The 80,915-nt window shown below is 48.8% G+C and carries 86 protein-coding genes, 3 tRNA genes and 1 pseudogene; 62 read left to right on the top strand and 28 right to left on the bottom strand.

Translation table 11 applies throughout. The features are described from left to right. The 15 genes from Q4579_RS17340 to hutC form a co-directional block, all read right to left on the bottom strand. A tRNA-Val gene (locus Q4579_RS17340) sits at nt 1-77 on the bottom strand. Between the two features lie 28 nt (nt 78-105). Then, nucleotides 106-182: transfer RNA gene (locus Q4579_RS17335), tRNA-Val, on the bottom strand. A 160-nt stretch (nt 183-342) separates the two neighbouring features. Beyond that, nucleotides 343-603: a DUF5062 family protein gene (locus Q4579_RS17330; protein ID WP_211649236.1), complete on the bottom strand. Its 261-nt coding sequence runs from the start codon at nt 601-603 to the stop codon at nt 343-345. Between the two features lie 40 nt (nt 604-643). Continuing rightward, a complete protein-coding gene (locus tag Q4579_RS17325; protein WP_303565915.1) occupies nt 644-1,696 on the bottom strand; it encodes a DUF3080 domain-containing protein in 1,053 nt (350 codons plus the stop codon). 119 nt (nt 1,697-1,815) lie between these two features. Beyond that, a complete protein-coding gene (locus tag Q4579_RS17320; protein ID WP_303565914.1) occupies nt 1,816-3,186 on the bottom strand; it encodes an MATE family efflux transporter in 1,371 nt (456 codons plus the stop codon). An 83-nt stretch (nt 3,187-3,269) separates the two neighbouring features. Then, complete coding sequence (locus Q4579_RS17315; RefSeq protein ID WP_303565912.1) at nt 3,270-5,156, bottom strand: diguanylate cyclase; 1,887 nt, start codon at nt 5,154-5,156, stop codon at nt 3,270-3,272. 328 nt (nt 5,157-5,484) lie between these two features. Continuing rightward, nucleotides 5,485-6,210 carry a riboflavin synthase subunit alpha gene (locus Q4579_RS17310; protein ID WP_303565911.1) on the bottom strand — a complete coding sequence of 242 codons (726 nt, stop codon included), beginning with the start codon at nt 6,208-6,210 and terminating at the stop codon, nt 5,485-5,487. 173 nt (nt 6,211-6,383) lie between these two features. Beyond that, nucleotides 6,384-6,587, bottom strand: a complete 204-nt coding sequence (locus tag Q4579_RS17305; protein ID WP_211649210.1) for a CPXCG motif-containing cysteine-rich protein — start codon at nt 6,585-6,587, stop codon at nt 6,384-6,386. Between the two features lie 343 nt (nt 6,588-6,930). Further along, nucleotides 6,931-7,584 (bottom strand): hexitol phosphatase HxpB, encoded by a 654-nt coding sequence (gene hxpB, locus Q4579_RS17300; RefSeq protein WP_303565909.1) that lies wholly within the window; start codon nt 7,582-7,584, stop codon nt 6,931-6,933. Nucleotides 7,585-7,674: 90 nt separating this feature from the next. Next, the gene (locus Q4579_RS17295) at nt 7,675-8,544 is read right to left on the bottom strand and encodes a fructosamine kinase family protein (RefSeq protein ID WP_303565908.1); all 870 of its coding nucleotides are present in this window, start codon (nt 8,542-8,544) and stop codon (nt 7,675-7,677) included. Between the two features lie 428 nt (nt 8,545-8,972). Beyond that, nucleotides 8,973-10,505, bottom strand: a complete 1,533-nt coding sequence (gene hutH / locus Q4579_RS17290; RefSeq protein WP_303565906.1) for a histidine ammonia-lyase — start codon at nt 10,503-10,505, stop codon at nt 8,973-8,975. 20 nt (nt 10,506-10,525) lie between these two features. Continuing rightward, the gene (gene hutU, locus Q4579_RS17285) at nt 10,526-12,208 is read right to left on the bottom strand and encodes a urocanate hydratase (protein ID WP_303565905.1); all 1,683 of its coding nucleotides are present in this window, start codon (nt 12,206-12,208) and stop codon (nt 10,526-10,528) included. A gap of 25 nt (nt 12,209-12,233) precedes the next feature. Continuing rightward, nucleotides 12,234-13,241, bottom strand: coding sequence for a formimidoylglutamase (gene hutG / locus Q4579_RS17280; protein ID WP_303565904.1), 1,008 nt, complete (start codon nt 13,239-13,241; stop codon nt 12,234-12,236). Between the two features lie 12 nt (nt 13,242-13,253). Further along, the gene (gene hutI, locus Q4579_RS17275) at nt 13,254-14,477 is read right to left on the bottom strand and encodes an imidazolonepropionase (RefSeq protein WP_303565903.1); all 1,224 of its coding nucleotides are present in this window, start codon (nt 14,475-14,477) and stop codon (nt 13,254-13,256) included. 299 nt (nt 14,478-14,776) lie between these two features. Beyond that, nucleotides 14,777-15,484, bottom strand: a complete 708-nt coding sequence (gene hutC, locus Q4579_RS17270) for a histidine utilization repressor (protein ID WP_303565901.1) — start codon at nt 15,482-15,484, stop codon at nt 14,777-14,779. A 286-nt stretch (nt 15,485-15,770) separates the two neighbouring features. Here hutC and thrS point away from each other — a divergent pair, with 286 nt between their 5' ends. From thrS to Q4579_RS17210, 12 genes are all read left to right on the top strand, one after another. Continuing rightward, the gene (thrS, locus tag Q4579_RS17265; RefSeq protein ID WP_211649188.1) at nt 15,771-17,699 is read left to right on the top strand and encodes a threonine--tRNA ligase; all 1,929 of its coding nucleotides are present in this window, start codon (nt 15,771-15,773) and stop codon (nt 17,697-17,699) included. 3 nt (nt 17,700-17,702) lie between these two features. Further along, nucleotides 17,703-18,254, top strand: a complete 552-nt coding sequence (infC, locus tag Q4579_RS17260; RefSeq protein ID WP_303565918.1) for a translation initiation factor IF-3 — start codon at nt 17,703-17,705, stop codon at nt 18,252-18,254. Between the two features lie 96 nt (nt 18,255-18,350). After that, nucleotides 18,351-18,545, top strand: coding sequence for a 50S ribosomal protein L35 (gene rpmI, locus Q4579_RS17255; protein ID WP_303565899.1), 195 nt, complete (start codon nt 18,351-18,353; stop codon nt 18,543-18,545). 40 nt (nt 18,546-18,585) lie between these two features. Then, the gene (gene rplT, locus Q4579_RS17250; RefSeq protein ID WP_027252114.1) at nt 18,586-18,939 is read left to right on the top strand and encodes a 50S ribosomal protein L20; all 354 of its coding nucleotides are present in this window, start codon (nt 18,586-18,588) and stop codon (nt 18,937-18,939) included. A gap of 347 nt (nt 18,940-19,286) precedes the next feature. Beyond that, nucleotides 19,287-21,389, top strand: a complete 2,103-nt coding sequence (locus Q4579_RS17245; RefSeq protein WP_303565898.1) for a TonB-dependent receptor — start codon at nt 19,287-19,289, stop codon at nt 21,387-21,389. A 247-nt stretch (nt 21,390-21,636) separates the two neighbouring features. Then, a complete protein-coding gene (pheS, locus tag Q4579_RS17240) occupies nt 21,637-22,620 on the top strand; it encodes a phenylalanine--tRNA ligase subunit alpha (RefSeq protein WP_211649171.1) in 984 nt (327 codons plus the stop codon). A 20-nt stretch (nt 22,621-22,640) separates the two neighbouring features. Then, nucleotides 22,641-25,028, top strand: a complete 2,388-nt coding sequence (pheT, locus tag Q4579_RS17235) for a phenylalanine--tRNA ligase subunit beta (protein ID WP_303565895.1) — start codon at nt 22,641-22,643, stop codon at nt 25,026-25,028. A gap of 439 nt (nt 25,029-25,467) precedes the next feature. Then, the gene (ihfA, locus tag Q4579_RS17230; RefSeq protein ID WP_211649160.1) at nt 25,468-25,764 is read left to right on the top strand and encodes an integration host factor subunit alpha; all 297 of its coding nucleotides are present in this window, start codon (nt 25,468-25,470) and stop codon (nt 25,762-25,764) included. A 292-nt stretch (nt 25,765-26,056) separates the two neighbouring features. Beyond that, entirely contained in the window at nt 26,057-27,103 is a 1,047-nt protein-coding gene (locus Q4579_RS17225) for a succinylglutamate desuccinylase (RefSeq protein WP_303565894.1), read from the top strand. A gap of 125 nt (nt 27,104-27,228) precedes the next feature. Continuing rightward, complete coding sequence (btuC, locus tag Q4579_RS17220; RefSeq protein ID WP_303565893.1) at nt 27,229-28,221, top strand: vitamin B12 ABC transporter permease BtuC; 993 nt, start codon at nt 27,229-27,231, stop codon at nt 28,219-28,221. A 5-nt stretch (nt 28,222-28,226) separates the two neighbouring features. Continuing rightward, nucleotides 28,227-29,009, top strand: a complete 783-nt coding sequence (btuD, locus tag Q4579_RS17215; RefSeq protein WP_303565891.1) for a vitamin B12 ABC transporter ATP-binding protein BtuD — start codon at nt 28,227-28,229, stop codon at nt 29,007-29,009. A gap of 139 nt (nt 29,010-29,148) precedes the next feature. After that, nucleotides 29,149-29,222: transfer RNA gene (locus tag Q4579_RS17210), tRNA-Cys, on the top strand. An 86-nt stretch (nt 29,223-29,308) separates the two neighbouring features. Here Q4579_RS17210 and Q4579_RS17205 read toward each other — a convergent pair. Continuing rightward, nucleotides 29,309-29,620, bottom strand: a complete 312-nt coding sequence (locus Q4579_RS17205) for a high-potential iron-sulfur protein (RefSeq protein WP_303565890.1) — start codon at nt 29,618-29,620, stop codon at nt 29,309-29,311. A 302-nt stretch (nt 29,621-29,922) separates the two neighbouring features. On the opposite strand from Q4579_RS17205, the gene Q4579_RS17200 reads away from it, so the two are divergent. The 8 genes from Q4579_RS17200 (at nt 29,923) to Q4579_RS17165 (ending at nt 36,884) form a co-directional block, all read left to right on the top strand. Then, nucleotides 29,923-30,579, top strand: a complete 657-nt coding sequence (locus Q4579_RS17200; protein WP_303565887.1) for a haloacid dehalogenase-like hydrolase — start codon at nt 29,923-29,925, stop codon at nt 30,577-30,579. A gap of 175 nt (nt 30,580-30,754) precedes the next feature. After that, the gene (locus Q4579_RS17195; protein WP_303565886.1) at nt 30,755-31,141 is read left to right on the top strand and encodes a hypothetical protein; all 387 of its coding nucleotides are present in this window, start codon (nt 30,755-30,757) and stop codon (nt 31,139-31,141) included. Nucleotides 31,142-31,277: 136 nt separating this feature from the next. Further along, nucleotides 31,278-31,721 (top strand): ester cyclase, encoded by a 444-nt coding sequence (locus Q4579_RS17190; protein ID WP_303565885.1) that lies wholly within the window; start codon nt 31,278-31,280, stop codon nt 31,719-31,721. 380 nt (nt 31,722-32,101) lie between these two features. Next, nucleotides 32,102-32,884: a DNA-binding response regulator gene (locus tag Q4579_RS17185; RefSeq protein ID WP_303565884.1), complete on the top strand. Its 783-nt coding sequence runs from the start codon at nt 32,102-32,104 to the stop codon at nt 32,882-32,884. Between the two features lie 322 nt (nt 32,885-33,206). Continuing rightward, nucleotides 33,207-33,962 carry a transporter substrate-binding domain-containing protein gene (locus Q4579_RS17180; protein WP_303565917.1) on the top strand — a complete coding sequence of 252 codons (756 nt, stop codon included), beginning with the start codon at nt 33,207-33,209 and terminating at the stop codon, nt 33,960-33,962. A gap of 87 nt (nt 33,963-34,049) precedes the next feature. Next, a complete protein-coding gene (locus tag Q4579_RS17175; protein WP_303565882.1) occupies nt 34,050-34,655 on the top strand; it encodes a beta-phosphoglucomutase family hydrolase in 606 nt (201 codons plus the stop codon). A 127-nt stretch (nt 34,656-34,782) separates the two neighbouring features. Beyond that, the gene (locus tag Q4579_RS17170; protein WP_211649141.1) at nt 34,783-35,115 is read left to right on the top strand and encodes a hypothetical protein; all 333 of its coding nucleotides are present in this window, start codon (nt 34,783-34,785) and stop codon (nt 35,113-35,115) included. Nucleotides 35,116-35,264: 149 nt separating this feature from the next. Continuing rightward, on the top strand, nt 35,265-36,884 hold the full coding sequence (locus tag Q4579_RS17165; protein WP_303565880.1) for a peptide ABC transporter substrate-binding protein: 1,620 nt from the start codon (nt 35,265-35,267) through the stop codon (nt 36,882-36,884). 339 nt (nt 36,885-37,223) lie between these two features. On the opposite strand, the gene Q4579_RS17160 is transcribed toward Q4579_RS17165, so the two are convergent. The 7 genes from Q4579_RS17160 to Q4579_RS17135 form a co-directional block, all read right to left on the bottom strand. Next, entirely contained in the window at nt 37,224-37,460 is a 237-nt protein-coding gene (locus Q4579_RS17160) for a hypothetical protein (protein WP_303565878.1), read from the bottom strand. Between the two features lie 125 nt (nt 37,461-37,585). Then, a complete protein-coding gene (locus Q4579_RS17155; RefSeq protein ID WP_303565876.1) occupies nt 37,586-38,404 on the bottom strand; it encodes a DUF4365 domain-containing protein in 819 nt (272 codons plus the stop codon). A gap of 268 nt (nt 38,405-38,672) precedes the next feature. Next, nucleotides 38,673-39,809 carry a phage integrase Arm DNA-binding domain-containing protein gene (locus tag Q4579_RS17150; RefSeq protein ID WP_303565875.1) on the bottom strand — a complete coding sequence of 379 codons (1,137 nt, stop codon included), beginning with the start codon at nt 39,807-39,809 and terminating at the stop codon, nt 38,673-38,675. Continuing rightward, nucleotides 39,784-40,026, bottom strand: a complete 243-nt coding sequence (locus Q4579_RS23090; RefSeq protein ID WP_368502002.1) for an excisionase — start codon at nt 40,024-40,026, stop codon at nt 39,784-39,786. The genes Q4579_RS17150 and Q4579_RS23090 overlap by 26 nt, the downstream gene beginning before the upstream one ends. A gap of 20 nt (nt 40,027-40,046) precedes the next feature. Further along, nucleotides 40,047-40,253: a hypothetical protein gene (locus tag Q4579_RS17145; protein ID WP_303565874.1), complete on the bottom strand. Its 207-nt coding sequence runs from the start codon at nt 40,251-40,253 to the stop codon at nt 40,047-40,049. 8 nt (nt 40,254-40,261) lie between these two features. Then, on the bottom strand, nt 40,262-40,456 hold the full coding sequence (locus tag Q4579_RS17140) for a hypothetical protein (RefSeq protein ID WP_303565873.1): 195 nt from the start codon (nt 40,454-40,456) through the stop codon (nt 40,262-40,264). A gap of 140 nt (nt 40,457-40,596) precedes the next feature. Then, entirely contained in the window at nt 40,597-41,334 is a 738-nt protein-coding gene (locus tag Q4579_RS17135) for a LexA family transcriptional regulator (protein ID WP_303565871.1), read from the bottom strand. Between the two features lie 291 nt (nt 41,335-41,625). On the opposite strand from Q4579_RS17135, the gene Q4579_RS17130 reads away from it, so the two are divergent. The 12 genes from Q4579_RS17130 (at nt 41,626) to Q4579_RS17070 (ending at nt 49,275) form a co-directional block, all read left to right on the top strand. Further along, nucleotides 41,626-42,078, top strand: coding sequence for a YmfL family putative regulatory protein (locus Q4579_RS17130; protein ID WP_303565869.1), 453 nt, complete (start codon nt 41,626-41,628; stop codon nt 42,076-42,078). Continuing rightward, complete coding sequence (locus tag Q4579_RS17125; RefSeq protein WP_303565867.1) at nt 42,078-42,329, top strand: hypothetical protein; 252 nt, start codon at nt 42,078-42,080, stop codon at nt 42,327-42,329. The genes Q4579_RS17130 and Q4579_RS17125 overlap by 1 nt, the downstream gene beginning before the upstream one ends. Continuing rightward, nucleotides 42,307-42,453 (top strand): hypothetical protein, encoded by a 147-nt coding sequence (locus tag Q4579_RS17120; RefSeq protein WP_303565865.1) that lies wholly within the window; start codon nt 42,307-42,309, stop codon nt 42,451-42,453. Before Q4579_RS17125 ends, Q4579_RS17120 begins: the two co-directional genes overlap by 23 nt. Next, nucleotides 42,453-42,983, top strand: coding sequence for a DNA methyltransferase (locus Q4579_RS17115; protein WP_303565863.1), 531 nt, complete (start codon nt 42,453-42,455; stop codon nt 42,981-42,983). Before Q4579_RS17120 ends, Q4579_RS17115 begins: the two co-directional genes overlap by 1 nt. Continuing rightward, on the top strand, nt 42,973-43,923 hold the full coding sequence (locus Q4579_RS17110; protein ID WP_303565862.1) for a helix-turn-helix domain-containing protein: 951 nt from the start codon (nt 42,973-42,975) through the stop codon (nt 43,921-43,923). The genes Q4579_RS17115 and Q4579_RS17110 overlap by 11 nt, the downstream gene beginning before the upstream one ends. Further along, nucleotides 43,913-44,116: a hypothetical protein gene (locus Q4579_RS17105; RefSeq protein WP_303565860.1), complete on the top strand. Its 204-nt coding sequence runs from the start codon at nt 43,913-43,915 to the stop codon at nt 44,114-44,116. Before Q4579_RS17110 ends, Q4579_RS17105 begins: the two co-directional genes overlap by 11 nt. Nucleotides 44,117-44,120: 4 nt before the next feature. After that, on the top strand, nt 44,121-45,152 hold the full coding sequence (locus Q4579_RS17100) for a DUF968 domain-containing protein (protein ID WP_303565858.1): 1,032 nt from the start codon (nt 44,121-44,123) through the stop codon (nt 45,150-45,152). A 371-nt stretch (nt 45,153-45,523) separates the two neighbouring features. Then, nucleotides 45,524-45,796: a hypothetical protein gene (locus Q4579_RS17095; RefSeq protein ID WP_303565857.1), complete on the top strand. Its 273-nt coding sequence runs from the start codon at nt 45,524-45,526 to the stop codon at nt 45,794-45,796. Nucleotides 45,797-45,963: 167 nt separating this feature from the next. Further along, a complete protein-coding gene (locus tag Q4579_RS17085; protein ID WP_303565856.1) occupies nt 45,964-46,545 on the top strand; it encodes a hypothetical protein in 582 nt (193 codons plus the stop codon). Between the two features lie 526 nt (nt 46,546-47,071). Beyond that, a complete protein-coding gene (locus Q4579_RS17080; protein ID WP_303565855.1) occupies nt 47,072-47,947 on the top strand; it encodes a nucleotidyltransferase in 876 nt (291 codons plus the stop codon). Continuing rightward, complete coding sequence (locus Q4579_RS17075; protein ID WP_303565854.1) at nt 47,947-48,609, top strand: hypothetical protein; 663 nt, start codon at nt 47,947-47,949, stop codon at nt 48,607-48,609. Before Q4579_RS17080 ends, Q4579_RS17075 begins: the two co-directional genes overlap by 1 nt. Before the next feature lie 87 nt (nt 48,610-48,696). Then, entirely contained in the window at nt 48,697-49,275 is a 579-nt protein-coding gene (locus Q4579_RS17070) for a DUF5677 domain-containing protein (RefSeq protein ID WP_303565852.1), read from the top strand. Between the two features lie 242 nt (nt 49,276-49,517). On the opposite strand, the gene Q4579_RS17065 is transcribed toward Q4579_RS17070, so the two are convergent. Both Q4579_RS17065 and Q4579_RS17060 read right to left on the bottom strand, forming a co-directional pair. Next, entirely contained in the window at nt 49,518-50,393 is an 876-nt protein-coding gene (locus tag Q4579_RS17065) for a hypothetical protein (RefSeq protein WP_303565850.1), read from the bottom strand. Between the two features lie 264 nt (nt 50,394-50,657). After that, entirely contained in the window at nt 50,658-51,209 is a 552-nt protein-coding gene (locus tag Q4579_RS17060; protein WP_303565849.1) for an SOS response-associated peptidase, read from the bottom strand. A gap of 104 nt (nt 51,210-51,313) precedes the next feature. On the opposite strand from Q4579_RS17060, the gene Q4579_RS17055 reads away from it, so the two are divergent. Next, nucleotides 51,314-51,721 carry a LexA family transcriptional regulator gene (locus Q4579_RS17055; protein ID WP_303565848.1) on the top strand — a complete coding sequence of 136 codons (408 nt, stop codon included), beginning with the start codon at nt 51,314-51,316 and terminating at the stop codon, nt 51,719-51,721. A 1-nt stretch (nt 51,722) separates the two neighbouring features. Beyond that, the gene (locus Q4579_RS17050; protein WP_303565847.1) at nt 51,723-52,982 is read left to right on the top strand and encodes a Y-family DNA polymerase; all 1,260 of its coding nucleotides are present in this window, start codon (nt 51,723-51,725) and stop codon (nt 52,980-52,982) included. 462 nt (nt 52,983-53,444) lie between these two features. Here the strand turns inward: Q4579_RS17050 and Q4579_RS17045 are convergent, their stop codons facing one another. From Q4579_RS17045 to Q4579_RS17035, 3 genes are all read right to left on the bottom strand, one after another. Then, complete coding sequence (locus tag Q4579_RS17045) at nt 53,445-53,945, bottom strand: SMI1/KNR4 family protein (protein ID WP_303565844.1); 501 nt, start codon at nt 53,943-53,945, stop codon at nt 53,445-53,447. Then, complete coding sequence (locus Q4579_RS17040; protein WP_303565842.1) at nt 53,945-56,455, bottom strand: S-type pyocin domain-containing protein; 2,511 nt, start codon at nt 56,453-56,455, stop codon at nt 53,945-53,947. Before Q4579_RS17040 ends, Q4579_RS17045 begins: the two co-directional genes overlap by 1 nt. 805 nt (nt 56,456-57,260) lie before the next feature. Beyond that, the gene (locus Q4579_RS17035) at nt 57,261-57,422 is read right to left on the bottom strand and encodes a hypothetical protein (protein WP_211650976.1); all 162 of its coding nucleotides are present in this window, start codon (nt 57,420-57,422) and stop codon (nt 57,261-57,263) included. 344 nt (nt 57,423-57,766) lie between these two features. Between Q4579_RS17035 and Q4579_RS17030 the strand changes: the two genes are divergently transcribed. The 28 genes and pseudogenes from Q4579_RS17030 to Q4579_RS16900 all read left to right on the top strand — a co-directional run. Then, on the top strand, nt 57,767-58,438 hold the full coding sequence (locus Q4579_RS17030) for a hypothetical protein (protein ID WP_303565840.1): 672 nt from the start codon (nt 57,767-57,769) through the stop codon (nt 58,436-58,438). Between the two features lie 106 nt (nt 58,439-58,544). Next, nucleotides 58,545-58,865: a phage holin, lambda family gene (locus Q4579_RS17025; RefSeq protein WP_303565839.1), complete on the top strand. Its 321-nt coding sequence runs from the start codon at nt 58,545-58,547 to the stop codon at nt 58,863-58,865. Between the two features lie 22 nt (nt 58,866-58,887). Next, a complete protein-coding gene (locus Q4579_RS17020) occupies nt 58,888-59,304 on the top strand; it encodes a M15 family metallopeptidase (RefSeq protein WP_303565838.1) in 417 nt (138 codons plus the stop codon). A gap of 65 nt (nt 59,305-59,369) precedes the next feature. Further along, nucleotides 59,370-59,636 carry a hypothetical protein gene (locus Q4579_RS17015; protein ID WP_303565837.1) on the top strand — a complete coding sequence of 89 codons (267 nt, stop codon included), beginning with the start codon at nt 59,370-59,372 and terminating at the stop codon, nt 59,634-59,636. Beyond that, nucleotides 59,633-59,881 carry a hypothetical protein gene (locus tag Q4579_RS17010; RefSeq protein ID WP_303565836.1) on the top strand — a complete coding sequence of 83 codons (249 nt, stop codon included), beginning with the start codon at nt 59,633-59,635 and terminating at the stop codon, nt 59,879-59,881. The genes Q4579_RS17015 and Q4579_RS17010 overlap by 4 nt, the downstream gene beginning before the upstream one ends. Before the next feature lie 525 nt (nt 59,882-60,406). Next, complete coding sequence (locus Q4579_RS17005; protein WP_303565835.1) at nt 60,407-60,892, top strand: hypothetical protein; 486 nt, start codon at nt 60,407-60,409, stop codon at nt 60,890-60,892. Then, nucleotides 60,795-62,750, top strand: a complete 1,956-nt coding sequence (locus Q4579_RS17000) for a phage terminase large subunit family protein (protein WP_303565833.1) — start codon at nt 60,795-60,797, stop codon at nt 62,748-62,750. The genes Q4579_RS17005 and Q4579_RS17000 overlap by 98 nt, the downstream gene beginning before the upstream one ends. Next, nucleotides 62,750-62,959 (top strand): gpW family head-tail joining protein, encoded by a 210-nt coding sequence (gene gpW / locus Q4579_RS16995; RefSeq protein WP_303565831.1) that lies wholly within the window; start codon nt 62,750-62,752, stop codon nt 62,957-62,959. Before Q4579_RS17000 ends, gpW begins: the two co-directional genes overlap by 1 nt. After that, the gene (locus tag Q4579_RS16990; protein WP_303565830.1) at nt 62,959-64,512 is read left to right on the top strand and encodes a phage portal protein; all 1,554 of its coding nucleotides are present in this window, start codon (nt 62,959-62,961) and stop codon (nt 64,510-64,512) included. Before gpW ends, Q4579_RS16990 begins: the two co-directional genes overlap by 1 nt. Further along, nucleotides 64,505-65,821 carry a S49 family peptidase gene (locus tag Q4579_RS16985; RefSeq protein ID WP_303565829.1) on the top strand — a complete coding sequence of 439 codons (1,317 nt, stop codon included), beginning with the start codon at nt 64,505-64,507 and terminating at the stop codon, nt 65,819-65,821. Before Q4579_RS16990 ends, Q4579_RS16985 begins: the two co-directional genes overlap by 8 nt. Before the next feature lie 10 nt (nt 65,822-65,831). Further along, nucleotides 65,832-66,176, top strand: a complete 345-nt coding sequence (locus Q4579_RS16980) for a head decoration protein (protein WP_303565828.1) — start codon at nt 65,832-65,834, stop codon at nt 66,174-66,176. Nucleotides 66,177-66,214: 38 nt separating this feature from the next. After that, nucleotides 66,215-67,249, top strand: coding sequence for a major capsid protein (locus Q4579_RS16975; RefSeq protein ID WP_303565827.1), 1,035 nt, complete (start codon nt 66,215-66,217; stop codon nt 67,247-67,249). A gap of 110 nt (nt 67,250-67,359) precedes the next feature. After that, nucleotides 67,360-67,794: a hypothetical protein gene (locus tag Q4579_RS16970; protein ID WP_303565825.1), complete on the top strand. Its 435-nt coding sequence runs from the start codon at nt 67,360-67,362 to the stop codon at nt 67,792-67,794. Nucleotides 67,795-67,852: 58 nt separating this feature from the next. Continuing rightward, a complete protein-coding gene (locus tag Q4579_RS16965) occupies nt 67,853-68,140 on the top strand; it encodes a hypothetical protein (RefSeq protein WP_303565823.1) in 288 nt (95 codons plus the stop codon). Continuing rightward, nucleotides 68,137-68,772, top strand: coding sequence for a phage tail protein (locus tag Q4579_RS16960; RefSeq protein ID WP_303565822.1), 636 nt, complete (start codon nt 68,137-68,139; stop codon nt 68,770-68,772). The genes Q4579_RS16965 and Q4579_RS16960 overlap by 4 nt, the downstream gene beginning before the upstream one ends. Continuing rightward, nucleotides 68,762-69,208, top strand: coding sequence for a phage tail terminator protein (gpU, locus tag Q4579_RS16955; RefSeq protein ID WP_303565821.1), 447 nt, complete (start codon nt 68,762-68,764; stop codon nt 69,206-69,208). The genes Q4579_RS16960 and gpU overlap by 11 nt, the downstream gene beginning before the upstream one ends. Before the next feature lie 2 nt (nt 69,209-69,210). Beyond that, on the top strand, nt 69,211-69,708 hold the full coding sequence (locus Q4579_RS16950; RefSeq protein WP_303565819.1) for a phage tail tube protein: 498 nt from the start codon (nt 69,211-69,213) through the stop codon (nt 69,706-69,708). Between the two features lie 9 nt (nt 69,709-69,717). Continuing rightward, on the top strand, nt 69,718-70,173 hold the full coding sequence (locus Q4579_RS16945; RefSeq protein WP_303565817.1) for a phage minor tail protein G: 456 nt from the start codon (nt 69,718-69,720) through the stop codon (nt 70,171-70,173). After that, complete coding sequence (locus Q4579_RS16940) at nt 70,173-70,517, top strand: phage tail assembly protein T (RefSeq protein WP_303565815.1); 345 nt, start codon at nt 70,173-70,175, stop codon at nt 70,515-70,517. Before Q4579_RS16945 ends, Q4579_RS16940 begins: the two co-directional genes overlap by 1 nt. After that, complete coding sequence (locus Q4579_RS16935; protein ID WP_303565813.1) at nt 70,498-72,711, top strand: hypothetical protein; 2,214 nt, start codon at nt 70,498-70,500, stop codon at nt 72,709-72,711. The genes Q4579_RS16940 and Q4579_RS16935 overlap by 20 nt, the downstream gene beginning before the upstream one ends. Beyond that, complete coding sequence (locus Q4579_RS16930; protein WP_303565812.1) at nt 72,699-73,040, top strand: phage tail protein; 342 nt, start codon at nt 72,699-72,701, stop codon at nt 73,038-73,040. The genes Q4579_RS16935 and Q4579_RS16930 overlap by 13 nt, the downstream gene beginning before the upstream one ends. Continuing rightward, on the top strand, nt 73,037-73,738 hold the full coding sequence (locus tag Q4579_RS16925; RefSeq protein WP_303565811.1) for a phage minor tail protein L: 702 nt from the start codon (nt 73,037-73,039) through the stop codon (nt 73,736-73,738). The genes Q4579_RS16930 and Q4579_RS16925 overlap by 4 nt, the downstream gene beginning before the upstream one ends. Then, nucleotides 73,738-74,472: a C40 family peptidase gene (locus Q4579_RS16920; protein ID WP_303565809.1), complete on the top strand. Its 735-nt coding sequence runs from the start codon at nt 73,738-73,740 to the stop codon at nt 74,470-74,472. The genes Q4579_RS16925 and Q4579_RS16920 overlap by 1 nt, the downstream gene beginning before the upstream one ends. Beyond that, nucleotides 74,409-74,588, top strand: a pseudogene (locus Q4579_RS23085) (tail assembly protein); the annotation flags it as partial. The gene Q4579_RS16920 and the pseudogene Q4579_RS23085, both read left to right, overlap by 64 nt. Then, nucleotides 74,589-74,951 (top strand): hypothetical protein, encoded by a 363-nt coding sequence (locus tag Q4579_RS16915; RefSeq protein ID WP_303565807.1) that lies wholly within the window; start codon nt 74,589-74,591, stop codon nt 74,949-74,951. It abuts the pseudogene before it with no gap. After that, complete coding sequence (locus tag Q4579_RS16910) at nt 74,951-79,870, top strand: host specificity protein J (protein WP_303565806.1); 4,920 nt, start codon at nt 74,951-74,953, stop codon at nt 79,868-79,870. Before Q4579_RS16915 ends, Q4579_RS16910 begins: the two co-directional genes overlap by 1 nt. Nucleotides 79,871-79,877: 7 nt before the next feature. Next, nucleotides 79,878-80,207, top strand: coding sequence for a phage tail assembly chaperone (locus tag Q4579_RS16905; RefSeq protein WP_303565805.1), 330 nt, complete (start codon nt 79,878-79,880; stop codon nt 80,205-80,207). 60 nt (nt 80,208-80,267) lie between these two features. Next, nucleotides 80,268-80,915, top strand: a 648-nt coding sequence (locus Q4579_RS16900) for a prophage tail fiber N-terminal domain-containing protein (protein WP_303565803.1), incomplete at its 3' end; no start/stop codon positions are given.

Genomic DNA, 80,915 nt, shown 5'->3' with positions numbered 1-80,915 from the left:
TGGTGCGTCTGAGTGGACTCGAACCACCGACCCCCGCCATGTCAAGGCGATACTCTAACCAGCTGAGCTACAGACGCAAATTTTAAGTTATTCTAATGCAAGATTTGGTACGACCGAGTGGACTCGAACCACCGACCCCCACCATGTCAAGGTGGTGCTCTAACCAGCTGAGCTACGGTCGTATTGTTTTGTGTCCTGCCTGAGAACGGGGTGAATATTAGCGACTCCCTCCCTTTGGTGCAAGTGTTTGAGTTGGCTTTTTTTATTTTTCGTGACCGTTTGGTTGCAACTTGTACGGCCTGATGTGGATTCAGTCAGTGAGTCGCTGTTTTTCCAGAAAATTTACTGGAGTAACTCGTGATCGGGCGGTAACAATCTTGATATCCAGATCGCAAGTTTGTGTTTCATATTGGGGCCGTCTTCCTGATCCGGGGCGAGTGGGGTGATCTGTTTTACATCAACCAAGAGCCGGTAAATACATTCAACTTTGTCTTTTTCGGAAATACCTTTGCCAAAATCTTCGTAGCCTTGTTTTTTGGCAAAGGCTAGTCCCAGTTCCATGGCTTTTTTGAGTAGCTTTTGTTCATTTTTGATCTTTTTCATGGTGTCACGCTCCTTCGTGATGTCATTGATCAAGCATAGTTCAGGGCTGTCCGACTTTGATGCCGCAGCGCTTGAACAGATTTTGCCAATAGGTGACGTGATTCAGGGTGGCCTGATGAAATTGAAGATGTAATGCACCGTCGATGTACAGGGATTGATAATCCGTCAGTGAATCGGGGCGCTGCGGGGTGGCAAACAGGGTTTTCAGATCAGGTGCGATTTCCTGATACTGGCTGTCGAGTCGGGCGAGGTAAGGCTGAATCTCGTCGATGTAAAACTTGTAAAACACATTTTCTAGGTAAGTTGCTTTTTGCTGATTCCGGTTCGGGCCGCAATACACACGGCTGTCCTGCTTTTGCAGCATTTCGGTGGTTGCGTTCAGCCAGTCTCTTGCTCGGGCCATTGAATAGAAGAGTCGCCCGAGATAGCGATAAGCATGAATAGCTTCCTGAAAGGTGAGCAGGCTCTCGGCCGTCTTCGCTGGAACAGATTGCTGTGCTGTAATCTGTTGGGCGATTTGTGCCAGCCCCCTGAAGATTTCCTGGCTTACTGTCGCACCGGGCATCTGGTCAAGCGTAAATGCGAAGTGGGTTGGTTTCAGTTGTTTTTGCCATTCTTCGCCTGCGAGCAGCATGTTCCAGAAATAGCGCGGGAGATCCGTTTGCTTGGCTTGCTGTACGTCGAACAGCTGCGAATGGAGTTTACTGTCTTCCGCTAAGGTGGTCAGACAATGGCCGATACCATCCAGTAACAAGAGTTCGTAACGAAGCTGCCGGGTTCTGTCCTGTACTTTCCCTAAGACGGAATTCCGTTCCGCGATGAGCTGGAATAATCCGCACTGGCGCAGCTCATATGCATCCAGTAAACCCATCCGAATGTCTTGCGTGTGTTGTAAGACATCGTTGGTTTCTGGCAGAGGGGGAATTGATGTTTTCGGAGGCGGGGGCGCATTGGTCTCCAGCACAGAGGCTAACCGTTCGGAATAGTTCTCAAAGCTGCTGTCGGACGATGGCCTTTCACAGCCACTGAGACTGACGACGAACATCAGCAGAAGAATAGAGGAAATCACAATCGTTCGGCATGGGTTCATCATGTTTATGTATCAATCACCGTTTTATGCTCAGTATATGTGAAGGCTTCGTGGCTTATTGTGCGGCGGAATCATTCGGGATAAAGAAAAGGCAGCTGTCGCTGCCTTTGGTAGAACGCTTGTTATCGCACAGACATCGCCAACTGAAAATCATGATCCTGACGCTGCAGCCAAAGCAGCCGGACGGTCAGCATCAATGCGGCGGCAGTCAAGCCAACAATTGTACCTGTCCAGAAGCCATGCGGCCCCATAGGTTCAGTGATCAGATCCGTCATGCCCAACACGTAACCGGCAGGCAGTCCAAAGACCCAGTAAGCAATAAAAGTACAGATGAAGATGGCCCGCATGTCTTTATAACCTCGCAATGCGCCAGCAGCGACAACCTGAATGGCATCACTGAACTGATACACAGCGGCCAGGAACAGCAGTTGGGTTGCAAGGACGATCACATCCGGATTGTCGGTGTACAGCAGCCCAATCTGTTCGCGGAAGATGATGGTCAAAATGGCGGTGGCGACTGAAATTGCAATACCTACCCAAATGCCACAATGGCTTGAGATTCTGGCGCCATCAAAATTTTGCTCTCCCAATTGATGACCAACCCGGATACTAACGGCAGCACCTAAGCTCATCGGCAGCATGAAGACCAGAGAAGAGAAGTTAATCGCAATCTGGTGGGCGGCCACAACAATCGAACCCAATGGCGCAATCAGTAAGGCAATCGCGGCAAAGATGGACACCTCAAAAAACAGGGCTGCCGCAATTGGAAAGCCCAGTTTAAACTGGCGCAGAATCGCTTTCAGTTCCGGGCGGTACCAGGTCACAAACAGACCCACCTGGCTGAGTTTTCGGTTCACCAGTACATAAACCAGCATGGAGAAAAACATCAACCAGTAGACGATGGCCGTTGCAACGCCGCAACCTACACCACCAAGGGCTGGCGCACCAAATTTACCGTAAACAAATATCCAGTTCAGCGGGATGTTGGCCAGCAGGCCGATAAATCCAATCACCATGCCCGGAACAGTCAGGGACAGGCCTTCCGAGAAACTGCGCAGTGCCTGAAACATCAGCAAAGCCGGAACGGCATAAAGCACTACATGTAAGTAGCCGATGGTTTTCTCTGCCAGTACCTGTTCAACGGCCATGTAATCAATCAAGACGCCTGCGTTATACAGCACGAGAATAATTGGCACGGACATGAGCAAGGACAACACAAAACTTTGCTGAACCTGAAATGGAATTTTGTCTTTCTGCTTAGAGCCATTGAGTTGTGCGACGATAGGCACCATGGCGAACAGGACACCGATGCCAAATAAAATCGCAGGCATCCAGACACTGGATGCCACTGAAACGGCGGCCATATCTGTTGCGCTGACTCCACCAGCCATGACGGTATCAATAAAGCTCATGGCGGTTTGAGCAACGGAGGCGATCAGAACGGGAATAGCGAGTTTTAACAACCGCTTCGTTTCTTGGTGATGCAAATACACGAAATGGCTCCAGCAGGCAGATGATGAAAGACAGGGATTTTTCACCGATTATATCGGCTCTAAATGATCAGACAATGTTTTATTCAAACGATCGCATTCTTTTCGGCACGATCCTTCATGTTTTCCATGAACACCTGATTTTTTCCGGTACGCTTGGCTAGATACAAGAGTTTATCAGCCCGTGCGTAACAACTGGTGCTGTCAGGCTCGCATTCGACCATACCCATGCTGGCGGTAATGGTGAGTTGTGACGCTTCGAAAACTATCGGTGTTGTCGAGAGTGTTTCCAGAATTTGTTCTGCTAAAGCATAGGCCTGATGTGGGTCGCTGAGTTGGCTGCAAATGGCAAATTCTTCGCCACCAATGCGCCCTATGAAATCAGGGGTTTGCAGTGTTTCGTGACAGACACTGACCAAATGCTGCAATGCGAAATCTCCGGCCTGGTGCCCATAAGTGTCATTAAATTGTTTAAAGTTGTCCACATCCAGCAACATCAGCCAGCATGGCCTTTGCGCTTTGGTTTCGTTGAAGCGCTGCCAGAAATAACGACGATTGGGTGCATTGGTTAAAGGGTCGTAGAATGCCAGTTTCTCCAACTGATTGTTCGCAGCTTCAAGTTCAGCAGTCCGTGCGGTGACTCTGGCTTCCAGTTCCTGATTCTGCCGCTCAAGTAAGATATTCAGACGGGTTGTTTCCTGACGTTCCTGGTCTAAATGCGTGATGGTCCGTTCCAGGTGTCGGCTCATATTGTCGAAGGCATCGGCGAGTTTACCCAGCTCATCACTGCGGTTCAGATCAAGCGTCTGGCCCCAGTTGCCCAGACTGATGTTATTAATGGCCCGTGTCAGTCGCTGGACAGGAGAAAGGATGTATCGATTGCCATAAAAGCCATACAGGGTTGCGATCAGAATCAACACCAGCGTCAGGATGATCGCCGTATTTTTTGCGGTAAAGAAGACCGCCGTAAAATCAATCATTGGAGACAATATCATGATCGTGATTCGATCGTCGCCATCCAGCGGGTAATAACCGGTATAGCTCAGCCAGTTTTTTCCATCATAGCTGAACTGATAAACGGGTCTGGAAATGGCATCATGCCCATATCTGTATTTCCAGACTTCAAATAATAAAGGGGTTTGATGCGGACTAATGGTGCTCAGCTCTGTGAACTTAGAACGATGCGCCGGATGGGTGCTGGTGAGAATGGTGCCCTGGCGTCCCAGAATCGTGATGATACTGTTCGGGCTGATTTTTGACTGTGTCAGTTCTTTGAGTAGCGGTGTGAGATGAATGTCCATGCCCCAGACGCCAAGAAACTTACCCGTGTCAGCATATTCGGCTTTTGACAGCGTGAGGCTGAGTTCCCCTTGCTTTTTTTCCTGCTCGATCAACTCACTCCAGACGGCATCGTTGCTCAATAAGGCTTCATAGAACCAGGGTTGTTTGCGCGCATCGTAAATGGACAGGTCGTCAATCAGGATTTTTTCGTTTTTCAGAGGATGGAGAACATAACGATTCAAGCGACCTGCTTTCAGTCGGTCTGTTTCAACCAGTTCGAAGAAGTTTGCATAGCTTTGTGGCAAGTGATACCGCAGGGTATCAGGTTTCCGCCCTGCAAAATTGATCCCGCCCTCAGGCGTTGCAAAATAAAAATGTTCAATACTTGGGTGTTGTCGTAATGCTTCAATGAGATAACGCTGCATTTGGCCTGTGTTATGAATCAGTGCCTCAAGCGCGTTGTCTTTCAAATCCTGTTGTTTGTAAATGAGGCGGATTTGATTGAAGTAGTCGTCCAGGTGGTCTTTTACCACATCGTTGTTTTGCCGGTAAGATTGTTCTACCGCAAGGGAAACAGCCCGCTCAGAACTTTTGTACCAGATCGAGCTCACCCCGATTGTGCTGATCAGGATGATGGTGATGAGCGTCAACTGGATTCGAAATCCCAGATGGTTGGTCGGTGTTTTGGGCATGGGGTTGTAATGAAGCAAAATTTCGCAAATAAACTGCACGGTTTGTAAGGATAATGACTTGCTGCATCAAATACAAACGAATCGCAATTTTTTGTACAGGTGTACAGTTTTTTTGTATTCGTATGGTGACCGAAAGCGAGTTCCTTCTTCTTTCAAGGCAGAGTGTGAAGCAGGCGGGAGTCATGTGGTGAAACTTAATTGATTGAGTTTAATTTATTTTTCTTATTTTCGGTGATGCGGATTTGGGCCGGTTGAACTGGGGGCGACGATATCGGTTCGAGGGATAGTCAAAGCGGCTAGAGCAAATCGCCCTAGCCAGAGCACATGATTATGATTGATTTTCTGAATCTGACAGTGCTTTTTGGGTCGCTTGGCCAATGGCATCAATGTCCACGTTATTTGCAGCCAGGAACTTTTCGAAAAGTGGCATCAGGGGGCCCATTTTTTCGTCAATTGCGTCGCGAACCGTATCGACGACAACCTGAGTCCCCCGCTCAATTTCAACATTGATATTCGAGCCATTTTGCTTTTCTTCAAAAGTCGTCATTCTGCGTGTTTCTGGGATTAACCAGACATCAAACCAGTTTTCGTGTTTATTCACGTCAGACACAGTTAAGCTGGCGCCATTCAAGGCAATATAGCCTTTCGGGAAGATGTATTTCGCCCAGTTTCGCGGGATAGAAATACGGATACGGTAGTTATCGTCGATTTGCTGCACGTCCAGAACCGACGTTTTGAAATCAATATGTCCGGAGAGGGGGTGCCCGCCAATTTCTGCGCCATCTTTTGCCGCGCGCTCAACATTCACGCGTTGGTGCTGTCTGTATTCACTGAGCGTGGTAATTTCAAGGCTTTTCAGCATCACATCAAAATTCACTTGTGTTGATGTGATGATCTCGGTCACGGTCAGGCAGACCCCATCAACGGCAACGCTGGCGCCAATTTCCAGGTTTTCACAGAAACCGGGTTCAAAGTCGATTTGAAACGTTCTGATGCCTTGATGGTCATGGATTGATGAAATCACCGCGACGGATTGGATGATACCTGTAAACATTCTTTGTTTCCCCTGTTGTAGCGAAGTGCTGATGGTATCACCTGTACTTTGAATCCGGAATCATATCACTTTGGTTTCTGAGGTGTTGCTGGGAATGACAGACCACGACAAAATCCGACTGAAAGAAAATCGCCCTGCATAATGGCAGGGCGATGGGTTATACGGGGTATGAATCAGAAGATTTGTTCATCATCCGCATCGACGAATAAATGGATGGTTTTGTGTAAATCATCCACTTGCATGTTCAGGTGGATCGCATGACAACATGCGGGGCAATCATCATAAAACTCCTGGCTGCCAGCACTGCTATCCAGCGTAATACGAATATGGTGGCCGCAATGCGGACAAGTAACGCTCTGCTCACTGTAATTTTTCATTGGAGACTCCTTAACCTGTACCTAAGACTTGATGGCACATAGAAAACGCGGTCAGTTTCCTTACTGATACGTGTTCGTTCAGTTAATCCTAGCGAGCCGGATTAGTTTTTGCCGTGAATTAACCACAAACTTTGATTTGCAGTGTGGTTTTACGTCTCGGCGAAAACTGAGCGGTCATCTTGTTCAAGACAGGGTAGACAAGTGGATGAATATATGAAGTGAGTGGCAGTGCTTTGCGTCAAAAGTGTCACTGAATTCTTGTGATTATTCTGATTTCTGTGAGATAAGACGATTGGCATTTCAGAGGAGATTTCAATGAAACGCCAATCATTCCTGAAGCTGATTAGAGGCTCAGAATTAATTCTTTATTTACTTCGAGCAGCGAGTTAAGTTTTTTATCTGCAATCGACCAGCGTAAATCGGCGCTCAGGTGTGCTTCCGGCACGGCGATCCCTTTCATTCTTGCGGCTTTTACGGCCAGTAAGCCATTCAGAGAGTCTTCAAACGCAACACATTCATGCGGCGACACACCCAGTGCGTCTGCAGCATTCAGATAAACTTCCGGGTGAGGCTTGCCGAAACGCAGATGCTCTGCAGAAAACAGCGCACTGAATGCATCTGTTAACGCCAGTGCATCCAGAGTGGCGTGAATCAGGCTCATCGGAGAGGAAGACGCCAACGCAACTTTCAGATCCAGTTCCTGACAGGCTTGAATCGCCTCACGAACACCCGGCAGCATGGGTTGATGTTCCTGCACCAGTGCTTCAACACGCTTAATGATCAGGGTATTCACTTCTGCACAATTCGGTCCTTGCCAGGGTTGACGTTCAAACCAGAGATCCACAATGTGATCAATTCTCAGCCCCATGGTTGCCAGTGTTTCCTGCTGAGAAATTGTCACGCCCAGCGATGAAAATACCTCGACCTGAGCACGTTGCCAGAAAGGTTCAGAATCGACCAGAAGGCCATCCATATCGAAAATTGCTGCTTTTAACATGTAAATCCTGTCTCGGGCTGAAATGATAAAGGAAAGAGTGTGAACCTTATCACTTCAGCCATAAAGACGGTAGTTGATTCTCCCGGAGGTTTATCTGTGATCCAGGTTGAGTTTGCGAATGCAATGCTCGGCCTGATCCAGATACTCGCCGCCGAAAAGATTACAGTGGTTCAGCAGATGATACAGATTGTACAGATCACGACGCTGGTGGTAGTGCTCATCCAGCGGGAAGACGGACTGATAGCCATTGTAGAAACTGTCGGGAAAGCCACCGAATAATTCAGTCATGGCAATATCACATTCCCGGTCTCCCCAGTAGCAGGCGGGATCAAAAATCACCGGGCCATCAACACTCAGCGCTGTGTTGCCATGCCATAAATCGCCATGAAGCAGAGAGGGTTTGGGTTGATGCGCCGAAAGAATATCAATCACATTGCCAGTGATGATATCAATATTACCCAGATCGATGCCTTTTTCTTCACAGAGCTGCAACTGCCAGGCAATGCGCTGTTCAGCAAAGAACCGGCACCACTTGCGCCGCCACTGGTTTGGCTGCGGTGTCAGGCCAATAAAATTGTCCATGTCAAAGCCATACTCAGGCTGCTCTCCCCATTGATGTAAATGGGCGAGTTGTTGTCCAAGGGTATGCGCAGCCTCTGTATCCATGGCTTTCATGGGGAGAAAATCCAGCACCAGAAATGCTTTGTCACGGCTGATTCCCATGTGCAGGCTTTCCGGCACCGAGACCGTTTCGGTTTCACCGAGTACACGAAGGCTTTCGGCTTCCGCTTCAAACACACCTAAATGCTCTTTCTCATTGAGTTTGATGAAGTACCTCTGGTCGCCATCGCTGATGCAATAGCAATCATTGATATCACCACCGGGAAGCGTGTCCCGTTCCTGAATATTGAAAGGTTGTTCAAGCGCGTCTGACAGTTGATCGGAAATCGCTTGCCACATAGCATCCTCCGGGTACAAACCAGTTTGGGTACAAATCAAAACATACAACCACACAGCCGGCTCGGGCTGAATGTAAAAAGAAAATGACGCCAAATATCAGGGCAACGTATTGATCCTCGGCACTGAATGCTTCGGGATAAGGTCAATATAATCTGTTGGAATGAGTCCTGTTGATTGACTGAAATTGATTGCCCTGGGCTTTACCTCATCACAGCTTAGACTATTTCTTTGTGGATGAAATGACTTAAATAGCAAAAACAGGCAATTGGGATGCGGGAAATTCAATATTTATATCAGAACGTATTGATATAACGGGAAAGGATAAGGCATGGCCTGAAGCATTGCGAGCAGTGGCTATCGCGGATAAACAAAAGCCAGGGGTCAGTTCAACCCCTGGCTTCAATTTTAAATGCACAACCTCAGAGGGATTACACGCTTGGGAGCAGTGCTTCAGGCATCAGGTTGTTATAGCTTGCTTCTTTCAGCAACTGATTCGCTTTTTCGATATCCGGCGCAAAATAGCGGTCTTTGTCGTAGAAGGTGACACGCTCACGCAGACGCGATTTCGCTTCTTCAATTCGCTCAGAGCTCTTATTCGGCGTGCGGAAGTCCAGACCCTGTGCTGCAGCGAGCAGTTCGACGGCCAGAATACCACGGGTGTTTTCTGCCATATCGCCCAGGCGACGGCCCGCAAAGGTTGCCATGGAAACATGGTCTTCCTGATTTGCAGAGGTCGGCAGGCTGTCAACGGAAGCCGGGTGGGCGAGGGTCTTGTTCTCGCTTGCCAGTGCCGCAGACGTGACTTGCGCAATCATAAAGCCTGAGTTCACGCCGCCATTATCGACCAGAAACGGTGGCAGTTTGCTCAGTGCGCTGTCAATCAGCAGGGCCATGCGGCGCTCAGACAGGCTGCCGATTTCGGCAATCGCCAGAGCCAGATTATCTGCGGCCATAGCAACCGGTTCTGCATGGAAGTTACCGCCTGAGATGATGTCGTCATCTTCCGCGAAAACAAGCGGGTTGTCGGACACGGCATTGGACTCAACCAGCAGAACTTCTGCCGCCTGACGGATTTGTTGCAGACAGGCGCCCATCACCTGTGGCTGGCAGCGCAGGGAGTACGGGTCCTGTACCTTTTCGCAATCAACATGTGAGTTACCGATTTCACTGTTGTGATCCAGCATGTGGCGATAAGCGGCTGCGGAATCCATCTGGCTGCGATGGCCACGAACGCTGTGAATACGCGGGTCGAACGGACGACGGCTGCCCAGCGCGGCATCAACAGACATTGCACCGCAAACTGTCGCTGCAGAGAACAGATCTTCTGCAGCAAACAAGCCTTCCAGCGCAAAGGCTGTGGACGCTTGCGTACCATTTAGCAGTGCGAGACCTTCTTTCGGGGCCAGTACAATGGGTGCCAGGCCTGCAATTTTCAGTGCATCAGCACCAGAAATGATTTCGCCGTTGTGGCGTGCCTGACCTTCACCCAGTAACACGGTGCTCATGTGCGCCAGTGGTGCCAGATCGCCGGATGCGCCGACGGAACCTTTCTTCGGAATGCATGGGTAAACTTCTGCATTCACAAGGGTGATCAGTGCATTCACCACTTCCGGGCGGATGCCGGAGAAACCACGGGACAGGCTGTTAATCTTCAGCACCATCATCAGACGTACCGTGGCGTCGTCCATGAATTCGCCGATACCGGCGGCGTGCGACAGGACAATACTGCGCTGCAGGGTTTCCAGATCTTCAACCGCAATCCGGGTGTTGGCCAGCAGGCCGAAACCGGTGTTGATGCCGTATACGACGCGGTCTTCACGAATGATCTTCTCGACGGCTTCGGTACTGATCCGCATGCCTTCGAGCGCAGAATCATGCAGAGACAAGGTGACCGGGTTGCGGCTGACTTCACGCAGCTGCTTCAGATTCAGTTTTCCCGGGATGATTTCTAATGCGTACATAGTGTGTCTTCCTGCTTGAATTATTTGTCGGTGATCATTGGCAGATCCAGGCCCTGCTCTTTGGCACAGTTGATGGCGATGTCGTAACCGGCATCAGCGTGACGCATCACACCTGTGCCTGGATCGTTACGCAGGACGCGGCGAATACGTTCTTCAGCTTCATCCGTCCCGTCACACACAATCACCATGCCAGAGTGCTGGGAGAAGCCCATACCGACGCCACCACCGTGGTGCAGCGACACCCAGGTTGCTCCGGACGCTGTGTTCAGCAGAGCGTTCAGCAGCGGCCAGTCAGACACAGTGTCTGAACCATCCATCATGCCTTCGGTTTCGCGGTTCGGGCTGGAGACAGAACCTGAGTCCAGATGGTCACGGCCAATGACGATTGGCGCTTTCAGCTCACCGTTACGAACCATTTCGTTAAATGCCAGACCCAGACGGGCACGGTCTTTCAGTCCGACCCAGCAGATACGTGCTGGCAGTCCCTGGAACTGGATACGCTCACGCGCCATGTCCAGCCAGTTGTGCAGATGCGGGTTATCCGGGATCAGCTCTTTGACTTTCTGATCTGTTTTATAGATATCTTCCGGATCGCCGGACAGGGCAGCCCAGCGGAACGGACCGACGCCTTCACAGAACAGCGGGCGGATGTAAGCCGGTACAAATCCAGGGAAATCAAATGCGTTTTCTACGCCTTCTTCCAGTGCCATCTGACGGATATTGTTGCCGTAGTCCACGGTTGCAGAACCGGCTTTCTGAAGATCCAGCATCGCCTGAACCTGAACCGCCATGGATTCTTTTGCAGCTTTGACAACGGCAGCTTCGTCTTTCTGACGCATTTCTGCTGCATATGCCATGGTCCAGCCCTTTGGCAGGTAGCCGTTCAGCGGATCGTGCGCTGAGGTCTGGTCTGTGGTGCAGTCCGGCACGATGCCACGCTTCACCAGCTCAGGGAAGACATCGGCGGCGTTGCCTAGCAGGCCTACGGAAATCGCTTTGCCGGTTTGTTTTGATTCTTCAATTATCGCCAAAGCTTCATCCAGCGTGGTTGCTTTGCAATCCACATAACCGGTCCGCAGGCGGTAATCGATTCGTGATTCATCACATTCAACCGCAATCATTGAGAAGCCAGCCATGGTTGCAGCAAGAGGCTGAGCACCACCCATGCCGCCCAAGCCGCCGGTCAGCACCCAGCGACCAGACGCATCACCGTTAAAGTGCTGGCGTGCCATGGCCACAAAAGTTTCGTAAGTGCCCTGAACGATGCCCTGAGAGCCGATGTAAATCCAGCTGCCCGCAGTCATCTGGCCGTACATCATCAGGCCTTTTTTATCCAGCTCATTGAAGTGTTCCCAGTTTGCCCAGTGCGGAACAATGTTTGAGTTGGCAATCAGGACGCGGGGTGCGTTGCTGTGTGTTTTGAAAACACCCACAGGTTTACCTGATTGAACCAGCAGCGTTTCGTCATCTTCCAGACGCTTCAGTACTTCAACGATTTTGTCATAACATTCCCAGTTACGGGCTGCACGGCCAATGCCACCGTAAACAACCAGCGAATGCGGATGTTCAGCCACATCCGGGTGCAGGTTGTTCATCAGCATGCGCAACGGGGCTTCGGTCAGCCAGGATTTTGCGTTCAGCTGAGTGCCGGTTGGCGCTTTGATAGTCCGGGTTGTGTCCAGTCGTGAATCTTGTTGTGTCATGTTGCTCTCCTTGCCGCTTTTCGCATCAGCGAATCGCGCGGGCGATTGTCCAGGCCAGCCGTGCAGCTAACCGTGCAGTTTGATGATCAATGTCAAAACGAGGGTTGTATTCCGCCAGATCCGCCACGAGAATCTTGGATTCACCTTTTGGGGTTCTGGCTTTTAAAATCGGTTCCAGTAGCATTTCAACGATGTCGAATGGCACGCCGCGTGCTGCCGGGGCGCTGACGCCGGGGGCAACGGTTGCCGGGAAGACATCCAGATCAATGGTCAGATACAGATGATCACATTGGTCAATGAAACGTTGCAGTTCGACCAGCGTCTGCGCCATGTTTGCATAAGTCAGTTCATGGTCATCTTTGTACAGCACGCCCAGGCGATCGGCTTTTTCATACAGCGCCTGAGTATTGCTGGTGCGAGCCAGCCCCAGGCAGGCATATTTAAACGGCCAGTTGTGTAGTTCACAAAAGCGGGCAGCCTGATGAAACGGGGTGCCTGAACTGCCTTTTTCTGATTGCTGGCCACCCGGCGGGTTGCGCAGATCAAAATGAGCGTCGAAGTTGATGATGCCGATCCGAGGGGGATGAGCGTCGTCGTTGCCTTCTGCGATCACCTGCTGTTTTTGAAGCAAATAATTGCCAATCCCCTGAAAGGAGCCCCAGGCGACTTCGTGTCCGCCGCCAAAAACGATGACTTTGTGCTTCTGGCGCAGGGCGCGGCTGACATCTTCCCCCAGACGATACTGGGCCAGCTCGAGATTGCCGTCATCACAGCTGATGTTGCCGCCGTCATAGACGGGCCCTTCGTGATGCCAGGCCAGATTGGCCAGCGCACGACGAATCGCCACGGGGGCATCATAGGCACCGGTCCGGCCTTTATTGCGGGAAACGCCTTCATCGCAGGCAAAACCCAGCAGCATAATGCCGCTGTCATTCGCCTGATCGGCTGGCTGGACTTTTTGATGCCAGCGCAAGCCTTTGTTGCCGTCTTCAGGATCACTGCGTCCTTGCCAGACGTTCATTTCGATTGGCATACAGCCTCCTGTTTACCGGTTGTCCGGTTGATAAAAGAATTCACCGTCCACGACGCGGGCAATTAAATCCGGAACCCCCATCCGATAGGACAGCTCTGCCGGTGAACTGACGCGCCACAGGGCCAGATCGGCGGCCATACCTTCCTGAATCTGTCCGCAGCTCTCCTGCATACCCAGCGCCTGAGCCGCATTCACGGTGACACCGCGCAGGCACTCTTCCGGCGTTAAGCGAAAGAAAGTGCAGGCCATATTCATCATGGTGCGCAGTGAAGCAATCGGAGAAGTGCCGGGGTTGAAATCGGTCGAGATTGCCATCGGCACGCCTTTTTCACGAAGCAATGCAATCGGGGGCTGCTGTGTCTCCCGCAGAAAATAGAAAGCGCCCGGTAGCAGAGTCGCAACTGTGTTGTGTGCTGCCAGCGCATCGACACCGGCTTCGTCCAGATACTCAATATGGTCGACTGATTTTGCACCCATCTGGGCTGCCAGTGCACTGCCGCCCAGATTGGAAAGCTGTTCTGTATGGCCTTTAATCATCAGGCCGTGGGCTTTGGCTGCTTCGAAAACGCGTGCACTCTGTGCCGTTGAAAATCCGATCCCTTCACAAAACACGTCAACGGCATCTGCAAGGTTTTCTTTTGCCGCTGCAGGAATAATTTCGTCGCACACCAGCGTGATATAATCGTCACTGCGTCCTGCAAATTCGGGGGGCAGCGCGTGGGCCGCCAGCAGGGTGGTTGAGACCTTGATATCGGCCTGTTCGCCAATCCGGCGGGCAACACGCAGCATTTTCAGTTCATCATTTGTCGTCAGGCCGTAGCCGGATTTGATTTCGATAGTCGTGACGCCGTCACGTTTCAGGCCCGCCAAACGCGCCATCGCAAGCGAGAACAATTCATCTTCTGTGGCTTCGCGGGTTGCACGCACCGTCGACAAGATACCACCACCAGCTTTGGCAATGGTTTCGTAGGGGACACCATTCAGGCGCTGCTCAAATTCATTGGCCCGGTTACCGGCAAAAACCAGGTGGGTATGGCAATCAATCAATCCCGGTGTCACAAGGGCTTGCTGGCAATCCACCACTTCACCCTGACATTGGCTCAGTAAGTCCGCCTGATAGGGACCGGCATAGCTGATCTTGCCTTCACGGATGATCACCATGGCATTCTCAATGACCTGATATCCGTGATCAGGTGCCATGGTGACGAGGTTCAGATGGGTCAGAATGCGTTCCATAGGATGCAGCGTCTCTTGAGTGTGTTGTTTATGTATATACAAATTAAAGTCTGAAATCAGATAAAACTCAAGACGTGATGTAATAAAAATGTGATCGATATTGAATGATTCTATTAACAAGCTGATTCAATACAGAAAAAAACAGCATTGCGCTACAACCAAGCGCATATCTCATTTGGGTCATCTGCAGCTGGGAGGCTGAAAACGTGTGTGGTGAATGTGAAGCCAGCGCCTGAATCTGTGTTCAGCCGCTGGTTTCAGGATAATCTGTTGAAGGGACCGAATAGGGGAGAGCGGGATCAGCTCACGCGTGTTCTTGAGCTCAGTTTGTACTTGTCGCCCGGATGGTAAAGCAATGCGGTGCTGATCAGGTTGGTGCTGCTCCAGGTACGACGGTTCAGCAGCAGGCAGGGTGATACGTCAGCGATTTCAAGCAGTTTGCTGATGTGTGGCGGCGGTAAAATGGCCTCAACTGTGTGTTCGATGTCACTCAGCGGACAGGTTTGCATCAGGTATTCGTTCGGGGTTTGTGAAGTAAAGTCCTGATGAATATAATCCGGCGCAAAATGCGGATTGACCCAGCGCTCTTCCAACTGAATCGGAACGCTGTTTTCGTAATGAACGATTTGTGTAAAGTAGACCGTGGTGTCATGACGAACACCCAGTCTCAGAGCAATATCATCTCTGGCTTTGACTTGCTGCTGGGTGATGACTTTACTGGAATATTTGTGGCCGCGACTGGTGACTTCGGCGGCAATATTACGGATCTCCATCAGGGGAGACTCTGCCTTCTTATTACAGACAAATGTCCCCAGACGTGGTGTTCGCTCCAGGTAGCCTTCATTAACTAACTCTTTAATAGCTTTATTGGCCGTCATCCGGCTGACTTCAAATTGTTCGGACAGCTCAATTTCGGTCGGGATTTTGAAACCCGGCGGCCATTCACGGCTCTGAATTTTCTGATCGAGATAATCTTTGATTTGCTGATAACGCGGTGCGTTTGCCATGGTGTTGTCTCTGCGCCGTACACGCTTTTAAATTGCCTATACAAATGAAAGCAACTTTTACCTTTTTTTGCAAGTGACTCACATCCCAAAGGCTTTTCTTCCTTTAGTTTTATGAGTCAATCCATTACAATTCGCGTCTTAGTCTGGGGTCAGCAATTTTGATTTGTACCAAAATTCATACCGAAACAGACACAATCTCATCACCGTACTGCATCTTGGCAGTCGGTCAAACAAAAACTTGCATGTGCTACTTGGTATGTGGCACCACTGAACAAAGGATCAATGAATGCCTGTAATTACTCTTCCTGACGGCAGTCAACGCCAGTTTGATAACCCGGTTTCGACTATGGACGTTGCGCTATCAATCGGTCCTGGTCTGGCGAAAGCCTGTATTGCCGGTCGTGTTGATGGGACCCGTGTTGATGCGTCTGATCTGATTGAGCACGACGCCAATCTGGAAATTATCACCACGAAAGACGATGACGGTCTGGAAATCGTTCGCCACTCTTGTGCTCACCTGCTCGGTCATGCGATCAAGCAACTGTATCCTGATGTGAAAATGGCGATCGGCCCAACAATTGATTCCGGCTTCTATTACGATGTCGATTTGGAGCAGCCGCTGACCACCGAAGATCTGGAAAAGATCGAAAAACGTATGGTCGAGCTGGCGAAAACCAAATATGAAGTGATCAAAAAGAAAGTCAGTTGGCAGGAAGCGCGTGATACCTTTGAATCTCGCGGCGAACCTTACAAAATGGAAATCCTGGACGAGAACGTTTCGCGCGATGATCGCCCGGGTTTGTACCATCACGAAGAATATATCGACATGTGCCGCGGCCCGCACGTGCCGAACATGAGTTTCTGTCAGCACTTTAAACTGCTGAATATTGCTGGCGCATACTGGCGCGGAAACAGCGACAACAAGATGCTTCAACGGATCTACGGCACTGCATTCCACGATAAAAAGGCGCTGAAAGCGCATCTGACCCGTCTGGAAGAAGCCGCGAAGCGTGACCACCGTAAACTGGGTAAGCAGCTTGATCTGTATCACATGCAGCAAGAAGCGCCGGGCATGGTGTTCTGGCATCATAACGGCTGGACTGTTTTCCGTGAGCTGGAAGTCTTCGTTCGCGACAAACTGACTGAATATGATTATCAGGAAGTGAAAGGTCCGCTGATGATGGATCGCGTGCTGTGGGAGCGCTCAGGCCACTGGGACAAATATGCGGAGAACATGTTCACGACTGAGTCTGAAAAGCGTGAGTATGCGATCAAGCCAATGAACTGTCCGGGCCATGTTCAGATCTTCAATCAGGGTCTGAAATCTTACCGCGACTTGCCATTGCGTATGGCGGAGTTCGGCAGCTGTCACCGTAACGAGCCGTCAGGCGCGCTGCATGGTCTGATGCGTGTCCGTGGTTTTACGCAGGATGATGCCCACATTTTCTGTACCGAGAATCAGGTACAGGAAGAAGTAACTTCCTGTATCAAGATGGTTTACGACACCTATGAAACATTTGGTTTCAATAATATTGTCGTGAAATTGTCGACTCGTCCTGAAAAGCGTGTGGGTTCCGACGAAATGTGGGATCGCGCTGAATCTGACCTGAAAATTGCACTGGAATCGATGAGCATTCCTTATGAAATTCAGGAAGGTGAGGGTGCATTCTACGGTCCGAAGATCGAATTTACCCTGCATGACTGTTTGGATCGTGCTTGGCAGTGCGGCACAGTTCAGCTAGACTTCGCTCTGCCTGAACGTTTAGGTGCAACTTATGTCGGTGAAGATAACGAACGTCACACACCTGTGATGATTCACCGTGCGATTCTGGGTTCACTTGAGCGATTCATCGGTATTCTCATCGAAGAATACGCGGGTTATTTCCCAACCTGGTTGGCGCCACAACAAGCAGTGGTCATGAATATTACTGACAGTCAGTCAGAATATGTCCGTGAAGTTGTAGAAAAACTGCAAAAAAGTGGCATCAGAGTCAACGCGGACTTGAGAAATGAGAAAATAGGCTTTAAAATCCGCGAACATACTTTGAAGCGAGTTCCGTATATGCTTGTTTGTGGCGACAAAGAAGTCGAAGCAGGCGAGATTGCGGTTCGTACTCGCAAGGGTAACGATTTGGGTAAATTTAAGATTGATGATTTTGTTGCTTATATGCAGCAAGAAATTAGCAGTCGAAAGCTCAATGTTTTGGAGGAATAAGGTATTAAAGGCGGAAGAAGAACTCAAGCACCAGTTAAGCAAAACCCACACCGTGTCAATGGTGAAATCCGTGGCGTACGCGAAGTTCGTTTAACTGGAATCGATGGCGAATCTATCGGTGTTGTTTCGATTGAAGAAGCAATCACTGCAGCGAATGAAGCTGGTGTCGATCTCGTTGAAATCAGCCCTAATGCCGAGCCACCTGTCTGTCGTGTGATGGACTATGGCAAGTACCTGTTCGAAAAGAGCAAGGCTGCTAAAGAGCAAAAGAAAAAGCAAAAACAAATCCAAGTGAAGGAAGTGAAATTCCGTCCTGGTACAGATGAAGGCGATTATCAGGTAAAACTGCGCAACCTGACTCGCTTTTTAGAAGAGGGCAACAAGGGTAAAGTCACGCTGCGTTTCCGCGGTCGTGAAATGGCCCACCAAGGTCTGGGTATTGACTTGCTCAACCGTATTAAGGATGAACTGGCCGACATCGCTGTCGTCGAGAGCTTCCCGAGTAGGGTTGAAGGTCGCCAAATGACCATGATGCTTGCCCCCAAGAAGAAGTAATTCAGGCCTTCAAGTAGCACAAAGCGCTGCTAAACGCAGCGCTTTTTGTTCGCCTGATTACTATGTTATTCACTATCAACAATGCGGAGTCTCATCATGCCTAAGATGAAATCCAACAAAGGTGCTGCTAAGCGTTTCAAGAAAACTGCTGGTGGTTTTAAGTACAAGCGTGCGACTAAGCGTCACATCCTGACTAAGCGTACTACTAAGAACAAGCGTCAGCTACGTCCAAACTCTGTCCTTCCTGCATGTGAAGTGGCAGCAGTTGCACGTATGCTTCCGTTCGCTTAATTGTTTTTGGTTTTCGTTTAATTTTAGTTAGGAGTTTCCTATGCCTCGCGTAAAACGTGGTGTACAAGCACGTGCACGTCACAAAAAAGTTCTTAAACAAGCTAAAGGTTACTACGGTGCACGTTCACGTGTATATCGCGTAGCTTTCCAAGCAGTTACTAAAGCCGGTCAATACGCTTACCGTGACCGTCGCAACAAGAAACGTACTTTCCGTCAACTGTGGATTGCACGTATCAACGCAGCGGCACGTCAAAACGACATGACCTACAGCACTTTCATCAACGGTCTGAAGAAAGCATCTATCGAAATCGATCGTAAGATCCTGGCTGATATCGCTGTTTTCGACAAAGCGACTTTCACCGTTCTGGTTGAAAAAGCGAAAGCTGCACTGTAATTTCAGTTCAGTTTGATGGAAAAGGAGAGCTTCGGCTCTCCTTTTTTCTTTGCTTTGGCCAAGAGTGATATTTCTTCCCTTGCTGTGTACGACCAATCGCAGCAACCTCGTTCCTTCATGACTTCGTTTTCTCTGCTGAAAAACGCAGCAATTAAATCCCTCTTTATCTAAATAATAACTATTTTCATTTAATCGAATGCGCTGCTGGGATAATATTCGGTCGGTTTATCTATTCTCAGGTTAAATTTTTGATAAAAATGATGTTATTTAGACTAAGTAGCTGCTCAGCAGCGGTTTTACTCGCGTTGTCTTCTTCTGTCACGTTAGCGAGTCAATTGACTGAAAATATGTCTGGTGTTGAAACCATCGATGTTGTCGGTGAGCGGATGACTAAACCGGTTGTACTGACCCAGCCGGGTGAAGTCACCATGACTCTGGATGAAATCGAGGCGCTTCAGCCAACAAATCTTGCGGAGCTGGCGGATGCCATTCCGGGGGTGAATATTGATGGGGGAGCACGGTCCGGTGGTGAACGTATTAATATCTGGGGTTTTTCTGATCCCGATGACATCAATATTATGGTGGATGGCGCCCCGATTGGATTTCAGCAGTATCGTTACGGCAGTTTCTTCTTCGATCCAGCATTGATTAGTGAAGTGTATCTGACCAAAGGAGCACATGAAGTCCGCACCGGTAATGGTGGTTTTGGCGGCACCATGCAACTGACAACCAAGGATGCATCTGATTTCTTGCGGGGCAGTGATACCTTCGGTGTGCGTTTGCAAGCCGGCTATCACACGAATGATGATTTGCAACGCTACAGCGCGACGGTTTACGGATTACTGGGGGAGAACTGGCAATATCTGGTGAACGGGGTTTTCCGTAAATCAAATGATGTCACGCTCGGTGATGGAGAGAAATTGGCGTATTCCGCTTACAAGCAGGAAAACATGCTGGCCAAACTGTCTTACGAAAACCTGAATCATCGTGTCATGCTGAGCCACAGCCGTTATCAGGATACCGGGCAGAAACCATGGGCAACACGGCGGGATAAAATGCCGGAGATTACGGATCGGCTGATTGATAAGTACGGTTCTTACGAGCAGGCATTGTATGCCTATACCGTAGATAATACGTTCACGGATGAAACGACCACCTTTAATTATCAGTATTCTCCGATGAGTCCGTGGGTTGATGTCGAATTGGTTCTGGCACACTCAAGTAACGAACGTCACTGGATCCGCCCAGACATCGCCTGGAAAAACATGTACGTCAGCGTTGGGAATTACGGTCACGAATCCTGGCTGAGTTACAGCCGCGATTATGCCAGCCTGACCAACACTGCCCAATTGGGCAAGCATGTCGTTGAAACCGGATTGCAGTACAAATCGATCGACCGAAACTCCCATGTGTACAATAAAAGTGCAGCGAAGAGTGAAAATAAAAATTACGGCTACTACACGCCATACTTTGAACCTTCCGGAACGCAGGATACCTATTCTTTCTATCTCAAAGATGATTATCACCTGACCGATCAATGGCTGATTACGCCTTCTATTCGGTATGACTATATTGTCAGTGAAGGGAAGGGGAATCTGGCGAGTGATTATAACGACCCGGCAGCTGGCCATGATTACAGCAAAGTGACTCATCGCGGCTGGAGTCCCCGATTGGCGGTGAATTATCAGTGGCTGCCGACCACAGCGTTTAACTTTGCTTATGCTTACAGCCTGAAAGCCCCAAGTATTGATGATATATACTCAGTTCAGTATGCCCGTGCGAGTAAAGCGATTAGCAGTAGCCGCGATCTGGAGCCGGAACGTATCCATGCCTACAAGTTAGGCGCGCTGCATCAGGAAAAAGGTTTCCTGACCAACGGAGACCACCTTGCAGCCGAGCTGACGCTGCACTGGAATCAGGTTGAAAATGATGTTGCCCAGCGTCGGCGAGAAAAATCAACGGAGCAGTTACAGGGCTGGCGTACGAATCTGGATGGTTACCATATTTATGGTGCAGATTTCCGGGCCTTTTATCGTCTGAATGGCTGGTATACGGATTTATCCGCCAGTCTGCTGCGTGGGAAACATGAAGGCTCGTTGGCAGACAGCACTGGCAGGAATGAGTACATGCCGGGTATTGCACCGCTCAATGTGAACCTGGGGCTGGGTTATCAATGGTATGAAGGACTAACCACTGGCTGGGCAGTACGTTGGTACGATGAACAGCACAGAACCACACCGAAAGATGATCTGTTCTATCCATCCGTACCGAGTGACTCCTATACGTTGCAGGAGCTCTATGCGGAGTGGCTACCGGTTCCTTCGAACCGGGATTTTATCACCCGACTCGCAGTGAAAAATCTGACGGATCGGTATTACGAACCTTATTTGTCATCCGGCGTTGCGGGTCCAGGGCGTGATGTTCGTCTGACGGTGGCCTACAAATGGTAATGCCACTGCGCTGAGAGGAACGCTTCCGGCTCTTGATTGACGGGAGTCGGAGGGACAATCAGGCAAAGTGATTGTACAAAGGAAGGGATTCCTGTCTTTCATTGGTCAAGCTGGTAATTTTTTTAAGCAAATGCACCGCTAAGTCGCGATTGCGTTTGGATTTAGCACCAGCTTTCTTTAATATGTATCGTTACGCGAATTTATCATCTCCCTTGAAGGACGCCACCTGAGTGTGGATGAGGAAACGATGCAACATCTAGAAGAGATTATTGCCAACGCAACGGCAGCAATTGAGCAGGCCGATTCAGTCGCTGCTCTGGACGAAGTCCGTGTCCAGTATATGGGTAAAAAGGGTGAACTGACCCTTCAACTGCAAAGCTTGGGTAAATTGCCACCTGAAGAGCGACGTGAAGCCGGTCAGCAGATCAATCTGGCGAAGCAGGCTGTTCAGCAGGCAATTGCCGCACGTAAAGATGCACTTCAGCGCGCTGAGCTGGAAGCCAAACTGGCTGCAGAAACTATCGACGTCAGCCTGCCGGGCCGCCGTATTGAAAATGGTGGTTTGCATCCGGTGACCCGCACCATGGAGCGCATTGAAAGCTTCTTTGGTGAATTGGGCTTTACTGTTGAGTCCGGCCCGGAAATCGAAGATGGTTTCCATAACTTTGATGCACTGAATATTGCCAAAGATCACCCGGCTCGTACCGATCACGATACCTTCTTCTTCAATCCTGATCTGATGCTGCGTACGCATACTTCTGGTGTGCAGATCCGGACCATGGAAGCCAGTCAGCCGCCGCTGCGCTTTATTGCGCCGGGCCGTGTGTACCGGAATGATTACGACCAGACTCACACCCCAATGTTCCATCAGGTGGAAGGGATGCTGGTTGATGAAAACGTCAACTTTGCACAGCTGAAAGGGATTCTGCACGATTTTCTGAAAAACTTCTTCGAGGAAGATTTGGAAATTCGTTTCCGTCCTTCATATTTCCCGTTTACAGAGCCTTCAGCAGAAGTGGATGTTCGTCGAAAAGGTGGTAAGTGGCTGGAAATCCTGGGTTGCGGTATGGTTCACCCTAATGTGTTGCGCGCTGTAAACATCGACCCGGAAAAATACTCTGGCTTTGCCTTTGGTATTGGTGTCGAGCGTCTGACCATGCTGCGTTATGGCGTGAATGACCTGCGTGCATTCTTCGAAAACGATCTTCGTTTCCTGAAACAGTTCAAGTAAGCATTAGGGGCTAGCAAATTATGAAATTCTCTGAATCTTGGCTACGCGAGTGGGTGAATCCTGCGAACAACAGCGAAGAACTAGCTCACCAGCTCACCATGGCGGGCCTGGAAGTTGATGGTATTGACCCTGTTGCAGGCAGCTTTACCGGTGTCAAAGTCGGTCAGGTTGTTGAATGTGGTCAGCACCCGGATGCGGACAAACTGCGTGTCACTAAAGTTGATGTGGGCGAAGAAGAACTGCTGGATATCGTCTGCGGCGCACCAAATTGCCGTCAGGGTCTGAAAGTTGCTGTGGCGACTGTGGGCGCTGTTCTGCCAGGCGATTTCAAAATCAAAAAAGCGAAACTGCGCGGTCAGCCTTCACACGGTATGCTGTGTTCTTTCTCTGAATTAGGCATTGATGTGGATTCTGATGGCATTCTGGAATTGCCGGAAAGTGCTGTGATCGGCACGGATTTCCGCGAATTCCTGAGCCTGAACGATGTCATCATTGATGTTGATCTCACACCAAACCGTGCCGATTGCCTGAGTATTGCCGGTCTGGCGCGCGAAGTGGGTGTTCTGAACCGTGCCGCGGTGACTGAACCTGCATTCGACGTGGCTGCGCCTGCGATTGACGACACAATCTCCATCGAAGTCAAAGCACCGGAAGCTTGCCCGCGTTATCAGGGCCGCATTGTTCGTAATGTGAACGTGAAAGCAGAGTCTCCGCTGTGGCTGCAGGAAAAACTGCGCCGTTGTGGTGTTCGTTCGATCGATCCGATTGTTGATATCACCAACTACGTAATGCTAGAGCTGGGCCAGCCAATGCATGCGTTCGATCTGAATCAGATCGACGGTGGCATTATTGTGCGCATGGCAGAGCAGGGCGAAAAACTGACGCTGCTGGATGGGACTGAAGCTGAACTGAACAGCGACACGCTGGTGATTGCGGATCAGTCTAAAGCGCTGGCCATGGCGGGTATTTTTGGTGGTGAGCACTCGGGTGTGAGCGAAAACACCAAAGATGTTCTGCTGGAGTGTGCTTTCTTTGCACCGGATGCGATTCGTGGCCGAGCCCGTAGCTATGGTTTGCATACGGATTCGTCACACCGTTTTGAGCGTGGTGTTGATGCTGCGCTGCAAACGAAAGCGATGGAGCGGGCAACTGCGCTGCTGGTTGAAATCTGTGGTGGTGACGTTGCGCCGATCGTTGAAGCAGAGTCTGAACAGCATCTGCCGGAACAGCGCAGCATTATTCTGCGCCGCACCAAGCTGGACAACCTGCTGGGCCACTTTGTTTCTGACGAAGATGTCGTGGAAATTCTGGGCCGTCTGGGCTGTATTGTTGAGCCGACAGATTCTGGCTGGCGTGCGGTCGCACCAAGCTGGCGTTTTGACCTGGCCATTGAAGAGGATCTGGTTGAGGAAGTTGGCCGTATCTACGGATACAACAACATCCCGACGCAGTCACCTGTTGCTGCCCTGAGCATGAACCTGCATCAGGAAGCCAATCAGCCGTTGAAGCGTGTTCGCGATCTGTTGGTTGACCGGGGTTACCACGAAGCAATTACGTACAGCTTTGTTGAGCCTGAGCAACAGAAACTGATTGTGCCGGATGTCGATGCGATCATTCTGCCGCACCCGATTTCTGCTGAAATGTCTGCAATGCGCCTGAGCTTGTGGCCTGGCTTGCTGAACACGGTTGCGTTCAACCAGAAGCGTCAGCAGCCACGCGTTCGTCTGTTTGAATCAGGTATGCGTTTTATTCCGGACGCATCTGCTGAAAACGGCATCCGTCAGGAAACCATGCTGGCTGGTGTGATTGCCGGTACCCGTAGTGAAGAGCATTGGGACATCGCGACAAACACCGTTGATTTCTTTGATCTGAAAGGTGATCTGGAAGCGGTTCTGGAGCTGACTTCAAAAGATGCTGACTTTACTTTCAAGGCTGCGAAGCATCCGGCATTGCACCCGGGCCAGTCTGCTGCAATCTTTATCGATGGCAAAGAAGTTGGCTTTATCGGGACAGTTCATCCGGAGCTGGAGCGTAAGTTCGATCTGAATGGTCGCACTATTGTTTTCGAAATCGAATGGCAAGCTATTGCATGCCGTGCGATTCCGCAGGCAAAACCGGTTTCTAAGTTCCCGGCCAACCGTCGTGATATCGCTGTTGTTGTGGCAGAAGAAATTGCCGCGGGTGACATTGTTGAAGCATGCCGTATGAACGGCGGTGAACTGCTGACTGATGTGAACCTGTTCGACGTGTACCGTGGTAAAGGTGTGGAAGAAGGGAAGAAGAGCCTGGCGATCGCACTTTCTCTGCAATCTGCAGAGCGTACCCTGGAAGAAGCCGATATTCACACAGCAGTTGAAGCAATCGTCGCAGTGTTGGGTGAGCGCTTTGGCGCAAGCTTACGTGACTAAGCTTCTGTATTTCATTTGAAATTGATGAAAAAGCAGCCGTGATGGCTGCTTTTTTTTGATTTTTTTCCAGAGAAAGCTAAGATTCTGATAAATAGTAAAAATTCCTTATACACTTAACTTTATCAGTCGTTTTAACTGGTGTGGGTGGTTTTTTTGGCATTTATTGTTGTCGGATTGCAAGTTTAAGCACAACCAGATGCATGTTGTCATGCTTTTTCGGTATATTTAAATCAAGGGTTTGACGATAAGTTTACCTAAAAAAGTTGGCGAAAATCAGCTAGTTGGCATAAACTTGTGACTAGTTAAGGTCAGCCGCTGATGTGACGTCTATAATGCATTTAAATGCATAGTGGGAAACCTGACTAATAATGGCTAATTCGCAGTAAGCATATTCGGATATGCTTACTAATCGTTCAACATAGTCTTGAGGGAGTTATCTATGGCGCTCACAAAAGCCGATTTGGCTGAGAACCTGTTTGAGAATGTGGGACTAAGCAAACGGGACGCCAAGGATACGGTGGAAGTCTTCTTCGAAGAGATCAGAAAGGCACTTGAAAGTGGCGAACAGGTGAAATTATCTGGCTTTGGTAATTTTGATCTGCGTGACAAGAATGAGCGGCCTGGAAGAAACCCGAAAACCGGTGAAGATATTCCAATTTCGGCTCGTCGAGTGGTGACATTTCGCCCGGGCCAGAAGCTTAAAGCACGCGTTGAGAATATCAAAATCGAAAAGTAAGCGGTTTAAGTTCTAAAGACCCAAGTAAGGGATATACTTACTTGGGTTTTTCATTTGTGCGTATGCACTGTTCCCCCTTCGTATCCAGCGTCATAGCGTCCAGACCTTCCTGTTGTCCCATTCTTCACCGTTCAACCCAAGATGTTGTTGAAACTATGTAGCCAAGATGTATAGTGAATGCAGTTTATTTCGCTGAAATTATGTCAATTTTTGGTGTTCTTGGTTATTTATTTGCATTTGATGCATAAAACCCAAATTCAAGAAAATCACACGGCAAGGACGAGGAGGTTCAATGACTTTGCTAGCGGCTGTTCAACAAGGGGATTTCCTTTCTGCAACACTGGATCTTTCAGCACCTTTTGAAGCAGGTCAGTGGCAACTGGACAATGGCGTTCGATGCAATTTAATCGCACGAGGTGTGCTGACCGTGACGCCCCCCTCGCTGTCAGTTGACAGCAAAGATATCATTCTCTCTTCTGGGGTTCATGGTGATGAAACTGGGCCAATCGAGCTTCTTCAGAAGATGGTTAAAAAAATCATGCTGGGCGAATTGGTCCCCAAACACCGTTTGCTACTCATGATTGGACACCCGCAGGCAATTAACGCGCACACCCGTTTTATTGATGAAAACATGAACCGGCTATTCGCGGGTGTGAATGAAGAAACCAATGTTGATCGCACTCAGGCGAACCGCCTGATGGAAGCCGTGGATGATTTTTATCAGAATTCACCGCAGCCAAATGCCGAGCGCTGGCATCTGGATTTACACAGTGCGATTCGCGATTCTGCGCACTATACCTTTGCAGTCAGCCCATACAGTGAGAAGAAGACCCGGGGTCTGGCGCTCTTTAATTTCCTGCATCATGCTGAAATCGAAGCCATGATGCTTTCAGGTTCGGCTTCACCGACATTCAGCTGGTACAGCGCGCACTATTATGGCGCTCAGGCACTGACGATGGAGCTGGGCCGGGTCGCCCGTTTTGGGGAAAATGACTTGCAGCGCCTGGACGCATTTCATCAGGCGATGCTGGCATTGGTTTCAAAAGATGCCCTGGCAGCCTACGATGGCGACAAAGAAGTCTGTGTCTATCGGGTGACACGGACTTTAACTAAGCGAACAGAGGGCTTTTCATTTACCTTTCCGGCCAATCAGGCCAATTTCACCTACTTCCCGGAAGGTGAACTACTGGGCTCGGATGCTGGTGAAACCTTTATTGCTGCGAAAGGCGGGGAGTCCGTGGTATTTCCAAATCCGAATGTTGCTTTGGGGCAGCGCGCCTGTCTTTTGGTGCAACAGGCCGAGATTGAACTGTCGGATCAGGTGATCGCCAAAATCTGAGTTCATCTCCGTTATTTTAAGCGTCACACTGAAAAAGCAAGCCAGCGGAAACGGCTTGCTTTTCATTTTATGCTAGACACTGTATGTTTCCCCTCTGAGTTCATCCATCGAAAATAATCAAATTCATGCACTTAGAGCGTACCTTGCAACAGCGGCAATGGAAATGGAAAGTCAGTTTCTGGCTGGTCGCAATTTTACTGGTGATCTGCGGCTTATTGTCTCTGTCGGTTGGCGAAATTTGGATGCTGCCCTGGATGCCTCAGGGAGAGCTGGAAAAGCAGTTGCTCTGGCAGCTCCGTATGCCACGTTTGATCGCGGCAATGGCTATTGGGGCTGCGTTAGCGGCCTCAGGCGCTGTATTACAGGTGTTACTCGGAAACCCGCTTGCTGAACCGGGGGTTCTGGGGATCTCAGGCGGAGCGAGTCTGGCGTTAGTCATTTTACTCTTTCTTTTACCCTGGGTTCCCGGTCCCTGGCTGACCATGCTGGTTGCTATGGGAGGGGCGCTTGTTTTTACCTTTCTCCTGGTCAGTTTGGCGCGGATGCGTCGGGTATCGACGACAAGGTTGTTGCTGATTGGTGTTGCGCTGGGCATTTTATCGGGCGCTGTGGTGACTTGGGCATTCTATTTTAGTGATGATCTCAGTCAGCGGCAACTGATGTACTGGCTGATGGGCAGTGTGGGGGGCGTGAGCTGGTCGCATTTGAGTGTATTGCTCATACTTTTCCCTGCCTTGGTCTGGCTTTGTACCCGTGGCAAACAGCTGGACGTGCTGATGCTGGGCGACATTCATGCTCGTCAGCTCGGACTGGATGTTCCGGCTTTACGCTGGCGGTTGATCTTGGTCATCGCATTGCTTGTCGGGGCTTCTGTGGCGCTGGCGGGCGTGATTGGATTTATTGGTCTGGTGATTCCGCATTTACTGCGACTGGCTTTGGGGGCGGAGAATCGATTCTTGCTCCCTCTGTCCGCAGGCTTTGGCGCGTTACTGCTGGCTGTTGCTGATGTTCTTGCCCGTGTAGCACTCCCAACTGCAGAATTACCTGTGGGTGTCGTCACGACAACATTGGGAGCACCTGTGTTTATCTGGATGTTGCTACGGTCACAGGTGGAGTAAACCGGATGACAATCACAAACAATACGGAAACTATTCTGCAGGCAGAGAACATTGCAATGCCGCCACGGTTATTGCCCTTGAGTTTTTCCGTTCGCCGGGGTGAGGTCGTTCATTTTATCGGGCCAAACGGTAGCGGGAAAAGCACGGCTATTCAGTGTCTGTCTGGCTTATTTCCCTGTCATGGCCAAGTCACTCTGGCGGGTACATTACTGACTGAGATGAATCTGGCAGATATGGCCAGATATCGCAGTTATCTCTCTCAGCAGGACAAACCGGGCTTCGCTGTGGGTGTGTATCAGTATCTGCAGCTGTCTGTTTCTGCGTTACCTGAGCCTGGTTCAGACATGATTCATCAGGCCATTCTGGCGGTCAGTGCGTGGTTATCCATCACGGACAAGCTGACAAGGCATATTCAGCAATTGTCGGGTGGGGAATGGCAGCGGGTCAGAATCGCGGCGGCATGCCTTCAAATCTGGCCATCACTGAATCCGGAAGGATGCTTACTTTTGCTGGATGAGCCTGCAACGGCACTGGATATTGGTCAGGAAGCGGCTTTGTATCGATTGTTGTCTTATCTGTCTGAGCAGGGGATTGCGATTGTCATGGCGAATCACGATTTAAACCGGGCGCTGAGACATGCAGACCGGGTTCTATTGCTGAAAAGTGGTTCTTGTGTCGCGAAGGGAAGCCCGGATCAGGTGATGACCGTGCCGTGTCTTGAGGGAACGTTTGCCACGAAAGTAGAGCAGGTCCAGTTGCAGGATCGCATGGGGTTGTTTTTCCACTGAGCTGATTTTTGAGGTATTTACACAAGGTGGCTTGATTGCTGTAAGAATAATCAGTTAAGCCGAAACAACGAGAAAAGACTTGTACTTCTTGTCAGGATTTGGATAATGCGCAACGTCTTCTGAGACAAGCTTCAATTTAGGCGCGTTGGCAGAGTGGCTATGCAGCGGATTGCAAATCCGTGGACCTCGGTTCGACTCCGGGACGCGCCTCCATTCATCTTCTCTTCTCCGTTCTATTGATTCAAATTGTCTGCGCTTCGTTCGCAAACAAAAGCCCGCAGAACGGGCTTTTTTGTTGATTACGCAGGTTTTGCCGTCCAGGCAGAGCACCATCCCTTCACATTGACAGTGTGGCCCGGAAAAATTGAACACGGACGCCATTCATCACCTTCATTACCTTGTAACAACATACAGTTACCGCAGTGTTGATCTTCCTGAGGAGACTGATGGGTATATTTCAGTGCGGCAGCTTGTGCATTATCTTCAGCTAAGTGAGGCAGTTCTTCACTGGCCAGAGCCTGGCGCCTTAAAGCCTGATCACCTAAGGTGAGACCAATAATGCCCGCCATGGTCAGACGTAGAAAACGTCGACGGTCTGTTGATCCTTTCATGAGGATTATCCTTTATCGTTGTTTTGCTCACATGCCGTTCACGCAAAAATCAGGTGAACGGGGTAATTGTGGGAAAGAATTCAGGATTCTGCTAAGAAAACACCGTGTTAAGTTTTTGTCATCACGGATAATTCTGCCAGCAAGCTGGAGAGCAGCGTGGCTTATCAGTGTATTGAAGCTTATGGTAAAGGCATGACTTTTCTTAAGAAGTAATCATGTTTAACAAATTTGTTGTTGAAACATTTTTTTTACATTCTATGCTGTGTGCCTTGATTGAAGATGTCCGGGATAAAGGAAAATTGATGAATCTGTTGTTAGTTGATGTCGATGGCGCATTGGTGGATTTCAAAGAAATCGACAGAGACTGCTTTGTTCGGGCAGTGGAAGCGGTACTCTGCATTACTTTAGATAAATCACGTTATCAGGAAAGGGTTGAAACCGATCCGGCGCTGCTGGATGAAATCTTGCTTCATTTTCCCACAAGTACGAGCCGTTCGATGGTTCACAGACAGGTCGAAGAACAGTATCTGTCATATCTGAGTGAGCAGCTAAATTCTTTGCCTGAGCGCGCCTCCCTGATGTGCGGCGGCCGGGAGTTCCTGGAGCAGATGAAACAGCGACAGGATACACATATTGCCATTACCAGCAGCGGTTGGGCGTCCGCCAGTCGTATGAAGCTTCAAGCTGTGGGTATTGATGTGGGGCGGATGACGTTTGCATCGTCCTCAGATGCGACAAGCCGGACCGAGATTATGGCGCTGGCAGCCTTTCGGGCAAAGCAGGATACAGGCATGACATTTAAACGACGGATTGTTTTTGCTGAAGGGGAGTGGAATCACCGGGCCTCTCAGGAACTGGGCTATGACTTTGTGGCTGTCGGGAGAAAGCTCAGTCATCAGCTCCATATTCCCAGCCTGAGTTACTTTCAGGCTGTATTGTCCCGTTTGAATATGTCCTAATCGAATCGTGGGAGGCTATCTTAACAATGCTGACAGTATGCAAAAGTTTGGTGTAATTTAGCTTACTGTTACCTGTTATGTGATAAGTTGGATACAAAGTCGGCTAAAAGACCTCGGCAAGAGGATAAACAGGTGATAAAGATGAGCCATTTGTGTTTGGAGCATCAAACTGTCGATGAAGAACTTTTGCCGGTGTTGGATTGTCTTTTACGCTTTACTATTGAGTCAGTGGGGATGGGCGGATCCCATCGAAACCTATTGTTATACAACCTCAGAAACGCGCCGGCCGGATCTGGCGCAGATTATGGCTGCGAACACACCGGAAGTCAGCCTGATGATCTTCCAGTCGATGTTGCCTCAGGCAAGCCAGAGTCATGATAAAAGTGTTTTTGTGGACTTGCTTGTCCTGATTGCCCATCACCATATCTTGCTGGAACACAGTCAGAAAGCTTTGTTCTATCTGGAGCAGGCAAAGCCATTTTTAGACGCTGTACCGGAATCAACCCGGCAGGATTTTGATCTGCTCAGCTTGCAGTGGGAGCGGCAGTTTGCTGAACACTAACGTGGGTAAATTTGATGTTGAGCGAAGAAAATATTGAATTCGGTATCTCCGGCATAGGATCCGACACGGGTCTAGGATAAATTGAGACGATGTTTTTGATGCCATGAACAGGATGGCATCGTGGGAAAGGATCTTTATGGCGTTCAATTTAAGCAGCACTGTGGCTGAAGAGGAAACCATGGCATGGATCGATGCCTGGTTTCTGGAGATTTGGACCAATGCCAGCAGTGCCAGTCTGAGCGCCAACGTGGCGGATCCATTTACCTTTCATTTGCCGGGTGGCCGCAGGCAGCAGATTTCACATGACAGTTATCTGACCTATCTTCAGCTCTGGCGCCAAAAGTTTAAGTCTCTGACCTTTTCTATCGCAGACGTCATCAGTCAACCGCCACTGACGGTGGTCCGGTATCGCTGCCAGGCACAATACCAGGGGGGCTGGCTCAGTATTCCGGGGAAGAAGCAAGTGATTCAAATGACTGGTATGATTCAATTTCGGCATGAAGAGGGGCAAATCTCTGAATGCTGGCTGGAAGACAGCAGTTTCGATTTGTACCAGCAACTCACAGGTTATCTGAAGTAAGTCACAAATCATTTGTGTTTGAATTTCAAGTTATTCCTGAAAAATGACACGCATTCTGGCCAGAACTGTCAGACTTTTTTGTGCTTGAGAATTTTTTTCAGCATGATTTGAATTTGAAAAAGTTAGACTTGTTTGTGATATAAAGCCAATTCCATAGAATGCATCGTGATAAGAAAACTGCTTTTCGCTTTGTCCGAACGATTCCAACTGATTGATGTCTTACTCATAGCAGACTTTTTATAAATTGATACTTATATTTGAAACAAATCAGGCTGGCTGGATTTATTTAGTTTTTTGAACATTAATTATTTTATGTAAATACATTTTTGCCCTGATATTCATACGAATTCTTATCATTAAAATTTATTCATCGACAAGGAGTGTCAACCGCCATTCATGCGCATGGTATTTCTGTGCATGGGAATATGACACTAGCAGTTGAAGGTGAATGTGTGATTTGGGTCAGCAGTAGTCATCATGACAAACAGGTTGAAGCGAAAGAAAACCTGAAGCTTTCGCACAAAGTCGTCGAGATCTCGCCTTACGAGTTATTGTCATCAATGACTGGGCAGGAACTCATATTTCTTGAGGTCATTGACTCGACATCAGAAGGATTTGAACTTTTGCGCGCTGTGAAAAGTCGCTTCCCGGCAGCCAAGGTGGTTGTTGTGTATCATAATCTGGATGGAAATCTGGCTCTGAATGTTTTGAGAGCTGGTGGCGAAGATGTCCTGTCGGCGAATGCGAGCCGACAAGATCTGGAGGAATGTTTCAGCCGGTTGCATACACATCATGTTGAGTCTGATGTCGAGCCTGGATTCGAAAACCGGGAAATGTCAATCAGACCTGCGTTAAAGATCATTGATGAAAATCTCAGCTCTCCCTTACGTGAAGAGGATCTGGCCAACGCGTGTCATTATTCTCCCACTTATTTTTCACGTTTATTCCATAGCATTATGGGGGTGACGCTGAAGCAGTATATCATCAAGAAACGGTTGGACCTGGCTTGCGGATTACTGAGTTCTGATCGTGAAAAAATCTCTCAAATTGCAAACTCGGCGGGATTTAAGGATGTCTCTTATTTCTCACGGGTCTTTAAAAAGCATATGGGATGTTCACCCGGTGAGTTTCGGATGCGGAAACATAATTTGAATCATAATTGAATCGGGCAAACAGACTGAATATCCGTTACAGAGACATGGGTAATATTCAATCTTTTTTATTCTCTTTTTCCTGCATTACCCGGTAGTGCAGTTTTTTTGCCGTTAGGTTCTCATCCACAAGACAATGTTTGATTACTTAACCAAGTTCTGATTTTTTTCCATCAATGTCAAAACTGATACACAAATAAATACAACCCCAGCGCAAAATCTCATCCAGACACTGCTATCTTTATTCAAAAGAAAATCAAAATGCATCGTAGTATTCGGGGGTGTCCCAATGAGATTCACCTTTTTCCTGAAGCGCGTTCTTCCTATTCTTCTCATGAGCTTTGTTTTGTTGAATCAGGCACATGCGGCATCAAGCCGTTTACAGAAAGTGATCGACAGAGGGGTGCTGCGCGTAGGAACGACTGGAGATTGGGGCCCGATGACGATGCGAGATCCCGCCACAAACTTTTACAAAGGATACGATATTGATATCACCACGGAGTTAGCCAAGGATCTTGGCGTCACGGTCGAGTATGTGGCGACAGACTGGAAAGCTCTGGTCAGTGGCATCGTTACGGAAAAATATGATCTGACGGGCAGTGCTGCACTGAATATTAACCGGGCAAAGATTGTCGGCTACAGTCAGCCTTACTATTATCTGGCCTTTGTGCCGGTAACCCAGAAACAATATCAAAGCCGATTCCGGTTTTGGGCTGATTTTAACACGGCAAGCGTGACTGTTGCTTCGCGCCAGAATTCGGTCGAAGAAACCATGGTGAAGGAATTTTTTCCAAAAGCCAGGCAGCGAGTACTGGAAAGCGGAAAGCCTTATCAGGAGCTTTTATCGAACCGTGCCAACGTGATAGTGACGTCCAATATAGAAGCCGCGACACTGACCAGCCGTTTTCCGCAACTGGCGGTGCCTCATGTGCAGGGGATGCGTCGGGCGACCCCGCTCGCGATGTTAATGCCCAGAGATGATCAGGTCTGGATTAACTTTATCAATCATTGGATTGAGCTGAAGAAAACGCAGGGTTTTTTCGATCGAATTGCCGAGAAGTGGGGACTGGTTGTCATGGAGGTTGAGTAGCTCTTCATGCTGTACAGGTGAAACAGCGCTGGATTTCCGCAGTCATTGTAAGCCAATATGGCATCTGTGACTTGCTGGAGGAGAAAGATGGATTTGTCTCAATATCAAGGGTTAATTTTCGATATGGATGGGACGTTGATTGACTCAATGCCTGCCCATCTGGATGCCTGGCATGCAGCGTGTCAGACATTTCAGATTCCTTTTGAGCCGGAATGGCTCCTGAGCCTTGGTGGCTCTCCAACGATTAAAACGGCCGGGCTCATGAATGAGAAATACCGGTTGAATCATGATGTAGAAGCCGTCGCAGACACCAAATGGAAACTTTTTGAAAAACTTCCTCACAAAGGGGATGTGATCCCGGTGACTTACGGTCTGTTAATGCAATACCGGGGCGATAAGAAAATTGCAGTCGGCACGGGTTGCCGAAAGCGCAACGCACTTGAATTGCTGACCGTGACGGATATTTTGCCTTCATTAGATGTGCTCGTCACTGCAGATGATGTCCGAAACCATAAACCCCATCCAGATACTTTTTTGGAAGCAGCAAGGCAAATGGGCCTGTCTCCGCATCAATGCGTTGTTTTTGAAGATACCGCGCTGGGTCGACAGGCTGCACTTGCGGCAGGGATGGATTGTTTTCTCATCGAAGCGGGGGAAATTAAGGCGTTTACCTCCGTTTCGCAGTTAGATTAGTCAATATTAGAATTGACTAAATTTATGATTACATGTGACTTATTTTTGATTCATCAGCAATTAATTAATGCGATTTATTTATGGTCGCACTACAATCTTACTGAGGTATTTTTGAGAGGAGATGATCGTGAAAGCCTTAATTAGTCTCGCTGCAGTCTCAGCGGTCTTACTTGCAGGTTGTAGTGCCTCGGTTGACGAGAGAGCCAATGACTTTGTTGATGTCAGTTATTCGCTGTGTGCAGCAAAAGTACAGTCATTCTCTCAGGGAGATGATGGCAAGATCCGGGTCGTCTGTGACAATGACAGCTATTTCTCAGTCAAGAGTCAGCAGACGCTGACCGTGATGAATGAGCTGAATGGCGCTTACTGCCAGGGGAAAGGGTTTAGCCACTTTAATGAGCGTTCGGATTACTACACATTTACGTGCCTGAACGACAAAAACTTTAATATCCCGAAATAACTGAGTGCCCAATCGCTCTGAATGCCAGACATCACAGAATTGTGGGTCTGGCATCATTTCTCTTTACTTCCCATCCGTTCTTCCTTATTGATCTGCGATACACAATTTTTCTGCTCACAAAAAGCCTGTCGTCAAAAGGATTTTGCATTATGGATAAACGATTCGTTTCCAGCCTCAGCCTGGCATTGACTGCCGTATTGTCACCAGCGCACGCTGCCACAGTCCCTGAAGGTGTTTCATTAGCCCAAAAGCAGCAATTGGTTCGGGCAAATGGCGCTGAGCCGGGCACCATCGATCCGGGCTTCGTGGGTTCGGGCAGTCCTGGCGATGTCATCGTCAATGATCTGTTCGAAGGTTTGGTCATTGAAAACCTGCAGGGAGAGGTGAGTGCGGGACAAGCAGAATCCTGGACGGTCTCACCGGATGGAAAAACTTATACTTTCCAGCTGCGTAAAGGCTTGCAATGGTCAGATGGAAAGCCACTTACCGCGCAGGACTTTGTATTTGCCTGGCGCCGGGCAGTCGATCCGTCCACAGGCAACAATAGCGGTTTCAATTTGGTGACCGCAAACATTGAGCATGCGCAGGCCATTCTCGCAGGACAGCAATCCACTGAAAAACTGGGCGTCGCCGCACCAAACCCATATCAGCTCGTCGTCAGCCTCAGTAAACCGACGCCGTATTTTCTCAGCCTGATGAGCATCAAAACGTTTTTTCCTGTGCCAGAGCATCAGGTGAAAGCTTATGGTGATGGTTGGACACGGGCGGAGCATTTTGTCTCGAATGGTGCCTATGTGCTGAAGCAGTGGACACCGAATGAGAGCGTTGAAGTGGTCAGAAATCCACGTTACTGGGATAACGGGAATACGGTGATCAATCAGGTGACTTATCTGGCTTTGTCTTCACAAAATGCCGAAATGATGCGTTATCAGGCCGGTGAGATCCACATGACGAACCGGGTTCAGCTTGAGTATTATCAGAAACTCCTCAAAGAAAGTCCGGAACAGATTCAGTCACTACGCTTGCTGGGCTCTTATGTGTACGCCTTTAATACGAAACAGCCGCCGTTTGATAATCCTGATGTCAGACGCGCGCTGAGCATGTCGATTGATCGAAATGTGCTGGTAGAAAAAGTCACAGGGCAGGGCGAGCCTGCAGCGTTTTCCGTAGTGCCGGATATTATTCCGCACTACACCAATTTTTCGCCTGCCTTCCAGACACAGACACATCAGTCACGCATCAGTGAAGCAAAACTGTTACTGGCCAAAGCAGGATATGGCGCGTCGAATCCGCTGAAAGTGACTTTGACCTACAACACCAGTGAAAATCATAAGAAGCTGGCGCTTGCCATTGCCTCGATGTGGAAAACTTTAGGGGTTCAGGTCGCGCTGGAAAATATGGAATGGAATGCCTATCTGGCAGCCAAGGCCGCCGGAGATTATACGGTTGCACGCTCCTATGCGTTTGGGGATTACGCGGAGCCTTCTTCCGTGCTCAACAGTTTCACTTGTCACCATGTGAACAATGAAACCGGCTTTTGTGATGCCCAATTTGATACGCTGCTGAAACGTGCTTCTGATGAACAGGATGAAACGAAACGTTATCGCTTGTATCGTCAGGCCGAACAAATTCTGGATCAATCTATGCCCGTGATGCCGATATACCATTACAACCACACCCGGCTGGTGAAAAGTAATCTCAAAGGTTTCCCGAGCAATAACCCCAAGGGAAACATTTACGCGAAGGATATGTACTTCGTAGCCAAGTGATCTGAAAAGCCTGATTTTACAGGCTTTTTTCTTATCTGAAATTTCCCTCCAAAATCCCTCCAAAACTTTCCCTCCAAAATGACAGTAAGTTCTCGCGAGCGATTACCAAGTGCAAAGTATTGTGAGTTTTGGTTACAGTGTAACTTTTTATCTTTCGGTTTTTGACGTGGGTGTTATTTTGAGTAAATACGTAAAACGAAATTGGACAGAAACGTGTTAAAGCTGATGTTCTAAAACGTTTCTGTCTGATTAGTAAAAGTAGGTTGAAGCCTTGATCTCTTGTTATATACGTTGCCCTATACTTGCACTAGCTAGCTAACTAACTAACTAACTAACTAACTAACTTAAACCTTCATACGGTCTAATTGTGATAGTCAAATCTATAAGCGAATCACCACTTCCTTTAGTAAATACAAGTTTTTTACCAGGGATAATTTCCTGCTTTATAAGCCATCCACCCACAAAGGTCATTTCAACATCGATAATAGTGGGTATTCCACCAAAACTGATGACTACATCTTTACCGACTTCCGTATTTTCAATCTGTGTTTTGATTGCTTGAATTACATCTTCCATTTTTCCTCCAAGTACATAACGTCTAATTCAATGGTGCATTAACACAATTATTACAGCGAACAAATAACCTCAAATCAAGAATATCATACGTTATATGCATCCATTGCATTTCTTATTAGTTAAATTTATAACTCATCTAGCTCCAACTCGCCTATAGTGTATTCAATACCATATGGTTGTTCAGCAGCATCAGTTATTTTTACAAGGTCCTCAACTTTAATTTGAGCAAGTGCATAGCGTTTTTTAACCTCCTTGTCAAGAGGTTTTATTTCATCATGGATATCTTGATGTTTAAATACATGCTTTTCTATTTCATATATTTTGTCTCGAATTTTACGAATGTCATCAACTATCGACTCAACAAGACCAAGCTCGAAGTCATCACGAGATTTTAGTTCACACAAACAATCACATGCACAGTCATTTGACCTGCAATTAATTATGTTATCGAGTTTATCTAGTGATATTTCTATTTCTTTATACTTTTTTATATAAATATTTATTGGGTCAACTAACGATAGTTTTCTAAGAGCCGAACCACTTGATAAATCAAGGGTATCAGACGAATCGAATTTAATTGACAAACTATCGCCTATTAATTTATTCAATGCTGCATCTATATAACTTTTAGTCATTGCTTTATAGAACACATCTTGTGAATCAAGATCAACGAATACAAGAATAACAGGCTCTTTAATTGCCCCCCAATACTCAAAATGTTTCTTTTTAATCGAAACTGATCTCGCCCCATTACTAGTCGTTTTGACCTGCGCTAGCACAAACTTACCTGTAACTCTCTGCTGTTCATCAAGAACTTCAATCTGAGCATCAATTCCCAAATCTACATCTAATAATCGACAAGGCCATCTCAACTCTTGAGTTACATGGTAAGCAAAATAGTATTCACCTGCATCACCAACACGATTTTTTCTTGTATATTCCACCAAGCTTCTCCAATTTATCTAATAGTGTCTTTTCAGGAGACATTGTCTTTACAATATTTTAAGAATTTAAAGATACATAACAGTAACATACTGTTTTATCGGTCTTATTCTTCCTTGCACTCACAAATTGCTACTTATGTAAATGCTCAACTAGGCACATAATCTGTTATTAGGAAAAGTAGGTCAAGAACTGACATGGTAAAGTGGTCAGGATTCGAGTGCTGAATGATTTTGGGGCAATTCTGATTCATTGACCAGCAGTAAGAACCTATCCACCAACAACCACATACTCAGCCCCCCTGATGTCGGCATACTTATCCGTCATGCGGCGGTCACGGTGGCCCAGCAGGAGCTGAGTATCAATCCCCATCTTGCTATAGGTCCGCTCTGCTAAAGATCGGAGTTCGTGGAAGGATGGGGGGGCACCTTCCCAAGTGAGGCCAGTATTGTCCCTTACTTCAGCAAAGTGGCGTGAGAGACGGTTGGCTTTGATTGGGTCACCTGGCTGCGTTCTCTGTAAACGTTTTTTCTGATGAAGAATGAAAGGCGCTACTACATTACTTCGGCACATGGAAATGATCTCTTCAAGGCTAATGCCGAGTAGGGGATTGGTTAGGTTCAAAGGAAAGGCCAGTTTTGTTTTTCCTCTGGACTTACCTGTAGCAACGTAAAGGAAGCCATCGCGAACATCTTTGAATTTTAGGTTGCAAATGTCTTCTCGCCGTAAGCCAGTTGTTAGCGCCAACATCATTGCATGAGCGACGTATGGGGGCTTTGTGGATTTTGCTGCTGCAATAATTGGTTCCCAGTCGGACTCACGTAGACGACTGCGTTTAACTTCTGCTTTCGGGCTTCTTGTCGCTAATGCAGGGTTGTAGCCTGATTCCACTTCACCTGCATGTTGGGCTTCTTTAAAGACATCAATCCAAATAGCCCGGATAGTTTGAGCCATTCTGGGTTTATCATTCTTCTTATATTCATCGATAATTGCGGCAAGCGTCTTTGTATTCAGTTCTTTAATACCGATGGATTTACATCGCGTGAGTAGAATTTTGACAGCTTGTTTTCGGTTCTTGAGGGTGTTTAAAGCAATCTCACCCGCATCCAGGCGTTCTTGCTGGATCTCCATATATTTCTCACACCACTGTTTGGTGCTAATCCCTTTCTTGGCGACCTTGGCTGGGTTTACATCCAGAATATGCTGGTACTGCTCAACCAGCTGTTCTGAAATTCGCAGGTTCAATTCTTTAGCTACGGCCACTGCGCGGTTCTTGTCGGTGCCCAGACCGTGAAACTTGCCTGAGCGAGAATCACGGTACTGGTAATAAACCTTCCCAGAGCGCTTATCCAGTTTCTGGTAAAGGTTAGGGGTTGTGATGTTATGAGAACGTGGACGCGCAGCCATCGTTAAAAATCCTTGCGACGAGTGGATCTGTTATTGGTTCATGATTTGATTTTACGAGCCCGATAAATTTAGCATCCTCAACACACATCCACTTACCACCAAACTTTACTGGCGTTGGTGAAATTTGCTTGGTTTTCGCGTAAGTGGAAAGGGTTGCAGCGGATGGAGCAAAGCCAAAATGCTCGATTGCCCAGTCTTTCAGTGGGATATGCCTCATAGGTCACCTCTCAGTCATAGTCAGAGTAAACGGCTCGCTTCCAGCGCGAAAAGTTGGAATAACTCGGGTGAAATCTCGGTATCGGCCCGGATTTCTTTGGATACTCCCCAGCCTTGGTTTCCGTCTTTGATAAGCGTCAGGCTGATAACTTCTCTGCATAGAATGAAGCTGAAGTAAGGGGCGCTGACAGTAACAGCGCCGTGCTGAGTTTCGTAAGTCGCTGTCATCGTGTCACCTATGCCGCTTTGCGTTTCAGGTAGGCACGGGCATGGTCCAGGCACTCTTTGAAGATCTGGCCAGTTTTGGCTTTGCCAGAATGGTAATGGCGGATACCGGCTTCAACGGCCATGCCGATCTGATGGGATTTATAGCCTTCGAGCAGTAGCTTCTTGCGGATGTTATCGGCGATAAAGGTTTCGTGGTTGTTCATGTTTGTGCTCCTTACATGTCATCTGAAAGTACAATAAAAATGTACCATAAGTTCAGTTTGTGTAAAGAACTAAAAGTTCATTAATTTTCTTGAGATGAAAAAAAACCGCCGAGTGGCGGTTCATTCTTGAGAATTTGGTACTAGAAAAGTTTTAACTTCGCATCTTTTACGACACCGATAATCTTGCAGTTCCCATTGATTGGCATGATGGGGTATGAAGGATTGAGAGGCTTGAGAAACTTCTGTCCCGCATCAATGATGAGTTGTTTGAATGTGGCTTCATTTACATCTGTGAGTTTGGCCACAACGAGCTTGCCACTTTCTGGTTCGATTTCAGGGTCAACTAGGATCATCGTCCCGCTAGGAAAGCTGATACCAGCACCTGAGGTCATGGAGTCGCCTTTTACTTCCAACCAAAAGGAACGCTCGCTTACTCGTTCTGTTGTTGGCAAATACGTATCTATTTCTTCTAAAGGGTAAGGTTCTACAGCTTCAGTCCACATTCCGGCAATCACTGAGCTTATGACTGGAAATTCAGAACGGTAGTCTGTTGGTACTCCGACTACTGGGATAACGTTAGAAAGAGAAGCATCTCGGGATTCATCACCAAATTGTAGCCAATAGAGATCCACACCGAGAAATGAAGCAAGTTCAGACATTTTGTCTCGTCTTGGCATCGACTCAGCGTTTAACCACTTGCTAACGGCTTTCGGGGTGACACCTAATCGCTTAGCGATGATGACCCCTCTACCATGCTCTTCTATTCCAGCTTTACTACAGGCCTGCGCAAGCCTTGTGGAAAACTCTTCACGCATTTTTTCATTCTGAACCATTAGTTCAATCTTATAACTACTTGCATGTACTATCAGTTCCGTCATAACATGTACCAAATGTTCATTTTGTGAGGTCGAAAATGTTAAAGGAAGTTATCTCTTCAATTGGGTTTCAGGTAGTTGCTGAACAATGTGGTGTTTCAGTGCGAGCTGTTTACAAGTGGTGTGAGCGAGGTTGCCTACCTCGTACTGATTTCACCGGAGAAACTGATTACGCAGGCCAGATCGAATCCTTGTCTGCTGGAAAATACAAGAAAGCTGATTTACTCAAGCTTCCTCGATGATTAAAGCTTCGCACCCAAATCAATTAAACAAAACTACCAACCTCAGGAGGAAATGGTGAACAAGAAAGAGATGGTCACAAAGTCAATTCAGGACGTGACAGGTGGACGGGAAGCCGTTGCAGCAATGCTGGGTATGTCGGTTGATAGCTTCAATAACCATCTTTACGAAAAGAAGGGCTCCCGGTTCTTCACGGTTGATGAGCTTGCGTTGATCGCGAGCTTGGATAACACCCCGTATATTGCTGAATTCTTCGCGATGCAAACCGGGCACCTGGTGGTTGAGATGCCAAATGTTTCTGACCTGGACAATGTAGAGCTGTTTGAACTGCAGCTGAAACTAAATGGCGTGAAGGGCCTGCTGGATAAAACGATCTCTGAAGCGCTGGTGGATGGGAAGATCGACAAAGTAGAGCGTAAAGCGATCACCGAGATTAAGCGCCAGTATATGGCTGTGTTTGAGACTTCAATGAATGCATTGGATGCCGTATACGGGGAGAACGTGTAATGAATGGACAGTTTTGGGTAACCGTCGAACAGGTCGCGCAAATGACTCAATCCAGCCTTCGAGTGATGGATAAGCAGTTTCAGAGTTCGCGTGATTATGAAGCTGAGCAGCTGCGCTTGCTGATGAAGAAATGTGAACGTCAACTGGCTGTCGTTGAAGGAGAGATTGGGGTGGCTTCAAGCAGCGGCAACTGCAAGAAGCCGATAGTTTCACTGCGAGGCAAAACTGATGAAAAGAATATCACAAGGTAAGCGTCAGACCAATTTGAAGGCCCGGATTCAGGGCCACCAGTTTGTTTACTTCATGGTGGTAAAAGGGCAGCCGGTACAAATCTGTCGCCAGCTGGCCAAAGCGGTATTTGAGGGAAATGTGTGATGGCAAAAGCACGAATTGAAAAAGACTTTTATCCGACACCATCTTGGTGTGTGAAAGCGCTGCTTGAATGTATCGAATTTAGAGAAGGTGATGTGATTGCAGAGCCTTGCCGGGGAGATGGGCGGATCACAAATGAGCTGCCTGTTGGAAACATGATTAAGTGGGCAGAAATCACAGATGGCGTAGATTATCTGGATAACTCCATTGATATGTCGGCTGATGTCATCATCACGAATCCACCATTCAGCCTTGCTCTGGAATTTATTCAAACAGCCATGAATCGTGATCTAGCCGTGGATGGGACCATGTGTTTTCTGCTTCGACTGAGCTGGCTGGGCAGTAAAGGCCGTGCCGATTTCTGGCGAAAGTTTCCTTTCACGAACTTGTTGATCCTTACGCCGCGTCCTTCATTCGTTCACAAGGGTTCAGATAATTCTGAATACGCGTGGGTCTGTTGGGATAAAGGCAACCGCATTAAGCGTCCTGCATTGTGGACACTGAAGAAAGAAGAGGTAGAGCATGTCGGTTAAGGTCATGAGTTACGTGTGGGATATCCCATTGTTCAAGGGCTCTGACAAATTGGTCATGCTTTGCTTGGCTGACCATTCAGACGATGAGGGCATTTGCTGGCCCTCTATCGACACAATTGCCCGTAAGTCAGGCGTATCACCAACTACGGTGAAATCCACGCTCAAGAAACTGGAGCAGGGTGGCTGGCTGTTCAAGAAGAACCGTTTCAAGAAGGCGGACACTGGCCGTTTGGTTCGTTCAAACAATCAGTACCAGTTGCCGGTTCTGCTACTGAAAAAGACTGCGGATGAACAGACGGATTTTGAACAGACGAATTTCGTCCATTCGAAATTTGAACGTTCGAATCTCGAACAGACGAAACAGCCTGAGGGGGTAGGTCAGATTTCGACGGGGGGTAGGTCGGAATCCGGCTATAAACCATCAATAGATCCACCAATAGAAGATCCGTCATTGAATGCACCGAGCAAGCTCGATGCCGACGAACAGCAGCCAGTTTTTGAATTGATTTTGAATGACAAGTCGATGTACCCGATTCATCAGGATGACCTGACAGTGCTTTCTGAGTTGTATCCAGCTGTGGATGTTCAGCAGCAGTTCCGGAACATGATTGGCTGGCTGATTGCGAACCCTCAGCGCCGGAAGACGAAATCCGGGATCCGGAAATTCATCAATGCCTGGTTGGCACGCGAGCAGGACAAGGGCTTTGTGGCTGTATCGGCTCAACCTGCTGCCAAACCGAAACCGGATGAGCGAACTCAACTGAAAAACAATATCCGCGATTTGGAGCTTGAGATTAACAACGAAAATCAGGCGATGCTGCGTGCGATTGACTGGAACGCCACGCAGGAGGCAATTGAATCCTGTAAGCGCCGGATTGAAAACTTGACTCGTCAGCGGCAGGAACTCGTTGATCAACTGGGAGGCAAACATGGCAAGTGAAAAGGATCTTCGTTGTTTGATGGCGTCACGCCGGAAGCTATGGAGCCCTGTCGAGCTGTGTGAAGAATTGGATGTGCATGTGTGTGTGTTGGCCCGGCTGGTGGACAAGGCCCGCAAGGCTGGTGTGAATATTCAGATGACGAACAACGAACAAACAGGGCACAGCAACAAGCTGTGGCTGGCGGAGGTTTAACACAGTGCTGGTGTTACAGGCATTTCCACATCGAGAGCTGGGTTTACTGATGCTCAAGCCAGGAACCAAACTGCTGGAATCTTTCGTCGAGGAATTGGGCAGCAATCGTGTCGTCGTGATGCCATTGCCGGAAAGTTTCGTGAATGTCCCGAGCGGTAAGCTAAATCAGCCTATCCAGGCAACCAAAAGCAGTTCGCTGGTGGATGACGATCGGTTAATCGCTTTCTTCAATCATCCTGAGGTTCGTAAGCGTTTAGGGAATGGGTTTAACTTCTGGATGAATCAGATTCAACACTGCCAGCTGGGTGACGGTACTTACTGCGATAAGAACCTGACAATTACAGAATGTGCCGGCGGTGCAGTTCGGTCTTGTTGGCATCACGACAACGAAGCACGCCGTTCCCAAGGCAAGAAGAGTGAACAACTGGCAAAACGAAACGTGTTGCTTTGGGCGCTCAGTGCTGTGGCTTCGCAACTTGGCTTAGGAATCCAGCATGCTTTAACGCCCGCAGAACTTTGCTGGTGGGCCGTCAGGCATGAAGTCTACCCACACCTGCCAGATGCTTTTTTGGATGACGTTTTCAAGCGGGAAGAAGCACACAAGCGAGTTGGACTTGGGGCGAAACGCTCGACCAATGCCAGATACGCTGAACCGGTTTCTGATCTGGTCGAACGTTTGGCAAAGCCAGTGAAGAAGCTGGAGGTAGATGCCGAGCCACCAGCAATGTTCATGGCCAGACCCAAAGCGAATACCTGGAAGTCAGAAGCTTATCTAAAATTCGTCCGTTCTTTGCCTTGCTGTGTGACAGGCCGAAAGGGCAGTGATTTAGACCCCGTAGTCGCTCACCACCTCATCGGGCACGGTGAAGGCAAGATGGGGGGTAAAGCCCACGACCTGTTCACCATGCCCATGCTGGCCAGTGAGCACCAGAAGTTCCACCATGATCCTAAAGCCTGGGAACAACAGTATGGCTCGCAGCTGGAGTACGTGAAAGCGACGATCAAAAAGGCGCTGGATATGGGGGCGGTTGAATGATTTTTTGCCCCAAATTTTGTTAGACCCGCAACCCTAAAGTACTCAAATCACTTCGTATTCCCATAATTCTGTTAATGAGCGCACATCTCTGTGATTGCACTGTGTTTACAGTTCTGCATGCAGCTATGCTGGGTAGATGAGGGGCACGGAATTTTGCGAACGTGGGGGCGGTAGCGTACCTAAATGGGTTGCTGAGCTAATAGCACGTGTTCGTTAGTACTTTTGTTTATACATATCCTGTCAATACGAGTTTGCCCTACTGAAACATATCTGAAGGGGGGATTCCTCACGAATCCTAGTCTGCTTTCTATACACATTGACATGCAACTTATACCACTATTACTCCGTGTTCTAAAGGAGGAACATTTTAAATGACACATTTAAGTGATGATGAACGTACAAAGTACTACCTTGTTGATATTGAAACAGGTAGTCAATTTGACAACTTTGAAAGAGACCAAGAGGTTATTTCTCCGTTGCCACCTAAAGTTGGTGAGTACTTAAATCAGTCTGGTCTGTATTTTGAGGTTCTCACATTGCTACAACATTTTGATGCCAACTATGTTGACGTTTACGTCAGATATGTTGGAGATAGCGCAAAATTTTTAGATCATATTCAAACTAAGCTAGCCTCTAAAAGCTAGCAGTTTCGGTGGGGTGTCAGTGCCATCGATATCAGTTGTTCAAGAATGATTCGGCACGCGTGGCATTTTCACTGTGCGTTGATTAATGTGCTTAAGATTTATGCAGCATATTTGGTATTTCGTCGCTCACCTTAACTGGGCGTTGAATAAGTTGAATAGGAGGTTATATGTCATTTATACAAAGAATCTCGGAACCCAAGGATATGCTTCTTAAGCTAATCCGCGAGGGGAACAGGATTACGTTTGAAGAAGAACCTGAAAATATAACAGATCATTTCTTCAATTTTTCAGTCACTGCGCATTCAATTCGTGATTGGTGCATTAACTATCAAGGCCAACAAGCCAAAAAAAAGAAGCTAAATCAGCAGTGGGATAAGGAACTTTATTTAGCAATTGCGAAAGATATTGCCAACTCGGTTAAACATTTTGGTATTGAACTCTATCAACCTAAACTTAAAGAATCAGAAACACAAACAGCAAATATTGTTGAGTTTTGTGTTGGTGAAAACATTCCTGAAAAGTTGCAAAAAGCAGTTAATGACAAAGAATTTAGAGAATCTGAAGGTCAAGCTAGACCTAGCTACCTTGTCCGATTTGAAGATGGTACAGAGATGACTTTAACTGATTATGTTTTTAAAACGGTAACTTTTTGGGTTAGTTACTTCGATCAAAATTCAATTCCGAGAGAACAGTCAGTAGAGTCTACGCACCTATATATAAATAGACCATTTTGGCAAAAAATTACATAGCAAGCGTTTAAGGTTTCAAGATAGTTTTTCTAATCTATTGAGGTTTAGTTAGTGTTATTACACTAACTAAGTTTTGTCCAGAACTTTCGTGGGTGGCACTTCGTAACGCAGAAGTCCCCCAAAGCTTGCTAGCACTCGTTTAGTGAATCGAAAATTGACGAACTACTTGCCCTAACAGTTCTTATTTATTAACCCTGTTTTTAGCGCCTCTTCATGAGTGAGCGGAACTGGATGGGTATACATTCATATTCTAATTTAAGTAGCTTTTTGCGTTTTTAACCTCATTAGTTTGCGCATTTTTTTAATCTGAAATTATCAAAACCACTTAAAATCAATCATATACACTTACACCAAATTAGTTAATAGGTTTTGAAAACACGCATGCGCGTTTTTTCCAGATGGTGTATTTGATAGAAAGCTGATAAGTTTTTTACATACAGATAGTTAACTGTGCTCGTTTTTACTGGTCTAACGTGGTAAACGCGCATGCGCACTAAAAAATGTTAGCGTTTTAGGAGGGTAAGCAATGAGTTTGGAAGATAAGTTGTCTGGATGGACAGGCCCTTCAAGTAGCACGGAGCAAGATAAGCAAGATAGAACGGAGCGGATGATTCGCCAAGCGATAGATGCACATGAACCATTCAATGATTGTTCATTGAAAGTTTTTGCAAAGGGGTCTTACGCTAACAATACTAATGTGCGGGCAGATAGTGATGTAGACATAGCAGTGGAGTGCACGGAATGTCGATACTGGGGGGAATCTGAAAAAGGTAATCATCCGTCTTGTGGATCATATAAGGGAATATGGACCCCAGAAAAGTTAAGAGCGGAGCTTCTTTCTGCTATGAATACAAAGTTTCCGGGCCAGGTAGATTCTTCGGGATCTACCGCGATACAGATAACTTCAAACTCCGCACGCGTAGATGCCGATGTAGTTCCATGTTTTAGTTATCGCTACTACATGAACCATGGATCGAGAGATGGAACAAAAATATTCAAAACTGATGGTAGCAGCATCGTTAACTATCCAGTTCAACAAAAGGAAAATGGGACAGCAAAGAATAATCGAACCGGATATGCCTATAAGAAAGGAGCGCGCCTACTAAAGCGAGTTGAAAATGCAATGGCACAAGATGGCACATTTCGTGAGTTGCCATCATTTTTCATGGAGTGCCTAGCATATAATTGCCCAGACAATGCATTTTCTTACCCAACATGGACAGAGCGTCTACGAGCCATGCTTTTGCATATTTGGAATAACCTTCAAGGTGATGAGCCGACCTCTGGACGATGGTTAGAGGTGAGTGAGTGCGTTTTCCTGTTTCACTCAAACCAAAAATGGACTCGCGAGGATGGTCGTGAATTTGCTAAAGCGGCGTGGAACTACTTTGGGTTCAAATAATGCGTAACGTGACAATTAAAAGCTCGTTGTATCTGCTGGTCGGAACTTCAGCAGTTGCTTGGTTTTCGCTCGCTTACTTTGGCGGTCTTGATTTGTCAAAGCTAAAAGATTTCTTTGGTCTTGTACCAAAGGTTGTAACTATTGATCTTATAGTGGTTGCAGTATTTGTAAAATGGGGCTGGAAACTTAAAATATTTAGAGGGTGGCTTGTTCCGTTTCCCAATTTAAATGGAAGCTGGGTGGGTTTTATATACTCCGACTGGAAGAATCCCGAAACAGGAGAAAAGCCACCTCCCATACCCGTAATGCTCACAGTAAACCAGTCTTTCTTTCACATTCATTGCATGATGCTTACGAGTGAAATGGAAAGCTCTTCATATTCTGAGGGCTTTCTGATCGAACCGGATCGACAAATTAAAAACATAGCATATTCCTATACGAGCAAGCCCAGATTAAGTTTGAATGAGCGGAGTATTCCGCATGATGGAACAGCAGTGTTCAAGATCATTGAAAAGCCTAAGCAAAAGCTAGTAGGCAGGTATTGGACGGAGAGATTAACAAAGGGTGAAATCATCCTTCAGTATCACTCTAAAGAAATACTTGAGGAGCTTCCGGAAGAGTTGGTAGATCATCCCGTGACGGAAGATGAAAATCGACGCTAACAATCGGCTGCACGGCGATCGATTTTCCGCTGCTGCGCAGCTCCAAACCGGCGCGTGAGCCGGGCGTTAAGTTGTAAAGGAGTTCAATTGAAAAATCCCATTGGTGAAAAAGTATTAGAATTATTAGATGGCACTACTTTCCAAGGCTCAATAAGGGAAAACTTTGCATTAATGAATCACTACGTGGTGTTTGATACACAAAGGGCAATTTATGATTTGGTTGAGCTAGGTCATATCGGCTCAGCTAAAGCATTGTTAAGAGTAATTTTCGAGGCGAATGTTAAAGCTAAATGGATATATCAGTGTGCCAGTGAAAAACAACTTGAACAGCTCCAAAAAGACGCCGTTAAATCGGTAAATAAGAAAAGAAATATTCAATTCGGTGAAATTGTTGATGATGTCGAGAAAATGAATCCTCACCTGAAAGGTAAGCTAAAGCAGTTTAAAGAAGAACACTGGAAAGGGTTAAACAGTTTAACTCATTCGGGAGTTATGCAACTTAAAATGTACTCATTAGCTTTTGAACAAAGTGGATTAGAAACGGAAATTGAAACTATATTAGACTTTTCAGACCGAATGAGTATTAGTTCACTTTGTGATGTAGGGAAAATAACCAAGAATAAAGCATCAATTCAAGCAAGTATTGCCCTGATTAGTGCGCTGTAATTACAACTTAACAAACGACTCAAGAGTGACTGTCAACGCTTGGCGCTTTCAGCTCCATTGAACTTCGGTGGTTATGGTTTTTGTGTTTGAGTTTAGTGTTATGCGTTGCCAGCGCCATTAGGCGGTGTTAACTCATAGAAATTTTAATTTGAAACTGACGAGTTAGAGTTAAGGCTTTAACTCGGAAATGTCCAACCTCGTGTCAGTTCCTTGCTCCATACCAAAACCGTTTGTGTTACACATCATCCTGATTGCTTTGTAAAATCCCAACCATCCTCACCAGGTATTGTCATACCACCCTGACCATTAATTGAGAAGCCACCTAATAAGTATATGTCACTAAATAAACTAAAACCGACAAACTGAAGGTCTAATTTATCATGTGGAGTTAGATTATATAAACGTGTATCAAAATTAGTAGATTTGCAAAACTGCAAATACCCACCAATAGTTCCTGTGCCTTCTTCTCTCAAAACATTGGCTAATGCAATAAAAGGAGAACGCCACCAGTTAAGACTATAAGGTTCAAACTTTTTCTTTGTTTCTTCAATTTTGTTTTCAATATAATCTTTCTTGTCTCCCAAAATTAAATATGAACCATTTGATATATCTACTTCTTCAATTTCAATTTCCGTAGGAAATTGAGGGCTATTCGATAGTTTAATTGATGTGTATTTTTTCTCTTTTACACAATATCCAAAAATTACAAATTCACATTTTGCATTATTTGGAAAGAAGACCCCTATGCTTTGGATGTACCTTTCACCGATTTTCTTACTTAACCTTGCAACATCCATTAAGGATGGCAACTTCTCTTCAAAAGAATAATCAGGAGCATCGTAATAATGTATCTCGCTCAGATTGGACACAAAAACGCTCAATATTTCTTTTACATTTATACCGATTAAAGTGCTACCGGCGAATCCAAATCCAAATTTAAATAAATGTTTTCGGTTTGATTTTAAGTAATAAGTGGACTCGAATGTATTAGCTGTAATAGAGAATAATTTGGGGCAATTATCGGTCATAACACTATTACCGCTAGAAACTCTTGAGTCACTAACAGCCCAAATTCCATCAGTTTCTTCCTGATTTCTCCAACATATTATTGATGTCATTGTACCACCTTAAGAAGTTAACATTGTATTCAAAAATCTGAGGGCGTATATCTTACTATGCTACCAGATACTTACAGGTAAAGATTGCAAAGTCCGTCGCAAAATTCGGTACGTTAAGTGCCCATTACGTTAAATGTGTCAGAAAAGGCTCATTTTTACCCCTTCTATTCCTGTCCACTTCCCCTTTAGCGAGACAATTCAAAACTAGAGGTTTCCAGTTATGAATTACAAGTTCAGCGGATGTGTAAAATCGAGTGTGATTAACTACATATTAATTATTTTTAGATTTTCGATTTCCGAATTTGAATCATTCCCGTTATCTAACCACGCATCACACCCGTTGATGTCAGCAATCACCGGCATCCTGTGGTGATAAGGTAGGCAAACCTCATTTGCTGCAGTAGTGAGCGTCACCAATTGAGGTGTCTCTGCTTCAAACCATATCCCAGCCATGTATAGAGGTTTACCATAAGGGTGGCTGAACAGATACCTCTGTTTCTTGCTGTCACCTTCATCCCGCCATTCATACCAGCCAGAACAGGGTACGATGCATCGGTGTGTTTGCATGGCATTTCGCCAGGTAGGTTTCTGCATGGCAGACTCTTCCTGAGCATTGATCAGTAACTTCTTCGACCAACTGGGCTGAATCCCCCAAACCATGTCGAGTTGCTGCAAGCCATCTGGCCCTTTGACGACTGTGGACACTTTTTGTGTGGGGCGCAGGTCGGTATTTTCTTCGGCTTCAAACCGGATCCGCAACTCATCAGAAACCTGATTGTTCAGCATGTTAGCGAGAATATTCAGCCTGCCACACATGGTAAAACCTCCATTCGTCCTTTCTAATATAAAACCCGATCCGTATTGACCAAGCAGCAATCCGTGACCAAAATAATACTGTGTATTTAAACAGTATATCCAGTATGAATGTTATCCCATTAATCGCGAGTGCCGGCATCACCGGCTTTGAAAGTCCGGCTGCGGAATATCACCAGCTTCCTTTGAGCTTAGATGAATTGCTGGTGGAGCATCCCAGCGCCACCTTTATTGGTCGGGCTTATGGCAGGAGTATGGAAAATGTTGGTATCTACGATGGTGATATCCTCATCGTTGATCGCCATGTTCAGGTACAGAACATGGATGTCGTGGTGGCGAACTTGAACGGTGAATTTGTATGTAAGCTGCTGGACATGAAGCAACGGCGGTTACTCTCTGCCGCGCCGGGGTTTCATCCGGTATGGATTTCTTCTGTGGATCAGTTCTCGGTGGAAGGGGTAGTGGTGCGTTCGATTCGTTGCCATCGGCCCAGCCGCTTACTGATGGAGGGTTAATATGTTTGCGCTGGTGGATGCCAACTCATTCTATTGCTCAGCAGAGCAGGTATTCCGGCCAGACTGGCGCGGTAAACCTATGGTGGTACTGAGCAACAATGACGGCTGTGTTGTTGCAGCGAACCGGCAGGCGAAGGAAGCGGGTGTCGAGAAGTTTCGCGCTTACTTCGAAATGCGGGCCATGTGCGAGGCACGGGGGGTAATCGCCTGCTCGTCTAACTATGAGCTGTATGGCGATTTGTCGGCCAAGATGATGGAAGTGATTGGTCGTTTCTCGCCGGATCAGCATGTTTACTCTATTGATGAGTCTTTTCTGTCGTTTGAACGTTGTCACCACGCGATTCCTGATCTGCTCGAACATGCCAAGGACATACGGAGAACTGTCTGGAAAGAATGCCGATTGCCTGTATGCGTCGGTATCGGTCCAACGCTGACGTTATCAAAGGTGGCGAACCATGCAGCAAAAAAGGTTCGTGGATACCAGGGCGTCTGTGTGATTGATGAGGTGAAGCAACGAGAATCGATCCTGTCGCAGATGAAAACATCTGATGTCTGGGGCATCGGTTCCCGGATAGCGAAACGTCTTCAGTTTATGGGCATTGTTACAGCACTGCAGCTTTCCAGAATGAAACCGGGGATTGCCCGGAATGAATTCAACGTTGAAATTGAAAGAACAGTCAGGGAGCTGAACGGGGAGCGATGTAAATTCTGGGACGAAGCGCGAGCTGACAAAAAGCAGATTTTCTCAACACGGAGTGTGGGTGAACGAATCACGGATCCAGTGTCTTTAGGGCAGGCACTGTGTAAGCATGCCGATATTGCCGCGAGTAAACTCAGGAGGCAAGGATCGCTGGTACAGGTCATGATGGTGTTTGCGTCTAACTCTCCCTATGACGAAAAGCCCGTCGGGTTTAAGCAGGTTCACCGCTTTGCTTACCCGACAGACGATACAACACTCATCACGAAGGCCGTCTCAGGTTTAGTTGATTCGCTGTTTGCTGAAGGTGTTCGCTATTACAAGCTGGGGGTTGGATTCATTGCGATGACCAGTGCCAAGCATGCCCAGGGCGATTTGTTCAATGAGTCACCGTCTAATCCCGCCTTGATGAAGGTCTTCGACAGTATCAATCAGAAATACGGTAGCCATTCTATGTTCCTGGCCGCTCAGGGTATCGAGCAAAAGTGGGCAATGAGGCGGGAACTGCTGTCCCCGCAATACACGACTCGCTGGGGGGATTTGCCTAAGGTGAGGTGTGGGTGAGGTGCTTCTCTGCTGAGAGTGAGCTAAAGTTTTATTGCTGCAAATTTTCGTCTTGGGAACACAGTGCATTGCAATAGCATTGCAATAGCATTGCTGGTATTGCTATTAGGCGTGATAAATATGAGAACTGATAGTCAATAAAATCGAGTAAGAAAAAGGTACCATTCTCCATAATGCTGTAGTGCTGAGCACCTATCAGTAGAAGGTTTACTAGTAGAAAAGCAATGATCCAAAAAATACTATACATTTTATAGTATATAAATACGGAAAATTTCTTGGCAATGAGATAACAAAAAATAGTTCCTGAAAGGTAAAGTGATACCTCAATTATCAGTTGAATCATAAACGCTTTCTGAACCAATCATTCTTATATTTTATTCTCGATAAGCCTTGGGCGACTTAATTAAATAGCCCAAGACTAAGTTTTTGTTTATAAATCAACCAGTGTTGGTTTCTATCACCTTAACTTCTCGTGAAGACTTCTGTCAGGAGATCGAGAAATGCTTCCATGTTATCTGCAATATGTTCCATAGGATAGCTGAACTCACCTTTCTCATCACATTCATGGAACCACAGTGCAACACGAGGGTTATCTTTTGCAGTTCCATTGTAATCTAGTACGATAATATCCCCAGAGGTGGTATCAGCAATTGGTACTAAGAGTGGATTATTAAATCTGTTTTTTAAAAAATGCCACTTATCAAAAATACCATTTGACTCATGCGCAATGATGGTTTCGTCATCGCTTAAGTTGTAAAATAACCTAATTGGGTATTCGTTGGTTTGAGTTTTAAAGTAGCGTTGAACTGGTTCTCCACCATTACTTTTTTTCAACAATTCTATTAGGGCAAGGGGAAAGCGTTTTCCTCCGATAAACTCATCAAAAAACTCATCGGCTTCTTCCAGATGCTCCTCCGTGATTGGCTCAAAAGATGTACCTTGTTTAAATTGCATCGTTTTCATTATGATCTTCCTCCTGTACACCATATTTTGAATCCACCTGAATGTTGATAGAGAAGATGTATTCCAAATGGTAGTAATTGCATACGGCCTGGCTCTTGGTGATGGTGCCAGGTCCAACTGTTTTTTCGGCTTCCGTCTTCATTGAAGAAGATACTTAAATCTTGTCCTTGATTATTTAATTCTGTTTTAAGTTTGGAATCAAGGTAGACTTCCTGTTGAGGGACGGTTTTACTCCAGTACTCTTCAGGTAATGCTAAGTCGCTAGCAGAATACTCATCAAAGTTTACTTCTCCCGTCTCATTATTGACTTCTAGCTGAGGCAACATTCCAATACGAATAGAGAACTCACGAATGTATTCTTTTTCAGTCTTCGTAATTTTGCTCACTTTAGCATCGTTTTGTATCTTAGCCCACTTATACATTTCTCGGTCATTAGACTCCACAGCAGCCACATAAGCTTCAACCTTACGCTGTTGTTCATCATTCAAATCTGCCAGGCTCTGACCATGCTGATAATTGTGATACTTACTGATTCGCTTCAGCATCACCAGAATGGGGGGCAGCGGGGAGGAATCCGGTGTCCAGAGAATAAAGATTTCTGGCGTATGGATTGGCGTGGTGTAGCGCCCGGATGATACAGGCTCTGCTTCTGGTGTTGTCCAGATTCCATCATCGATCGGATCGGGCAAGGGCGAAGTAAAGCGGTCGCCTAAATCAATGGTCTGAATCGGGTTGGCCATCCGGCCTGATTCTCTGTCTTCCTCTGGGGCCAGGCTCTCATGCCAGGTGGGTGGCAGATTAAAGGAAACCGTGCCACTCAGGCGAACAAGCGGAATGAAGATTAACTCAAGATTTTCATGCCCGGCCGCAACCTGAATACGATTGGTGGTCCCATCGGATGCGATGACGTTCCGGGTCCCATCCCAAAGGATTTCATCCGGAAGCAATTGCAATACACCCTCTTCTCTGGCAAGTGCATGATCTTTCCATTTCAGGGTGAAGCCACTGATGTCGGCAAAATAGCCTTGTCTTTCTTCTTGCAGAATTTCAGTGGGGACTTTGTGTTCACTGGTTTTGGGAAGGCTGCCGGTGACATCTGTAAAGTAAGCGGTTTGGATCGCCTCTCCATCACACTCAATTTCAATGTGTTGCTCGTAGTGCGTATTGAGGTTGTAGGTAAAATCTGGCCGGATCCCTTCAGATTCATAGATTTCCTGTTCAGCGCTTTTATGCAGTTTCCCCTGAAAAAGCAGTTGGTTGTGCCAAAGCTTTGAGTATTGGTCCTCCATGTCTTGAGGTGCGATTTGGAGTGAGCCTTTCGGGGTGAAACTTGCGGCGATAACGAACGATCCAATCCAGGCTAGCCCCTCAGCAATGTAGGGCAGAAAGTTGACATAAGCTGTCTGGGGCAAGGTGTCTAAAGAAAGAGGGGCTGGCTGATTAACTGCCAGTGAGACGGCCTCATGGTTGCCGACTGCATATAAAGGAATACTGAGCTGTTGCTCGTCGGCTGTTCGATCCCGTGGCATCAGCAGATACAGCGGCTCAATCGCACTTTTTTCGGGGAAGGCGATCACCACTTCCAGCAGCTCGTTATCGCTGAAGAGCTCGCTGGCGATCTCATCAGAGTCAAGCGGCCGGACTTCAATGTCTTCAACCCTGACTCTGGACACGGGTTTGACCGGGTGCTTGAGTGGGCTCAGATTTCGATCATCAGCGCACCATGTTAACTCAAGGCCGCCGGGGAGTGAGACTTTGTAATCTGACATGCCAATTTTCTCAGCATGCAGAACCGGCAAGGGCGCCGTGTATCGTTCGTTATGCTCGCCGGTATGGAAGCCGGTGATCATTTCTTCATCTTCAGCTGTCTTGACAACACGTAAACGCAGATGCGACTGAATACTGGATAGCTGGGCTAACTCGGTTTGTGAAGCAAGTTTGTCGCCAGTACTCCGCGTTGGCGAGAATACAATCATCCATTCCGGCGTGACGGATTGCCCATTTCTTGTCAGGCGCCAATGACCGCGGTTTTCCAGGCTCGCTTTTAAATGATCACTACACCCGGCAAGCATGGACTGATTCTGAGTGTTGATGGTTGAGAAGCCTTGTTTTCGGTTCTGTGATTCCCCGGACTTAAAAACAGCGATGCCACCAAATTTTGTTAAGGGTTCGTGGCTGATGCCATCCGCCTGTCGATTCATCGAGGTAGTGAACACTTTAGGTTCGCGTCCACGGAAGGTTGTCCGTGCAGGCAGCCGCGCAGGATTTCTTTTCTGTTGCTGCTTTGGCTGTTTTTGCAAAGGTGGTTTTGTTTTTGTGATGGGAGGTGTGATTGCATTGAGTTGGACTTCTCCTTCATAGGCCATTGAGCCTTTTGGGAAAAAACTATGTTGGGTGGCTTCAGCAACCCTCGTATCTTCAATGGCACGTTGCTCAGCAGTGAGTGAAGTCAACACGGTGTCTTCATGAGCCATGGAGGTCGGCGGAAAGATTGATTTGTTGTTTGCCATTCAGTCAAAAACTACGTGATCTAGGTGATCGAATTTTACCTCAAAACCTCCCTTGCTTTCTGAGCGTATTGATAGTCAAAGTGATGTTTTTACTAGTGAAATTGAAACCAAGCGTGAGGGGGGGAGTTGGGATTCTCAGTAGTGTGGCTGCTTATTAAGCACCTTTGTCTACTTCCCCTTTAGCGAGACAATTTTAAATCCTGATTGTTCGAATAAGACAATATTGGATGTCTAGATCAAAAGTACTGATGAGAAAGGATGTATTTTTTAATATTTTATTCTGTGGTACTGTTTTTATATACAGATATTAGTGGGAGTTCTTAGAGATGGGTTTAGCAACAAACATCGAAAAGTGGGATATGTTAGCCGAGATCGGTATGGCGACTGAAGGTATCCGTTCTTCTTATAATCGGGACGATTTTTAACGAATGATATCTAATAGAAAATTGTTAGTGCAAGGTGAGCTGCATCAGTTCAGTATATCTCACATTGATTGATGTACTGAAGCGTGCGGGTGGCTTAAATTTTTAAAGTAGGCTTTTGTCTTGGGAAGATTGTGCACTGCAATATGATTGCAGGGATCGCTAGTAGTTGTGTAACAGGTGTAAATTGATAATCAATGAAGTCTAGTAAGAAAAAATGACCAGTGTCCATGATACTGTAATGCTGTGATACCAGCAGAAGGCCATTTGTCAAAACGAAGGCATACAACCAGAAATTACTATGCATTCTTTTTGAAACAAATGATGCAAATTTCTTGGTTAGAATGTAACAGGCCAAAGTGCCAATCAGATATAGCAATACTTCAATTATCAACTGAGTCATACATGCCTTTCATTGTGATGCCGTCTGCAGCAATTTCCGTAGTTAAAGCGCCAGAACCCATGGTTTTCATTCCTTTGGCGTAGTCATCGGCTAATGCTCTGAAGAGCTTAAACTGTTTGGCGCCTTCAACGATATGATCCATAGATTTCAACTCATTAACGAGTCCATAAACCGATAAAGCTAAGTCTACCCCCCATAAGCAAGATCCCTAGCAGTATCTCCATATCCAAGCAAGTTTCCTTGCTTCTCACCAGTGATAGAAATAAAAGCTGTGCTAGCCATGTGTTTACCTCAAGAAAAAAGAACGCTTTAGAGTGGCATAGCGCTGGTCATTAGGGTTACTGTCAAATTGACACTTTTTCTATGCATTTTTACTAAGCTGCTGATTTTGTGATGCTTACTCCGAAAATCAACAAGGTCGACCACTGTTGTTATATACAGTTATTGGTGTGATAATTTGCGTGTGTCAACATTCGGGAGATCATTATGGGCCTAGCAACAAACATCGAAAAATGGGACATGTCAACTGCGATCGGAATGGCGACTGAAGGTGTCCGTTCTTCTTATAATCAAGGCGCTGGTGGCGGGGGCTTTGGTGCTGCTGACAGAGAAATCGCTTCCCGGATTGATGGGGCAAAGGTGCTGGCTGCGATTGACCGTATGGGAAAGCAGGCCATTCACCTGGCTGACTGGAGTATGTTCGCTTACGCCTCACCTTACTGGAATGGCGAACAAAACCGAGAGCGGTTCTTTAACCATGTGCTCCATGATTGGGTCATGTCCTGGGCATGCAAAGGTGTCTACATTCAGGAGAGGACATTCAATCGGGTGAAAGCTATGCTGCCTGTGATTGCTGGTGGGCTGGCATTAGAGCAGACCACCAGCGCAGATATTTCCGAATGGACGGTTGTTGGCCAAAAGCTCAAACAGGAACTTCAGTATCAACCAACAGCATCAAAGGCCTTACTGATTCGTGCGCTGGTGGAGCAGGACTGTCGGGATAAAGGCGAAGACTCAGAAGCGTTTCAGAAGAAAAGACAGCGCTATTACCAGAATCATTGGTCTGACTGGTCCCAACATGTTGAAACCATTCGTTCCCAGCTCATTCAATACGATCGCCTTGCTCGCAAAATGTTTAAAGTGACTATTGAAAATTAAAACGGTGCATATTATTGTGTATATATCCAGTATGGATAAGTGTACAGCATTTTGACCAACCGCCTCTCGGGGCGGTTTTTTTATGCCTGAAATTCACGGAGATGTAATGCAAGACAAAGACCCGAACCTTTGGGCGGCATTGCTGACGTGGCTGGCTCATCATTCACCAACAATTTATGGCGCTGTGTTAGCCGTGTCTGTGGCTGTTGTTCGGGTGATATATGGCCGTGGTTCACGTCGGCAGGTTGTTCTGGAAGGTCTGCTGTGTGGTCTGCTGAGTTTGACACTCACCAGTGGACTGGATTTGATTGGCCTGCCGATATCAGCAGCAAGTTTTGTGGGTGGCATGGTTGGCTTCATTGGTACTGAAAAAGTCAGGGAGTTTGCGCTTCGCTGGCTGGGGAAAAGAGCTGAACAAGCAAGATAAATCAATTGTTTAAGGGGGAAGCATGTATTTCCTTGGCAAACGAAGCCTTGACCGTCTCCACCGGTTACACCCTTCACTCGCTGCATGCGTCGCAATCGCCATTAGTGAATCTGATGTTGATTTCACGGTGTCGGAAACTGTCCGGACCAAAGAACGACAACACCAACTCTATTACGGCACACCTAAACGGACTTGGACACTGAACAGTAAGCATCTGGTTCAACAAGATGGTTTTAGCCATGCGGTTGATCTGGTTCCGCTGCAGGGTGGCCAGCCAGCTTGGGATAAATGCCCGTTGGTCAAAGATGCAATGTTCAAAGCAGCTGAACGAGTCGGTGTGAAGTTACGTTGGGGGGGCGACTGGAATCAAAACGGTGATAGCAGGGACGAACACCAGCGGGGCAGCTACGATGGGCCTCATTTTGAATTGATGACGTAACCACAGAAAGTGCAACACACCGGGCGGCCATTGAGCCGCTTTTCTTTTATTTGGAGGAAAGTGGAATGAAGCATTTCAAGAAATCCATAGTAGCCATCCTTGCCATGACGGCTTCATTGCCTGTTTTGGCAAGTGAGTCTATTCCTGCGAACGATGCACCTGCATGGGCGATTGCGACGATTGGTTTTGTTGTTGGTCTCGCTGGTGTTGTGTCTCAGGCGGATGCGCAGATGAGTGAAGAGTTCAAACGCAAATGGCCATGGTGGTTAAAGCTCACCTGGAACTTACTGGCTGGTAACTATAAGCACTCTCGGAATGTGAATGACGTATGAACACAGCACTGACTGTATTGGCATTGTTGGTTGAGCAGTTTATCCAAATGAAAAGGCGAGATGATTATGCGGACAAACAAAAGCGGCTTCGTGTTGCAAAGAGTGATCCTGCTGATTACCTCCGCCAGTTTGGCCGGGTGCGGACTACTCAAAGCACAATGCGTAGCAACACAACCGGTACTGGTGAACACGACGTACAACGAGACGTATCAAATATTCACGGTTCCTCAGAACGAGATGACTGAGATAACGACATACATCGAGCAGTTACGGCAGTGTTCTAAACCATAGCTCAGTGTCGTGCTACCGCGGTAGCACGGCAATGGAGACTGACAATATGACCTGAAAAACTCCCACGTGGGCGGGTAATACAACGCGAGATGGCGCGATTATTGTGTTACGGAAACCAATTTTATAGAGGGCATGTGCCTGGATAACCAGCCTGACGCATGATGCAACCATCGACTACGAATGGAATTCAACCTGAACCGATATGTTTGTCACTGCTGGTTATGTTGGTGAAGGTTGGCCGTGCTACCGCGGTAGCACGGTATGGGTCCTTTCGCGTACCCCTGCGCCCCACGGGTGCACAAACTCGCAGAAAAGGCCTCGTTGAAAATTTTTTTTGATTTAGGGGGTTTCCGGTTTCCGGTTTTTATCCATGAATGAGCGATCTATTCAATCCAGACAAAAAGTTCACGCAGTCGGATATAGGCACGCTCCTTGGTGTATCAGACAGACAGGTGCGAAACCTTCAGCAGCAAGGGATCATGCCTGCTGCCAAGGGGCGAAACGGGCTAGATCCGTTGGCCTGTATTCATGCCTACATCACGTATAAATCACAGCAAAAAGCACCTGAAACAAAACCGGAAACCCCGGAAGAAGACCCAGATGTAACGTTCGAACAACAGGAGCGTCAGCTGAAGCTGGAAGAGAAGCGCGAAAACATCGCGATGAAGCGAGCAAAGCGCGTGCTGTTTGAAAAATCCTATGCGCCGATCCAGATGGTCGTGGATGTGCTGCAACAAGTTGGTTCCAGGATGACATCGCGCATGGATGGTCTGATCCCGAAGATGAAAAGTGCCTGGCCGGATATGCCGCCGGAAGCGGTGGAAGTGTTAGAAGCGGAAATTGCCGCAGCATCAAATGAGTGTGCCGATGTTCAGCCAGACCTCACCGACTATGTTGAAAGCGATCCGCAAGGCGGTCCGGAATGGATTGTCGGGACTGAGGAGAACACCGCCGATCAGTGGTAGTGAATGGGCTAACCAACATTACCGATTAGCGTCGGGTTCGTCTCAGGAAGAAGGTGCCTGGGTCACGCTGGCCTTCCAGGTTGCAATCCTGAATATGATGTGTAACCGCAACATCCGGCGACTGGCATTCCAGAAATCGGCCCGTATCGGCTGGTCAAAAATGCTGGTCGCAGCAGTGAGTTGCTTGCTGCACCAGTACAAAACGAACACGGTGATTTACCAGCCCACCGATGACGATGCAAAGAATTTCACCATTGATGAGATTGATGGTGCCTGGGAAGAAATGCCGTTGATGCGGCGGGTATTCCCGTTCCTCTATGCCCGAGACCACAACAACACCACCAAAAAGAAAGTGGGGTTAGGTTGGATACTCGACATTCTTGGCGCGGCCACCCCGAAGAACATGCGGCGGATCACCAAGGCGGCACTGTTTGGTGACGAGGTTGATGGCTGGGACTGGGAGCTGGGCAAAGAAGGCAACCCGATAGCATTGGCCCGAACCCGACTGGAAGGGGCCGCGTTTCCGATGGAACGCTGGGGAACGACCCCGACCAATGCGGGTGAATCGCATATCGAAAAGCTGATGGCCGAAATGGATCTGACGTTTCGGTTTTATCTGCCGTGCCCTCACTGTGGTCACGAGCAGGTGCTGGAATGGGGAAGTCCGGACACACCACACGGTTTCAAATGGGACAACGACCAGCCGTCCATCGAAGCGAAGGCCAGAACGGCACACTATCGCTGCCTCAAATGTGAAGATCCGATTTATTACCGGCATTTGATGAAAATGCAGCAGGGTGGCCGATGGATGGCCGAGGATTTCACCTGGACTCGGGACGGTATTCATTTTTTTGACGGGGATGATAACCCGGCACCGACACCCGTCAGCGTCGGGATCCATTGCTGGGCGGCGTATAACCCCAAAATGACCGATGGCTGGGTGGGACTGGTTCGTGAATTCCTCAAGAAAAAGGACGATCCGGCCAAGCTGAAAACCTTTATCAATCTGATTTTAGGGGAGCTGTGGCAGGGAGATTACCGCGACAAACTGGATTGGGAAGTCCTCAAAGGCCGTCGTGAAATTTGGTGGAAAGGGGACAGGAAAGAGAACCCTGTCCCTGATCGGGCTGTAGTGCTAACCGGCGGTATCGACACTCAGGATGACCGGATTGAAATGTATATCTGGGCCTGGGGTGCTGGCGAAGAGTGCTGGCTGGTCGATCACATTGTCTTGCTTGGGGATTTGTCCAGCCAGACGCTGAAAGATGCTGCCGGACGAAACCTTTACAACCGATATAAAAAACAAAGTGGTGAAGAAATGGACGTCAGGCTGTGGTGCTGGGACGCCATGGGCCACAAAACGGAAGACGTTTACCAGATGAGCCGTGATCACGGCGTGATGTGGGTGATCCCGATTCAGGGCGAAAACCAGTACGGCAAACCCATCCAGAACTTCCCCCGCAAGAAAAACAGCAAACGGGTTTATCTGACCCGTTTGGGCACCGATGGCTTGAAAGCCCGACTCTATGGCCGCTTGGGTTTGTCACCGAAAGGAAGCGAACCGGTGCCGGGTTGTGTGCATTTCCCGCTGGACGACGAAATCGCTGGGGACGAGTTTTTCAAACAGCTGTGCTCAGCAACGAAAAAGCTGGAGATTCGAAACGGGCGCAGTGTCTGGCGGTGGATCAAGCAGTTCCACCCGTTTGATGAAGCACTGGACGGTTGGAACTATGCCCACGCGGCATTGAATATCCTGGTTCAGAAATTTGGTCTGAAGCTGGAAGAGCCCAAAGTGAAAGCCAGCAAAAAAACGGGCCTGAGTATGAAAGAACTGGCCGAGCGCCTGCAAGGTGGATGATGACATTACAAGACAGATTAAGAGAGGCGGAAAGCGCCTACCACGCGTTACAGACGGGGAAAATGGCAGCGTCGATCACGAAAGACGGGCGGACGGTTCAGTTCAGCCGGGCAAATATTCACAGCCTCAAAGCCTATATCGATGAGCTGAAATCTCAGCTTGGCATGAGCAATACACGGCGACGGCCACCCGCAGGAGTGAGGTTTTAATGAGTAATTTTCTAGTTGCCGCAGACGGCAAAACGCCACTTCGGGAGGCCGTCTTCCGAGGTGGCGGATCAGGATTCGGCGGCCAGATGCGCAACTGGAGTGTTCCGTCGCAATCGGTTGATGCAGCCTTGTTGCCGGTCTTCGAGCAGGCCAATGCCAGAACGGATGATGTGGTTCGAAATTCTGGTATCGCCGCCAATGGCGTCCAGCTGCACCAGGACCACATTATCGGCTCTGAATACCGGCTGAGTTACAAGCCGAACTGGCAGCTGTTGGGGTTAAAGCCGGATAAAGGGCTGGTCAAAGATGTGGAAGCGGTGTTTCGGGATATAGCCGAAGACCCGGCCTGCTTCATTGATGCTGAAGGAAAACGAACGTTCACCATGTTGATGCGGGAGTCTGTTGCGACCCATGCCTACAGCGGTGACATCATGGCAAAGCCTGAGTGGATCCCACGTCAGAATTCGCCATTTGCAACCGCGATTCGTCTGGTTGCCCCCCGTCGTGTCTGCAATCCGCAAAATGGGATGGATACGGACAGTCGCCGGGCCGGTGTTGAGTTCGACAGGCATGGCGCCCCGTTGGCATACCATGTTGCTGAAGGTGGTAATCAGTTTGGCCTGGGTCGAACCTGGCGCCGGGTATCCCGCTGGACAGCCAATGGCCGTGCGGGGTTTATCCATGTGTTTGAACCGGTGGAGGGAGGGCAGACCCGAGGCATCAACCGGTTCATGTCCAGCCTTGAGCAAATCAAGATGCTGGATACGCTGCAAAATACCACGCTGCAGCGCGCTGTGGTGAATGCCATGTACGCAGCGAGCATCGAATCAGAGCTGGGCAGTGAAGAGGCTATGCAGTATCTGTTCGGGACAGATCAAAGTGGCAGCATTGAAAAGATGCTCATGACTTACGGCGATTACTATTCAGCGGCCCCGGTGAAATTTAATGGTGTGAAACTGCCGCATCTGTTTCCCGGTGACAAAATTAACCTGCATCAGGCAGGTAATGCAGACAATGGCTTTGCGGCCTTGGAAGCGTCGATCCTGCGTTATATCGCCGCGGGTCTGGGTGTGGATTACGCGCAGCTGTCGCGAAACTACAGTCAGATGTCGTACAGCACAATCCGTGCAGCGCACAATGATTCCTGGCGCTATTTCATGGGCCGCCGAAAAATCATCGCCAACCGTTTTGCCAGCATGATCTTTTCGCTGATTTTTGAAGAAATGGTGGCTCGAAAATATATTCGGTTGCCGGAAAAAGCCCGCTACTCATTTTACCAGCGGCGCCATGCCTGGACGAAATGCGACTGGATTGGCGCAGGTCGGCTGGCCATTGATGGTCTCAAAGAGGTCAAAGAAGCGGTGATGCGGATTGAATCCGGGCTTTCAACCTATGAGAAAGAGCTGGCGCAAATGGGTGAGGATTATCAGGAAATCTTCACTCAGCAGGTCGAAGAAATGGCAGAACGGAAAAAAGCAGGCCTTCCGCCACCCAGCTGGGTAAAGATGCAGGCCATGGCCCCGGATAACCCAAGCGAGAGTCCGAATGAGTAACTATCAACATTTAATCACCAAGGCGTTTAATCAGCCGTTAGCCGTCCAGCCCGCCTATGCGCGGGTTTTCTTTTCTGCGCTGGGCAACCGGATGGGAGTGATCAACAAGCTGGTTGATGTCGATGGCAATGAGCTTGATGCCGACCAGATGCAGCTTGAAGCGTCCTCGTACCGAAAGAGCCGGGCTGCGGCCACGCGAAGCTTCCGAGTGATGGATGGGATCGCAATCATCCCGGTCAGTGGTTCCCTGGTTCATAAACTGGGCGCGTTGCATCCCTATTCCGGGATGACCGGCTATGACGGTTTGCTAACCAAGCTCAGTGAAGCGATGGACGATCCGGAAGTGCGGGGCGTCATGCTGGATGTGGATTCACCGGGCGGGATGGTTTCCGGGTGTTTTGACCTGGCTGACATCATTGCCCGGTATCGGCAGATCAAGCCGATCTGGTCGCTGGGGTACGACATGCACTGCAGTGCGGCTCAAATGATTGCGTCGTCCTGTTCGCGTCGGTTAATCACACAAACCGGCACCGCGGGCAGTGTCGGGGTCATCATGGCCCACGCCAACATCGAGAAGATGCTGGAAAAGCAGGGCACGGAAGTCACCCTGATTTTTTCCGGTAAGCACAAGGCAGACGGGAACCCGTATGCAGCGCTGCCGAAAGATGTGCGCGAGAAACTGCAAGGCCAGCTGGATGCAACCCGGCAGATGTTCGCCAGCAAAGTGGCGGAGTATATGGGCAAAGACGTGAACGACATTCTGGCCACTGAAGCGGAAACCTTTGAAGGCAAAGCGGCTGTTGAGATCGGATTTGCAGATGAAGTGGTCAACGGCGCTGATGCCGTGGCCGTCATGATTGAGCATTTAGATGCTCAGGGTACAACAACAGTGGATATGGGAGCGTCTATGACCACCAATGTAAACAACAATGCTGCTCAGCCGACACAGCCTGCTGCAGCGCTACCTGGCGCAGCTGTCCAGGACACAACCACAGAACAGCCAGATTTATCAGCGGCGCTGACAGGCGAACGCCAGCGCGTACTGGGCATTTTGGGATTGGAAGAAGCCAAAGGGCGGGAAGCGTTAGCCAACCAGCTGGCGGCGATGCCATCAATGTCCGTTGATGCGGCGAAAACGTTGCTGGCTTCTGTACCTGCTGCTGTGGCGGAAGAAGAAACCACGGCCCTGGATGCGCTGGCAACACAGCACGGTGAGTCATTGACGACGGATGTCAGTGATGACACGGAGATGAGTGATGACGACAAAGCCGTCGGTTCTTTGCTCTCAGCGTTCCTTCCTCAGAAATAAAGGTTGAATGATGACAACGACAGAAACCTATACCCCGGATGATTTTCTGGCAGGTGATCAGCCCTTGCGGACAGCGCGTGGTTATGTGGCCGCCGGACAATCCTTTCCCCGTCTGACCCCGTTGATGCGCAGTGCAACGGATGCTGCTTTGTTGGTTGCCTGGGACGGGACGGCGGGCAAAGCGATTGCCATGTCTGCCCGGCCCGTGGATGCCCCAGCAACCGATCAACTGACAGCGCTTTATATTGGCGGCTGCTTTCGCATCAATCATGTGAACTGGCCTGCTGGTGTGGATACCGACGCGAAGAAACGGGCGGCGTTCTTAGGCACCCCGGTCAGTGTGGACGACGAGTAAATCTCGTCGTTTTTTTTACCCGAATTTAGAGAAAAATTATGGATCATTTTACCCCTCGTGTGTTGTGGCTGGCAGTGAAAGAAGCTGGTATCCGCCGGGATAACTTCTTCATGCGAATGTATTTCAACGAGGTCTACACCTTCACCACGGAGAAGGTCGACCTCGACATGGTGCCGAATAAAACCAAAATTGCCGCCTTCTGTTCACCGATGATTGGTGCAGCAGTTGACCGGGCAAATGGCTACAAAACATCATCTTTCAAACCCGCTTATGTGAAATCAAAGCATGCGGTGAACCCGAACATGACCATCAAGCGTTTGCCTGGTGAAAAATATGCCGAGCTGAAAACGCCCGCCATGCGCCAGAACGCCCTGGTCATGCAGAACATCGAAATGGAAGAAATCGCCATCCGTGACCGTGAAGAGCTGATGTGTGCCGATATGGTGCTGAGAGGCAAAACCCTTGCGGATGGCCCGAACGTGGAAGTGCCGATTGAGATCGATGCAGGGCGCCGTCCGGCGAATAACATCATCCTGTCCGGTGCTGCCAAGTGGGATCAGCAGGATAAAGAAACCTATGACCCGGTTGCAGACATTGAGGGCTGGGCAGAGCAGGCCGACGGTCTTGTTGATCACATCGTGCTGGATAAAAAGGCCTGGGCCAAGCTCAATTCATTCAAGAAGTTTAAGGAGAAGCTGGAGACCCGTCGCGGCTCTTCCTCGACACTGGAAACAGCCCTGAAGGACTTAGGTAAGACGGTCAGCATCAAGGGCACGTTGGGTGATGTCACGCTCATCGTACTGGATGAAGAATACATCGACCGTGATGGCGTCACCAAGAAAGTGATGCCAGACAATACCCTGATTCTGGGACATACCTCAGCCCGTGGTGTTCGCCTGTACGGCGCGATTCAGGACTTGAATGCTCAGAATGAAGGGGTCGCTGAATCGGACCGCTATTACCGTGATTGGATGGAAGGTAATGACCCTGCAGTGCGTTATACCAAAGCGGAATCGGCACCGGCGATGTACATGATTGACGTGAACAAGTTTGTGGTCGTCAAAGTTGCGTAATACGGGGGCGAAAGCCACTTTTTTGCGGTTAAAGGTGCGCTGAGAGCACCTTTAATTTTTCATCAGGTTTAGCCGTGCTACCGCGGTAGCACGGAATCAAGGACAAGCATATGTCACAAAAAACGGCACTGCAGGCTCATATTGACGGCCTGTGCGAACAATTAGGGATCAGTGACAAGCCCTATAAAGATGACACCACGATCAAAGAGCTGGAAAAGCTGATTGATGAGCTGGAAACCCAGATCCCCGACGATACAGACGGTGATGGTACTGATGGCGAGGGCACTGATGATACAGACCTAACCGAAATCACCATGGTTGATGAATCAGCGTTACCGCCCGGTGCCGTGATTCGAGATGATCTTGATGGCCCGGAAGTGGTTGCGAACGCCAATGGCGATTTGCTGATCAAGGCCGATGTTTCAATCCAGTTGCTGTCCCGTGGCGAGCGGGTGTTTATTCCAGCCGGTGACACTGCTTATGTAGAAGAGTCGGTAGCACTGGATGCTGTTGCTGAAAAAGTGGCTGTCTTGCTGGCGAAGTAACGCAGCACGATGTTAGACCAAAGGCGCTTCGGCGCCTTTTTTATTGTGAGGCAGAGTGATGGCATTTGATTTTGATGCAGTGATGGAAACGGCAGACAGTGCCATTTGGAGTGGTTTGGGTGAAGAGGTGATTTTTAATGGCGGACAGCCGGTCCGGGTGATTTGGGAAGATGTTGCCAGGGAGTTTGATGTGATGCAGGGAACTATCCCGAAATTGACTCTGATGGAATCAAGCCATGTTTTTCCGCGTATCGGGGATCGTGTTGAGCGCTTGAAGAACGGCGGCATTTTCACCGTATCATCTGCACCCGTGCGTGAGAACGGCACTCTGGTGGTGTACTTATGAGCCGGACACAAATCAACCAAGATTTGGTCCGAGCGACCCAAAACCTGGAGATTTTGAGCAAGTCTGCGGTGCCCGGCGCCAGTTCAATGGCGATCAACCGGATCGTGACACGGGCAGTTTCCCGTTCAGTGAAGCAGACGGCCAAAGAGGTTCGGGTCAAACAGAAGGTGATCCGGCCCCGAGTCAGGGTGCAGAAGGCGAGCGCGAGAAAGCCGGTCGCTTATGTCCGGGTCCGGCGATTCGATATTCCGGCCATTTCGATTGATACCGCCCGGACTCAGATTAAACGGCACCGGGGGCAGTATATGGTGAGCCGGGCCGTTCGGGGGCGTAATGGCCGTTTCCAGCAGCGTGAGTTTGCAGGGAACACAGCAATCAGGGTCGGGCGCCATCGCTTTGAAAATGCATTCTTGCAACGACTGAAAAATGGCCGCTGGCACATCATGCAGCGAACCAGTGACAGCCGCTATCCGATTCAGGTGTGCAAAGTGCCGATAGTCCAGCCGATCACCCGAGCATTCAAACACCACAGTCAGGAGCTGTACCGAACCGACATGCCGAAAGAGCTGCAGTCGGCCATCGGACAAAAAATCAGGCTGGAATTACGCAGAGGAGCGGCCCGTGGAAATTAACAACCGAATTCGAAAGCAAGTCATGTCCGATTTGGAATCTGGCATCAAAGCACAAGGGCAATCCATGATTGCCCTTTTTTGTAATGGAACGCCCACGGTATTGCAGGCGCCTGATCCAAGTTATCCGGAACAGCCCTGTGATTTGCCTGCCATTGCCATTGCATTGGCGGAAGGGCAGTCCATCAGTGATGATTTTGACGAAGAGACTTGGCGGGCATCATTGATTGTTCGGATTTATCTGGTGGTTGATAACAAGCTGGATCCCCAACTTGATGCCATTGGCCAGCAGGTTCGCAATGTGTTGCACCGGGGTTATACGGCGGACGGATTACTCACGCTGTGCAACATCGCGGCGTATGACTATGCACGGGATGATGATTCCCCCTGGGGCACCCTCGATTTGATTTTCACTGTTGAATACAACGAAGAGACTTGATTATGGCAACTGATCTTAAAAAAGTACCCACAAAAGGCGCCGGGACCAGCTTTGCACGGTTAGTCGATGGTAAGAGCATTGATACCATTAATGACTTTCTGGACGATGCCAATTGGGTGACGCTGGCAAAACTGAAAGACATTCAGCCGGGTGAAATTACCGTTGAAGATGAAGAAGATAATTATCTGGATGACGAAAACTCAGAGTGGACTAAAACGTCACCGGGAATGAAATCGGCGGGTGAAACACAACTTACAATAGCATGGCTGCCGGGTGAAACCGCTCAGCAACAGCTGGCTAAAGACGTGACTGATGGGACGATTACCTGGTATCGCGCTAAATACCCCAATGGTGCCGTGGATCTCTATTACGGCTATGTCAACAGCCTGGGGAAAGCCGTGGCTCAAAAAGAAAAGATGACCCGGAGCGTCAAAATCAAGAACGTCGGCAAGCCGATGATAGCGGAAGCAATTCTGGCCGCTGCGAGTCAGCCAGCATAAGGGGGCACCATGTCATTTTTGAAAACCGACACCATTGAAATCAATGGCCAGCCCCTGCTGCTTACCGAGCTGTCCGGTCTTGAGCGGTACGAACATATGGATTACAGCACAAAGCTGCAATCAGAAGCACCAGCAGAGCCGGAGCCTTTAGCGGAAGGTGCCTCACCAGTAGAGCATGAAACCCGTTTGTTCGCGTTACAAAAATGGAGCCAGGCGTGGGCAAAGTTGTCGTATTTAGCCCAGGTTAATCTCGTGGCTTATGGCATCAAGGGTTTTGAGGCCGTCCAGGGTCAAAGTCAGGAGGATCGCCGACGGTGGGTGCAAGAAAATCTGTCCGACCAATCAGTGGTGAAAGTCCACAATGCGGTCGGCTACCTTTCCGGCATGGTGTTTGAACCGAAAGACGACATGGATGAACCAGCATCAGAGACAGAGCCAGCGGAGCCGATTGACCCAAAAGCATAATGGAGGCGGAGCGGGAGTTTGCACAGCACCTGGCACGGGAGTATCGCACTCCCTGCTGGCGAACTCTGCTTGCCAGCCTGAGTGCCACGGCGGTGATTGAATGGCGTGATTATTTTTATCGTCACGGATTCAGTCATCAAAAAGCCGATTTCCACATGGCCATGATCTGTACCCAGCTGTGGAATGCCAGCCCGATCCGAACAAACCCAGTTAAATTGTCCGACTTCCTGCCATCTCTGGCACCGGAAAGCCCGGAAGAAGCCCCCGAAGAACGAACAGATGAAGAGCTGATGGCCCTTGGGGCTTCGGCTGGAGGATTCCGCATTGAGTGCCCAGATAGCTGACTTTAATCTGCGATTCAATGCAGATAGTGCCAAGTTCGAAAAAGACGTTGAGAGCGTTAAGAAAATGCTCCGTGGCTATGCCACAGATGCCAATGCGGCAAACGACAGTAACGCCAATTTCAGTCGCGGTCTGAAAGTCTCAACAGCAGACCTTGCTAGCATGGGAGCCGGTGTTGCCGCAACCTCGACGTTGATCGTGGGTGCCACGGCAGCTATTGCCGCAGCCAGTGTGGCAATGACCCGTCAGCAGGCGGAGCAGGCCCGCCAGATAGAAAAGCAGGCCGTGGTCGCGCAGGTTTCTGTGGAGCAAATCCAGTCGCTGACGTATGCCGCCCAGCAGTTCGGCATCGAGGGCGACAAAATGTCGGATATCCTCAAAGATACGAACGACAAATTGGGTGATTTTTCTGAAACCGGCGGCGGCGAATTTGCCGATTTCATTGAAAATATTGCCCCGAAAGTCGGCCTGACGATAGAAAAGCTGCAGCAAATGTCCGGCCCGGATGCACTGATTGCTGTTAAAAGTGCATTGGATGCCGCCAATGTACCAATGAAAAGCCAGATCTTTTATCTGGAATCTATTGCGGACGAAGCCTCAGCGCTGATCCCGCTGTTGGAAAACAACGGTCAGAAGCTGCATGCACTGACATCACGATACGACAATTTGAATGTGGCCATGTCGCAGTTCGACATTGACCGATTCAAGCAGATGGATCAGGAAATTACGGACATCGAGCTGAAACTCGAAAGGTCGTTCGGCAATCTGTCCCGCCAGGTCACACACGCTTTATTGCCGACAATGGATTCGGTCAGCAGCTACACCCTGATGATGGCCAAAGGCGTTGAAGAGTACGCCAAGCAGGTCAAGGCGTTGGGAGTTTACTCCGCCACTCTGAATACGATTTCTGGAACATCCCTTAAAGAAAAACACCGTGAAATATTCGGTGAGTATGTCGAGCTTAAGTCCGAGCTGGATAAATACAAAGGCGTCAGTTATGACGACTTACCCGCCATCAATCCTTTCGGTCTGAGTAAAAATGAATGGTTCAACCTTCAGCGCGATTACGCGATGAAGAAAGATGAACTGAAGGCTCTCAATGACGAAATTGTAAAACAGCAAAAAGATGCCGCTGGCTGGTTTGATTTTGAAGATGAAATCAAACCCCCGGTCCCACCAACGGATGGCAGCGGTGGTGGTGATGGCGGTGCTGCCGCTGCCGCCGCCAGAAAGCTGGAAGCAGAGCAAAAGGCCTCCGCCACCCGGCTTGCGGCACTGGACAATCAGTACGCAGACGAACGAACCAAGCTGCAGCTGGCCCATGAACAGCGTCTGTCTGATATTGATGGCATGGTTCTGTCGGAAGAGGAAATCAAGCGTCGTGGGTTTGAATCCATGGCCGCGTTGCGCCAGGAATACAAAGACCTTGAAGATGAATTTTATCTGCAGCAGCAGGAAGAATTTCAAGCCCGGCAAGACCAGCAAATTCAGGCTGAGTTGGATGCATTTGCCCGCAAAGAAGAAGAGAAAACCCGCAAGTTAGATCGCGAAGCCAAGCAGCGAGCAGATATAGAAAAGCGCATTGACCAGCAAGTGCTGGCCATGAAATACAACCTGGCCAGCCAGACCCTTGGTTTAATCGCAGAGACGGCCAAAGAAGGCACTTTTATTCAGAAAGCGGCATTCATGGCCCAGAAAGCCATGGCCGCTATGCAGGTGTTCCAGCAGGGGGAAGTCGCTGCGATGGCAGCTCTGGCGCCCCCGCCGATTGGCCTTGGCCCAACAGCCGGGCAAGGACAGGCTGCAGTCATTCGAGCGATGGCCGCAGTGAGCGCCGGGATGATTTTCGGCCAGGCTTTGTCCGGCATGGCCCACTCGGGCATCGATGTGGTGCCGACCGAAGGGACTTGGCTTTTGGATAAAGGTGAGCGGGTTTATACCAATGATTCTGCCCGCCGGATCGACCAGATGTACAACATGATGATGAACATGAACCAGACCCGGTTTGCCGTGAATGATCCAGTTAATCGTCAGAACAACCAGGGCATGGCCAACATGTTTAAGTTTGAAAATCACTTTAATGAATCGTCAGCCGGTGAAGAGAACTGGCAACAGTATGGCGAGGCGGTGAACGCAATTGTTTACGAAACCCTGGAGAAAGAAATGCGTCCGGGAGGGAAGTTATGGCGGGGTTAAATGAATTTCGATGGATGCACGTTCGGGGCGGAAAAATAGATGAAGCGCCACGGGTTAAGACGGTTCAGTTTGGCGATGGATATGAGCAACGTGCTCCGGATGGGCTGAATAACAACCTGAAAACGCTCAATTATACATTTCGTTACTCCCATGACGAGATCACGCGGATCAGGCAGTTTCTGCGTGAGCATGGTGCGGTACAGCCGTTCATCATTTACCCGACCGATGAACCGGTGCCGACGAAAGTGAAGTGTGCAAAATGGAGTACCCGCCGTATCGATCCAAAAAGAAGCGAACTGACTGCCAAGTTTGAGGAAGTGATTGCATGAGCCTGCCTGCGAAAATGCTGGCTGAGTCGGTCAGTCTGACTCAGTCAGCACTACTTGTTTTTTATGATATCGACCTGACCCCTTTTGGGGGAGATGTTCTGCGCTTGCACAACGGAACCAACTGTGAGCGAGAGCCGGTGGTCTGGCGCGGACAAACTTATCAGCCGTTTCCGATTGATGGCAGTGGTTTCGAGGTGTCCGGGCGCGGTCCGGCGAACCGGCCCAAATTGGCCGTGGCGAATATATTTGGTCTGGTCACCGGACTGGTGAGTGATTTTCAGGAATTGACCGGCGCCCTGGTGACACGCCGACAGGTGTATGCCAGGTATCTGGATGCGGTGAATTTCAAAAGCGGAAACCCGCATGCCGACGAAACACAGGAATTGGTGAGTCGATATGTCATCGAAAGCCTGTCCAGCCTGACGGCGGTAACAGCAACGTTTGAGCTGTCGTTACCCAGTGAAACGGAAGGGGCGATTATCCCGGCACGGATCATCACCACGGATGTTTGTCCGACGGAGTACCGCAGCCCTGACTGCGGTTACACCGGGGGGCCAGTTGCACAGGCCGATGACACGCCAACCACGGATCCTGAATGTGATAAATGCGGCAAGCGTTTGAGCAGCTGCAGATTACGTTTCGGTCAGAACGCGGAGCTTCCATTTGGAGGTTTCCCCACCGCAATGAGAATTAGCTGATGAGTTATCGACAGAACATGATTGACCATGCGGCGGCGTCATATCCTAATGAGAGCTGTGGCTTGCTGGTTCGCACTGCAGACGGGTTAGCCTATCTATCCGCACAGAACCTGGCACCGGAGCCGACTGAAACCGCCATTATCGACCCTGAAGCGTGGATTGAGGCTGACCGTTTGGGGGACGTTGTTGGCATTGTTCACAGCCACCCGGACGGACCGTTTGTCCTCAGTGGTGCCGACAGGCTGGCACAGCAGCAAAGTGGCTTGCCCTGGTATCTGGTTGTCGGTGAGCAGGTGCGTGAATTCCCGCCCGTTCCACCGCTGCTGGGGCGCCGTTTTGAACATGGACAAACGGACTGTTACACCCTGTTTCGGGACGCGTATGCGTTAGCCGGTCATGCGTTACCGGATTTTGAACGGGATCCGGATTGGTGGGAGCAGGGGAAAAATCTCTATCTGGAAAACTTACCTGAACATGGGTTTTTTCAGGTCGCAGAGCCTCAGCCTGGGGATGTGCTGCTGATACAACTTGCCAGCAACACCCCGAACCACACCGCAATTTATTTAGGTGACAGCAAGTTGCTGCACCATTGCCCAGATCGCCTCAGTGGCCGTGACCTGTTCGGCGGTTATTGGCAGAAACATTTGCACAGTATTTGGAGATATAAGCAGTGGCAATCATCCGATTTTACGGGGATCTTCAACGATTTGGTCGCCGGTTCAAACTCAGTGTAACCACGCCGTCAGAGGCTATCCGTGCACTCTGCATTCAAATTCCCGGACTTCGTCAGCATCTATCAAAGGGTCATTACCGATTTCGCGTAAACAGACAGGATGCCAATGACAGCAATGTGCAAGAGCAGCTGGCCAAACCCATTGATGACAACACAGAAATTTACCTGGTGCCGGTGATCGGCGCGGCCAAATCAAAATACTTTTCGATAGTGGCTGGGGCTGTATTGGTTGTTGCCGGTGCTGTCACGGGCAATCCTGCGCTGATTTATGCCGGTGTGGGTTTGATGGCTGGCGGTGTGGCCGGACTTTTAACGCCGGTACCGAAAACTATGGAAGACAACGGCGCGAAAAACGGCAAAGCGAACCAGTATTTCAGTTCATTGGATAACTCGCTGGCACAAGGTTCCTGTGTGCCGTTGATTTACGGCGAAATTATGGTGGGTAGTAAAGTGTTGTCGCAGGGTTTGAGGACGGTGTAATGAGTAAAGGTGCAGGTGAACAACATACCCCGGTTGAGCAGCCGGATAACCTGAAATCTCGCCAGCAGCTGGCCGTGATTGACCTGATTGGAGAGGGGGAAATCGAAGGTCCGATCGGTGGCCTGAAAAGCGTTTTTCTCGATGACACCCCGATTCAGAACCCCGGCGGCAGTTTCAACTTTTCTGGCGTGTCCGCAAAATGGACAAATGGTACGCAGGCACAGGCCGCGCTGTCTGGCTTTTCTTATTTGGAAAACGAACAGCCAGTTTCTCTGGAAGTGAAAGCGGAGATGCCGCTGGTTCGTAGTGTGACGAATCCCAACATTGACCGTTTGCGGATCACGTTTGGGGTTCAGTCATTGTTCCAAATGGAGGATAACGGCGACATTAACGGCACCAGTGTGCAGTTGTCGGTCGAGTTGAGTAAAAACGGAACCTGGCAACCGGCACAGTTTGAGACGATCACGGGGAAAACCCGATCTCAGTATCTGAAGAGTCTGGAGCTGTCGAATCTGCCGCCCGTGCCATTCAATATTCGTGTGAGCCGGGTGACGCCGGATAGTGATAATTCAAAACTGAACAATAAGACTGTATGGTCCAGTTATACCGAAATCACGGACAGCAAGTTGCGTTATCCAAACACAGCTTATGTAGGCCTGATCCTTGATTCTGACCAGTTCAGTGGTGTTCCCCGCCGGTCATATCTGGTTCGTGGGCGCCGGGTGCAAGTGCCGCGCAATTACGACCCGGAAACCCGTCAGTACAACGGGTTGTGGGATGGCACGTTTAAAATCGCATGGACAGATAATCCAGCGTGGGTTTTTTACGATCTGGTTACGTGTGCCCGTGCCGGTTTGGGGCGCCGGTTGGGGCCAGATGGGGCTGACAAATGGGCGCTGTATCAGGTGGGTCAGTACTGTGATCAGTTGGTGCCGGATGGTAAGGGCGGTCAGGAGCCACGATTTACAGCAAATTTTGCGCTGACAGATCCTCAGCAGGCGTATGAAGTGATAAACCAGCTGGCCAGTATGTTTCGCGGGATGCCGATTTGGGACGGACTGCAGATGTCAGTTATTCCAGACATTCCGACGGACCCGGTTTGTCGATATGGCAACGCTAATGTTGTCGATGGCAAGTTCACCTACCGCGGTTCGCCGCTCAAAGGGCGCCATACAGCCGTGTATGTGCGCTGGCAAGACCCGAACAATGGATGGGAAGAGTCCACCGAGTATGTGAGTGACGATGATGCGCTGGCACGCTATGGATGGAATCCGGCCAACATCAATGCGTTCGGGTGTACATCCAAGGGGCAGGCCCGTCGGGCGGGTCAATGGCTGCTGATAACAGAGCAGCATGAGCGGCGCACCGTGACGTTCAAAACAGGGCGTGAAGGCCTGCGGCACAAAGGTGGTGAGATCATTGAGGTCGCAGACAACCAGTATGCCGGGACGAATATTTCCGGTCGCGTTATCGCGATTGATGGCAAACGGGTCACGCTGGATCGCGATATCGTGATAGAGCCGGGACAAAATGGCTGGCTGGGCTATGCCGACATTGAAGGCAAAGAATGGACGGTCAGCATTTTTTCACACCCTGAACCCCACATTGTTGTTCTGGATGACATGCCGACCGGACTCGAAGATTACAGGATGTGGACGCTGGCCACAGGCACAGTCAAACCGACGCTGTGGCGTTGCGTCAGTGTCAGTGAAGATAAAGGCGTATACACGGTGACGGCGCTTGAGCACGTCCCTGAGAAGCACGCGCTCATCGAGAACGGGATCAAGTTTGACCCGCCAGAAGACACCATCTATAGCGGAAAAATCCCGGCGGTTGAGCACCTTCAGGTGGAAGCGACCCCGGAAGATTCGCAATACCAGATCCGGCTGACCTGGGACACCCCTCGCACCATGAATGGGTTGAGATTCCAGGTCAAACTGATGCGGGATGGCCTGGTACAAAAAAGGCAAAGCGTTGATGATACGGAATTTTTCGTCGGGTCATTACCCATGGGAGATTATACCGCCTATGTCCGGGGTGTGAATAGTCAGGGGCAGGTAGGCCCGCAGACCATGGTGGTTTTCAATATCGCACCGCCAGCCATTCCGGTTGATATAGATTTTGAGCCGGACAATTTTGCGATCACGGCCAGACCGGTGATTGATGGCCCAACATCACTGGGCACGCAATATGAGTGGTATTTCGGTTTAACTCAGCAAGAGGTCTCAAACCGACTCAATCCATTGGGCCGTGGTGAGCGACTGAACAAACAGGCACTGAAGCCGGACACGCAATATTGGTTTGGCGTCGAAGCTGTGAATTCCGTGGGACGTTCGGGGCTGTTTTCTAAGCCTGTGAAAACCCTATTGAAACCGGACGATATACTGCAGATCATTCGACCAGAAATTCCGAAATTGGATTGGGCGAAAGAGCTGAATCAGATGGTTGAGGATAACAGTGCGGCAGTGGTACTTCTGGGCAATCGTGCGGCCCTGGTCGTGAATCAGGACGGTCGGGTGTCCGGTATGACCGTGACGGCCAGCTCGCAGGCTTCAGCGATTGATTTTATGGCTGATTACGTCAGTTTTACTGACCCCGAGACTAAGAAGCGAAATCTGTATTGGGACAACGCGCTGAAAACGCTGGTACTCAAAGGGAAAATTCAGCTGCTGGATGGCCACACCGTTTCGAGTATCGATGATATTCGGGCGCTGGACGGGCAAGACGGCAACACGATTTACACCGAGTTCCAGTTCTCTGTAGATGGCCTGAATTGGCATTTTCCGGATCAGCCCGGTGACATTTACCTGCGCTCCCGCGTGGTCACGAACGGCAGTCCGGGGAACTGGGGAGCCGTGACGAACCTGAAAGGAGATAAGGGCGATAAAGGCGATAACGCGACAGAGCGTTACACCTGGGTCAAATATGCTGATTCAGCGACCGGGAGTGGGTTGAGTGATTCACCGGCTGGCAAACGGTACATGGGTGTCGCGTACAACCGGACCACTGCAGCAGAATCGAACATAGCCACGGATTACAGCTGGAGCCTAATTCAGGGTGAAAAAGGGGATGCAGGTTCGACGGTTTATACCGAGTTTCAGTTTTCCTCAGATAAATCGAGCTGGCACTTTCCGGAACAAGCCGGTGATATTTACCTGCGTTCCCGCGAGGTCACGAACGGCAGTCCGGGGAACTGGGGAGCCGTGACGAACCTGAAAGGAGATAAGGGCGATAAAGGCGATAACGCGACAGAGCGTTACACCTGGGTCAAATATGCTGATTCAGCGACCGGGAGTGGGTTGAGTGATTCACCGGCTGGCAAACGGTACATGGGTGTCGCGTACAACCGGACCACTGCAGCAGAATCGACCATAGCCACGGATTACAGCTGGAGCCTAATTCAGGGTGAAAAAGGGGATGCAGGTTCGACGGTTTATACCGAGTTTCAGTTTTCCTCAGATAAATCGAGCTGGCACTTTCCGGAACAAGCCGGTGATATTTACCTGCGTTCCCGCGAGGTCACGAACGGCAGTCCGGGGAACTGGGGAGCCGTGACAAACCTGAAAGGGGATAAAGGTGATAAAGGTCAAGATGGCCAGAACGGGCAGGATGGCCAAGATGCCACAGAGCGTTTTACCTGGTTCAAATATGCAGACGGCCCGGACGGCAGCGGAATGTCAGACACGGGCACAGGAAAGGCTTACATCGGCATTGCTTACAACCAGACGACGGCCACGGAATCAACCAATCCGGCGGATTACACCTGGTCCAAAATTAAAGGTGAGGATGGTCAGCATGGTTCGCCTGGTGCCGGGGTATTCCGGATGCAGACGGAAACCGGTGTTTTCCCGACGGGAACGGAGACGGCTAATAGCCTGTTTACCAGCCACGTTGGTCGTCCGCCAGTGATGGATGATGTGCTGAGTGTGTACGCGATTGATGAGATGGGCTACATGACTCAGGCTGATTCACGGATGTACGACGGCGAAAGCTGGGTGACACCGAAACTGTTTATAGACGGTGATTTGGTAGCGCTGGGCACGATTCGCGGTGAGCACATTGTTGCCGGGGTCGAATTACGTGTGCCGGTGATCAAGGGGGGTGAAGCATATTTTGGTGAGGGTGGTGGTTTTGCTGGCTACCATACCCACATCACGGATGATGGCACGGTGTATACCGAGAAATTGGATGCAAGCGGTGTGATTCGTTCGTCCCTGATAGAAGGTAGCGATATCCGGGGGAGCGTCATCACGGGTGGTGTCATTTATGGTGCTGACATATCCACAACCACGAATTACGGGATCCAGGCAAACCCGTGGTTTCCGGGTTCGATTCCATCCAGCTTGTATTATTACCGCAGCTTTAACCGGGATATTTTAGTCAAAGGGCAGGATAAGGTCAGCAAGCGGGTGACACGTCGTTACGACCCGCGAGTTGGCCAGACCACAGCGACATTCCGCATCCCTATTACAAACGCGTTCGATAACAAGGACTGGGGATCTGCGTCTTACACCACGCAAGATCGAGCCTGTTATCCGAAGATTCCCGCGAATGCATTTCGTTTCCGGACGACTACTCCAGCGACTCGTTCCGGTAGTGGTGAATCGTGCCGGTTTACGATTCGGGTACGCGACCGGGTTGGCAACGCAGTGCTTCAGCAAACCAGTGTGATGCGTGATGTAAACCATAACAACGCATCATGGTCGATGACCCTGAACGGTATTCGGTTTAATTGGTCGAGTTCTCAGAGCGGTAAGGTTATCTCTATCAGTATGAACAGTTCAGCGGGAACTTGGGGAAGTTTTAACGAGAGTGCTAGAGGCGTATTTGAAATAGAACTTTACTGGCCGGATGCACCATATGGCCCGATTGAACAATATTTCGAGTGCAGCCTGGATAACACCAAGCCGATAGCATAGGAGCTTTATGAAAAAGTTAGATTTTATCTTTGTTGCCCGAGATGGGAATGAGCATGAAACGATTGAAGATTTCAGTGACGACCCGGAGTACTACGAGTACCTGAAAACCGCGAAAGCGTCGTTCTACAAAGGCAATGAAGAGCGCGAGCGTTTTTGGCGAAACCGGGAATATGAAGCCACCGATTACATGCTGCTTCCGGACGCAACGTTCAATAAAATCCCGTTAGCCGGCTCAACGTATTTAGAGGATATCAAGAGCTATCGGCAGGCACTCAGAGATTACAATTTACTGGATGAACCACGGCCAGAGCGGCCTGAATGGTTCAAGGCCGCGTAAGTCATCACCCGCATTAATCAAACCCGCTTCGGCGGGTTTTTTCGTATTGGAGAATCATCAATGGCGTTAATCACCGGGATTTTACGGGATCCGGCCAACCAGCCCATGCCTGGCGTGAACATCAGCCTGCATGCGCTGGAAACATCGCAAATCGTACTGAATACCGTTGTGGCCAGCGAGACCACGGCGGCAGACGGTCGTTATACCATGCAGGTTCCAGCGGGCTTTTACAGCGTCAGCCTGAATAAAACCGGGCAGCGTTCGGCTCAGGTGGGTAAATTTCGGGTGTATGACGACAGCCCGAGCGGCGATCTGAATACATTTCTGAAAGCGCCCCTGACCGCGCTGACCCCGGAATGGTTTACCCGCATCGAAGACGAGCGGAAAAAGGCCGAAGCACAGGCCGCAGATGCACGCGCCAGCAAACTGGCAGCACAAAGCGCGGTTCAGCAGGCCTCAGACATTGCCGCCCAGTCTCAGGCCCATGCGAACCAGGCGAAAGCCGAAGCCGATCGGGCGGCACAGGTCGCCGGACTGGACACGGTCAATGACGCTGTCGCGGCAGCACTGGGTGGCCAGCACGTATTTGCTCAGAACGAGGTCGGCATGGCCGTGATGCGGGCGATGAACCTGCAGCGATTTGCCGCCAGTGGGTTTGTGCATTGGGGGAAGCATCTGGATAAGAATTACATAAACCAGGGTATGTGG

It is taken from the genome of Photobacterium sp. 1_MG-2023 (genome assembly GCF_030547945.1).
GTDB lineage: Bacteria > Pseudomonadota > Gammaproteobacteria > Enterobacterales > Vibrionaceae > Photobacterium.
This window is presented reverse-complemented; position numbering and strand designations above follow the sequence as displayed.

Excerpts from the sequence above, each read along its gene's own strand:
- Q4579_RS17330 (WP_211649236.1), bottom strand. The coding sequence starts at position 603 with ATGAAAAAGATCAAAAATGAACAAAAGCTACTCAAAAAAGCCATGGAA.
- Q4579_RS17325 (WP_303565915.1), bottom strand. The coding sequence starts at position 1,696 with ATGATGAACCCATGCCGAACGATTGTGATTTCCTCTATTCTTCTGCTG.
- Q4579_RS17315 (WP_303565912.1), bottom strand. The coding sequence starts at position 5,156 with ATGCCCAAAACACCGACCAACCATCTGGGATTTCGAATCCAGTTGACG.
- Q4579_RS17310 (WP_303565911.1), bottom strand. The coding sequence starts at position 6,210 with ATGTTTACAGGTATCATCCAATCCGTCGCGGTGATTTCATCAATCCAT.
- Q4579_RS17305 (WP_211649210.1), bottom strand. The coding sequence starts at position 6,587 with ATGAAAAATTACAGTGAGCAGAGCGTTACTTGTCCGCATTGCGGCCAC.
- hxpB (WP_303565909.1), bottom strand. The coding sequence starts at position 7,584 with ATGTTAAAAGCAGCAATTTTCGATATGGATGGCCTTCTGGTCGATTCT.
- Q4579_RS17295 (WP_303565908.1), bottom strand. The coding sequence starts at position 8,544 with ATGTGGCAAGCGATTTCCGATCAACTGTCAGACGCGCTTGAACAACCT.
- hutH (WP_303565906.1), bottom strand. The coding sequence starts at position 10,505 with ATGTACGCATTAGAAATCATCCCGGGAAAACTGAATCTGAAGCAGCTG.
- hutU (WP_303565905.1), bottom strand. The coding sequence starts at position 12,208 with ATGACACAACAAGATTCACGACTGGACACAACCCGGACTATCAAAGCG.
- hutG (WP_303565904.1), bottom strand. The coding sequence starts at position 13,241 with ATGCCAATCGAAATGAACGTCTGGCAAGGACGCAGTGATCCTGAAGAC.
- hutI (WP_303565903.1), bottom strand. The coding sequence starts at position 14,477 with ATGGAACGCATTCTGACCCATCTGAACCTCGTCACCATGGCACCTGAT.
- hutC (WP_303565901.1), bottom strand. The coding sequence starts at position 15,484 with ATGGCAAACGCACCGCGTTATCAGCAAATCAAAGATTATCTCGATCAG.
- thrS (WP_211649188.1), top strand. The coding sequence starts at position 15,771 with ATGCCTGTAATTACTCTTCCTGACGGCAGTCAACGCCAGTTTGATAAC.
- rpmI (WP_303565899.1), top strand. The coding sequence starts at position 18,351 with ATGCCTAAGATGAAATCCAACAAAGGTGCTGCTAAGCGTTTCAAGAAA.
- rplT (WP_027252114.1), top strand. The coding sequence starts at position 18,586 with ATGCCTCGCGTAAAACGTGGTGTACAAGCACGTGCACGTCACAAAAAA.
- Q4579_RS17245 (WP_303565898.1), top strand. The coding sequence starts at position 19,287 with ATGTCTGGTGTTGAAACCATCGATGTTGTCGGTGAGCGGATGACTAAA.
- pheS (WP_211649171.1), top strand. The coding sequence starts at position 21,637 with ATGCAACATCTAGAAGAGATTATTGCCAACGCAACGGCAGCAATTGAG.
- pheT (WP_303565895.1), top strand. The coding sequence starts at position 22,641 with ATGAAATTCTCTGAATCTTGGCTACGCGAGTGGGTGAATCCTGCGAAC.
- ihfA (WP_211649160.1), top strand. The coding sequence starts at position 25,468 with ATGGCGCTCACAAAAGCCGATTTGGCTGAGAACCTGTTTGAGAATGTG.
- Q4579_RS17225 (WP_303565894.1), top strand. The coding sequence starts at position 26,057 with ATGACTTTGCTAGCGGCTGTTCAACAAGGGGATTTCCTTTCTGCAACA.
- btuC (WP_303565893.1), top strand. The coding sequence starts at position 27,229 with ATGCACTTAGAGCGTACCTTGCAACAGCGGCAATGGAAATGGAAAGTC.
- btuD (WP_303565891.1), top strand. The coding sequence starts at position 28,227 with ATGACAATCACAAACAATACGGAAACTATTCTGCAGGCAGAGAACATT.
- Q4579_RS17205 (WP_303565890.1), bottom strand. The coding sequence starts at position 29,620 with ATGAAAGGATCAACAGACCGTCGACGTTTTCTACGTCTGACCATGGCG.
- Q4579_RS17200 (WP_303565887.1), top strand. The coding sequence starts at position 29,923 with ATGAATCTGTTGTTAGTTGATGTCGATGGCGCATTGGTGGATTTCAAA.
- Q4579_RS17195 (WP_303565886.1), top strand. The coding sequence starts at position 30,755 with ATGAAGAACTTTTGCCGGTGTTGGATTGTCTTTTACGCTTTACTATTG.
- Q4579_RS17190 (WP_303565885.1), top strand. The coding sequence starts at position 31,278 with ATGGCGTTCAATTTAAGCAGCACTGTGGCTGAAGAGGAAACCATGGCA.
- Q4579_RS17180 (WP_303565917.1), top strand. The coding sequence starts at position 33,207 with ATGAGCTTTGTTTTGTTGAATCAGGCACATGCGGCATCAAGCCGTTTA.
- Q4579_RS17175 (WP_303565882.1), top strand. The coding sequence starts at position 34,050 with ATGGATTTGTCTCAATATCAAGGGTTAATTTTCGATATGGATGGGACG.
- Q4579_RS17165 (WP_303565880.1), top strand. The coding sequence starts at position 35,265 with ATGGATAAACGATTCGTTTCCAGCCTCAGCCTGGCATTGACTGCCGTA.
- Q4579_RS17160 (WP_303565878.1), bottom strand. The coding sequence starts at position 37,460 with ATGGAAGATGTAATTCAAGCAATCAAAACACAGATTGAAAATACGGAA.
- Q4579_RS17150 (WP_303565875.1), bottom strand. The coding sequence starts at position 39,809 with ATGGCTGCGCGTCCACGTTCTCATAACATCACAACCCCTAACCTTTAC.
- Q4579_RS23090 (WP_368502002.1), bottom strand. The coding sequence starts at position 40,026 with ATGAGGCATATCCCACTGAAAGACTGGGCAATCGAGCATTTTGGCTTT.
- Q4579_RS17145 (WP_303565874.1), bottom strand. The coding sequence starts at position 40,253 with ATGACAGCGACTTACGAAACTCAGCACGGCGCTGTTACTGTCAGCGCC.
- Q4579_RS17140 (WP_303565873.1), bottom strand. The coding sequence starts at position 40,456 with ATGAACAACCACGAAACCTTTATCGCCGATAACATCCGCAAGAAGCTA.
- Q4579_RS17135 (WP_303565871.1), bottom strand. The coding sequence starts at position 41,334 with ATGACGGAACTGATAGTACATGCAAGTAGTTATAAGATTGAACTAATG.
- Q4579_RS17130 (WP_303565869.1), top strand. The coding sequence starts at position 41,626 with ATGGTGAACAAGAAAGAGATGGTCACAAAGTCAATTCAGGACGTGACA.
- Q4579_RS17125 (WP_303565867.1), top strand. The coding sequence starts at position 42,078 with ATGAATGGACAGTTTTGGGTAACCGTCGAACAGGTCGCGCAAATGACT.
- Q4579_RS17120 (WP_303565865.1), top strand. The coding sequence starts at position 42,307 with ATGAAAAGAATATCACAAGGTAAGCGTCAGACCAATTTGAAGGCCCGG.
- Q4579_RS17115 (WP_303565863.1), top strand. The coding sequence starts at position 42,453 with ATGGCAAAAGCACGAATTGAAAAAGACTTTTATCCGACACCATCTTGG.
- Q4579_RS17110 (WP_303565862.1), top strand. The coding sequence starts at position 42,973 with ATGTCGGTTAAGGTCATGAGTTACGTGTGGGATATCCCATTGTTCAAG.
- Q4579_RS17105 (WP_303565860.1), top strand. The coding sequence starts at position 43,913 with ATGGCAAGTGAAAAGGATCTTCGTTGTTTGATGGCGTCACGCCGGAAG.
- Q4579_RS17095 (WP_303565857.1), top strand. The coding sequence starts at position 45,524 with ATGACACATTTAAGTGATGATGAACGTACAAAGTACTACCTTGTTGAT.
- Q4579_RS17085 (WP_303565856.1), top strand. The coding sequence starts at position 45,964 with ATGTCATTTATACAAAGAATCTCGGAACCCAAGGATATGCTTCTTAAG.
- Q4579_RS17080 (WP_303565855.1), top strand. The coding sequence starts at position 47,072 with ATGAGTTTGGAAGATAAGTTGTCTGGATGGACAGGCCCTTCAAGTAGC.
- Q4579_RS17075 (WP_303565854.1), top strand. The coding sequence starts at position 47,947 with ATGCGTAACGTGACAATTAAAAGCTCGTTGTATCTGCTGGTCGGAACT.
- Q4579_RS17065 (WP_303565850.1), bottom strand. The coding sequence starts at position 50,393 with ATGACATCAATAATATGTTGGAGAAATCAGGAAGAAACTGATGGAATT.
- Q4579_RS17060 (WP_303565849.1), bottom strand. The coding sequence starts at position 51,209 with ATGTGTGGCAGGCTGAATATTCTCGCTAACATGCTGAACAATCAGGTT.
- Q4579_RS17055 (WP_303565848.1), top strand. The coding sequence starts at position 51,314 with ATGAATGTTATCCCATTAATCGCGAGTGCCGGCATCACCGGCTTTGAA.
- Q4579_RS17050 (WP_303565847.1), top strand. The coding sequence starts at position 51,723 with ATGTTTGCGCTGGTGGATGCCAACTCATTCTATTGCTCAGCAGAGCAG.
- Q4579_RS17045 (WP_303565844.1), bottom strand. The coding sequence starts at position 53,945 with ATGAAAACGATGCAATTTAAACAAGGTACATCTTTTGAGCCAATCACG.
- Q4579_RS17040 (WP_303565842.1), bottom strand. The coding sequence starts at position 56,455 with ATGGCAAACAACAAATCAATCTTTCCGCCGACCTCCATGGCTCATGAA.
- Q4579_RS17035 (WP_211650976.1), bottom strand. The coding sequence starts at position 57,422 with ATGGATCATATCGTTGAAGGCGCCAAACAGTTTAAGCTCTTCAGAGCA.
- Q4579_RS17030 (WP_303565840.1), top strand. The coding sequence starts at position 57,767 with ATGGGCCTAGCAACAAACATCGAAAAATGGGACATGTCAACTGCGATC.
- Q4579_RS17025 (WP_303565839.1), top strand. The coding sequence starts at position 58,545 with ATGCAAGACAAAGACCCGAACCTTTGGGCGGCATTGCTGACGTGGCTG.
- Q4579_RS17020 (WP_303565838.1), top strand. The coding sequence starts at position 58,888 with ATGTATTTCCTTGGCAAACGAAGCCTTGACCGTCTCCACCGGTTACAC.
- Q4579_RS17015 (WP_303565837.1), top strand. The coding sequence starts at position 59,370 with ATGAAGCATTTCAAGAAATCCATAGTAGCCATCCTTGCCATGACGGCT.
- Q4579_RS17010 (WP_303565836.1), top strand. The coding sequence starts at position 59,633 with ATGAACACAGCACTGACTGTATTGGCATTGTTGGTTGAGCAGTTTATC.
- Q4579_RS17005 (WP_303565835.1), top strand. The coding sequence starts at position 60,407 with ATGCCTGCTGCCAAGGGGCGAAACGGGCTAGATCCGTTGGCCTGTATT.
- Q4579_RS17000 (WP_303565833.1), top strand. The coding sequence starts at position 60,795 with ATGTTCAGCCAGACCTCACCGACTATGTTGAAAGCGATCCGCAAGGCG.
- gpW (WP_303565831.1), top strand. The coding sequence starts at position 62,750 with ATGACATTACAAGACAGATTAAGAGAGGCGGAAAGCGCCTACCACGCG.
- Q4579_RS16990 (WP_303565830.1), top strand. The coding sequence starts at position 62,959 with ATGAGTAATTTTCTAGTTGCCGCAGACGGCAAAACGCCACTTCGGGAG.
- Q4579_RS16985 (WP_303565829.1), top strand. The coding sequence starts at position 64,505 with ATGAGTAACTATCAACATTTAATCACCAAGGCGTTTAATCAGCCGTTA.
- Q4579_RS16980 (WP_303565828.1), top strand. The coding sequence starts at position 65,832 with ATGACAACGACAGAAACCTATACCCCGGATGATTTTCTGGCAGGTGAT.
- Q4579_RS16975 (WP_303565827.1), top strand. The coding sequence starts at position 66,215 with ATGGATCATTTTACCCCTCGTGTGTTGTGGCTGGCAGTGAAAGAAGCT.
- Q4579_RS16970 (WP_303565825.1), top strand. The coding sequence starts at position 67,360 with ATGTCACAAAAAACGGCACTGCAGGCTCATATTGACGGCCTGTGCGAA.
- Q4579_RS16965 (WP_303565823.1), top strand. The coding sequence starts at position 67,853 with ATGGCATTTGATTTTGATGCAGTGATGGAAACGGCAGACAGTGCCATT.
- Q4579_RS16960 (WP_303565822.1), top strand. The coding sequence starts at position 68,137 with ATGAGCCGGACACAAATCAACCAAGATTTGGTCCGAGCGACCCAAAAC.
- Q4579_RS16950 (WP_303565819.1), top strand. The coding sequence starts at position 69,211 with ATGGCAACTGATCTTAAAAAAGTACCCACAAAAGGCGCCGGGACCAGC.
- Q4579_RS16945 (WP_303565817.1), top strand. The coding sequence starts at position 69,718 with ATGTCATTTTTGAAAACCGACACCATTGAAATCAATGGCCAGCCCCTG.
- Q4579_RS16940 (WP_303565815.1), top strand. The coding sequence starts at position 70,173 with ATGGAGGCGGAGCGGGAGTTTGCACAGCACCTGGCACGGGAGTATCGC.
- Q4579_RS16930 (WP_303565812.1), top strand. The coding sequence starts at position 72,699 with ATGGCGGGGTTAAATGAATTTCGATGGATGCACGTTCGGGGCGGAAAA.
- Q4579_RS16925 (WP_303565811.1), top strand. The coding sequence starts at position 73,037 with ATGAGCCTGCCTGCGAAAATGCTGGCTGAGTCGGTCAGTCTGACTCAG.
- Q4579_RS16920 (WP_303565809.1), top strand. The coding sequence starts at position 73,738 with ATGAGTTATCGACAGAACATGATTGACCATGCGGCGGCGTCATATCCT.
- Q4579_RS16910 (WP_303565806.1), top strand. The coding sequence starts at position 74,951 with ATGAGTAAAGGTGCAGGTGAACAACATACCCCGGTTGAGCAGCCGGAT.
- Q4579_RS16905 (WP_303565805.1), top strand. The coding sequence starts at position 79,878 with ATGAAAAAGTTAGATTTTATCTTTGTTGCCCGAGATGGGAATGAGCAT.